This is a genomic window from Salmonella sp. NW1250, assembly GCF_051812965.1.
Classification (GTDB): Bacteria; Pseudomonadota; Gammaproteobacteria; order Enterobacterales; family Enterobacteriaceae; genus Salmonella; species Salmonella enterica.
In genome coordinates, this window is the sequence record NZ_JAMNDD010000017.1 from 1 (window position 1) to 90,690 (window position 90,690).

Below are 90,690 nucleotides of genomic sequence, written 5' to 3' on the forward strand. Positions count from 1 at the left end.
AGTTCTACGGAAGGTTGATCGATCCAGCCAATCAGATCTTTCGGCGCGCCGGCAGCGATAGCCGCTTGCAGAACGATATCTGCCGCTTTGTTGGTTGCCTCTTTAGCGCGCGGATGCGGAGAAAAGATGATGGCGTTACGCGTTTTCAGGCTAATTAGCGACTTGAAAATCGCGGTAGAGGTCGGGTTGGTTGTCGGAACGATGCCGCAAATAATACCGACAGGTTCAGCAATCGTAATGGTCCCGAAAGTGTCGTCTTCTGACAGCACGCCGCAGGTCTTTTCATCTTTATAGGCGTTATAGATATATTCGGAAGCGAAGTGGTTTTTAATCACTTTGTCTTCCACGATGCCCATACCAGACTCGGCGACCGCCATTTTGGCCAGCGGAATGCGGGCATCAGCGGCGGCCAGAGCAGCGGCGCGGAAGATTTTGTCTACCTGTTGTTGCGTGAAACTCGCGTACTGACGCTGGGCTTTTTTGACGCGCGCAACCAGCGCGTTTAATTCTTCAATGGAATTAATCGACATGGAAACCTCGAACGGAAACAGAGAAGCGCCGCCGCAGAACACGGCGGCGAAAGTCATTAACGCAGACGATGCTTAATTTTTTCTACCATCATCGCGGTGGAGATGCCGTAGCGATCGTGCAGCGTCGGCAGCGCGCCGGCCAGCAGGAATTCGTCAGGCAAACCAACGGTATCCAGCTCACAGCGTACGCCCTTACGCATCAGCAGCGCGGCAACCGCCTCCCCTAACCCGCCGACCGAGGTATGGTTTTCCGCGGTCATCACCAGGCGACCGGGCTTCGACGCCTGCTCAATAATCGCTTTTTCATCAAGCGGCTTGATTGTCGGCACGTGCAGCACGGCCACGCTGATATTATCGGCGCGTAGCTTTTCAACCGCCTCCAGAGCACGCATGGTCATCAGCCCGGAAGAGATAATCAGCACATCATTGCCGTCCTCCAGCAGTTTCGCCTTGCCCAGCTCAAACTGATAGTCGTACTTATCCAGCACCAGCGGCACCTTACCGCGCAGCAGGCGCATATACACCGGGCCGTTATGGTCAGCAATTGCCGGTACCGCCTGCTCTATCTCCAGCGCATCGCAAGGATCGACGATAACCATGCCGGGAATGCCGCGCATAATCGCCAGATCTTCGGTTGCCTGGTGGCTTGGGCCATAACCCGTCGTCAGGCCCGGCAGCGCTGCACAGATCTTCACGTTCAGATGCTCTTCGGCGATCACCTGATGGATAAAATCATAGGCGCGACGGGTGGCAAACGCAGCGTAGGTGGTAGCGAAGGGAATAAATCCCTCTTTCGCCATGCCCCCCGCCGCGCCCATCAGCAGCTGTTCCGCCATTCCCATCTGGAAAAAGCGATCCGGGAAAGCCTGGGCGAAAATATGTAGATCGGTATATTTTGACAGGTCCGCGGTCATACCGACGATTTCCGGGCGCTGCGCCGCCAGTTTTGACAGCGCGACGCCAAACGGCGCAGGGATCGTCGCCTGGCCTTCATCGGCGATAGAAGCAATCATCGCGGACGTTTTTAAACGTGGTTTACTCTGGCTCATTACAGCACTCCTTCCGGTTTGTTAGCGTCCAGCACCGCAATCGCTTTTTGCCACTCGTCAGCATCGACGCGAATAAAATGGTTCTTATCGCGGGTTTCGAGGAACGGCACCCCTTTGCCCATCAGCGTGTCGCAGAGAATGACCCGCGGCTGGTTGCCGGCATGACTTTTCGCGTTGTCAAAGGCCGCAATCACCGCAGCCAGATCGTTACCGTCCACGCGCTGTACGTACCAGCCGAAAGCGGCCCATTTTTCATGCAGCGGCTCAAAGCCGAGGATTTTGCGCGAATCGCCGTCCGCCTGCTGTTTGTTAACATCAACGATGTTAATCAAGTTAGTCAGGCCATAGTGGGCTGCCGACATCGCCGCTTCCCAGGTTGAACCTTCGTCCAGTTCCCCATCCGACATAGAGTTATAAACCCAGGAGGTACTACTTTTTTGCTTCAGCCCGAGCGCCATTCCTACGGCAATGGACAGCCCCTGCCCCAGCGAACCACCGGACATCTCCATTCCTGGCGTGTAGGTCGCCATCCCCGACATCGGTAGTCGGCTGTCGTCGGAGCCGTAGGTTTCCAGCTCCTCTTCCGGGATAATTCCCGCCTCCAGCAGCGCCGCATAATAGGCGATGGCGTAATGGCCGTGAGAGAGCAGGAAGCGGTCGCGCCCTTCCCACTCAGGGTCTTCCGGACGGTAGGTCATCGCGTGGCTGAACGCCGTTGCCAGCACATCGGCATAGCCCAGAGCCTGGCCGATATAGCCCTGTCCCTGAACTTCCCCCATTTGCAGGGCGTAGCGGCGGATGCGCCACGCCGCCGCAGCGACTTTTTGTGATTCGGTCATCTTCATCTCATTGCCTCGCTTAGTGAATTAACATGCCGCCGTTAACATCCAGGGTGATACCGGTGGAGTAGGACGCGAGATCGCTTCCCAGGAACAGCGCGGCGCGCGCGATGTCTACCGCATCGCCCAGGCGGTTCATCGGGATCCCGGCAAGGATGTTGGCCGTCATTTCATCGGTCAGCTTACCGGCGGTGATGTCGGTCTGAATCAGCCCAGGGGTGATGCAGTTTACGCGGACGTTATCGGGGCCAAGCTCTCGCGCCATCGCCCGCGCCAGACCGAGCACGCCGGCTTTTGCCGCGCTGTAGTGCGGGCCGCCGAAGATACCGCCGCCGCGCTGGGCGGAAACGGAGGAGATGCAGACAATGCTGCCGGATTTTTGCGCTCTCATGACCGGGATAACCGCCTGTGACATCAACAGCGTGCCGCGCAGGCTGACGTCAAGCACCGCGTCATAATTAGCGCGCTTAATGTCCATTAGCTTCAGCGGCTGAGTAATACCGGCGTTATTCACCAGTACATCGACCCGACCATATTTAGCCATGATCTGTTCAATTGCCGCCTGAACCTGAACTTCGTCAGCGACGTTTGCCGCTAACCCGAGATGACCTTCGCCTAATGCCGCAGCTGCGGCTTCACTGGCTTCGCCATTGAGGTCGATAATGACCACTTTAGCGCCGTTTTCAGCAAATAATTTCGCGGTAGCAAAACCCAAACCGCGTGCGGAGGCCGCGCCAGTAATAATGGCGACTTTATCTTTTAATAACATATTTTCACTCCATGACATTACGTCATATTAATTAACAGGATATATTTCCGTTATTGTGGCTCATCGAGGAAGAGAATAACCACCAGACCAATTGCTGCGCAGATACCGAAATAGGTAAATACAGAATTAAAGCTGCCGGTCTTATCAAGTAAAAAACCCGCAGCCATCGGAGCGACAAACCCGCCGAGGTTGCCGCCGCTATTGATAATAGAAGAGGCAATGGGATAAGTTTTCGTGTCCGAAACCGCCATACCGTATGCTGTGAATGCGGGCCAGCCAATATTCAGGCATAAACCGACGAAGAATAACCCAACACATACCGCCCAGGTGCTTGCCGGAATATTCAGCATAATTAACATCATGACCACGGTAGAAATAGCAGTAAACATCATCGTTGGCTTACGACGACGGCCTAATACTTTATCCGAAATCCATCCGCCGCCAATCGCGCCAATAAACCCGCCGATGCACGGCATACTGGCTACAAACCCCATACTCATGACATCAAAACCGCGCTCTTTCACTAAATAGAGCGGAATCCAGGTTAATAAGCCGTACAGCACGCTAACCATCATAAAATAGGCCAGGCAGTCACCGAGGATATTTTTGGAGGTGAATAATCCTTTTGCCGTATCGATAGGCGCCATTTTTTTCACCCGAATAATTTTATCCAGCAAAGTGAAACGATCGGCAATTAATATATTTTCCCGTACGGTGTTTTTATGGATATCACGCCCGGCATTAATCTCTTCCAGTTCACTTTGCGAAACAAATCCGCTCTCTGAAGGTTTTGACTTAACCAGTAAATACCAGGCAATCGCCACCACGATCCCCGGGATCGCAAAGGAGAAAAAGACCCACCGCCAGCCCCAGGTGACCGCAATCCACACCGCCAACGGCGGCACGATAATCGGCGCAAACATGGTGGCCGCGATATAAACGCCGGTTGCCGTGGCTTTCTCTTTCGGCGGAAACCAGTTATTAATGGTTGAAGCCAGCCCCACCGGGCATGGTCCTTCGCTAAGCCCCAGTCCCAGTCGCACCATCTTCAGGCTAAACACCGAACTTACCGTGCCCATCAGCCAGGTGAAAGCGGAAAAGCCGAAAATTGATAGTGAAACTAACCCCCGCGTGCCGCGTTTGGCGATAAAAAAACCTGCCGGGATCTGGCTTACCGCGTAGCCAAGGAAAAACATACTGGCGATGGCCCCGGCTTCAAAGTTGTTGATATGAAACTCATCAATGATAAACGGCAGCACCGCGCCGATATTGGTTCTGTCGGCGTAATTTATTGCATACACCAGGAAAATCATCGTCAAAACCACCAAACGATATTTTGTCTTCCTGGCGTCAGTACAGACTACAGTATCTATACGTGACATAGGGTATCCTCATTATTGTTTTATATTTTCGCGAACCTTACCGCATCGCGCCTTGTTATCAGGCCTGTGGTTGCAATATAACAATCCCCAAAAGAAACGGTATTCAAAAAACCTCAATTATGAATGAGGAAAATTTGCTTCGTGACTGGATTCAAATTATTGTTGAATCAGCTTGACCGACAGAAATGGCAGATAAAACTGTTAACTTCATCACGAATTACCCCATAACTTATTTTTCGCCTATGTTAAGCTGACCAGGTATTAGGGGAGTAACCGCTGAATTTACTTCCTGGGGTAATAAAATTGGGCGATCATCATTCCATTCACCGGAGATAATCATGAACCAGCCACTACAGAATAAAAGCTTGCCTGTGCCATCTTTACGCAATATCCAGGCATTCATTGAAGTGGCTGATACCAACAGCCTGAATCTGGCAGCTGAAAATCTCAATGTTACGGCCTCCGCGGTAAGCCATCAGATAGCCAGTCTGGAACAGTATCTGGGAAAGAAACTTTTTTCGCGCAGCAGTAAAGGCGTCGTATTGACCGCGATTGGTGAAAAATATTTAAAAGAGGTTTCGGGGGCGTTAAACATTATTGGACAGGCTACCAACCAGGTCATAAATGATATTCACCAGGATTATTTACGCATACATTCAGCACCGAGTTTTGGATTACTATGGTTGATGCCCCGTCTGAATAAATTTCGCCAGGCCTGGCCTGAGCTTAAAATTAGCCTGACCTGTTCTTACGAAAGTATTCAGTTCTCCCGTGATAATATCGACATCGATATCCGCCACGGCCTTTCACAATGGCCGACGCTGGTCGTCAAAACCATAAAAAATGAACGTATGCTCCCCTATACGTCATCGACTTATTTAGCGAGTCATAGCATTCAAAACATTGAAGACTTACTGGGTTGCGATCTTATTCATTCAGATAGCACGCTGATCAACTGGAGCAACTGGCTGTCCTGGCATAAGGTTCGCGGCTGGAATAAAAACTTTATTTTTAATTTTGACCGCTCCTATATGAGCATTGAGGCTGCACGTATGGGCATGGGGATTATTCTTGAAAGCAATTTACTGGCCGGACAAAGCGTTAGCCAACGCCACCTGGCGCCCGTTTTTACGACTGACGTGAGTATGCCGGTTAACGCTCACCACTTCGTTTTGCCACATCACAATGAACAAAAAGAGAAAGTGAAGATATTCTTTAATTGGGTTTCCAAAGAGCTAAGCCGCGAAGGATTTCAGATCTAATAGCTGGCGGTAGACAAACCTGAAATGTGCGCCTAAAGTTAATCAATCGATTGATTAAGACTTAGGGCGTGTGATGAATATTCCCACTACGACCACCAAGGGCGAGCAGGCGAAAAGTCAGCTCATTGCCGCCGCGCTGGCGCAGTTTGGCGAGTATGGACTCCATGCCACCACGCGCGATATCGCCGCGCTGGCGGGGCAAAATATTGCCGCTATTACTTACTATTTCGGCTCAAAAGAGGATTTATACCTCGCCTGCGCCCAGTGGATTGCCGATTTTCTTGGCGAAAAATTTCGCCCCCATGCTGAAAAAGCGGAACGTCTGTTTAGCCAGCCTGCCCCTGACCGGGACGCCATACGCGAGCTCATTCTGCTCGCCTGCAAGAACATGATTATGCTGCTGACGCAGGAAGACACCGTTAACCTGAGCAAATTTATTTCACGCGAGCAGCTCTCTCCCACGTCGGCCTATCAATTGGTTCATGAACAGGTTATCGATCCGTTGCATACCCATCTGACAAGATTGGTTGCCGCTTATACCGGCTGCGACGCCAATGATACGCGCATGATTTTGCATACCCATGCCTTACTGGGCGAAGTGCTGGCGTTTCGTCTCGGCAAAGAAACTATTCTGTTACGTACCGGCTGGCCGCAGTTTGATGAAGAAAAAGCGGAGCTGATTTACCAGACGGTAACCTGCCACATCGATCTTATTCTGCACGGTTTAACGCAAAGGAGTCTGGACTGATGAAAAAACCTGTCGTTATCGGACTGGCAATCGCAGCGATCGTCGCTGTGATTGCCGGTGGAACCTGGTGGTATCAAAGTCGGCAGGACGATGGGCTGACGCTATACGGTAATGTCGATATCCGTACCGTCAATATCAGCTTTCGCGTCGGCGGCAGGCTGGCGTCGCTGAATGTTGATGAAGGCGATACTATCAAAGCCGGACAGGTGCTCGGCGAACTGGATCACGCGCCATACGAAAACGCGCTAATGCAGGCGAAAGCTGGCGTGTCGGTCGCGCAGGCGCAATATGATTTGATGCTGGCAGGCTATCGCGATGAAGAGATAGCCCAGGCCGCCGCCGCCGTCAGACAGGCACAAGCCGCTTATGACTACGCGCAAAACTTTTATAACCGTCAGCAAGGATTGTGGAAAAGCCGCACCATTTCCGCTAACGATCTGGAAAACGCCCGCTCATCGCGCGATCAGGCGCAGGCGACGCTGAAGTCCGCGCAGGATAAACTGAGCCAGTACCGTACCGGTAATCGTGAACAGGATATCGCCCAGGCGAAAGCCAGCCTGGAACAGGCAAAGGCCCAACTGGCGCAGGCGCAGCTTGATTTACAGGACACCACGCTTATCGCGCCTGCCAACGGAACCTTGCTCACCCGCGCGGTCGAGCCTGGCAGTATGCTGAACGCCGGCAGTACGGTATTAACGCTCTCGCTGACCCGCCCCGTCTGGGTGCGCGCCTATGTCGATGAACGCAACCTCAGTCAGACGCAACCGGGGCGCGACATTCTGTTGTATACCGACGGTCGTCCTGACAAACCTTACCACGGTAAGATTGGTTTCGTTTCGCCCACCGCGGAATTTACGCCGAAAACCGTCGAAACGCCGGATCTGCGTACCGATCTTGTCTATCGCCTGCGCATTATCGTCACCGATGCGGACGATGCGTTACGCCAGGGGATGCCAGTCACGGTGAAATTTAATGACGAGGCACGGCATGAGTGAGGCCGTTATTACGCTGCACGGTCTGACGAAGCGCTTTGCGGGAATGGATAAACCCGCCGTCGCGCCGCTCGACTGTACCATTCATTCCGGTTATGTCACCGGGCTGGTAGGGCCGGACGGCGCAGGAAAAACCACGCTAATGCGTATGCTGGCAGGCCTGCTCAAAGCCGATGGCGGCAGCGCGTCCGTATTGGGCTTCGACCCGATACAAAACGACAGCGAGCTGCACGCGGTTCTGGGCTATATGCCGCAGAAATTCGGTCTGTATGAAGATCTTACCGTCATGGAGAACCTTAATCTCTATGCCGATTTACGCAGCGTTACCGGCGAGATACGGGAAAAGACCTTTGCCCGTTTGTTGGAATTTACCGCCCTCGGCCCTTTCACTGGCCGTCTGGCGGGGAAATTGTCCGGCGGGATGAAGCAAAAACTGGGGCTGGCCTGTACGCTGGTCGGCGAACCGAAAGTGCTGCTGTTGGATGAACCGGGCGTTGGCGTTGACCCGATTTCACGGCGCGAGTTGTGGCAAATGGTCCACGAACTGGCGGGCGACGGGATGCTGATTTTATGGAGCACCTCCTATCTGGATGAAGCCGAACAGTGTCGCGATGTACTGCTGATGAATGAAGGCGAGCTGCTCTATCAGGGCGAACCTAAAGCGCTGACGCAAACGATGGCCGGTCGTAGCTTTCTGATGAGCAGTCCACAGGAAAACAACCGTAAGTTACTACAGAGAGCGCTCAGACTGCCGCAGGTGAGCGACGGCATGATTCAGGGGCGTTCGGTACGCCTGATCCTGAAAAAAGAGGCGACCGCAGCAGATATTCGTCAGGCCGAAGGAATGCCGGAAATCACCCTCAATGAGACCGCGCCGCGCTTCGAAGATGCGTTTATCGATCTGCTTGGCGGAGCGGGAACCTCGGAGTCTCCGCTGGGTTCAATCCTGCATACGGTTGAAGGCACTGCCGGCGAAACGGTGATTGAAGCGCAGGAACTGACGAAAAAATTTGGCGATTTCGCGGCCACGGACCATGTTAATTTCGTCGTACAGCGCGGCGAGATTTTTGGCCTGCTCGGCCCGAACGGCGCGGGTAAATCAACCACCTTTAAAATGATGTGCGGCCTGCTGGTGCCGACATCCGGCAAGGCGCTGGTGCTGGATATGGATCTGAAAGTCAGCTCCGGCAAAGCCCGTCAGCATCTGGGTTATATGGCGCAAAAATTTTCGCTTTACGGCAACCTGACGGTTGAGCAGAACCTGCGTTTTTTCTCCGGCGTCTACGGTTTGCGGGGCCGCGCGCAAAATGAAAAAATTCAGCGCATGAGTGAAGCGTTTGGTCTGAAAAGCATCGCGTCGCATCCCACCGATGCGCTGCCGCTGGGCTTTAAACAGCGACTGGCGCTGGCCTGCTCGCTGATGCACGAACCGGATATTTTATTCCTTGATGAACCAACGTCCGGGGTTGATCCCCTCACCCGCCGTGAATTTTGGCTGCATATTAATAGCATGGTGGAAAAAGGGGTCACGGTAATGGTGACGACCCACTTTATGGATGAGGCGGAATATTGCGATCGCATCGGACTGGTTTATCGCGGGAAGCTTATCGCCAGCGGTACGCCGGACGATCTCAAAGCGCAGGCCGCCGATGAGCAACAGGCCGATCCGACGATGGAGCAGGCCTTTATCACTCTCATCAATGACTGGGATAAGGAGCATACGCATGAGTAAGTCTCTCTCCTGGCGCCGCGTGCGTGCGTTGTGCGTCAAAGAGACGCGCCAGATCGTGCGCGATCCCAGTAGCTGGCTGATTGCGGTGGTGATCCCGCTGCTGTTGCTGTTTATTTTTGGTTACGGCATTAACCTCGACTCCAGCAAGCTGCGGGTGGGGATTCTGCTTGAACAACAAAGCCAGGAGGCGCTGGATTTCACTCATGCGATGACCGGTTCACCCTATATCGACGCGACCATTAGCGATAATCGCCATGAATTAATTGAAAAAATGCAGGCCGGACGCATTCGCGGACTGGTGGTGATTCCGGTGGATTTCGCGCAGCAAATGGCGCGCGCCGGTGACAGCGCGCCGATTCAGGTGATTACCGACGGCAGCGAGCCAAACACCGCCAACTTCGTTCAGGGCTATGTGGAAGGCATCTGGCAAATCTGGCAACAGCAGCGGGCGGAAGATCGCGGCGACACCTTTGAACCGCTCATCGACGTCCAGACGCGCTACTGGTTTAACCCGGCGGCGATCAGTCAGCATTTTATCATTCCCGGGGCGGTGACCATTATCATGACGGTAATTGGCGCAATCCTCACCTCGCTGGTCGTTGCCCGCGAATGGGAGCGTGGCACGATGGAGGCGCTGCTCTCAACCGAAGTGACGCGTGTTGAACTGCTGCTGTGTAAGCTTATTCCCTATTACTTTCTCGGTATGCTGGCGATGCTGCTCTGTATGCTGGTATCGGTGTTTATTCTCGGCGTGCCGTATCGCGGTTCGCTGGTGATTCTGTTTATCATCACCAGTCTGTTTTTACTGAGTACGCTGGGGATGGGGCTGTTGATTTCCACCATCACTCGCAACCAGTTTAACGCCGCGCAGGTGGCGCTGAACGCCGCCTTTTTGCCCTCGATTATGCTGTCCGGATTTATCTTCCAGATAGACAGTATGCCTGCGGTGATCCGCGCGGTGACCTATATTATTCCGGCGCGCTATTTTGTCAGCACCCTGCAAAGTCTGTTTCTGGCCGGCAATATTCCGGTCGTGTTAGGCGTTAACGTACTGTTTTTAATCGCCTCGGCGGTGATGTTTATTGGCCTGACGTGGCTAAAAACCAAACGACGGCTGGATTAAATATGTGTATGGATAATTGTCGTCGTAGGCCGTATAAGGCGTTCACGCCGCCATCCGGCATTATGCCTGATGCGCTTTGCTTATCAGGCCTACAAACTGGACTGAGAGGACGGACATGTTTCATCGCTTATGGACGTTAATTCGCAAAGAACTGCAATCGCTTTTACGCGAACCGCAAACGCGTGCGATCCTGATTCTGCCGGTGCTGATTCAGGTCATCCTGTTTCCGTTCGCCGCGACGCTTGAAGTCACTAACGCGACTATCGCCATCTATAACGAAGATAACGGCAAACATTCGGTAGAACTTACCCAGCGCTTTGCCCGCGCGAAAGCGTTTACCCATGTGCTATTGCTGAACAGTCCGCAGGAGATCCAGCCGACTATCGATACGCAAAAAGCGCTGCTGCTGGTGCGCTTCCCGGCGGATTTCTCGCGGAATCTGGATACCTTCCAGCCAGCGCCGATGCAACTCATTCTTGATGGACGTAACTCCAACAGCGCGCAAATCGCCGCCAATTATCTGCAACAGATCGTCAAGGAGTATCAGCAGACATTGATGGACGGCAAGCCAAAGCCCAACAATAGCGAACTGGTGGTACGCAACTGGTATAACCCGAATCTGGACTACAAGTGGTTTGTGGTGCCCTCGCTGATCGCCATGATCACCACTATTGGCGTGATGATCGTCACTTCGCTGTCCGTCGCCCGCGAGCGTGAACAAGGCACTCTGGATCAGCTGCTGGTCTCTCCGCTCACCACCTGGCAGATTTTCGTCGGCAAAGCGGTGCCGGCGCTGATTGTCGCGACCTTCCAGGCCACGATCGTGCTGGCTATCGGCATTTGGGCATACCAAATTCCCTTCGCCGGTTCGTTAGCGCTGTTTTATTTCACGATGGTGATTTACGGGCTGTCGCTGGTAGGCTTTGGCTTGCTGATATCATCGCTTTGCGCCACGCAACAGCAGGCGTTTATCGGCGTCTTTGTCTTTATGATGCCGGCGATTTTGCTCTCGGGTTATGTCTCGCCGGTGGAAAATATGCCGGTCTGGCTGCAAAACCTGACGTGGATAAATCCTATCCGCCACTTTACTGATATTACCAAGCAAATTTATCTTAAGGATGCGAGTCTGGGAATTGTCTGGGGAAGTTTGTGGCCGCTACTGGTGATAGCGGCCACCACGGGTTCAGCGGCGTATGCGATGTTTAGACGCAAAGTGATGTAGCTTTTTATCTTTCGCCAGTAGCGAGACCACGGCGGGCCCGGCCAGGATAGCCAGCCCCGCCAGCGCCAGCAAGACATTGTTTTGCAATACGCGGGATAGCAGCCAGAGGACAATCAGCGCGGTGCCGAAGTACCAGGTGGTAGTCAGCTCTTCCAGCACATCCGCCACATCGCGCCAGCGTTGCTCATGATGGCGCTGCAACGCCAGCATCAGCAGTACCGTCACGCCATAAAGCACGCATAATCCCAGGCCGACGCGCACTAATGTGCCGCTCATCCAGCCTATTACCAGCATCGCCACTACCAGTAAATGCAACATAATCTGCCAACAACCGAGGCCGGTTGCGACACGAACGCGTTGTTGCCACTTCATGGCTTTTCTCCTGAAGCATTTTTCTCTCATTATTCAGAGTACCGAACTTTACGGAAAATTCCGTAAGACCGCATCTTTTTGTGACGACGACTACACTATTTCAATCAGGATAGTGACGCGGACAGGAAGAAAATGACTCAACACACGCGAAATTTTTCATTCAAAGTGCTCACAATTAATACGCACAAAGGTTTTACCGCCTTTAATAAACGCTTCATCCTGCCGGAGCTGCGCGACGCCGTCAGAACGGTCGGTGCCGATATCGTCTGTCTGCAAGAAGTAATGGGCGCGCATGAAGTACATCCGCTGCATATCGAAAACTGGCCGGACACTACCCACTATGAATTTTTGGCCGACACCATGTGGAGCGATTTCGCCTATGGCCGCAATGCGGTCTATCCGGAAGGCCATCACGGTAACGCGGTTCTTTCTCGCTATCCCATTGAACATTATGAAAATCGCGACGTCTCGGTCGGCGGTAGCGAAAAACGCGGCGTGCTCTATTGCCGCATTACGCCGCCCATGCTCAACCGCCCTATCCACGTCATGTGCGTACATCTCGGCCTGCGGGAGAGCCACCGCCAGGCGCAGTTAACCATGCTGGCGGGATGGGTGAATGCCTTGCCGGAATCAGAACCGGTGCTGGTGGCCGGAGACTTTAATGACTGGCGGCAAAAGGCCGGCCCGCCATTAAACGCGGCCGGGCTGGAGGAGATATTCACCCGTGCCCATGGCCGACCGGCGCGCACATTCCCGGTGAGTATGCCGCTGCTGCGACTCGATCGTATTTACGTCAAGAATGCGAACGCCAGTTCTCCTACGGCGCTACCGCTGCGGAACTGGCGACATTTATCAGACCATGCCCCCCTTAGCGCGGAGATCCATCTATGAAATGCGGCTGGCGTGAAGGTAATCAAATTCAGCTACTGGAAAACGGCGACCAGTTCTATCCTGCCGTGTTTGAGGCTATCGCTCAGGCACAGCAAAAAATCATTCTGGAAACCTTTATCTTGTTTGAAGATGAGGTGGGTAAAAAACTCCATGCCGCTCTGCTAAAAGCCGCACAGCGCGGCGTAAAATCCGAAGTATTACTCGACGGCTACGGCTCTCCCGATCTCAGCGACGCGTTTGTCGGCGAATTAACCTCGGCGGGCGTGATTTTTCGCTATTACGACCCCCGCCCGCGTCTACTGGGGTTGCGAACCAATATCTTCCGCCGAATGCACCGCAAAATTGTGGTGATTGATGATCGTATTGCCTTTGTCGGCGGCATTAACTACTCCGCCGAACATATGTCGGATTACGGCCCGCAGGCGAAACAAGACTACGCGGTACGGGTCGAAGGGCCTGTAGTGGCCGATATCCTGCAATTCGAAGTCGAGAATCTGCCGGGGCAAAGCCCCGCGCGCCGCTGGTGGAAGCGCCATCATCAGGCCGAAGAAAACCGCCACCCCGGCGAAGCGCAGGCGCTGTTTGTCTGGCGTGATAATGAAGAACACCGCGACGATATCGAACGTCATTATCTGAAAATGCTGACCCAGGCAAAGCGTGAAGTGATTATCGCTAACGCCTATTTTTTCCCCGGCTATCGCTTGCTCCACGCAATGCGTAAAGCCGCCCGCCGTGGCGTGAGCGTAAAACTGATTGTCCAGGGGGAACCAGACATGCCGATAGTCAAAGTCGGCGCGCGGTTGCTCTATAACTATCTGGTGAAGGGCGGCGTGCAGGTTTATGAATACCGACGCCGTCCGCTGCATGGCAAGGTGGCGCTGATGGACGATCACTGGGCCACGGTAGGGTCGAGTAATCTCGATCCGCTCAGCCTGTCGCTTAACCTTGAAGCTAACCTGATCATTCACGATCGTACCTTTAACCAGACCCTGCGCGATAATTTACAAGGCATCATCGTGAACGATTGTAAGCAGGTCGATGAGTCTATGCTGCCGAAACGCACCTGGTGGAACCTGACCAAAAGCGTGCTGGCGTTCCACTTTTTACGTCATTTCCCGGCGCTGGTCGGTTGGCTACCGGCGCATACCCCGCATCTGGCGCAGGTTCCCCCGCCTGCCCAGCCGGAAATGGAAACCCAGGATCGCGTTGATCCAGAAAATACAGGAGTGAAGCCCTAATGGCTAAATCGCATCCGCGCTGGCGGCTGGCTAAAAAAGTGCTGACCTGGCTGTTTTTTATTGCGGTCGTCGTTCTGCTGGTGGTTTATGCTAAAAAGGTCGACTGGGGCGATGTCTGGACCGTCATCCGCGACTATAACCGCACGGCGCTTTTAAGCGCTGTAGGACTGGTGATCGTTAGCTATCTTCTGTACGGCTGCTACGACCTGCTTGGACGGCTTTATTGCGGCCATAAGCTGGCGAAGCGACAGGTGATGTTGGTATCGTTCGTCTGCTATGCCTTTAACCTGACGCTCAGCACCTGGGTCGGCGGGATCGGGATGCGTTACCGACTATACTCTCGCCTCGGGTTGCCCGGCAGTACTATCACGCGCATTTTCTCACTCAGCATTACCACTAACTGGCTGGGCTATATTCTGCTTGGCGGCATCATTTTTACCTTCGGCATTGTCCAGCTTCCCGACCACTGGTATATCGATGAAGGCACGCTACGTATTCTCGGTATCGTTTTATTGTTGATTATCGCGGTCTATCTGTGGTTTTGCGCCTTTGCGAAGCGGCGGCATATGACGATTAAAGGACAGAAACTGGTGCTGCCGTCATGGAAATTCGCGCTGGCGCAGATGGCGATCTCCAGCGCGAACTGGATGGCGATGGGCGCCATCATCTGGCTGCTGATGGGTCAGGATGTGAACTATTTCTTTGTGCTGGGCGTACTGCTGGTGAGCAGTATCGCGGGCGTCATCGTGCATATTCCGGCAGGCATCGGCGTGCTGGAGGCCGTATTCCTTGCGTTGCTGGCGGGCGAACATACGTCGCAAGGCACGATTATCGCCGCCCTGCTCGCGTACCGCGTGCTTTACTATTTTATTCCCCTGTTGCTGGCGCTGGTGTGCTATCTGATCCTGGAGAGCCGGGCGAAGAAGCTGCGGGCGAAAAACGAGCGGGCGATGGCGAAATAAATTTAAGCAGACGCGTTTTCGCTTTCCAGCACAACGCGTTTTATCCGGTAAAAATAAATATATGCTGAGAAAAAAGACGTATTCATCTGTAAGCGGGAAAAAAGCAGCAATGACCAGCTAAACAGCAGCAGGAGCACTTCGTGAAACTCGCCCATGAATACTGATGACAGGGTACAGAACGTTGCCAACGTAACGGAAATAATGGCCAGTAATAGCGCATAGCGGTAAATAATGACCCCGCTCATTCTTCCTTTAAGCAGGAGCTGATTTGACGGGGTAAGAAAAGCGATATAGCCCACGGCCAGGAAGAAGACCAGCTCCAGATGCTTTTTATTGTGCAGCTCAAACTGCGCAATAACCATGTTTATACTGATGATCCATGTCATGGTCATCATGATCGCCGTAAGCCCAATAACGCCTCCGTGAGGAATACCTTGTTCATACCAGTTTTTTTTGTAGTGGCTGGCCGGATACACAGGTAACTTAATTTCTGGCGGGATCAACTGCCCTTTTTTCACCAGCTCCGCCAGTGTTTTTCCTGTTAGCCACGTCATCAGGTTCATGGGCTTATCATTTCCTTGTCTGTGAGGTGAGATATTTTTGTAATGCGACTCGCACTAATCGACGCCCCAGGCAGAAACGAATCATCATCGTAAACGTTTCGCCATTCATCACCCAGCGGCAAAGCACAACCATAATAATCGCGATAACCAGATCACTCTTTAGTTCGCTATTTTGATTGCACAACACGTCAAATAATCCAGTACCACAGAGCATAATATTTAATAAAAACAGTAAAACGCAGAGGCGCAATCCCAGGATAAAACCTTTGGCAATAAGCCATACCTCAGCCATAACACATAGCATCATACCTATAGCACTGCCAAAATAAATAATTATATTTAGTGGCCAATACAGGATAAACTTATCAAAAACAAAATGCGCACTGCACACACCTCCCACAAGAAGCATAAAACTAAACGCGCAAACAGGCGCAGGATTAGGTAATGAATGTTCCCATGAAAATCCGGTAGTGAAATGAGAAATCAGCGCTGGCGGGCATTTCTTATTAAAATCCTCGCCGCCATTTTTAATGGCGCGAGTGACGTCTTTAGCTTCACAAAACGCTAACCAAAATTGTTTGCCACATAATTTACTCATTATACCCATCATCACCAACCTGAATAAAAAACCTGCAACGCCTACGGCCTGAAAGATAATAGTATTTCCAGAATCATCAAAATGATATAACGACACAGCGTAACCACAGCATTAATAATGCCAAGGTAAAGCGTCAGCGCGCCAAATAAAGCGCAACGAGACAGGGATGAAAACTCGCTGTGGTATAACATGCGGGCATAACCATGAAGTGTCGATTTTTCTAGTGCTGTAATCAATGTCCATACCAATACCGTCAGCATACTGACTATCCAGGCCATAGTGCTACTGGCCACCAGGCTATTGACAACTATCGCAGCGATGATCCCGCTTACCGCCATGAAGATTAACGGCCTGAATAGACCAGAACTGATATTCAGGTAGAAAATAAATAAGGCATTAAGACTAAACATGATTCCAACAATCACGAAAATGGTCGCGCCACCTGAGAAAAGGTAAGCTAATGACACGCCGGTAAGCGTAATGATGGCAATATATATCAACGTTGCGACAACAGTGCCAAAGCGGGAAAGACAGGTAACGGCCCCATACCCCAGGCCAAGCAAAAGTGCTGATATCCACAAAACAACAACAGGTTGAACGTGAGTTATCAAAAAATGAGTATACAACGTTAACCATATAATGCCGGCGGTACACCATAGTCCCAACGCAGTATACCAATAGGTAAGGGATAACATTGTCGCGGGAATAAATGCTATTTGTCGTATACGTATTGCAGCCAGAGGTCCCACTTGTCATTTATCACTCTTCACATGATCACGGTGATAAGAATGGCAAGCGCAGGAAAACATTTCTAAGATATTTATGCTGTTTCGCCCTAAATATAGTCCTAAAAAAATCCTGGCGCAGGGCCAGGATTTTAAGAGATCGCTATAATTAGCGGCGATTGCCAAAAATACGCAGTAACATCAGGAACAGGTTGATAAAGTCCAGGTACAGCGTTAACGCGCCGAGAATCGAATATTTACGCAGATTAGCGCTATCGCGGGTATCTATTTGCTCGCCGATATTTTTCAGTTTCTGCGTGTCATAGGCGGTCAGACCGACAAACACCACCACCCCGATATAGGTTACCGCCCACATCAGCGCTTCACTCTTCAGCCAGAAATTGACCAGCGAGGCCAGAACGATACCAATAAGCGCCATAAACAGCATATTGCCGAAACCGCTAAGATCGCGTTTAGTGGTGTACCCGTACAGGCTCATGGCGCCAAACATTCCCCCCGTCACCACAAACGTGCTGGCGATAGAGGAGTAGGTGTAAACGATAAAAATACTGGATAACGTCAATCCGGTTAGCGCCGAATAGAGCATAAACAGCGTCGTCGCCATTCCGGCGCTAAGTTTATGCACCAGTCCCGACAGAACAAACACCAGCGCAAGCTGGGCAATAATTAAGCCAAAGAAGGTGATCTTACTGGAAAAGACAAACATCATGACGGCTGGCGTATTAGCCGCATACCACGCGATAAACGCGGTCAGTAACAGTCCGACCGTCATCCAGCCATACACTTGCGCCATATAGGTCTGCAGGCCGGACCGCGCCTGCACTATTGAATCAGATCGTGGAAATCTGTCCATGATGAACTCCTGTGTGGAAATGATACCCTAAAGCGTATCACATTCTGCTACCAACGTTTCGCCAACTGCTGGTCGCTGTCGCGCGCTTCGACCCAGCGATCGCCTTCCGGCGTGGCTTCACGCTTCCAGAACGGCGCACGGGTTTTCAGATAATCCATAATGAACTGGCCGGCGTCGAACGCGCTACTGCGGTGCGCGCTGGTGACGCCGACAAACACAATCTCATCGCCCGGCCATAATTCGCCAACGCGATGAATCACCGTGACCCGCCCCAGCGGCCAGCGGGAACGCGCCTTCGCGACGATCTCCGCCAGAGCTTTCTCAGTCATGCCGGGATAATGCTCCAGCGTCAGCGCCTTAACGCTATCGCCCAGGTTATGATTGCGCACTTTTCCGGTAAAGGTGACGACCGCGCCGTCTTCGTCGCGCGCCGCCAGCCAGGAATATTCCTCCCCGACGCTAAACGGCGCGGGGCCGACTACAATTCGCGTTTCGTGCATGTTAGCCCCCCGTGACTGGCGGGAAAAACGCCACTTCATCGCCCGCCGTCAGCGGATGGTCAAAACTTACCAGCGTCTGGTTGACCGCCGCCAACAGCTTGCCGTCTTCCAGCGCCAGCGCCCAACGATCGCTCTTTGTCGCCAGATGCTGTCGCAGCGACTCAACGGTGGAAAAATCTGCTGGAAGATCCAGCGCATCAGTTCCTGTAAGCTCGCGAACCTGGGCGAAGAAAAGCACCTTAATCATGCGCATCCACCTTAAAATCCCCCGATTTGCCGCCGCTTTTCGCCAGCAGGCGCACCGGACCAATTACCATATCTTTTTGTACCGCTTTGCACATGTCGTAGATGGTTAACGCTGCGACGGACGCCGCGGTTAACGCTTCCATTTCGACGCCGGTTTTACCGGTCAGACGGCACAGAGACTCAATACGTACACGGTTATGCTCCGGCTCGGCCTGAAGCTGAATCTCCACTTTACTTAGCAGTAGCGGGTGGCACAGCGGGATCAGCTCCCAGGTGCGTTTGGCGGCCTGAATACCGGCAATTCGGGCGGTCGCGAAAACATCGCCCTTGTGGTGTTTGCCATCAACAATCATCGCCAGCGTTTCACTACGCATGGTAACGAATGCTTCCGCACGCGCTTCACGAACGGTTTCCGCTTTCGCGGAAACGTCCACCATGTGCGCTTCGCCTGCGGCGTTTATATGGGTTAATTGCGACATCGTTATTTCTTTAAATGAGGGTGAAAATTACATGGGCGTGTACGGGCATCCAGCTGCGGCGCAATGATATTCTCCCATGCGGTTCTGCACGCTTTTGTGGAGCCCGGCATGGCGAAAATCAAGGTGTTATTCGCCACGCCAGCTACCGCGCGCGACTGCAGAGTTGCGGTGCCGATCTCTTCAAACGAGAGCATGCGAAACACTTCGCCAAATCCTTCCACTTCACGATCGAATAGCGGCAACAGCGCTTCCGGCGCCTGATCGCCTTCGGTCAAACCGGTCCCACCAGTTATCAATACGACCTGCACCTCATCACTGGCGATCCAAGCGGAAACCTGGGCGCGAATCGCGTAACGGTTCTCTTTAACGATGGCTTTCGCCACCACTTCATGCCCGGCCTCCTGCGCCGAATCACGCAGATAATGACCGGAGGTGTCGTCTTCTTCGCCGCGTCGGCTGGAAACAGTAAGAATAGCGATGCGGGTCGGGATAAATTCAGCGCTGACCTGACTCATCTGAAATCTCCTTATTAAGGATTAACCGCCAATGTAAGATAAATTTTGCGTAATACCAGTATTGCTCTGGTGAAGGAAATGGGTCTGCTTTTTCTCCCGCAACGCGTCGGAAATACGTTCCTCAAGCGCGTATTGCTGCGCATCATCCTGTAACAGGTCGCGTAAACTCACGCCGCCGTCGCCAAACAGACATAAATGCAGCTTCCCGACGGACGAAACACGCAGGCGATTACAGGTGGCGCAGAAATCTTTTTCGTACGGCATAATGAGACCGATCTCACCGGCGTAATCGGGGTGACAAAAAACCTGCGCCGGACCATCGCTACGCTGGCGGAGCTGGTGGATCCAGCCGCGCTTAATCAGCTCGTCGCGTAATACCTGACCCGAAATATGATGTTTGCGGAAGAGATCGCTCCCCTCGCCCGTCTCCATAAGTTCAATGAAGCGTAGCTGAATGGGGCGAGGCTGAATCCAGGCAAGGAAGGTATCCAACTGATGGTGATTCACGTCGCGCATCAGCACGGTGTTGACTTTCACCTTTTCGAAACCGGCGTCAAAGGCGGCATCGATGCCCGCCATCACCTGGCGGAATTTGTCCTGACCGGTAATCGCATGGAACTGACGCGCATCCAGACTATCCACGCTAACATTGACGCCCGTCAGCCCCGCTTCGCGCCAGTTCGCGGCATCGCGCGCCAGTCGATAACCGTTAGTGGTCACCGCGATCTGGCGAATAGCATCATTTTCACCCACGGCGGCAATGATGTCGGTAAAATCGCGGCGTAATGAAGGCTCGCCGCCGGTAAGACGCACCTTCTCCGTGCCAAGACTGGCAAAAGCGCGCGTAACGCGACGAATTTCATCAACGGTAAGGAAACCGTTGTTAGTGACGCCGCCAGGTTTGTAGCCATCCGGCAGGCAGTAGGTGCAACGAAAGTTACACACATCGGTAATCGACAAACGCAAGTAGTAAAACTTACGCGCGAAAGCATCGGTAAGTTGTGAAGCCATGTACACCTTTCCAAATACGGGAGGCGGAGTCATTTCTTCCTGCGCCCTGGTGGCAAACGTTAAACGTTGTCACGGCCAAAGCACCATATCAAAAATGACCCAGGTGCAGAGGCTAGAGTGTTTACTGTGGTTACGCCGATACTAGCGTGTAAATGACAATTTCGCCATCACGCTTTCGCTATATAAATATATACATAGCGATATGATCGTGCTATTTAGCGACAGAATACGTGAAAATCACACTTTTACATTGATATATATCATTTAGCCGTGGTAACGCCCTCGCTATAAAGGGGTAGTCGGGAATAATTAATTGTCTTTTAGCCGGTCGGCTAATTGCTGAAAACCCGCGACTTGCGCTACTGTAGCGCTGCTTATTTGACTTCAGGAATTTTTATGCGCAATCGTACGCTGGCTGACCTTGATCGTGTCGTTGCCCTCGGCGGAGGGCATGGATTAGGACGCGTCCTCTCCTCGCTTTCTTCATTAGGTTCGCGCCTGACCGGCATTGTGACTACCACAGATAACGGGGGGTCAACTGGCCGTATTCGCCGCTCGGAAGGCGGGATCGCCTGGGGCGATATGCGCAACTGTCTGAATCAGTTAATTACCGAACCCAGCGTCGCATCCGCTATGTTTGAGTACCGTTTTGGCGGTAATGGCGAACTTTCTGGTCATAACCTCGGAAATTTGATGTTAAAGGCGTTAGATCACCTGAGCGTGCGGCCTCTGGAAGCGATTAATTTAATTCGTAATCTGCTTAAAGTGGACGCGCAACTGATCCCGATGTCGGAGCTACCGGTAGATCTGATGGCGATTGACGATCAGGGGCATGAGATTTATGGCGAGGTGAATATCGATCAGTTAGCGACTCCGCCGCAGGAGATCATGTTAACGCCAAACGTTCCGGCGACGCGGGAAGCGGTACAGGCCATTAATGACGCGGATCTGATTCTGATTGGCCCTGGCAGTTTTTATACCAGCCTGATGCCTTGCCTGCTGCTGGATGAACTGGCGCAGGCGCTGCGGCGCACCCCAGCGCCAATGGTGTATATCGGCAATCTGGGTCGCGAACTGAGTCTGCCCGCCGCCAGTTTAACGCTGGTCGATAAGCTGGCGATGATGGAGCAATATATTGGCAAAAAAGTCATTGACGCAGTAGTGGTTGGGCCGCGAGTTGACGTCAGTGCGGTGAACGATCGGCTGGTGATTCAGGAAGTGCTGGAGGCCAGCGATATCCCCTATCGCCACGATCGTCAGTTATTACATAATGCGCTGGAAAAAGCGCTACAGGCGTTGGGTTAAGCCCGTTTACCGACGACGCTGCGCTTATCAGAAGCCTGTTTACACCGAAGGGTAAACAGGCTCTCTCCCCCTTCTGATAAACTGCGTTCAGCTATCACCAGTAGGCGCTCATGAGCGAGCTCACCTCTTTTTTCAGCAATATATTCTCCATGATCTCAGTACAGAGTGACTGATTAATTTCTTCCATTATTTTTTTCCCAATAGCACGCTCTGCGTCAGAGTCGTCTGCTATTCTTAACGCTTCCAGTTCAGCATTGACCCGGCTCTGATACTCATCTGTTTCAATACACTCAGCCCTTTTAGCCATCATTTCACGCCACTCTTCTGGCGCTATACGCTCCAGCACTTTATGCCACGGCCCCCACAGCGCAAACCATTTGTGAAAATCCCTATTTTCAGCAATTTTTATCCTTATTTCCGCCTCGTCCAGGTCAGACTCAGTAATACCCGAAACGTTATAGAACCGCATATCCTGGGTCATTGTTGTCAGCGACAGCGACTCTCGTAACTGATTCTGAAAACCCAGGTATACTTCGATTTCGTCAATAAAAAACAGCCGTTTTACCTTTTCTCTGGCGAGCGATTCTATTTGCTCCAGCCGAAAAATTTCACGCCCCGCCATAATCAGTTCTGCTAAGTGGCTATCAAAGGCGCCTCTTTCAGCATCATGAACCAACGTCGCTTCCTGCATTTGGTGGTATGCCAGTGTGACCCGATCTTCACAGCTTATCGTTGCATCCATCGCTATAATAAATGCGGTTTCTCTTAGTGCGCTATCATCAGCCAGGCGCATTAGCCAGGCGGAGACTTGTTCCTTAAAATCCGAATGTCGGGTGTTCTGCGTATCGCTAAGACGATCCAGAAACATGCTGAAGGCTGCCGCGTTTACTTCCGTCTCAAACGCCCGCCATTGGTTGACGTCTTCCTCCTCGAGACTGGTTAGCCACCCCTGGACAGCTTGATGCAGTGGTCGAGTTACCCGAACAATTGAAAAGTCGCCCATGGCAAACAATACCCGGGGTCCCTGATAATCTACAGAGGACATTAGCCGCTGCATATTCTGTATTGTTCGTTCTGAAAAAGGATTATGTTCTACGATTATTCTTGTAGGTCGAGGTCCTTCACCACGAAAATGGGGTAACGACTCCGGGAGACGGACCAGGTGATTGCGAGAGGCCTGCATTATCTGTAATGCCGCCGGGAGGTTTTCCGGTAGATTACTCAATGCGTTACGGGAAACATCCAGCGTTGTTATCGTGGGAGGTAGTGTTTCAGGCAGAACAGTAATCTGATTTTTACTTACATCCAGGTCCTGTAATTCTAATGGTAACGATGCGGGCAGACTGGTTAAGGTATTTTCGCCGGCCTTCAGATTCTTCAGGCCCGGCGGCAATGTTTCAGGCAGCGCGGTTAACGAATTACTCTGCACATTCAAATGGGTAATCCCTGACGGAAGATGTTCTGGCAATGTCCTTATGCGGTTATCATAAACGCTCAGGTACCGAAGTTCCTCAGGTAGATTTTCAGGTAAAAAACTAATTTTATTATGGAAAAGATCCAGCGATTGAAGCGCTGAAGGCAAACGTTCCGGCAATTCAGTAATACGGTTAATGCTCAGCTCCATTTCCTGTATGGTATCCGGTAACGAGGCAGGGATACTGGTTAGCTGATTACAGCTGGCATACAGGGTCTTTATATTTCCCTGTAAATTTTCCGGCAAACTTTTCAGTTCATTGTTATCGAGTATCAGAGTAGTTATCTGCTCAGGAATCCAGGCGGGTATAGTGGTAAGTCCTAATATTTTCAGACGGAGTTCCGTCTTATTATTTTTCAGGCAGTCACGCATCCGTTGTACGGCTTCTTCACGATTTGCTGCCTCTTCCGCTGGCGCCGCTTTTACCCACTCAGACCAGATTAACTCATAATTCACAGTATCTTTGGAGCCGGAAGCGCTACTCGCCTGCTCACTTTCTGTCACACGGGTATAGGTGACTGACTTTCCCCCTCCCTCAACGGTATAGCCCTCTGTATTAAAAACTATAGACAGAATTTCCTGACTATTTTCACTCAAAATACAGTATTGGTCTGCCCCTCCTCTACTATACTGAATATTATCCGCATACGCCGGGAAAGCTAACGTCCTTAAACATTCAAACTTGCTTTTGATCTCTTCTGGCGAGGCGGTTTCAGGTGGATGACAAAGATAAGCGATGCAGCTTTGTGCTTCAACCTGATGTTCTGAAGAGAAAAAGGCACTTATTTTATTCCATATCTCTTCTTTTAAAGGCACCTCTGTTGATGCCTCATTGCTAATACTTTGATGCCTTGCCGTAGGTTGTATATTAGTAATATTAAACATATTTTCCCTACCTGATCTGAACGTAACCTAAAGTAACAGATAAGGATATTCTCAACTTTAAACAAGAGGCCATAGTCGTCATTATTTCGGACAAATCATTCAGTATTTGCAGCGCTTGACTTATAAATGCTCACGCTTCCATCACCTCTTTTTTTACGTAGGATGATGTTATCTGTTGCCATGACACGCTTTCAACGAACTCACATAAGATTAAAATGACGATCATAAGGATAGCTATACCGATAATACGGGGCGTTTTTTTTCATAGCCGAGGAGAGAGGGAAAATTAGCGTTGGGTTCAGCCTCAACGCTAATTTTCTTCAGTTGTGATTAAACTAGCTACCCCATTGATGTTTTGAGTTTTTCGACAATCCCGTTAGTCAAAGCCTGTCACTGTTTTTCATTCCTGACTGACTTAGCCCTTACTATTGCACTGGAATTCTCAAAAGCGAGCCATGGTAACGATGACTCGCTGGAGATCGACACATTGTCAGGACGCCGCGATAAACAACTCGCGTAACTGGTGCAACTGGTCGCGAATTTGCGCGGCTTCTTCAAACTCCAGATTTTGCGCGTGCTGCATCATTTGCCCTTCCAGTTCATGAATTTTCTGCTGCAACGCTTTCGGCGTCATATCCAGTTCGACAATTCCGGCTTTTGCCGTAGAACGGCCCTTGCCTTTCCCCTTCGCTTTGGTTTTCGCAATGTTCTGCCCCAGCGCCAGGATGTCGACCACTTTTTTGTTCAGCCCCTGCGGAGTGATACCGTGCTCTTCGTTGTACTTCTGCTGCTTCTCGCGACGTCGCTCGGTTTCGCCAATCGCCTTCGCCATTGACGGCGTGATTTTATCGCCATACAGAATCGCTTTACCGTTAACGTTACGCGCCGCGCGTCCTATGGTCTGAATCAGGGAGCGCTCGGAGCGCAGAAAGCCCTCTTTATCGGCGTCCAGAATCGCCACCAGCGAGACTTCCGGCATATCCAGCCCTTCGCGCAGCAGGTTAATCCCCACCAGAACGTCAAACTCGCCCAGACGCAAATCGCGGATGATTTCCATGCGCTCCACGGTATCAATATCTGAGTGCAGGTAACGCACGCGCTCGCCGTGCTCTTCCAGATATTCGGTCAAATCTTCCGCCATCCGTTTGGTGAGCGTAGTGACAAGGACACGCTCATTAATGGCCGCACGCTGACGAATTTCGGACAGCAGATCGTCCACCTGGGTCGCCACCGGACGCACTTCAATAATCGGGTCCAGCAGCCCGGTCGGTCGCACGACCTGATCCACCACCTCATCACCAGATTTTTCCAGCTCATAGTTGCCGGGCGTGGCGGAAACATAGATAGTTTGCGGCGCTAAGGCTTCAAACTCCTCAAACTTCAGCGGACGGTTATCCAGCGCCGAAGGCAGACGGAAGCCATACTCGACCAGCGTCTCTTTGCGCGCCCGGTCGCCGCGGTACATGCCGCCTATCTGCGGGATGGTGACATGAGACTCATCCACCACCAGCAGTCCGTCGGCGGGCAGATAATCGAACAAGGTTGGCGGCGGTTCGCCCGGCCCGCGGCCCGACAGAAAGCGGGAATAGTTTTCAATGCCTGAGCAGTAGCCCAGCTCGTTCATCATCTCTAAATCGAACTGCGTGCGCTGGCTTAATCGCTGCTCTTCAAGCAGCTTATTATTCGCCAGCAAGACCTTACGCCTGTCCGCCAGCTCATCTTTTATCTCTTCCATCGCCTGCAGAATACGCTCGCGCGGCGTCACGTAGTGCGTTTTGGGATAGATAGTATAACGTGGCACCGTTGACTCTACCTGCCCGGTTAACGGGTCGAACAGCGACAGGCGTTCCACTTCTTCATCAAACAGCTCAACGCGTAGCGCGATGTCGTCAGATTCAGCCGGGAAGATGTCGATCACTTCGCCGCGCACGCGAAAGGTACCACGCTGAAAAGCTTGATCGTTACGGGTGTATTGCAATTCCGCCAGCCGACGCAAAATCGCGCGCTGGTCAATCAGCATTCCCACCGTCAGATGCAGCATCATTTTCAGGTAGAGATCCGGATCGCCCAGACCGTAAATCGCGGACACGGAAGCCACCACCACAACATCGCGTCGCTCAAGCAACGCTTTCGTTGCCGACAACCGCATTTGCTCAATATGTTCGTTTACCGAAGCGTCTTTTTCGATAAACGTATCCGAACTTGGCACATACGCTTCCGGCTGATAGTAGTCATAGTAGGAGACGAAATACTCGACCGCGTTTTCCGGGAAAAACTCTTTCATTTCGCCGTAGAGCTGCGCCGCCAGGGTTTTATTGGGCGCAAGCACCATCGTTGGCCGCTGCAAGTCCGCAATGACGTTGGCAATGGTGAATGTCTTCCCGGAGCCGGTCACGCCCAATAACGTCTGATGCGCCAGCCCGTCCTCCAGCCCCTCTTCCAGACGACGTATAGCGTCCGGCTGATCGCCAGAAGGTTTAAAAGCGGAATTCAGTTTGAACGGTTTACTCATGAGCGGCTACCTGAAGGAGTGAGCGGGCAGGGGTGTAATTTTACTCTCGACGGTGAATATTGCCAATAAAAAATACTGGATGAAAAAACAGTAACACTCCAGTGTATAATGGCTATCGGCAGATACCCCACGCTATTTAGAGGTAAAACATAGACAGTCGCGGGGTAAAATTCCAGCAGTGTGCTGGTTATCCCCAGACCAGAGTCTTTTTTAACATTTGTCAAGTCGGATGATGAAAGTTTTATGTCAACGTATCCCCCTTCCTTTACAACCATTGATTTTATATAACTTGCTGTCTGAAAAGGGATATTTTCTCAAGCCGTCTTTCGCGCCAATTTAGTCGCAGGCCGCGTCGCCTCTCGCTTACGTTGTGTTTTCTAACTCTAATACACAAGGTTATCCACAGGAATAGTGGATAACTGCTTCCAGCCCGTATCCCCTGCCGCCTGGCAAAATCAGCCCTTGACGTTTTCGCCGGGCGATAAAAAAAAATTATCGCTATTTTTGGCAGATTATTGGCTAACGAGAAGGGAAAAATTGAGGCGTAGACGCTCACATTTTGCACATTTTTAGCATGGCGACGTCAGGAGGGTCTGGCGAAAGAACAGCAGGATCGTCTGATCCTGCAAGAAGGCGGTTTTTAAGCGCGGTCAGGCGCGTTCCAGGGGGCTGAGGTCCAGATACTGTCCTGTCGCCGCCTGCGATGGAGAAATGCCCAGCCACGGGATTTCCCCTAACAGCGGGGTCGGTATGACGCGGCGAAGCGTAGCGAGATATTCACCATGACGCGCGCCCGGCGGCTGTATGTCGTTGGCTATCCATCCGACAAGTGGTAATCCGGCCTGTTCTACCGCCAGCGCCGTCAGCATGGCGTGATTAATACAGCCCAGCTTGACGCCAACAACCAGAATCACCGGCAGCTGCTCCGTCTGTACCCAGTCGGCAAACGTCAGCGTGGCAGAGAGCGGTGTAAACCAGCCGCCCGCCCCTTCTGTCAACACCCAGTCTGCCTGCGCCTCCAGCGTTCGCAATCCGCGTGATAACACAGCCGCGTCTATCGCCCGGCCTTCGTCGGCGCTAACGATGTGGGGAGAGGTAGGCTCGGCAAAAGTATAAGGATTGATAGCGGAATAAGGTTGCGGCAGGCTGCTGTGACGCTGCAAGGCCAGGGCATCGCTATTGCGTAGCCCGTCGGTTGTCATTTCGCTGCCGGAAGCGACGGGCTTATAGCCTACGGTTTGATAACCTAACTGCGTTGCGGCCTGCAATAAGGCGCAACTGGCGACCGTTTTACCGACTTCAGTATCAGTACCGGTCACAAAATAGCGTTTAGTCACGTTCAATCACTCCCATAAAAAGATGGTACGTCAGCGGATATTTCCCCTGCCGCTGCGGCCATGCCAACTGAATCTGTCTAAGCCGGGCGCGGGTTAATACATCCGACTCCCGCCCTTCATGAAGATGGGTGGCGCCAATGCCTTTAAGCGAGCGCATCGCGCTCAGGGCATCCTCAAACCACAATGTCATCGCCTGAGTATGACGAGACGCCCGCCAGCCGCGCAGCGCGTGGTCAATGGCCTCTTCCGGCAAAAAGCTATTCGCGTGAGCGCGATTATCGACGGCCTGCCATGCCTGACGCAGTTCCGGCAACGACCCCTGGCACAAGGTGGTAAACGCCACCACGCCGCCGGGCCGTACAACCCGATACAACTCGCTCAACGCATCACGTAAATCGCCACACCACTGGACCGCCAGGTTGCTCCAGGCCAGGTCAAAAACTTCGGCGTCATGGGGAATCGCTTCGATATCCGCCAGCAAATAGTGATGCGCCGCCTGACGATCGCGAGCCTGTTGCAGCATCGGCAGCGAAAGATCCAGGGCGGTCACTTCGCTCCCCCGCTCTCGCCAGTAACGACTCATACGTCCGGGGCCGCAGCCTGCGTCCAACACACTGGCAAACTGGCGGCCTGTCAACAGCGTCAGCAGCGCATCCGCGCTGTGTTGCTGCAAAGAGGCGTGCTGTTCATATTGCGATGCGGCCCGGCCAAACGCCGCCGCAATAGCCTGCTTATTCACCTGCGCCATGCAGCACCTCCAGCAGACGGTCGATATCACACGCTTCATGCGCCTGCGTTAACGTTAAGCGCAGGCGTGCCGTGCCGACAGGCACCGTCGGCGGGCGAATCGCCGTCGCCCAGCATCCTTGTTGACGCAGCGCCTCCGCCAGGCGCAATGCACGGCTGTTATCGCCCACGATTAACGGCTGGATGGCGCTATGGGCATTCAGTAGCGTAAATCGGGACGCGTTAACGCCGGCCCGAAAGCGCTGAACCAGAGCGGCGAGTTTTTCGCGTCGTTCACGACCTTCATCGCTACGGATCACCGCCAGCGAGGCGCTTAACGCCTGCGCCTGGGCGGGCGGCATACTGGTGCTGTAAACCAGATGACGGGCAAATTGCAGCAGATAATCCGCGACGCTTTCCGAGCAGAGCACCGCTGCGCCGCTGACGCCAAACCCCTTACCGAAAGTCACCACCAGCAACTCAGGCTTCACCCCCCGTTGCCAGCAGGTGCCCCGCCCCTCATCGCCAGTCACGCCGATGCCGTGCGCATCATCAACCAACAGCCAGGCATGATGCCTGCGGGCAATGTGCTGGATTTCCGCCAGCGGCGCGCTGTCGCCGTCCATGCTGTATACACCTTCTGTCACCACCAGTTGCTGACCCACGCAGGGCGATTGCAGTAAACGCGACAGATGCTGCGTATCGTTATGGATAAAGCGGCGAAGCTGCGCCGGACTCAGATTGGCGGCCTCCAGCAGGGAAGCATGACTCAACCTGTCGGCCACAATCCGGTCATTTTTTTTCATTAAGGCGGTAATGACCGCCTGATTCGCCGCAAAGCCAGAGATAAACAGCAGCGCGCGCGGATATCCTAACCATTGCGCCAGTTCCTCCTCTAACGCCCGGTGCGCCACGGAATAACCGCTGATATGACCCGACCCGCCGCTGCCGACGCCAAAACGCGTCGCTGCCTGTTGCCAGGCGCGAATAATCTGCGGGTGTTGACTTAAGCCGAGGTAATCATTGCTGGAGAAGTTAAGATACTGTCGCCCGTTCGCTACCAGCCAGCGTCCGGCGCCCTGCGACACCACATAGCGGCGGCGCAACGTATCCGTCGCCCGACGCGCCGTCAGCGCATCGTCGACGCGTTGTTGCCAACTCATAAGGCTGCCGCGTTGTAATAATCATCGGTGTCAGGCGTCATCAGCGTCTGCTCCAGACGTTGCTGCTGCTCGTTATCGCCCGCCAGCACCCTGGTCTGCTGCGGATTCAGCCCCAGCTTACGGAATAACTGCAGATCCTTGTCCTCTGCCGGATTTGGCGTAGTTAACAATTTGCAGCCATAGAAAATCGAGTTCGCCCCGGCCATAAAGCACATCGCCTGGGTCTGCTCGTTCATCTGTTCACGTCCTGCGGAAAGACGCACGTATGAGGTCGGCATCATGATGCGCGCTACGGCGATAGTACGAATAAAATCAAACGCATCCACGTCATCGTTATCCGCAAGCGGCGTGCCTTTCACCTTCACCAGCATGTTAATTGGCACGCTTTCCGGCGGCGTCGGCAGGTTCGCCAACTGCAACAACAGTCCGGCGCGATCGGTAACCGTTTCGCCCAGACCCACAATGCCGCCGGAGCACACTTTAATCCCTGCTTCACGGACTTTTTCCAGCGTGTCGAGGCGCTCCTGATAGGTACGGGTAGTGATGATATTGCCGTAAAACTCCGGCGAGGTATCGAGGTTGTGGTTGTAGTAATCCAGCCCGGCGTTAGCCAGACGCTGCGCCTGGCTCTCGTTCAACATGCCGAGCGTCATACAGGTTTCCAGCCCCATCGCTTTGACGCCCTGTACAATCTGCTCCAGATAAGGCATATCGCGTTCATGCGGATTCTTCCAGGCCGCTCCCATACAGAAGCGGGTCGAACCAGCGTTTTTCGCTTTACGGGCGGAGTCCAGTACCTGCTCTACCTCCATTAAACGCTCGGCTTCCAGCCCGGTTTTATAGCGCGAGCTCTGCGGGCAGTATTTACAATCCTCCGGGCAGGCGCCGGTTTTGATCGACAGCAGCGTACTAACCTGTACCTGCTGCGGATCGAAATGCTGGCGATGAATTTGCTGCGCTTCAAACAGCAATTCCAGCAGTGGTTTTTCAAATAATTCGGTTACTTGCGACAGTGTCCAGCGTGGGTGGCGAGCCATCGGGCTTCTCCAAAATATGTTGTTTGTTTTTGATATGGTGTAGACTCGTAAACCTAAATCTTTTTAATTTGGTTTACAAGTCGATTATGACAACGGACGATCTGGCCTTCGATAAACGCCATATTTGGCATCCTTACACTTCCATGACCTCGCCGCTGCCGGTATATCCCGTTGAGCGGGCCGAAGGCTGCGAGCTGGTTCTCGCCTCGGGCGAACGCCTGATTGAGGGGATGTCCTCCTGGTGGGCGGCCATTCATGGTTATAACCACCCGCAATTGAATGCGGCGATGAAAGCGCAAATTGACGCCATGTCGCATGTCATGTTCGGCGGCATAACCCATCAACCTGCGGTGAATCTGTGCCGTAAGCTGGTCGCGATAACGCCTGAGCCGCTGGAGTGTGTCTTTCTGGCCGACTCTGGTTCGGTGTCGGTAGAAGTGGCCATGAAGATGGCGCTGCAATACTGGCAGGCGCGCGGCGAATCGCGTCAGCGTTTTCTGACGTTTCGCCACGGTTATCATGGCGACACGTTCGGCGCGATGTCGGTGTGCGATCCGGATAACTCCATGCACAGCTTGTGGAAAGGCTATCTGCCGGAAAACCTGTTCGCGCCGGCGCCGCAAAGCCGGATGGATGGCGAATGGGATGAAAGCGACATCGCGCCATTTGCCCGCCTGATGGCCGCGCATCGCCATGAAATAGCCGCCGTGATTCTGGAACCTATCGTTCAGGGCGCGGGCGGGATGCGCATATATCATCCACAATGGCTCAGGCGTATTCGTAACATGTGCGATCGCGAAGGCATTCTGCTGATTGCCGATGAAATAGCCACCGGGTTTGGCCGTACCGGCAAACTGTTCGCCTGCGAGCACGCCGGGATCGCGCCGGATATTCTGTGTCTCGGCAAAGCCTTAACCGGCGGCACCATGACCCTCTCGGCAACGCTCACGACACGCCAGGTTGCAGAGACTATTAGCAACGGCGAGGCGGGGTGTTTTATGCATGGCCCGACGTTTATGGGGAATCCGCTGGCCTGCGCCGTCGCCTGCGCCAGCCTGACGCTGCTGGAAAGCGGCGAATGGCGTCAGCAGGTGGCGTCTATCGAGTCTCAGTTACGCGCTGAGTTAGCCCCCGCGCAAAGTTCGCCCTGGGTGGCGGATGTGCGGGTGTTGGGCGCGATTGGGGTGGTTGAAACCACGCACACGGTCAATATGGCGGCGCTTCAACGCTTCTTCGTCGGGCAAGGCGTCTGGATCAGGCCGTTCGGCAAGCTAATCTACCTGATGCCGCCCTACATTATTCGTCCGGATCAACTGCGCCGTTTGACCCAGGCGGTCAATGACGCGGTACACAATGAAACATTTTTTAGCCATTAATCAGCGGTAAGCGATGCTGCTTCTGGCTACACTTCTGGTGAGTCAAAAGGAGAGCGCATGAAACTTATCAGCAACGATTTGCGCGATGGAGATAAACTTCCTCATCGCCACGTTTTTAACGGTATGGGCTATGATGGCGATAATATTTCGCCGCATCTGGCCTGGGACGACGTGCCGATGGGCACCAAAAGTTTTGTCGTGACCTGTTACGATCCCGACGCGCCGACCGGCTCCGGCTGGTGGCACTGGGTGGTGGTGAACCTCCCGGCGGATACGCGCGTACTGACCCAGGGGTTCGGCTCAGGCCTGGTGGCCGTACCAGACGGCGTCATTCAGACGCGTACCGATTTCGGTAAAGCGGGCTACGGCGGCGCGGCGCCGCCTAAAGGGGAAACGCACCGCTATATCTTTACGGTTCACGCGCTGGACGTCGAGCGTCTTGATGTTGATGAAGACGCCAGCGGCGCGATGGTCGGCTTTAACGTGCATTTCCATTCGCTCGCCAGCGCCTCGATCACGGCGATGTTCAGTTAAACGCTGTGCCGGATGGCGGCGTAAACGTCTTACCCTGCCAACGGGTTGGGTAAGCCGAATAAACGCCACGCCATCCGGCAGCATTCACATAAAGTCCGGCACCAGACGCTGTAACGCGCCTTGCGCCAGCAGCGCCGTCGCACACTCAATATCGGGTGCGAAAAAACGATCCTGCGTATAGTGCGCCACCCGCTCGCGCAGTGTCTGCCGCGCCTGTTCCAGTAACGGGCTGGAGGTTAACCCTTCCCGTAAATCTATCCCCTGACAGGCAGCCAGCCACTCCACGGCAATGATGCCGCGGGTATTCGCCGCCATTTCCCAGAGTCGCCGTCCTGCCGCCGGGGCCATTGAGACATGATCTTCCTGATTCGCCGAGGTCGGCAGGCTATCCACGCTGTGCGGGTGCGCCAGCGCTTTATTCTCGCTGGCGAGCGCCGCGGCGGTGACCTGGGCAATCATAAAACCGGAATTAACGCCGCCATTTTTCACCAGGAACGGCGGTAACTGCGACATATGTTTATCCATCATCAGCGCGATGCGCCGCTCCGATAGCGCGCCGATTTCCGCTATCGCCAGCGCCAGATTATCCGCCGCCATGGCAACCGGTTCAGCATGGAAGTTACCGCCGGAGATCACCTCCCCCGCATCGGCAAAGACCAGCGGATTATCGGACACCGCGTTGGCCTCAGCCAGCAGTACCTCTTTCGTCTGACGTAACTGGGTCAGACAAGCGCCCATTACCTGCGGCTGGCAGCGAAGGGAATACGGGTCCTGAACTTTATGACAGTGGTGATGTGATTCAGCAATAGCACTGGTATCGGTCAGCAGATGCCGGAACAACCGCGCGACGTCAATTTGCCCCTGTTGTCCGCGCGCGGCATGAATGCGCGCATCAAAAGGACGGCGCGATCCCAGTACGGCTTCGGTGGTCAGCGCGCCGCAGACGACGGCGGAGGCAAATAACTCCTGTGCCTCAAACAAACCGCGCAGCGCGAAGGCCGTCGACGCCTGGGTGCCGTTAAGCAGCGCCAGCCCCTCTTTGGCCGCCAGCGCGACAGGCTCCAGTCCGGCCTTTTTTAGCGCCGTCTGCGCCGGAAGCCATTCACCCTGCCAGCGCGCTTTTCCTTCGCCAAGCAGCGTCAGCGACAGATGCGCCAGCGGCGCTAAGTCGCCCGACGCGCCAACCGAGCCTTTTGCCGGAATCAGCGGATACACGCCGGCATTCACCAGAGCGATGAGCGCCTCTATCACGCTCAACCGAATCCCGGAAAACCCGCGCGCCAGACTATTGATTTTCAATACCATGATCAGACGCACCATCGCGTCATCCAGTGGGTCGCCTACGCCCGCGGCGTGAGACAGCACCAACGATCGCTGTAGATTTTGCAAGTCTTCATCAGCGATGCGCGTCTGCGCCAGCAGGCCGAAACCGGTGTTGATGCCGTAGGCGGTACGCCCTTCGGCAACGATATCATTGACGCACGCGACACTGGCGTTAATGCCGTCAATGGCGCTGGCGTCCAGCCGAAGCTGTACCGGATGACGCCAGACATCGTACAGTTGAGAGAGGCTTAACTGCCCCGGAGTGAGTGTCATGGTGTTCATATCAGCCTTTCCCCTGCGTCGCCGCAACCATCGGTAAATTCAGACCTTGCTCAACAGCGCATTCCACCGCGAGATCATATCCGGCATCGGCATGGCGCATGACGCCCGTCGCCGGATCGTTGTGTAACACGCGGCGAATACGCGCGGCGGCCTCGTCAGTGCCATCACAGACAATCACCATACCGGCGTGTTGCGAAAAACCCATCCCCACTCCGCCGCCATGATGGAGCGATACCCATGTCGCCCCGCTGGCGGTATTCAGCAACGCATTTAACAGCGGCCAGTCGGAAACCGCGTCGGAGCCGTCGCGCATCGCTTCGGTTTCACGGTTAGGGCTGGCGACAGAACCGGAATCCAGGTGATCGCGGCCAATCACAATGGGCGCGGATACCTCGCCGCAACGCACCATTTCGTTGAACGCCAGCCCCAGTTTTTGCCGCCACTCCAGGCCTACCCAGCAGATACGCGCCGGTAACCCCTGAAAATGAATGCGCTCGCGCGCCATATCCAGCCAGTGATGCAGATGTTTATCCTCAGCCACTATCTCTTTGACTTTGGCATCGGTTTTATAGATATCCTGCGGATCGCCGGACAGCGCCACCCAGCGAAACGGCCCGATGCCACGACAGAACAGCGGACGAATATAGGCTGGCACAAATCCCGGAAAATCAAAGGCGTTTTCCACCCCCATCTCTTTCGCCATCTGGCGAATATTGTTGCCATAGTCAAAGGTCGGCACGCCCATTTGACTGAACGCCAGCATCGCCCGAACATGCGCCGCCATGGAACGTTTCGCTGCCTGCATCGTCCCGTGGGGATCGGATTGCGCGTTTTTCTGATACTCCTCCCAGCGCCAGCCGGAGGGTAAATAGCCATGTAGCGGATCGTGGGCGCTGGTCTGATCGGTCACCAGGTCCGGGCGCACGCCGCGATTAACCAGTTCCGGCAGGATATCCGCCGCGTTCGCGCACAGGGCGACGGACACGGCTTTCCCCTCGCGGGTGTAGCGCGTAATGCGGGCCAGCGCGTCATCCAGCGTGGCGGCCTGCTCATCCACGTAACGAGTACGCAGACGAAAATCGATACGGCTTTGCTGGCATTCAATCGTCAGCGAACACGCTCCGGCCAGCGTCGCGGCTAGCGGTTGCGCGCCGCCCATGCCGCCCAGCCCGGCAGTCAGCACCCAGCGTCCCGCCAGCGTGCCGTTATAGTGCTGACGCCCCGCCTCGACAAAGGTTTCGTATGTTCCCTGCACGATTCCCTGGCTGCCGATATAGATCCAGCTTCCGGCCGTCATCTGACCGTACATCGCCAGCCCTTTCGCATCCAGTTCGTTAAAGTGTTCCCATGTCGCCCAGTGGGGAACCAGGTTGGAGTTGGCGATTAATACCCGCGGCGCGTTGTCGTGCGTTTTAAATACACCGACCGGTTTGCCAGACTGAATAAGCAACGTTTCGTCCGCCTCCAGCCGGGTGAGCGCATCAACAATAGCGTCATAGCATTCCCAGTTGCGCGCGGCGCGACCAATCCCGCCGTAGACCACCAGCTCATGCGGATTTTCCGCCACGTCAGGATCGAGATTATTCATTAACATCCGCAGCGGGGCTTCTGTCAGCCAGCTTTTCGCCGTTAATACCGTGCCTCGGGGCGCGCGGATAGTCTGCTGACGATACTTGCTTTCAGGCATAGCAATGACTCCTCATTATTATCGGTCTGCCATCGCCAAATAACGCTAAAACGTCACTATCAGGCACCGCCGCAGACCCACAGATAAGAATCAGACATATACTTGTCTATACAAGTAAGCACAAGAATAGAATTAACAAAAATGATACAATTTTGTTATATTGTGTCAGCAATCACGTTTTCCGGCAGCGGCCCGCTCAGGAGATAAATCGTCCCTGTAGCCGATAGCGCGACCCGGGGAAAAGTAAGCGGGCGTGAGAAACAATCCGCGACGCGGACCAGGTTGTACGACGAATGAGCAGACAAGGCTCATGCTCTTTGATAGTTAACCACGCGCACTCTTGCGCCGTGGCGCGCACCGCCTCCACAATATGTTCCCCTTCCGTTAGCGGCGCGATCCGCGACAAATAAGCGTGCGGCGTGGTCTGACGGTAATCCTGCGTCAGGTAATCCACGGCAATATCCGCATTCACGCAGCGATCTTCAATTTGTACCGGCAGATCGTTTTCATAATGCACCATGATGGAATGGAAAATGACATCGCTCTCATTGACGTTGAGAGCGCTGGCCTGGATGGCGTTTGCCCGCACACGCTCCAGCGTGAGCACCTCACAACGATGCTGATGACGGCGGGCGGCAATCTCCTCGGCGATACTGCGGACTTCAAACAGCGCGGACTGGCCTTTTGGTTCGGCGACAAACGTCCCCACACCCTGTAAACGCACCAGCCACCCTTCATCCGTCAGCTCACGCAGCGCCCGGTTGATGGTCATTCGGCTAAAGCCATACTGGGCGACCAGTTCAGCTTCCGACGGAATGCGATCGTGCGGCTGCCAGACGCCGTCGGCTATTTTTTTACAGATGTCCTGTTTCACCGTTTCGTAAAAAGGCGCAGGCGCAGAACGGGAGCGGGATGAATACATGCGTGAAGCCTTCCTTATGCGGATAGTGTTTTCCGGATGACAGATTAACGCCACCAGTGCGCGATTTGCCAGCCAAGCCGCGCCGCCACGCGCGCCGCTGCGCCATCATCATCAAAGCGTGGATTAAACTCAACCAGATCCGCCGCCTGTAATTTTCCGCTGCGGCAAACCGGCTCAATTAAACGCAGAACCTGTATCAGCGGCACGCCCAGCGCTGCGGGAGCGGAGACGGCCGGCATTTCCCAGACAGGCAATACGTCGAGATCGATAGTCAGATAAATTTTATCCACCTTGTCGATAAACTGCGTCATCTGCGCCAGCGCGTCATGGCAGTCAAGATCCTCCACCACGGTAACATTCCGCCACTGCGCTTCCCGCCACAACGCCTGCGTATTCGCCGCACGGCTCACGCCGAAACAGGCATAATGAAACGCGCGGCTCTGCGCGTCGCATAGCTGCGCCAGCTGACGAAACGGCGTCCCGGATGTTGCCCGGTCGGTCTGACGGAGATCCAGATGCGCATCAAGATTAATGATCCCTACGCTTTCCTGCGCAAACGCGTCCAGCACCCCCGCGCCGTGTCCAAATGCGGTTTCATGCCCGCCGCCCAGCACCAGCGTGCGCATCCCGGCCCGCAGGCAGCGGCTTACCGCATCGCGCAAGGCCTGCTGCGCGCCTTCCAGATCGGGCGTCGGCGCAACCCAATTGCCTAAATCCACCAGCCGTTCATGTCCCTGATGGCTGGCCATATTCGCCAGCGCTTTACGCAACGCGTCCGGGGCGCCTGCCGCGCCGGGACGGCCTGCATTGCGTTTTACCCCCTCGTCGCAGGCAAATCCCATTAACGCGATCTTTTGCTGCCAGTTTTCGGGGGAAAAGGTCTCGCTGCGCGTGACGGTCTGAAACAGACGCCGCGCATCCGGCGCTTCTATACTGTCATCGCGCCCCTGCCAGAGCGCCGGAGAAGCCGGATACCATTGCGTCATGAGATTTGTCCTCTGTATACCCGCTGATATAAAGGGTTACGCCCCGGCTCATACACTATCTCTACCGGCTGTTCAGCATCCCATACCACAAAATCCGCCCGGTAGCCGGCCCTGATCTGCCCATGCGTCGCCTGTCTTCCCAGCGCGCGAGCGGCATGGCGAGTAACGCCCGCCCATGCCTCTTCCGGCGTCAGACCAAACTGTACGCAGGCCATATTCATCGCCAGATGCAAACTGCAAAACGGGCTGGTGCCGGGATTGAAATCGCTGGCGACGGCGACAGGCACCTGATAGCGGCGCAGCAGTTCAACCGGCGGGCGCTGCGTCTCGCGCAGAAAATAAAACGCGCCGGGCAACAACACGCCGACAGTACCGCCGTCACGCATCGCCGCGACGCCCGCTTCATCAAGATATTCGATATGATCCGCCGATAAGCCCTGATAACGGCTCACCAGCTGCGCGCCGCCCAACAGCGAAAGCTGCTCAACATGGCCTTTAACGGGAATACCTAACGCCTTCGCCGTCTGCAATACGCGCTCACTCTGCGCCACATTAAAACCGACGCTCTCGCAAAAGAGGTCTACCGCATCAAATAACCCTTTTTGCCAGAGCTGCGGAATCATCGTCTCGCAGACCAAAGTGATGTAGCCGTCCGGGTCGTCACGATACTCCGCTGGCGTAGCATGAGCGGCCAATAGCGTGGGGCTAATGTCGATAGCGTTTTCGGCGGCAAGTTTTGCAGCGACGCGCAGCAGCTTTTCTTCTGTCGCCAGCTCCAGACCATAGCCGGATTTAATCTCCAGCAGCGTAACGCCTTCGCTGGCAAGGCGCATCATGCGTTCGCGCGCCAGCAGGTAGAGCGTCTCCTCCGCACAGGCGCGGGTTGCTGATACCGTTGCGTTAATGCCGCCGCCCTGAGCGCTAATATGCTGGTATGACGCGCCGTTAAGCCGCTGCTCCCACTCTGCGGCGCGGTTACCAGCAAACACCAGATGCGTGTGGCAATCGATAAGTCCCGGGGTTACCAGTCGTCCCTGCATATCATGGATATTGTCCCCGCTGACAGGAAGCTGCGTCTCTGGCACGATATCGCAAATATGCCCTTCGCGTACAATCAGCGCCTGGTTATCCACCAGCCCGTACGGGGCTTGCCGCTGCGGGTCCATTGTCGCCAGCCTGATGTTTCGCCAGACAGTATCGCCCGGTAAAAGTTGCCGCATTCCTGTCGCTCTCTTGCCTGTCATGAGTTGTATAGACATTTATTTTCTTTCTGCTCCGGATTGTCAACTCAAAGCGCGAAAGTTGTTGCTTAATTGTGATAAAACTATCTGATGCGACAGGTGTTTCCGGCCTGAAAAGGAACTTTTTACCTTTTCGCCTTCCCGTTTCGTTCAACTTAGTATAAAAAAGCAGGCTTCAATGGATGTCATTTAACTTTTTCAAGCCCGGAGCAACCTGTGAATACATTATCGGTTTCCCGTCTGGCGCTGGCACTGGCTTTTGGCGTGACGCTGAGCGCCTGTAGCTCTACGCCACCCGATCAGATCCCTTCCGATCAAACCGCGCCTGGCACCGCCTCGCGCCCCATTCTGTCGGCAAATGAAGCGAAAAACTTCGTTGCGGCGCGCTATTTTGCCTCCCTGACGCCGAATACCGCCCCGTGGTCGCCGTCGCCGATTACCCTGCCCGCACAGCCTGACTTTGTGGTGGGGCCGGCAGGTACGCCAGGCGTTACGCACACCTCGATTCAGGCCGCGGTCGATGCGGCAATGGTTAAACGCACGAACAAACGCCAGTACATTGCTATTATGCCGGGCGACTATCAGGGGACCGTGTATGTTCCCGCCGCGCCGGGAAGTCTGACCCTGTACGGGACCGGTGAAAAACCGATCGATGTGAAAATTGGGATGGCGATTGATGGTGAAATGAGTGTCGCTGACTGGCGCCGCGCGGTGAATCCCGGCGGGAAATATATGCCTGGTAAACCCGCCTGGTATATGTTCGATAACTGCCAAAGCAAACACGCCGCGACGATCGGTGTAATGTGTTCTGCCGCGTTCTGGTCGCAGAATAACGGTCTGCAGCTACAAAATCTGACCATCGAGAACACGCTAGGCGACAGCGTCGATGCCGGAAACCATCCGGCGGTGGCGTTGCGTACCGATGGCGACAAAGTCCAGATTAACAAGGTCAATATCCTTGGCCGCCAGAACACCTTCTTTGTGACCAACAGCGGCGTGCAGAACCGTCTGCAAACCGATCGCCAGCCGCGTACGCTGGTGACGAACAGCTATATTGAAGGCGATGTGGATATGGTTTCCGGACGCGGCGCCGTGGTGTTCGATAACACCAACTTCCAGGTCGTCAACTCCCGCACACAGCAGGAAGCCTACGTCTTCGCCCCGGCGACGCTGTCCAATATTTACTATGGCTTTTTGGCGATCAACAGCCGCTTTAACGCCTCCGGCGATGGCGTTGCGCAGCTTGGCCGCTCGCTGGATGTCGACGCCAACACCAACGGTCAGGTCGTGATCCGCGACAGCGTGATTAACGAGGGCTTCAACGTTGCCAAACCGTGGGCCGACGCGGTCATCTCGAAACGTCCGTTTGCTGGAAATACGGGAACCGTGGATGACAAAGACGAGGTGCAGCGTAATCTGAACGACACTAACTACAACCGCATGTGGGAATACAACAACCGCGGTGTAGGCAGTAAAGTAGTGGCGGAACCTAAGCAGTAATCACCGTTCCGGTTCAGGCTTATAAACGGGCCGCCGCAGCAGATGTGGCGGCCCGTGGTTTTACTGCAAGCAATGTTTATTGAAATTAATCAGGCATCCCGCCTTGATGAGTTCCAGCCCGCCTCCATCCGGCACACAGCGCTTTAGTACGCGTTCACCACAACCCACATTGGCCCCTGGCCGACGGCATAACGGCCTTTTTCCGTCAGCAACCCCTGAGTGCCCGTAATTTCATAGACCGCGATATGATGTGATTTTTGACCCGCAGCAATCAGGTATTTTCCGCTATTGTCGATATTAAAGCCGCGCGGTTGGGCTTCCGTCGGCTGGAAGCCTTCAACGCTCAGTACGCTGCCATCTTCGGAGACACTAAAGACGGTAATCAGACTGGCGGTGCGGTCACAGGCATACAGATGCCGTCCATCCGGCGTAATATGAATATCCGCCGCCCAGCGGGTATCGGAAAAATCGGCGGGCATCATATCCAGCGTTTGCACGCACTCTATCTCGCCATGCGGATTTTTAAGCTGCCAGACATCCACCGAACTGTTCAGTTCATTGACGCAATACGCATATTGTCGATTCGGGTGGAAGACCATATGACGCGGGCCTGCCCCTTCAACTGTATTTACTTCCGCCGGCTCCTGGGCCACCAGATGGCCGTCATCGCTTAGCGTAAACAGACAAATGCGATCCTGTTTTAGCGCAGGCACCCACAGGGTACGGTTATCCGGCGTAATATTTGCCGAGTGGCAGCCGTCCAGCCCCTCCACCACATCCACCAGCTCAACCGGCAGGCCATCCTGTAAGCGCGTCACGCTGACATTACCGGCGTTATACGATCCGACAAAGACAAAACGACCATGATGATCGGTAGAAATATGGGTCGGGCTACCCGGCAGGGCGGATTCGGCGGCAAACGTCAGCGCGCCATCATCCGGCGCAATACGATACGCCAGGACACGAAACTCCGGGCGCACGCCGACATAGAGGTAGCGTTTATCCGGACTGACCACCATCGGCTGAACCTGACCGGGCACATCCACGACCTGCACCAGCGTCAGCGTCCCTTCGTGGTTCAGGCTCCAGACGTGAATTTGCTGACTCTCAGGGCTGGCGGTATAGACTGTTTGTTTCATGAATACTCCTTTGCATATGGCATGTAGCTGCAATAACAGGACACAGCTTAACGTAGTCGCTTTTGACGGCGAATGCTGAATTCAGACGCAGAATTTTGTCTGCTTACCGTCCCGGTGTACCATGCCGACAGACGGAATTATTACTCTTAATCTGGAAAAAATTATGACTGCACGCGTGATTGCCCTCGATTTAGACGGAACATTATTAACCCCGCATAAAACCTTACTCCCCTCCTCGCTTGACGCGCTATCACGCGCCAAAGAGGCGGGCTTTCAACTTATCATTGTCACTGGTCGCCATCACGTTGCTATTCATCCTTTTTATCAGGCGCTGGCGCTGGAAACACCTGCTATTTGCTGCAACGGCACCTATTTGTATAGGTTGCACTTTATACAAAAAATCTAGGTCATTGAAATATAACAACATCCTAGTTCCCGATTAAATAAAACTAACCAATTGATTTTTAAGTAATTTTACTTCTGCCTTTTTGACCTATCCCCATTCATGTACTATCAGTTTATCTATCAACTTCATATGTGTACATGAAATGACCTTTCAAGTTATTGCCCTTGACCTCGACGGCACGTTACTTACCCCACAGAAAACAATCCTGTCTGAATCCATACTAGCCCTTCAGAATGCCCGTAAATCTGGTGCAAAGATAGTGATAGTAACCGGACGACATCATGTAGCAATCCATCCCTTTTATCAGGCATTGGATTTAGATACACCTACTATATGTTGTAACGGGGCATTGCTTTACGATTACGTAGGAAAACGGGTGTTGGCCTCTGACACCCTACATCCAGAACAAGCTACGCAATTAGTATCACTTTTGGATGCACACAATGTTCATGGCTTGATGTATGCAGACGATGTAATGTTTTACAGTCAAGTAACTGGACACATTACCCGTACTGAAACGTGGGCTAGATCTTTACCTGAACATCAACGCCCGGTATTCAAACACGTTAATTCTTTAGGGGCGGCTGTCCATGACGTGGATAATATATGGAAGTTTGCCCTAACTGGTAGTGATATTGATAAATTAAAAAACTTTGCTCAAATAGTTAAAAGTGAGATCGGTCTTACCTGCGAATGGTCATGGCATGATCAAGTAGATATAGCCCAAATAGGTAACAGTAAAGGTAAACGCCTTACACAATGGGTTGAGTCTATGGGTTTATCAATGAAGGATGTTATCGCTTTTGGTGATAACTTAAATGATGTGAGTATGCTACAAAGTGCGGGCTTAGGTGTAGCTATGGGTAACGCCGTCGATGAAGTAAAAGCCTGTGCCGATCTGGTAATTGGTTCTAATACGGAACCTAGTATTGCTGAAATATTAAATGCTCATTATAACAATGAAACATTGAAGTTTATTCCGTAAATTAAATTTCAGTCATTTAATAATATAGCCCGCTAGAAGCGGGCTTAGGTTAGGCGGGTACTTCGATTACTGCAATGTTTACTGGAACAATGCCAGTATTGACTACAAAAAGTTGGTACGGGACTAACGCTAACTGGTGCGTCGGTGTAGCGTGGTGTGTAACTAATAATAAATGATACTGTATAATTATTCTTATTATACACTTCAATTGTACCGGCTTCTACGTATATAGAACGGTTATTACTTACATGTAAACCACTATCACCACCTAGCGAAGTATCTAATACTAAATGTATCGGATCGGCATTTTGAATATATGCCGGATGTGTTAAATCTACACTAAAAAGTCATGTGCATTTACTTTATGTGTGTATGGAATTAGGCATTTTGTGACCTCATAAAAAAGGAAAGGTGTATTACCTCTCCTTTATCTATTACATTGGTGTACCCAATAGTACAAAAAGTAGCTTGAAAATCGGTTCCAGTGGTAAATTTATTAACACAATCCCGAAATAATCAAAGAATGGAATAATGATATAACTATATAGTACGATAAGTGTTAGGACTAGTCCCAATACATTACGCCAGTGAATTGTAGTTTTTTCTATCTCAATCTTATTAACTTCTATTTGCCCTTCGGCGTTTTCGGATTTTACTTCCTGTTCTATGGTTTTAGTTTTAGTGAAAAAATTAATACCAGATTTTATTAAGTCATAAAGTATGCTTACCATTCCATTTTCCTTATTCGATGATACCTACTACCATTAACCAAATATAAGTACCTTTTACGAATGCCTTTTCATTCGAAAGTACAACCACGTGAATAGAAGTATCACGTAATGACCATTCGATAATTTCACCTACTTCACCTAGCTGTGGACGTTCGAAAGCAATATTCATAATGCTATCTACTTTGTCATTATATGGATGTGCTTTGAGAATCTTTTTAAGTTTCTTATTACCCATCAATGCACGTGGAAACGGTAGACTATTCATAATAGGCGTAACGTTATCTACTAGAATGTATGGTGTTTGTGTGTCGTAATGTTGGCTCATTTGGTTAATTGCTGTCTGCATCTTATTTTTTCCTTATGCTATATTCTCCACGCATATTATTAATTACTTTCAATATACGGCTATCTGCTTCCTTATAGAAATCAAAAATTATTTTACGTGTCTTAGTGTCTTTGGTCGCAATTACGCGATCTTTCTTTTTGCGTGTATCTACGATACGTTTAACGCCCTTTGATTCGACTACCTTATATTTACCACTCTTAAGATTAGATTTTAGTCCCGTAATGTTACCTTGCTTTGTTAGTTTGGTCTTACTGGTAGGAATAAACTTATCTAAACTTTCTTGTTTTACTAATGATCCGTATAGGTATTGGGCTTGTATGTCTTTTACCTGAATAGTACAGGTAACGCCCGTTACACGTTTATTGAAGAAATATAACATTGCATTGCCCGTAAATGGCACTACACCACCTGCGGCGGCATTGTTGATACCCGTCTGTAGTTCCTTGCTAATGTCTCGCATCTTTACGATCATTTCATTGCGGAAATCATTATTAAAATTCTTCCCTTCTTTGTTTAAGTACTTCTGTACTGCTTGTGTGTTTTTGACACGAATTAAATTATTTTTTGCCATTAAAAACACTCCATAATACGGCGTATAACGTCCAGTTGTAATCCCTTGTCTTTACGTAGTTTGGTCTTTGCCATAATCGCTTTATTCAAGCAATCGTAACGCGTACCGTATAACGCAATCAATGCAGTCTCTACTAACGTCGCTTCGGTATTACTGGCAAAACACCATAGAATATGTTTTGTATGGTGTTCGCCATTGTCTATACGTTGTTGTACTGTCTTAGAGCTACTGGAATATGTTTTCCAATCGGACTCATTTAGTACGGTACTTCCCTTTATTTTCTTTGCATCTTTGATACGTCGAAAAATCTGTTTAAAACCGAAATAAAAACTACCATCGTCTGGGAACTGAATTACATAAACAAATGCACTATAGTTACCGTCTGTTACTTCGCTTATATCCCAATCATCCTTGAAAAACATATCCCACATATTAGCCCTTAGTTACGTAACTAATCATTTCATTCACTCTATTGGGTGTCTGTCTGTACCAGTTACTATTTTTAAATTCTGCAATGGCGTCGTTATAACGCCCATCACGTAACGCCTGTAAAGCTTTTTTAAAGCCACGCGTTTTAGTTAGTCCCACTTGAAACAACATCATGATCATAAAGTCATGCCATCGACTAACGGAAGGTAGATTAAGATTTAAAGTACGGTAATCATTTTCCGCAATTGCAATATCTTTAATTAGCAATGCTTCGGCTTCTTCGTCCGTTAGTCCATTGGGAAATGATTCACCCTTTTTAATTAGGTGTCCGTATCCAATTGTTGGATAACCCAAATGATCTTTATAAACTTGAAAGCGTCCATTTCGGTAATAACCGATATACTTTTGATACTCTTTAGTACCTTCGAATATTTTTAATTGTGTGATTAAGTCCATTAAATCTTCCTTTCTAAAACCTCTAAGATAGTTTTAATTTGTGCTAGCTCTACCTTAATATCGCTAATTTCCTTAACTACTAACTTAAGTTCTAAAATATCGTCTTCGATAGTCTCCGTCCGTTGTTCCAATAATTTTAATTTGGATTCAATCATACCGATCCTATGTTCGTAGCGTTTGACGCCCGAAAAAGTCCAATTGGTAAACTTACCAATTAGCCCAATTACGGTGGCGGCAAGTGCTCCAATTGCTAACCATTCCATTTATATTTCCTTTTTATTATTAGTTACTTTTATTTAGTAACCCGTTACACTTGCTAGGGCAATTCTGATACCATTATTCCCCATTGCTTGAGTATAGTTTTTTTGGTTTCGGTTTATATATTGCAGGGTAAAAGATTGTGCATTGTTTCGCCTAATCAATATTCCTGAATATCCCGCTACCGTTCCATCGTCCGAAATATTGCCGGGACACTGAGAAACGCAAAACCACGGATTAGGAAAGCTAGTATTTAATGTAATTGCGGTTCCTAGATCGTGTCCGGCAGGCACATTAAAGAAATCTTGTATACGGGGCATAGTACCGGCACTTGCGGCACTCCATACCAATTGACCGCTTGCATTGAATACGTCCAAATATCCCGACTGTAGCGGCGTTGTATTACTGGAAATCATAAATCTTGCTCGGTCTTGTTCGTATAATTCTGCTCCTGGAAAACAGTAAGTACCATCTACTAGAAGTTGGCACCAGCGAATACCTTCTTTAGTAGGCCATTGATTAAGACCAGTAAAACCCAATGTTTGACCGTTGCCGATACTGTTATTACCGAAAATATAATATCCAACGTCAATTAAACGCTGCATTCCTAATACCTGACTAGTAACAATAGATTTATTGGTACTATCAATTGTTAATGCACCACGTGCATTAAATGCCTGAAAGCCTGCGGCCATAATTCCCCCTTATTCGAAAGTGTATATATCAATTATTAATGTTTGTGCATAGACTCCACTGACTGGCAAATATTGCACGACAAATGAATCATTATAGGGAATACAATAAAAATCATTTGAATTATAAGTTTGTCGGACGATTGCTAACCATCCAGTGGGACGCATACCGCCCCACCCAACATTCCATGATGTAGTAGTTCCTGTACCAATTCCTAATGTAGTAGTCCCTACATAACGCATATTATAATCTGTGAGATCTGCGACCAATACACCGCTAGCATTCCAGCACTGTAAACCACTTGCCATAATTTAAACTCCTTACCATAAGCCCATTCTTACGCGTAGTGTTCCGTTCTGGTCGAATATCTGAATCAAGTTATTATTGATTGTCATACGTCCAGTACCGCCACTACCGTTAATGTACATTTCGCCGTTTTTGCCTATATACCATCCTGATTGTTGCCATACATAGTTATTACTATAAATTTCGTTCCCGATTTTCGCGTTTGTAATTTCGCCATCTATAATCTTGGCACTGTTAATACTGGCATTTGCAATCTTAGAGTTAGTAACACTTAGATCGGAAATATAAGCTGTACCTATACTACCTTGCTGGATCATTGCCGTTTTTAGATAAGTAGTACCATTGATTAATGCAAATGGTGCTTGTCCTCCTACAGTCGCGGTATCCGATCCACTGATAACAAATTTATCGGCGGCAAAATAGATTGCACTGTTATTACTTGCACCTTCGGACGCTACTAGACGAATACCCGCTACAGTACCGTTAGCCTGCACTGAAAGGCTGTATTGTGCGTCTACTGTACCTTTATCTGCCTTTGTAATTAGTTGTTGGTTTACGCTGGCTTGGTTCCCGTCTACGGTCGATTTGATTTGTGTAATTTGCTGTGCTGTGGCTTCTTCGTTCTTGACGATGGTTTGATTTAGTTCGGTGATCTTTGCCGTTACGTCATTGTCGATAGTATTTTGTAGTACCGCAATCTTTGTATTGGTATATTCATTACTTTCATTAACTGCATTCGAAAGAATATCATCTAGACGATTATTTAAATCAAGAATATCGTTAATATCGGCTGCATCTTCTTCGGTAAATTGATACTTACTATTGATACTAATTGTTTGTTCGGCAGTATATTGTATGTTATCCATGCCAAATACATCGAAAAAGCCCATCTTAACTTTATATTCACCGTCGGGAATATTTGGAATACTATCGAATTCTGGTTTATTGGAAATGTACTGAGTATTTACTAAACCACTTGTTAATTGAATAACTGCACCTGCATAGTCGCGTTCGTCCGATTGTTTCCAACTACAGAATAAGTTCCCGAATCCACCTGCAATAGTAAAGCCAGTGGCTAATTTACATTGCTTATTTTCTACGGTAATTTTAACTTCTGGTGAGTATGTACCTGTACTATATCCCTGTGCAATTACACCTAACGTTGGTTTACGAATCTTTGTTTCGTTTAGTGCAAGTGTTAGATTAAATGCATTGGTAGGTGAATAGAAAGATTTAATATATGCTTCACCGTCATATAGACGAATCTCATAGTATTTTAAGTACTCACTAAATGGACGCCCATTAATAACTAGATTGCTTTGATCGTCCCATGCGATGTTAAAATCTGGTGCATCGGTTACATAGGCCGATTCTGTACTATTCGAAAGTTTGATACCCGTTACGGCAGGTAATGCAAAATCATATTGTGGAATTAAACCATCTACCGTTACTTTACTACTTACGAATCCTAAGTTGTTATAGGCCGCTACTGCAAAGTCGTATTTCTGGTCAGACTGTAGACTATATAGAGCGTAGCTTATTTCGTACTTGGTCGTAGTTCCTGCAAACGTCCACGCATTGTTACCAGATTTGCGGTAGTAGATGTAATAGCCACGTAAATTACCATCGGGGCTAGCTGTCCACGTTAGATCTACAATGTTCCCGCTTACAACGTTCCCACGGCGAACTACTTCTAGATTGCTTGGCGGTAGTACACCAATCACGCTACTAATAGATCCGTCTGGTGTCCAAATACCGGGATCTTTGCCGTCATAAATGCCGTCATTGGTCTGGACGCATACTAGATTGATAAAACCTAATGTATCTTGTGCTGTGCTAATTTCTTTACTTACTATTCGGTACTTTCCGCTAATATCAAATTCTTTAACATTAATATCTACGCAATCCCATACCTGTAGATCCCATGCATCGGGAGTAGTAAAGGTAATGGTATTTTGTGCGTACTTCATTTTAAGTAATTCACGGTTTGCCAAAAATGCTAACTGCGATTGGTCATAGATCCATGTAAAATCTAGTGCCTGTGTAATTACTCTACCGTCGCTTCTAATTACATCGTCATTGCTAATGTCACTTGGAAAACGTACTACATCATTTCCGTAGTTATTACCTACGGCAGTATATTTTGCATCGATTGTATTGGCATAGTCCGTGTTACCACTGGTTGTTACTTTCAATGATCCCGTAATATTGGTTTCGTCGAATGTATGTACTGAAAGTGATTTACGATCCGCACCACAACAAATTTTACCTGCATTGATATAAAGCAATCCGCTAAACGTCTGTAGAATGGCTTCGATAGTTTGTTTATAGGTATCGTTATAGGACATGTTGCCATTGCTATAAAATTCCATATCCTTACAATACTGTGCCGTAGTACGGAAACTATCTAGATCAATTAATGCAGGGTCTAAGCCCATTCCCCAAAGTGTATTTGTCAATAGTTCATAGATCTGTGACGGGGGATTACTGGACGCTTTACGGGTCATATCGGTAAGGTCAGTAATCATTAGTCCTTTCATTTCAACTTTCATAATATAGTTGTCATTGACTAAAATACTGTCTTCCAATGAATCTTGGGTTTTCTTGATAACGCAACTAATACTAACTACGCCATCGCCACGAAAATTATTATTCCAGCGAGATCCGGCATATTCCATTGGTAGGGATTTACTATTACTATATGATCCCCCAAAACGTACTTCCAATTGTAAGTACTTTTGATATTTTGCAACAATAGATTCGGTTGCTACGCGTCCATCGGCTTTAATTGGATTTACTAGTACAGGTTCATCGTCAATATAAATCTGTTCGATCCATTTTTCAGTACCGCCCAATGCTACTACGTGTTCGGTGAAAAGATATTGTGATTCTGAATCCTTGACGTTGTACCACGGTACGACCGTACCGCACATAATAAAGCTACCATTGCTTACGCCGTTCTTGTGGGGCAATTCACCACCCAATAGAACGGGTAGACCTGTTACGGGACTTGTACTGCGGCTTACGCTCGTTGCTGCGTCGTCATAGCCCGTAGTACCCAATTGTGCCAATGCACTAGATGCAACAAAACTTAGTGCACCTGCGGCTGCACCCCATGCGGCAGCGGCATAGAGTGATGCACCGCCCGTATACGCTGCTGCGAATACTGCGACCGCCGTAATAATGGCTCCGAAAATTCCACCACCTTTACTACCCATAATTATTTCCTTATTCTGTAATACTTCCCGTGATCCTTCAGGGGAATTAATTTAAATTGTGTATGTTCATCATTTACGCCAATCAAGCGATTACTAAAAACCACTGCCATTAGTAAGGGGTTTTCAGTATCTAGCCAAATATCACCATCGATTGGGTGTTTTGTTTCATCGGCATATTGTTTAATAATTTCTTGTGTACTTTTAAAACCTAATTCATTTAATTGTCGTACACCGTCAATTACGGAATTGTAGTTAGCTACTTCTGCCCAATCTGTACCATGCTTTAGATCAAGTACACGTAGGCATAGAATATTGCAATCATTGCTACCGAAACGATATTCTTTATTAAGTGAGTTTTCGCATATTTCATATAGTTCATTACTGTTTTTAAAATTCATTATTTGTACTTCCATGTTTGACCACTATTAACTACGCCCAATAGGGACATAATTTGATCGCCCGGAAAATAAGATTGATAGACACTATTTGCACATAGTGTACGGGTCTGTAGGTCTAGTTGTTTATATACACTATTTAACTGTACTGTTAATTCATTCTTTTCATTCATTGGATCGGCTTCGGCTTCGATGTAATCGATAAAGCCCGAATACATTAGATCGTAGTCCAGTACATCGCCCGTAGCGGGGTTAAGAATCGCAAGATAGATATTTACTTTCGCATCTTTAAACGCCCCGCCCAATGCAAGAATACGTGTAGTATTGGAAACATTACTGATCTTGAAATTAATATTTGTATTGGTAATTTGTTTTTCTTCGGTAAATGATGGTAATGAATCGGTGATTAAGTCGGGAAAAGGTACATATAAAGTACCACCTAGCGTTACTTCCCCTAGTCCATCTGTCCAGTGAATAGAATCAATTGCCTTTGGAATAACGTCGAAACATTTAACATGTATACCCATAGAAAGTACTTCTGTTAATGTTAGTTGTTTTTTATTGCCACCTCTAAAAACATTCCAATATTCCAATAGATCGGGATTGGTAAAAACTCCTGCATTCATTAGCGTACAACCTCCGTACATTTAAAAGTAATTGCTACTAGATTCGTTACGGGCATTTGAAAATCGTTATCTACGTCTAGACGTGCTTCAATTACAAGGCCATTGTAGAAAACTGTTTCATTGGCTTGAATATTGGCCTGTAGTGCGGGAAAAATAGAAACTTCTGTACCTGTATTGGCTACGATCTGGTAAATCTTTTTATGATTACCAAATTGAATCATCGTTCCTACTTCAAGTTGTTGTGCCGATGCCGTAGTAAATTTATATACACCACGTTTTACATCATTTTTTACACTTACTGCACCTGTTTGTTTTCCTTTATAGGTCGATAGGTGTCCCAATGGAATAGTAAACAGCTTGCCCTGTGAATACTCCGCAATAAATGCAAGAACTTCCTGTCTATCGCGTTGGTTGAAATTAAGTGTGAAATTAAATGTATACCACTGTACGCCCGTACTACGTTGAATAAGTGCACCCGTCCACGATTGATTACTATATTGTGGTGATTTACTCGATAACGTAAAGTCCGATAATTTAATATTATTTGAAAATGTTAAGTTTGCCATATTTTAAACCTCATTGATTTATAGATATATTTAGGGAATAAAAAACGGGAGCAATGCCCCCGTTATTATTATGTACTTCTCTTTTGTGCGTCTCGTACTGCTTGATTTACTGATTGACTATGTTTCTTCAACATTTCATTAAATTTAGCGTCATCGTCGCCTATACTGCCTTGTACAATCAATGGTGCGTAGATCGTAGTATCGCCACCATAATTATTACTACCGGAATTGTTATCTAAAAATTCAGTTAGTTTTTTGTTGGCTTCTGGCTGTACTACGCGTTCACCTGCTTTTAGTACAAATGATTTATTATCCATCGACGGATCTAGACTATCTACCCCGCCGTGGAATTGTCCACTGATGTTAGTACCACGTGCTGTACTAATTAGCTGTGCACCCATACCCAATATTTGACCGTATGCGGCAATATTTGCGGGGAATGGCGTAGCAAGTGCTTCGGATAGTGCTACCTGCATATTCATCATAATTTGTGCCATATTGATCCCTTTCTGGATCGCAAAGGCTGCGGCAGCGGCTTTATTACCTTCACCAAATACACCTGCAAGTACATTACCCATATCACCAGCGGCAGTAGCTAATATATTCATCTGTGCGTTGGTGTTTTGCTGTGCAATCTGCATTGCCTGTGCTGCATAACGTGCCTGTATATCGGCCTTACGTTTTTCAAAGTCTTCTGTACTTTGTAATAGATTGGCATTTAACTGTAGTTCTAATTCTTCACGTTTTTTATTTTCTTCCAATAGCTTTTGTGTATTGTCATAGGCAAAAGGATTATCACCATTTAAACGCTGTGCTTGTTGGTCAGATAAAAAATTAGATTGGGTTTTATTAATACCCATACCAGATATATTAACTTGGTCTTTTAAATCTTGATTGGGGTCAGTATATCCAATCATGCTATCGATTAATTCAGTACGTGCACGTGCACCGGACTTTCTAGCACGATCTAGTAATGCTTCAATTTCGGATGCAGTTTTACCTACAGTCTTTGCAGTAGTTTCGATTGTCTTCAATAGTTCGTTTTGTTGGCGGTCGAATACCTGTAGGCGTTGTTCTCCGGCGTTCTCTGCTACTTGCGACAATGCCACTTCTAACGCTCTCTCGGCCTGTATACGCTTCGCTGCTGCTTGTTTGGCTGCGGCCTCGGCTTTACGTGCTGCGGCTTCCTGTGCTTTCTTAGCGGCTGCTGCGGCCTTCTCTGCTTCCTGTTTAGCACCCCATCCACTTTTTGGATCTGCTGTACCAGTATTACGGGGGTTAGTTTTCCATTTACCCTTATTGGCTTCATATCCTGCACGTGAAGCATTTACGAAATCATATTCATTTGATCCGGCAATAAATGCAGAATCTAATGAATCTTTACCTAACAATTTCTTTAGAAAGTCTGGAATAGCACCTTTACCACCCAATACGAAATTATCTGCACCACGGTATAGCATTTGCATAAAATCGCTTCCCGTCCAATCCTTATTAACCAATTCATAAAGATCATTAAATTCCTTTATAACTGGTGTCATGAAGTCATAGAGATACGATTGCCCCGTTCTGGTTGCACTCTGCAAATTATCGTCAAATTTCTGGAATGCTGCGGCGGTATCTTCACTGATAATTACAGATTCATTATTAATCTTATTCCATGCTTCTTGACTATTGGCACTTTCATTAAGTACTGATACTAGGCGGCTAGCATCACTACCCATACTTTCTAATAAGAATGTAATTTCGCCCGTAGTCCTTCCTGCATCTTTCAATTTATAGAAAGTATCGATTACGGCTTTAATACCACCATCGGCTTGATTTAGGTATTTGGTAAAATCATTAATATCCAATCCTACGGATTTAATATCATCGGAAATAGCACCACCATTTGCAAATGCATCGCCCAATTTATCTAAGGTATCTTGGTTTATATCTGCTAGTTTCTCGGCATTAACACCAGTACGATAGAATGCCTTATCAAGTTTCTGTAACTCGGTAACGGTCAATCCGCTTTGCATACTTAATTGATTAAGTTGTCTTACGTTGTCATTTAGTTTTATTGCCAATCCAGCTAATGCAGTACCAGCTACACCCACTGCACCTACAATACCAACGAAACCACCACTAATACGGCCTAAACCACTTGCAATAGAATCGGCAGCACCACCAATTGATCCACCCGCTTTTTTACCAAATTTACCTATAGAATCTTCGGCTTGATTTAGTTTCTTTTGCAAGCCAGTAGTATCACCGTCAACCTCTACTATAATTCTTTCATTTTTTCTTGCCATTTTTGCCCTCATTGCTTATTTGACGTTTGATCATATCGCCAATAGATTTAATATTATTGCGACTGTTTTCTATTTCTTGTTCTTCCCTTTTTAATGCTTTTTCTCGCATTGTTAACGAAACATCACTTAGAAGATCTGCGAAATCCCAATCACTAACCTTTGCTTTTTTACGTGCTTCGGGGGTTATTGATTGGGAAGTCATTAAGAGTAAGTTACAAAGATTTGCGTACTTGATCATTTCCATTCTTGCCCCGTTTGGCTCTATTAAGGTGTCGTATATATAAAGGGCATTAAAAATATCAGGGTCAATGGTGTCTATTTCTTCTAGGGATAGTCCACGCTTATGTAGCATCTTTAATGTAAAGCGTAGCTGTGAGTCCGTTCTTATTTTTTTTCGGTAGAATCTACTTCGTCTTCGGTAGAAATTAGGGCAAGTACCTTAATGTAAATTTCATTGGCGAGCACTTGATCAATCTCCGAAACATTAATTAGATCGTTATCATCTTCTAGTGCAAAAATAGGTTTACCGTTTTCATCCTTAACACAATAAACTAGAACGGCTTCTAGGGTAGTACAATTACTTGCATCTTTAATTGATGGACGATGAATATATACCGTGAATCCGTCAATTTTAGTTTCATGTAGTTTTGGTTTTAATGCTTGTTTTAGTGCCTGTAGATTCATATCTTTCTCCATTTAAAAAAATTGGGGGAGTACTTATACTTCCCCCATCGCTTTTATTTATGGTGTTGGTACTACTGTTACTTTAGATTCAATCGGGCCACCATCGACGGCTAGAACGAAATCACGTGTTACTACTTGGTCTTTATCACCACTAGTTACGGAAGAAGAAACGAAAGCTACGTAGGTAATACTATATGATTGGGTATGCGTTGCATCTTCATAATAAGTAATACGGAATTGTGCACGTTGTTGGTTTTCTTCTAGTTCCAATAGTTTTTGGTGAATCTTATTATCGGGTAGGTAGTTAACGGTTAGCGTAATATCTGGTACGGATTTAGTACCCAATAGTTTACGGTTATATGCGTTATTATAAGTAACTACATCGATTACTACGTTTTCCGCACCAACGGTAGGGAATGCACCAATTTCTGGAATTTCTTCGAAATCAGTAGCGGGGGTTTTAGATCCTGGGGTATGTGTGCCTACTTCTACAGTAAGGTTAGCACCTGCAAAAATATCCATAGTTGCCATTTTATATATTTCCTTATATAAGTTAATTTAAGTACGGAAAGCATATCCGTACTTTATATTTATTTATTGTCCAAAAGTTTCTGTACTAATTCTTTTAGTTCATCGATTTGTTTTTGTTGTTCCTCAAGTTTGGTTATCTTTTCGTCCATTTCCTTGAAGGCTTGAACAAGAAGTGCCGTTATTCCGGCATAGTCAACTGAATAGAATCTTTCCTCTTCACGAAGTGGAGTACCATCTTGTGTTGGCCCCGGTAAATCAACATATTTAGTAAAAGAACCACTTGCTTCTGGTAATACATCTCTTACTTCTTGAGCTATAACACCAGCATGTGGCATACCATTTTCCTTCAATGTATAAGTATATCCACCAATAGCTCTCACTCTATCTATAGCATTACTAATAACCTCGATATTTTCTTTTAGATCTCTATCGGATGCCTGATTAAATGCCGATGCATTTACAACACCATTTACATCGAGCTGTTTAGATAGATCTCTGTTTACTTGTCCGTAAAATATCCATCCATCTTCTACAGTTCCGAACTCAGTTACACTACGTCTACCATCAGGATTGCCAAATGTGTAATAATATGGAGTTGCCGTACCATCAACAAGCATAGTTCCGTGTCGAGTGTGAAGCTTTCTAACGCTATGCGGGCCGAAATACAAATCATTGGAAAGGATGTTAACAACACCCCAAAGAGATCCGTTTTCATCCCACTGCAAATACGAGTTCCTGTTATTTTCTAGGTTTCCAGTGCGAAGGGTAGTCTTTAGCACACCGTCTTGAAATTCATTATAAAGTTGCGTAAGACCTTTTGGATTATTGTTTTGTATGTTATAAAGTTCAAGATGACCGCTAAACCCAGTATCATATTGTGTTAATTTCAAGTCTCGCAATTGAACATTATCATTCTCACGAACAATTTTAAACCATCCATGCGGCCATTGACCATTTGTAAGCACAATGATGTACATGATATTTGCTGCCGACGTTGCTTCTACAACTCCGAATTCTGGTTTTCCTTCTTGATTCCTTAGATGTATCTTAAAATTATAAGTCCACCAACCATGACCGTCGGCGGGCTTATTAATTACATTTTCTCCAGATGAGAAAAATCCTGATTCATTGTTTTCTATAAACCAACCAAGAATATTAGTTCCATCAGGAATTATTTTATAAGCTGCTGGGATATTAAGATTTAATCTGGCGTCTTTTTTATTTGTTGCACCAGTACCACCGGCAACAATCTTTAATGGTTCCCATGTTCCAGTATCATCACGCCAAGTTCCCCAATCACCGTTAGGTCTGATAGTGATACGATAAGGATTTTGCCCACTAGATGGATATATCATAGTTTCGGATGGCGACTGTTTAAATCTGTCTAAACCAATGTTTTGTTTTACAGTATCAACGTCCGCTACATCACTTAGGTTATTTGATACCTGCAAGTACTTTGCATCGTTCTCGATTGTACTGTTAATACCTAAATTAGTACGTGCCTTTGCAACGTTCGATAGATCGCTTAGGTTTGCACTGATCTTTAGCTGTGGGTCGTCTGTAACGCTTCCTAAGCCTACATCGGCCTTAGATACGGTTACATTAGAGTCTAGGGCGTGTCCGTTGACTGTGGTTGTTTTAGGGACGTATGTAGCATCGCTTTCGGCCTTGCTATAAACACTAATATTGGTACGTGCTGCGGCTGCGTCGGATACATCACTTAGGTTATTTGATACCTGCAAGTACTTTGCATCGTTTTCGATTGTACTGTTAATACCTAGATTAGTACGTGCCGTTGCAACGTCCTTAACATCGGATAGATTATTTTCTACTTGTAAGTACTTTGCATCATTTTCAAGAGTACTATTAATTCCTAAATTGGTACGGGCAATTGCAGTATCGACAATATCACTTAGATTATTTGCAGCCTGTAGAAATTTAGCATCCGTTTCCGATTGGCTATATACTTCCAATTTCTGGCGAGCTACTACAACGTTAGTTAATTCACTTAAGTTATTCGGGCCGATCATGAATTTATTATCAGTTTCGGATTTACTGTATACGCTTAAATTACTACGTGCTGATTCAAAGTTAGTTAAATCGCTTAGGTTATTGGACTTAATTAGATAACGTGTATCGGCTTCACCACTGGTATATAGACGTGTCCACGGCGTAGTAGCATTACGTGCATATAAACGTAGGTCGCCCGTTGTTGTCATCATGATATTGGTGTTTTCTGCTTGTTGATCTACTAGTTCAATACCCATTAGATCTACACCACTTGGGTTATCAATATCGGATGCAGAAATTTTTACAAAGGCGTTGCCCGTTGCTTGATCTGGTTGATATTGCGGATAGTCTATACTACCGTCCGATCCTACGCCGAAATCACCACGGCGTAATACTGGGGGAATATCACGGGGTGCATAGCTAATTACTTCGGTAGGTACAAAATCGTAGGTCATAGTAACTACAGAATCTTTATCACCATTTAGCATACGACTACCTAGTACACCATTTAGCATTACACTTTCTAAACGTCCGGCTTCGTTATTTTCATTGACAAAAATAGTAATTTGGAATTCTTCTTGGTTATCGTATTTTTTATCTAAGTACTCATGCGTTGGATCGGTAGGAATATAATTAACTACTAGCGTCACATTATCTACGGTTTTCTGTCCTTCGATGGCATTGCTATATTCATCATTATATGTTTCGATCTTCTGTACTTCGGTTCCCATACTAAAAGATGGGTATGCGGCTAACTCGTTAATCTGAATATTACCACCAGTAATTACGGCTCTATTTCCCGTATCATCGTTGTAATATACCTTAACGTCTTTACCGTTAAAAATGTCTGCCATAAATTTATTTCCTTATCTGGTTTTCTCTATTGCTTCAATATTTATTGTGAAAACAATAGAACTACTTCCTGTAGTTTTATCCGTTACCAATGTACTGTTACCGAAATTAACCCATAGAACGGTTATACCAGCGGCTTTAAAAACTGGTGCATAGTTACTATTAAAGTACGTTACAATCTCGTCGTAGCTTGATAGCGGCTGTTTCTGACCTGTATATGGGCTAACTAGGAATTGCATATCGAATTGCCCCTTTAGGCGGCTATTCCCTGCATAGTTTGCGGATTCTAATTGATAGTCATATGTGACAAGGGAAAATACATCACGTTGACGGCCTGTAGTTAGGCTTGGTGTGACGGGCTGGATATTTTCAAGTACTTCTATCGTTTTTGCCTTGATCTTTTCGGTAAGATTCATTTTTATTACTCCATGCGGAAATAATAATTAATCATCCCGCTTAAATCGTTTTCAATGTTATAAATGGTATAGGTATTTAGTGGGCTTGGTATTACTTCGGCCTGTGCATCGTCAATTACTAATGAAACTTGACTACCTAAAACAATATCTTCTTGTTTCTTTGCAGTGAAATATAATTCTGTACTTTCTATTAGTCCGTCCGATCCATCAATGACAATGGGGCGAGATTCCACGATCCCGCGAAAGCCCGCCCCATTAGAGATTAGAATTATATTTTGACTGAAAGCATTTAAGAAAATATCCTGCTGGATACTATTAAATGCTCTCATAATATTACGCTTTAACTTTTAGTTGAATTACAGATTCTGGATGTTTCTGTACAATATCAAGATAATGATAGTTACGGAATACTGTAGTTAGTGAACTACGGTAAGTAGTGGTATCCACATCTAGAGTACTTCCAATCCAGTTAGCAATAGTAACGAATGAGAAATTACCCATTAGAATAGTATCATCTGCTACGAAAGTGCTAACGATTAGCGGCATTTCTTCACACAACCATTGGCTATCTGAAAAACGCATCCCTTGAGCAAGTGCAACACCAGCTACGTTAGATAGGAATGCAGTTTGACGTAGACGTGCATACATTTGTGGGGAAACAATTGCAACACATTCACGGCTGCGGATATTTGCTTCTAGAAGTTTTTGTAGTGCTGCTTCAATATCTGCATCGGATAGAGTGCCGGAAGCGGCAGTTTCCATTTTAGTAGCAGTTGCTTCTACTTCTGCAATTACTTCTTTTTCTAGGGAGTTAGCAACGTTTTCAAGTAGTGCACGTTGTACCCATGTACCAATATCTGGGCTAGATAGCATTAGAGATTTAGTTACGGGAATTGCACCAGCAAATAGACGTGGCTTTAGAACTACGTTATCAAAATTAGCTACGGTTTCTGCAATTGCTTCACCTTCGTTATAGAATTTAAAGCTAGCTTTATCATCTAGGGAAGTTAGGCGAGGAATGGTAAATTCACGGTTATTCATGCCAGTTAGCACTTCTAGACCTAGACGGCCTAAAATAGATTCTGCTAGTAGTGGGCGAATAAAATCATCTGAATATTCAGTTTGAATTGCACCTGCTGCTGTGACGGTAGTAGTGTTTGCACGTGCTAGTGCGAATTCACCTTCTGCGATTGCATAACCACGTGATCCCATTTCTAGATCATTTAGTGCATTGTGATCGCCTTTTGCAAATTCTACTAGTGCGTCGATAGTACGTTTTTGTTTCATCTTATTATCATCCTTAACGTTAAGATTTTTATTTGATTTTTCTTTTTGTGTTTCAATTCCACGTTTGAAATCTTCTACACTCACATTTGTATTTATTGCTTCGCTCGGATCTACTTCAAATACTTTTGCAATAGATTCAATTTCGCGAATTCTTTCTTTATTTAGTTGTTCGGCTTTTGCGTCTTCAATTGCCTGTAGTTGTTTGCGTACTTCTTCTAGCTCGCTTTCAACTTCAATAGTACGTTGAGCTACTTTTAAAGCGTCCTTTGCTTCCTGTAGCTGGCGTTCTACTTCTAGTTCTACTTCTACTTCTGGTACTACAATTTCTTCTACAGATTCTTCGGCTTTAGTTTCTGTTTCTGCTTCTACGGTTTCTTCTACTGGTTCTAGTACGGCTTCTTGCTCTACTGGTTCCTGTACTTCTTGAATATCCTTTTCATCCATTTTTAAATAATCCTTATAGGCGTTGTTTTCTTCTGTATTTAGTGATCGACCTACGCCTACAGAATCGTCGGCAGGTACAGACACGAAACTAATTTCATATGGCTGTACTCGCGTAACGATTAAGTTATTACCTTCGAAATAGTAATCTAGGATGTTATATCCAAATGAAATCTTAGTTAGTACGGCTTCCTGTACTTGTTTATATTTCTGGTCGGCAAATGTTCCGGTACTGAATCGTACTAATGCACGTCCTACGCGGTCTTCGTCGATACGGGCGTTTTCTACTACACCGATTAACCAATCCATATTATGGTTATATAGAAGTGCACCGCCGTTATTTAGTCGCGATAGATCTACATTGTCGGGAGTAGTTAGAATAATTTCGTTATATAGAGTACCGTCAATATCGCGTACTACTGGTTCTTCACTCATGAATGCAATTTCAACGGTACGTGTACTATCATCAATTGCATTACTGATTTGTGTTACATTAATTTCCCTCGTCTGGGGTTTGATTAGTTTCGGTTTCGCTTCCTTGCTCATCCTGTTTTACTTCCTGTAATTGTGCGTCCTCTTTTTCTTTTGCAATTTGGGCTAATACTACGGCGGGATCTCTACCAGACTCTGCAATAATTTCGGCTTTACTTGCTAATCCTGCATCTAGCATCATTACGGCATACTGTGCATCTTTTAGCGGATCTAAACTAACGGGACGTTGTGTATGATATTGTGCTTCTAGAAGTGCATTAAAATCACTAAACTTTAATCCCATCTCATTACTATTATTTAGTAATTCTTGACGCAACCATAAACGATATAACGGTTTAAGTACTTTTACTTTTAATAGATTTGTACGGGATGCATATGTATTTTGTTGAATCTTGTCACTTAGACGGCTTGCCGAATAACTAGCCGATGAAGTATCGCCCGTTAATGTTTGGCGGGTAATTCCTAGTCCCATAGAAATTAGTGTCATTTGTTGATCTACATACTCACTAATACCGTCAGTAGCGGCCTTTGGGCTGAAATCTTTTAGGCGTTGTCCTGGCTGTAGTTCTACAAGTGCCCCCGGTTCTAAGGCTTCGTTATCGAAATAGTTTGGTGTTCCATCGTCTAGGGAAATATCATCACTTTCGGATGCATCATTTTCGATAAAGCCCATTACCGCCGATCCTACTTTCTTAGTAACTAGACTTGCTTCTAGGAAACTATCTAATTCACTTAGTAATGGTTCGGCACATACTAGATCGGGTATTCCGCGTTCTTGGTTACATTGAAATTCTTGTTGAAAATAATGAAGTATTTCGCTTGCGTCTACGCGTTCGGGGTTTGCATAATCATAGCTATAGGTAATTGGATTATAACGCATGAAATAGTACGCAATAGGTTTACCATCTTTATATTCAATGCCGTTTGAAATATAGTGACCGTCGGCAAATAACATATTGTTATTGGTCGGGCAACGGATACCATTGATTAATTCAATTTTAATATTGCCATTGATATTATGAATACGAATGAAAATTTCACCGCCGATAGCTCGTTCTTTTTCTACAAGGTTTTGGAATGTACTAAAATCTAGTACACCATTAATATCAAAACGGTCGGGATTGTCGCACCAGTCATAGAAACGTGATTCTAGTTCCTGACTGATTCGGATGTTTTCTTGTTCGTCTTCGTATAGATGTACATCGGGACGAACATAGATACCCTGACTACCTACTACGCCGCTAGCGGTTTCGGTAAAGTACTTTTTAGCAATTGGGTTATTAATGCTTAAGTCACGGCTAGCTATTACCATTGACGCTAGACTACGGTTAATTAGTCCGTTTACATCGGCAGTTACGAAACTTGCCCCTAGTCCTAGTGCCGTGTCGATTGCCTGTTTTGTTGTCATTGCCGATCCCAATGATCGTTTGAAAGTAGGATTTTTGATTAGACGTTCTTTTGTACGAATATCACCTTTAATTGTCGGTACTTCCTTTTTGGTTTTTGGTTCGGCTTTTTTATTCTTAAACCACATTAAAATTTATATCCTCTATTGAAACGACTAATAGACTTAATCGGATTATTGGGATTGGTCTTATTAATCTTGGCTAATTCTGCATTGATTCTTTTTACGTATGCCGCACGAATGGCATAGAGTGAGCTTAGAGATTCACTAATCAATGTTTTGTTATTTATAGTAGTTTGTAGAATGCCACCACCAGTTAGACGTGATTCTATTACGGCGTCAATGTCTTTGAGAATTCCCATTAACTGGTTATAGTTATTTGCAATGTTCGTAGGGTCAACGATCTGGAAATGTTCTACCGATTGATTACCGTCTTTGATAATTACGGTTGCCATACCTTCTACCCATGTAGCGGTACTAACTGGATCATATGGATATGCATATGATTCTTTATTTCCATTGGGTAGAATAATTTCAATACTAGATCCTTCGGGGAATGCTGGCATTACGTCCTCACCGATATAAATTGCAGATTTAAAATCTACTGGTCTGGCGTTCTGTGCTTTCGTACTTCTGCTTCTTGCCATTTGTATTTTTCCTTATTTAAATTTATAACTACGTCCACCAGCAATAAAACTAGTACGCCTTCTTTTATTTATTGGTTGTGTAGTTGCTTTAGTATTTATTGGTTGTGGTTGTGTATCTTCGGTATCGATGTTACTAAAATCTATATCGTTGTCGAATTCAGATTGTACTTTACGTAATTGATTGGCGTTATATATTCGTAGTTCCTTAAATGGATGTGCACCCAATCGACTTAGTACCCACTTGACGCTAATTAATGCGTAGTTCAATGTATCTAACATTTCGTTACGGTCATTATTTGATTTGGTTCTTTTTTCCCATACGTAATTACCGCCCCTGAATACTCTACGTTCACTAGTTAACTGAATAAAATAATCGTCCGGTAGATCGCCACTGAAATAAATGTTATTGGCAAAGTTTTCATGCTCGGCACTAACAGATTGTGAAATCAATTTGGCTATATAGTTTTTACCTTCATTGACGTTTAGTAGAATAAATTCTTTACCTGCTGTTTTAGATTTGCGGAATAGTTCGGTGTGTGGTTGTCCACTACCTTTAACTGCCGTTAATATCTTCTCGCCATTCTGTCGATATTGACCGCATACGCGATATACCGTAGAAGTTGCGTTACCGTTACCACTATCGATAAATGCAGCAAAGCGGCGTAGGGGTTTGCCGTTCATTGTCTTGAATGGGTACTTAAGGAATTGTACTAACTCTTTATATGCAGGTGATTCTACTTTCGTCGTATCGATTGCCGAAAAGGTTCTATGATCTAGTACATATATCTTTTTCTCATTGTCCGTAATACCGATTGTAGTACATTCCAATCTATCTAATTGTTGGTCAATTCCCACAAATAACCCTAAACAATCGTCCGGTATTTTTTTAATATTGATTGAATAGTCGCGTTGGTTTTCTAATAGTGTTAGATCAATTTGTTTATTGTGTTCATCTTCATATGGTAGTCCTAGACTAAGGTTATAGAATGATCGTAGGTCAAAGTTATAATGTGCGTCGGCAAAGTCTTGTACTATTTTCTTAATCGTAGTTAGTGGTGAATAAAGGCGGCTAATCTGAAATCCTACCACGTCCGTAATTTCTGGTCGGTCTGCTTTCCAATATCCCTTTGTTACGGCTCGGTTTCGTTCTACGTCTGTTATTGCGTGGTTGCAGTGTGGACAATGTAACTTTGCCGTTTCGGGGTCGGCTCGCTTGCGTCGTCCGTTATCGACAATTACCCAATCGAATTTTACATTCTTCCATTCTAGGGTGTGGTACTCGCCACAATGGGGACACGGTACATAGAAATGACGTTGATCACTTTTATTAAATTCAACCATTACGGGATCGTCGGGCGTGACGGGCGTACTACTCATCATTATTAGACTGTCGGCAAATGTAGTTGCACGTTGTTCTACCAATGCAATCGGGTCGCCCTCGTCGGTTTCTGTGGCTCCTGATATTTCATCTAAGAATAAGTACTTTGCCGTTACACTACGTAGCTGTGAAGGTGCACCCAATGACGCATAGTAGATCATCGTCCCGTCGCGGCATTCTGTTTGATACTGGTCGTTTGTACTAGTCTTATCGGTTTTCTTTGTTACTAGTTCCTGTAGTGTAGGACTTGCTTTAATTCCTTGTTCGAAATTACCTGTTTTAAATTTCTTTAGCATTTGTCCCGTAATTGATGCATGTAGCATATTGGCGGGATTATTTGCCATTAGATAATAGCTGGCGTTTACTAATGTAGAAGTCTTAAGTAATTGTGCACTTGATACTAAAACAACTTTTCGTACTTTTGGATTTATAATAGTGTCTAGTGGTTCTTTCTGAAATTCAAATAAGGTAGTACGATTACCACGTAAGGGGCCGGAAATAAAGTAGGTGTTTTCTTCTACCCATTTACTCGGCTTTATTTTTCTTGGTGGCTTTAGTGCTTCGTTTCCTGCTCGTAGTATCTTCTGTAGTTTGTTCTGTAGGTGTAGGTGTAAATCCTTCTTCATATTTCATCGTTCCTAATTCTAATAGTACCTCATCGATTTTTGTACTTAATAAGTTTTTCATTGCTAACGGATCATCGGCAATTTCGGCAAGTTGCAAATATACATTCAGGGGAATATTTCTAATTGCTGTTTTAAGCTGTAAGCAATATTTTGCTAGTTCGCCGGCAACGTCATTTACTAGTACCATTTCGCCACTAGCTTTCATTGTGTCTATTTCTTGTTGGTCGGCTCTTGCACGTGTTAGGCGTATTTCTTCCTGCATCTTTTCGGCCTTTAATGCGGGGTCGCCTTTTCTCATGGGATTAATTTTATTTGTTACAATCCAGTTATTGATCTGATTCTCAGGCCATGTAAGATCTAATCCCTCGTCTTGCCAGCGGCTAATCTGCGATAGTTCATAGCCGTAGCGGTCTTGGATTGTTTTAAGACTTAATGTATTCATTTTTTATTCACTCTTTATTCATTTCGCGTTGATTGATAAAAACTATCGCGATGTTCGTTTGTGAGCGTTTATGCTCGAATTTGATTATTTAACTTTCAAAAACTTTCGTATTAAAGTTACAACGGGCGGCGGAAACTCTCGATTTTCCTAAATCACGAGGGAGAACCTATATATTTTGATTTGTCAATATCTATTTTGAACATTTCGTGCCATATGTGATAGTTTTTACCTATCAGTACAGAATTGTGCATTCATGATTAAAATGAATTGTTATGCATATGTCATAGGGTAAACGTTGCCCGTATATCGTCCCGTTGTCGGTCATTTCAATGGCGAGTGATTGCAATTGCTGGATGTGTGTTTGTTCCGTTCCTCGGTATCGTTCCATTGCGTAGGTTTTATTACCGATCTGTACTGAATTATTGTGATAGTTAAATGTAATGTATTTATGTCGTAGTATTAGATAGTCATTACCTATGTGTACGTGTACGTAATAGGGACTACCCAATACTAGATGAATATCTAATATGTTATTTAGATCGTGGCGGGTATATTCATATCCTGATTTGTTGCCGTCCGTGTCAATTGTAGTAGTTCCATTGCTGAAATGAATATATGTTTGCATGATGTTATTTCCCTATAAATTAGTACCGTCATAATCCACTATCACGGATTCACATATAACGGTCGTACCGTTCCATTGATCCTTGTATATGCTCGTGTCTATTCCTACACCTCCGTGTAGTACAAGCCCCGTTTCCCTTTCAAATCGTCCGTACTTAGTAGACTGTATCGAACGGTCATAGAAGGTATGACCTGAATACTTAAAGCCTGCACTTGACTGTGGGACTATCCACGCCCCGTATGATGCATAGTCTTTTGCCCTGTCGATGATCTTGTATTCGAATTCAGATCCTCTATAACGGCCTGTAACGCTCTGTGACGTCTTTATATTACCAAATGGTGGGTTTCCATAGGCTACATCATAAAAACGCGTAGGAGTGTATTCTAGGGCGTCTCCTGTGATCCATTCGGCTTGTGGTAGGATACGTTTACCGATTTGAACGTATTCGGGATTTATTTCTATGCAAGTAATATGTTTGGGTTTATTTCGGCGGTACTGATAGTAGCTTAGAATACCGATACCTGCACATAGTTCTATGCATTGTCCAGTACAGCCAGCATCTAATACAAAATCACACGCTAACCCATCGGGCGTAAAAAATGCACCCGTTGCACCAATGCCATCGCCTCTATAATTTTTGAATATGAATTCTTTATCATCGAATGTTAGTTCACGGTCGGAATGAATTAGATCCATTACCTTATTATGATTTGCCGATTCTTTTTTAGTTACTCTTGCCATAAATTACCCTCAGTTATGAAAGTATTTAGGCATAAAAAAAGCCAGCGGTTAGGCTGGCTTTATGTTAGCGGTATTTGTTCAACTCATTATCTAAGTCTATAAATTCCTGTGGTAGTGGTGCATCTACCGGAAGTCGGTCTAGTTCCAATTCCTTACAGGTTACGATTACTATTAGGTCTTTGTCCTGATAGACTAAGCAATCATTTTCTTTATGGTATTTAAATTCCTTTCCTTTGTAGATGAAAGTGAATCCTTGTTCATGTGATTGTACTTGGCCTATTTCTTTGAATATATTTTTAATGTATATTTCCTTATTTGCAGGTTACTTTTAATGTTGATTTAGTGGCGTAGTATTCGATGGAATAGGTTTTAGTACCGTTATCATCTATACGCCATTCGGCCTCATTGGTGATGCGTTTCATATTGCCGTTATATCTATTGGTAGATTCAAGTACTGGCGATGCACCGATAAAAGTACTTCCCTGTCTTAATTCAAAACGGTTTTTATAGTCCAGTACATCTACCTGAAATTCTTTATCTACGGGTTTACCGTCTCTATACACCTGTGCATTGCAGTTATCATAGCGATCGGCATAGCTATAGGACGATATTAATAATAGTGCGAGTAATATTTTTTTCATTATTACGCTGTCCTCGTATTAGATGTTATCGGGAATTGAAATAGTAGACGCTGGCACATCTAACCCAATCATATTGGGGCGTTGTGGTGCTGTGGTGGCGTTCGTGTGGCTACCGTGGGCTTTGTGTTCATTGAATGAGTGAACATTAGCTAGGCGGTATCCGTCGATGATACAGCCACCAGTGCTAGGACGATCTTCACCCAATAGTACGGGTGGACAATCACTAGCGAACTGTGGACGGTACTGATCATTACCAATCGGGAACATAACTAGGGTACGCCCGTTTATATCTCCTACTACTGCATCGTCCATGAATGCGTAATGATTATTGCTACAGCCAGTAATTAGTACAGCAATACCCATTGCAATGATCTTTTTCATTTTACACCTTCTTATAGTTATCCATTACTACGGTTTTAAATTCGCTCGTAGTTGCGTTTGGGTTTTTCTTTTTATATTGTTCGTAAAATTTCATTGCCTTTGCATTCAGGCGACCGCGTTCATTGATATGAAATTCTACCTTTTCATATTTAGCATTGATCGGATGTGTATCACGATATTCGGTACTGTATGCCATAAGTAATTCTGTCGGGTCGGCAAGTTCTGGATTCTTTGCGACCAATGCCATGTATGCCGGATCTTTCTGTAGTGTCGGCGGTAGTACATTATTCACGATGGTATATGTACGGCGTTCGTCTGCTGCATTGTCGTAGATCTCCACCCTGTAGACTCGGTTGTTATTGGTCGTAGTCTTTTGTTTGGTCTTTGCCTTTGTCCGTGGTTCTTCGGTAGCACTAGTAGTACCGCCTGTAACGGCCTGTAGTAGCTCCTGTACGCTTGCAAAAGATCCCGTCCCTACCACACCTTCTAAGAGTTTCATTGCTTCTTGTCGCTTCTGGCCGCGTATCTCGTTGACCATTGGAATGACGTCTGCAAGGCGATCTATCAGCGTCTGTAGTTCGTTCGTGTCCATGTTCGCCAGCTCATTACGGCGGTCGCCGTCCGCCTGTAACATTGCGGGGGTATAGTCATCATTCAGTACAGTAGCGATAAACTTAGTAGTAATGGTTTTCATTCTTTAGTCTCCATGTGATTTAAGAATGCAATGTATCAATGTATTGGGGTATTAGCTACCCCGTAACATGTTTTTCAGTACCTCATAATTTAATGAAAGTAGTGTTTGATTAGTTTCTATTAGTTTATATAGATTTTCCTCTTTAATGGATTTGACTAGATTAATAGTATCTCCAATAATACTATCACCAAATAGTATTAGTACATCTTCGGTAGAAAGGGAACGTATAACAGTAATTACTATTTCGTTTAGTTCCCTTACTTCTTGCCGTACTTTTTCCATAGCTGGATCAGAAAACATTATGGATGTTAACCTTCTTACGTGTTAGTAGTGCAAGTAATGCCTCGTTAAATGATGCGTAGAATTGCTTACCATCGGTATATGGTTTATTGCGGTGGCGTTCCTGTTTACTCATTGAAACGCTACCTACCTTTTTATCGTGATCGTCGTACACTTCGGTAATTAGACCACCAGCAATTATATTGAGTCTCATTTTTTAGCATTAATTTCGTAGCTATGTTCTTTGGCTACGTACTCAATCATTACCCTAAGCATTTTGCAGTTTTGATAATATGCGGGTAATTCTTCCTTAACACTCGGTGCAAGGCTGATATTTTGTTTCCAACTAAATGATCCGTCCTGACATGCATAGAGTACAAATAAAGGCTGAATATAACCTTTCATGCCAAATACAACTACGTGCATTCCATCTACCATCGATTCTTCGATAGTAATGTTACGGCGTTCGGCATAACCATAGGTCGCGGCATCTACGGCATTTTGCAGGGGGATATATTCTTGTAAAGTCATTTTATATTGTTCCTCTAATGTACGTGCATAGCTTTTGAAAACATCTAACAATGTACCTTTACCACCCAATACGCGGGGCAAGTCTTGTACTTGATAGCCATCGTCTAACGCCCCCTCGCATGTACTGATACATTGTTCAATATTCTGTACCAGTGCGTGGCGTTGGTAGGCGGGAAGCGGTGACGCGATCACTTCCCTAACGATGGTAGAAATATTCGATTGTGCTAAAACAGAATAAACTACATCGATTGCTTTCATTAATATTGTCCAGTTAGTACGAAAATAATCATTAATAGTACGAATAAAACACGCTCGGCAGTGATTTTAAATGTAATGATCATGATCACCTGCCAATTCATTAATTACGAAATCGGATAATGCTTCTTGTTCGGCGTGGCTGGCGATGCGTCCCAATATGAAACGAATGTATACGCGAATAAGTGCATTACGTTGTTTACCTGCATAGCAAGGGTGAGTACGTAAATCACGTTCTACATGATTATCGGTAGTACCGATTTTCATGATCCCGTTGTTATAGTCTACGGATACCTGTAAACCCGATTCAAATGCAAAGAATGCGTAGTTTGGATTATCCATTGCATAGGTACTAATTTGTGCCGTAGTACCGTTGTCGTGGGTCTGTACTTCTACGTTGGCATAAAAACCCATTGAGGATTCATTTAAATCCTTTACGTAGTTAGCAGTGAAGCTTTTGTACTTCTTCATGTTTGTCACTCCGTGTTGTTGCTGGAGTTTCAATAGTAGTAGCTACTATATTGGCTTGCAACTACTATTTTCTATAAAAATCATTTCTTGTTGAATAGTAATGATTTTTTCTACGTCATATAGTACCGATTGTTGGAACAATTCGGCCTCACTCATACCTACGAATGTAGGTAAATGGCGGCTTCGGCCTTCTTCTATGTACTCCTGGCTAAACACTTTGCTGTACATATGGTAGACGATCCTTAGATCGTCCTGTCCGTAGTATATTAGTACCTGTGGGTATACGGTGATGGTTTCGCCGCTTTCGTACTTGCGTATCTTGTGCGTGATCCTGTCGTCTTCTTCTTTAAGTTTCATTGTCTAGTCCTCTGTAGTATGCCTTTGTTGCTCTAAGCCCATAGCGGCGGTTTAGATGCGTATAGGCGGGTGTCTGGGCGTGTTCTTTGCGGTAGGTGCTTATGTACTGGCATATGCATTCCTGTAGTTCCTCACCTACGGGGGGTGTATCGGTCAATGGGGTTTGTACTGGCTTTGAGTACATCCCATTCTTATCTGCACCAAATTTACGGTAGTTATTGGTTATGTTTCCTTTGTGCCAATTCTTTTTCATTTGTATTACTCCTATAGTTTAAATGATTCAGTACGACCACCACGAATTTTCATCATCACATCATCGACAGATTTATTTCCCGTAGATTTAAATTCGGGCATAGTATTTGCTATTTCACTTACTGGCGTATTGCATTGTTTTTGTATAATCTTGTTATTGTAGTAAGTTTGTTGGATTGGTGAATAGTCTATTGTGCGTTTCATTATTTCATATACATTACCGATCATTGTCATGATGTTCTCTAATTGTGTTAGTTCTAAAAGTGATTGGTTTTGTTGATTATGAAATTTAGTTCCCAATTCTGGCGGTATAGTTGGTAAAGTATTCATTATGGATTCATATAAACCATATGCTTTATCAAAAGTCATACTGTCACTTACTACCATCAATGTTATTGTACTGGTTGCATTGCTTTGGTACTCGAAAAGTTGTTCTACTGGATCATTATGTAGTCCTACTTTTAAAAGTGTGTTACTTCCTTCTACTGCCATAATGTAAAGTTGTTGGTTATTCATTTCTTTATTTCCTCATATTAAGCCCTCGGCGGGCGGATCGGCTCGGCTCGGTGGCGGCGGTGACTTCGGGGCATAACTCAAAAATACTTTGTCCTAAGTCACTTCTGTACTTAATTAAAGGGGAGTAACGGGGATCGGGTTTGGTATCGCTTGCGATTGCCAAAACGGGCAAGTTTCGCTCTTATTAATTATATATTTTCAATGGCTAACGCTTGCGGTAGACATTCAGAATATGAAATAAATCTGCTTCGCTAAAGAAAAAACTTTGTTATTCCATTAAAACTCAAAATAATATTAATATAGTTGGAAAAACCCCAAAAACACCCCTGTAAGCCGCATTCTACCGTTGATTTTTCCAATAGTTTTTCCATTTTTTAAAAATCCACTTAAAACTGTTGGAAAAACTCATAAGCTATTAATATATGCCTTGATACGCATTAGGCTCGTACCGTCATGTAGCATCTGTTTTAGTTTGTTCGTTTCGTCGCTCGTTAGGTTACGTGCATCACCATTGAGAGTGTACTTAATCATTACTCCGTGGTTGTATGCTTCCAGTAGTTCGACGGCTGCACGATGGGCTATATTGCGGTAATTGTAGATGGATGATTTAGCCAACTTCTTTTCACCCTTAAATTGTTTTTCAAAGTTTAAGAATGATTCTACTTCACTGGTAGAGAGACTTTCTATTTTACATACCATCTTGAATATTACTTTCTTACTTACTTTGTTTCTACTACTTGAAAGTACCGAATCTATTGCATCACTAATGATCTTCTGTCCTTCGTTGGTCAATTGGTTCAAGTACGAATAACCTTTCATGATCTGTACTAACTCGCTATTGTCGTAAATCTTACGGGGTCTACTCACTATAAATACTCCTATACATTATAATATTCTCCTGTGGGTTAACTGTTTCGGCAGTTACCCACTTTTTTTTGTTAATTGCTTTTTAAGGCTGCTTCTTTATTGATAAGGTACTGTACGGCGGCGGCGATAGATTTATGTTCACCACTATCTACCATTCTTTGTAAAGTATCTTCTTGTGTTTTGGTAATGCGTACTGTTATTTGTTTTGCTTTAGTGTCTTTCATGAATACTCCTTTGACATTCATTTTTATGTTTTTTACGTGCAAAAAAACCGCCCCTTGCGAGGCGTGTTTAACTACGTCTGATTTATTATATTTATTTCCCATATCTATAATAGCTCATGAATCGCATTTTGTCCCAACTTTCTACGATTATTTATCAAAATCCGTAAAAAACCGTCCCAAATAAGCCAAATCATGAATAAAATAAACAAGTACTTAATGAATCCAGTTACCATAATGGTAAATCCGATTAAAAGTACAAGTATTGTAATTAGCCATTCCATATAAGTATTTTCCTACTATTTTAATCTATTTAGGGAAAACAAAAAAATGGGGCATATATGCCCCTTATCACCAATTGGAATAGTTTATTATTGCGGTGATCAAAAATAAAGATCTTCGTAATTATTCCCGAATTACCGTTTTTTTTGTAAATTTTCTTTACATAACCTTACCTTCGAAAATTCCAATATTTTTACTTTCTGCGGCTTCTATTAATGCAGGTGTAATTACTTCTCCATTACTTACATAACCCTTATTCCCTTCATGAAGTTCATAAGTTTCTATTACGCCTTTCTTCTTATCTACTTTAAGTCCATGCTGTAGAACTGTACCTGTATTGTACTGAATGGTAATAAAGTAGATATTCTTTTCAGTACAATTAAAGGTAATGCGTTTAATGATCTTCTGTAGTTCTAGTTCTACCATGTTACGTAATTCATACTCTGCTACATCGAATACGGATTCATTCAGGCTCGTTAGTTCCTCGGCGTTTACGGTAACGCCCGATATGGCTCTAATCTTCTTCTGTAACGCCTCTAAATCGTCTTGTGCATCGACTAATGATGTAACCAGTACAGGACTAGTATTTTTTCCTGCGGCCTTCCTAGCGGCTATAGCGTCTTCATACGTGGCTATATCGCGTAGTAGTTCTACTTCTCGTGTTTTGAGTAATTCTAGTTCACTGTTATTAGTACCCTTGAACATGGTATCAAAATTCAATCCCTTGACGTGTTCTATAATCGCCCTTTCGATTACGGGGTAGTTTAATGCTTTAACGTCGCAGTGTGCATCGCGTTCATTGAGGCAACGCAAATACGAATAGGTATCTACTTTGCCGTTCTTACGTTTCGACCGCACAATGTTATTGAACATTGCACCACCACATTTATAGCAACGGCATAATGACGAAAGAATGAATTGCTTAACTAATTCACCGTCTTCATTTTGCGTAACAGTACCGCCCGTTGTTTGTCCCTTTCCGGTCTTGGTATCTACTTTACGATTTGATTCCAATAATTTTTGAATTAGTTCGAAATCATCGATACTAATGATCTGTGGATATATAGATTCAAAGTACTTTTCACCTTCGCTTTTAGTACGTAATTCTAGTGGCTTCCCGTCGCTATCAAACTCCTGAATAAGTTTGCGTTTCTGAATCTCTACTAATCCAGTTACCGATTTATTTTGTAGTAGTTTGTGTACTGCGGGTGCGTTCCATTCCTTCATGAATTGGAATTCTGCATTCATTTTCTTTGCAATATCTTCGACACTAAAACCAGATTTATAAAATGCCTTAATAGTTTTAATGGCACGTGGTGCATCGATGATACCCGATGTATTAAGTCCATCGACAATATGTTGTACTGCGGTTTTAGTCCACATATACGGAAAGTAATGTTTCAATTCATTTAGTTTCTTTGCAATTAATCCACATGATAAACCTTGTTTGTACATTGCAAACGCTTCTACTACTGCAATAGAACTATTATTAAGACGGTACTCATTATCCCTTACATCGATCCAATATGGTGTACGTGCGGTAATAGCAGTACCGTTATCTAATGCCATCCGGCGGCGACGTTGCCAACCTTTACTAATACGATCACTTTTCTGTTTAGATTCACTATGTGCAAGATTCATCATCATAGATAACATAGGCAAGTTATCGCCATTGATGAATGTATTAAATTTTACTATATGTACTTTAATACCGCCCTTATTAACTAATACGGTAAAATCTTCCATTGCCAGCATAGGATCACGGCGGCTAAAACGGTCAATCGCTTCTAATACTAAATGACTACCCCAATACATACCCGTAATCGCATCTTTGTACCATTTACCTAATTCACCATCACGCATATTACTACCGTCATAGCCAGATATGCCGCGATCTACCATTGCCACTATTTCGTACTGGTCTAATCCGTTACGGGTGACGTACTCGCGAACGTCCGTTTCTTGACGGTCTAACCCGCCCCCACTTAACTGTTCTTGGCTAGAAACACGGCTATATATGAAGGTTTTTATCATGATAACGACACCCCGATAACGGTATAATCTCAACTCGGATTAGGGTGCCATTTTTTTGTATTTTGATCAACTCATTTGTATGATTATCAAGCTAAAACTGTCCTGGATGCCGATCCTATGCCCGTGGATAAGGCGTTGCAGTTGATTGATTTACTGGATGAGCATCAGATTCACGGCCTGATGTATGTTGATGACGCTATGCTTTACGAACACCCAACCGGTCACGTCGTGCGTACCTCCCGGTGGGCGCAGACCTTGCCGCCGGAGCAACGTCCGACCTTTACACAGGTCTCTTCGTTGGCGCAGGCGGCGCGCGACGTGAATGCCGTGTGGAAGTTTGCGCTTACCGATGAAGATATTCCCAGACTACAGCGGTTCGGTCAGCATGTTGAACAGGCGCTTGGCCTGGAGTGCGAATGGTCATGGCACGATCAGGTGGATATCGCGCGCAAAGGCAACAGTAAAGGCAAGCGCCTTACCCAGTGGATAGAAGCGCAGGGAGGGTCAATGAAAAATGTGATCGCTTTCGGCGATAACTACAACGACATCAGTATGCTGGAGGCGGCAGGCACCGGCGTTGCGATGGGCAACGCCGATGAGGCGGTGAAAGCGCGCGCTGACGTTGTGATCGGCGATAACACTACCGATAGCATCGCCAAATTTATTTACACCCACCTGCTATAGTCAGGCGGTGATAGAAACGCTTTTCACCTGCGCGTAAAGCCACAGGCCAGGCTTGATATTCAGCTCATCCCTGGCCCACGGGCTTATTCGCGCCCACAGCGTTCTGCCGCCTATTTCAAGCTGGACTTCCACCTGCCCGTTATCGTCATAACAATTCGCCACTTTTGCCCGTAATACGTTGCGGATACTGGTCTGCTGCGGCGGCTGTAGTACCAGCGAGACATCCGACGCCTGTATACGAATACGCAGTGTGGATTGCAGCGGCTGATTGAGTTTATTTACCCACAGGTGCTGGTCGCCAAGCGCCAGAGCGGTCATGGCATAATGCGGGTGATGCTCCAGCACGCTGACTTTCAGAATACTGCTCTGTTGCTCTTTCGGCAGCCACGGGTGCATAACGCTGCTTCCCCAGACCTCCTCCAGCGGGCCAAACGCTTTAACCTGTCCATCCTCCAGCACCATGACTTTATCCGCCAGGTGGAGAATTTCATCGAGAGAATGGCTGACATACAGCATGGGAATATTGATTTCTCGCGCCAGCCGTTGCAGGTACGGCAGTAATTCGCGTTTACGCGGGATATCCAGCGAGGCCAACGGTTCGTCCAACAGCAGCAACTCCGGGGCGGTGAGCAATGCCCGGCCTATCGCTACGCGCTGTTTTTCTCCGCCGGACAGGCTCCCCGGCAGGCGATCAAGCAACGCTTCAATTCCCAGCAGCGACACCAGCTTATCAAACTGACCGGTCATGCTTTTCGCCATGCCGTAGCGCAAATTGCCGCGTACTTTGTAATGGGGGAACAGGCGCGCATCCTGGAAAACATAACCGATGCGGCGCTTTTCCGGCGTTAAACAGATACCGTTTTCCGCGTCATGCAACACCCGGCCATTCAGCGCGATGCGTCCTTTTTGCGGGCGAGTCAAACCGCTGATGGCATTAATCAGCGAGGTTTTTCCCGCGCCGGAGACGCCAAAGATAGCCGTGATCCCACTGGCTGGCAGCGTTTCGTTGAGGGTTAAACAGTGCGTTCCCAGCGTCTGGGAAAAATTAAGCTCCAGCATGGTTAGCGCCCCGTCCGTTCACGGCTAATCCGCGCCAGCCATTCAGAAATCAACAGCGAAATCAGCGCTAATACAATCGAAATCACGCACAGCCTCGCCGCCGCGCTCTCCCCGCCCGGCGTCTGGATCAAGGTATACATGGCGGAAGGTATGGTGCGGGTTTCACCCGGAATATTGGAAACAAAGGTAATGGTCGCGCCAAATTCGCCAAGCGAACGGGCAAACGCCAGCACCGTACCGACAATAATGCCCGGCAGGGTAAGCGGTAAGGTGATAGTCAGAAAAACGCGCCAGCGCCCGGCGCCCAGCGTTCTGGCGGCCTGTTCAAGCTTGATATCCACCCCCTCCAGCGCCAGCCGAATGGCCCGCACCATCAGCGGGAAGGACATCACCGCCGCCGCCAGCACGGCGCCGCGCCAGCTAAAGGCAAACGTGAGACCGAACCAGTCATACAGCCACTGGCCAATAAACCCGCGTCGCCCCATCGACACCAGCAGCAGATAGCCGACCACCACCGGTGGCAGCACCAGCGGCAGATGCAGGACGCTATCAAGTAAGGCTTTGCCCGGAAACCGGCATCGTACCAGTAACCAGGCAAAAAAGATCCCAAACGGCAGGCTAAACAGCACGGCCAGGGAAGACACTTTCAGGCTAAGAAGGACAGCCTGCCATTCTGGATCGGTCAGTATCATTACTTCGTCGTAAATCCATAACGTTTAAAGATTGCCGAGGCCTGCGGTCCTTTCAGGTAATCATAGAACGCGCTGACGGTCGCATTTTTATGCCCCTCCACGATAGCGATGGGGTATTCCACTTTTTTATGTGAATCTTCCGGGAACGTCGCCACCACGTTGACCCCCTTGCTGGCGACCGCATCAGAACCGTATACAATGCCCAAAGGCGCTTCGTTACGTTCGACCAGCGCCAACGCGCCGCGCACATCCTCGCCCGGCGCCAGTTTCGGTTCAAGCGTTTGCCATGCGCCCAACTTTTGCAGCGCTTCTTTGGCATAAATTCCCGCCGGTACGTGTTGCGGATCGCCCACCGCCAGACGCCCGCCGTTCAGCAGACGAATCCAGTCCGTTTTGTTGTCGATGGTAAACGGTTTCTGCTCGCTGGCTTTCGGCGCTACCACCACCAGGCTATTGCCAAGCAATGTTTCGCGCGTCGTGGTATCCACCGCTTTTTTATCGGCTGCGTAATCCATCCATTTCTGGTCAGCAGAGATGAACAGATCCGCCGGCGCGCCCGCTTCTATCTGGCGCGCCAGCGTTGAAGAGGAGGCGAATGAGGAGACCACATCCACATTTTTCTCTTTTTTATATTCTGCCGCAATGTCTTGCATCGCGTTCGTTAGCGACGCGGCGGCGAATACGGTGATCTTGCCTTCATCCGCCAGCGCATGACCAGCGATGACGAAAGATAATGTCGCCCCTGCGACCAGGCGTAACCAGGAATGCGCCATCTGTAACTCCTTGTGCGTTTCGTTATGTAAACGACAATATAACGATAATCTCAGGGGTTTCCCAGCGGTTATTCATACCCATTAACGATTAAACACAGAAAATATCGGCAGGAAAAGCAGGATCTTGAGTAACAAAAACGCCCGACTGAGCGGGCGTTTGGGGAAATCAGCGGTTCTGTCTGGACTGGTCTTTCTGACCGATACCGGAAAAAATGTTGAACACCTCACCCAGACCGTAAATCAGACCGAGGATGATGGCCATCACTACCGGTACCATGATGACGGCGAATACCAGACTTTTTAATAACTCTAACATGGGCAACTCCAGATATAGTCCTTTTTGTATTTTAACCGCATCACACAGAAAAGCACTCCCCTTTTGTGCGGTCGGCTTTGCGCTGACGCGCTTTTCAGTCACAATAGTCTTTTTACCAGGAGCTGGTTATGCAGGCCGAAATCCTTCTTACCCTGAAACTTCAGCAAAAGCTTTTTGCCGATCCCCGACGTATCTCTCTGCTGAAACACATTGCGCTTTCCGGCTCGATTAGTCAGGGCGCGAAAGACGCGGGAATCAGCTATAAGAGCGCCTGGGATGCGATAAACGACATGAACCAGCTTAGCGAACATATGCTGGTTGAACGCGCAACGGGCGGCAAAGGCGGCGGCGGCGCGGTATTAACCCGCTATGGCCAGCGTCTGATCCAGCTTTACGATTTGCTGGGCCAAATTCAGCAAAAAGCGTTCGATGTGTTAAGCGACGATGACGCCCTGCCGCTTGACAGTCTGCTGGCCGCTATCTCCCGCTTTTCACTGCAAACCAGCGCCCGAAATCAGTGGTTCGGCACCATTACCGCCCGCGATCGCGATCAGGTGCAACAGCATGTCGACGTGCTGCTGGCCGACGGCAAAACGCGGCTCAAAGTCGCGCTGACGGCGCAAAGCGGCGAGCGTCTCGGCCTGGAGGAGGGAAAAGAAGTGCTGATCCTGCTAAAAGCGCCGTGGGTTGGCATTACCCGGGATGCAGCCGTTGCGCGCGCCGCTGACAATCAGTTGTCGGGAACGATCAGCCATATTGAGCGCGGCGCGGAACAGTGTGAAGTGTTGATGGCGCTGCCGGACGGTCAGACGCTGTGCGCCACGATACCGACTGCGGATGCCGCCACGTTAAAGGAAGGCGATGACGTGATTGCCTGGTTTAATGCGGACAGAGTGATTATTGCAACGTTGTGCTAAGCACATTGACATCCGTTGCCGAAAGACGTATCCCTGTCATTCATCGCTGCAAAAAATGGGATGCAAAATGTCATCGTTGCAAATTTCGCAAGGCACGTTTCGTCTGAGCGATACAAAAACACTTCATCTGGATTCGCTGACGCTCAATGCGGGCGATAGCTGGGCATTCGTTGGGGCTAACGGGAGCGGGAAGTCGGCGCTCGCCCGCGCGCTGGCGGGTGAACTGCCGTTATTAACAGGCGAGCGCCAGTGTCGGTTTACCCGCATTACTCGTCTGTCCTTTGAACAATTGCAAAAGCTGGTCAGCGATGAGTGGCAACGTAATAACACCGATATGCTCAGTCCTGGCGAAGACGATACCGGGCGCACTACCGCGGAAATTATTCAGGATGAAGTTCACCATCCTGCCCGCTGTGCGATGCTGGCGCAGCAGTTCGGCATTTCCGCTTTACTCGACAGGCGTTTTAAATACCTTTCTACCGGCGAGACGCGAAAAGCGCTGCTGTGTCAGGCGCTGATGTCTGAGCCGGAGTTATTAATCCTTGATGAACCGTTCGACGGGCTTGACGTGACCGCCCGTCAACAACTGGCGCAACGCCTGACGGCGTTGAACCAGGCGGGTATGACCCTGGCGCTGGTACTCAACCGTTTTGATGAAATCCCGGACTTCGTGCAGTTTGCCGGCGTGCTTGCCGACTGTACGCTGGCGGAGACCGGAACGACGGCAGAGTTACTGCAACGGGCGTTGGTCGCTCAACTCGCGCACAGCGAGCGTCTGACCGACGTACAATTACCCGAACCGGACGAACCTTCCGCCCGCCATGCGTTACCCGATGGCGAACCACGGATCGTACTTAACGATGGCGTAGTCTCGTATAACGATCGCCCTATCCTCCACCACCTAAGCTGGCGAGTCAATCCGGGCGAACACTGGCAGATCGTCGGTCCTAACGGAGCGGGTAAGTCTACGTTGCTTAGCCTTATTACTGGCGATCATCCGCAAGGCTACAGCAACGATCTTACGCTGTTCGGGCGGCGGCGAGGAAGCGGCGAAACAATCTGGGATATCAAAAAACATATCGGCTACGTCAGCAGCAGTTTACATCTGGATTACCGCGTCAGTACCACGGTACGCAATGTCATTCTCTCCGGCTATTTCGATTCTATCGGCATTTACCAGGCCGTTTCAGACAGGCAACGAAAACTGGCGCAACAGTGGCTGGATATTCTGGGAATCGATAAGCGTACGGCGGATGCCCCCTTCCACAGTCTCTCCTGGGGACAGCAGCGGCTGGCGCTGATCGTGCGCGCGCTGGTTAAACATCCGACAGTGTTGATTCTGGATGAGCCGCTGCAAGGGTTGGACCCGCTGAACCGCCAACTGGTACGCCGTTTTGTAGATGTATTAATTCGCCAGGGAGAGACCCAACTGCTGTTCGTTTCCCATCATGCAGAGGATGCGCCTGCCTGTATTACCCACCGGCTGGAATTTGTACCAGAGGGCGAACGTTATAAGTACGTTTCCGGACGATGCAATAATTAAATGTATTATCAGAATGGCGCCGCGCGCCATTCTGGAACCACTCTCCTTTTATTAAGAATAATAATAACGGTCGATAAGCTTACTATCTCTTGAATCGCTGACCGCCTCATTGTCATAATAATCCTGAAATTTTCGACAATGATGTCGTATGTGAATATAAGGGATTCATTATGGCTTTTCGTTTTCCACAAATAATACTATTTTTACTGGCAGCTATTTTATTTTGCCCCAGCAGTTATGCTGAGCAAAAGCCGACCGCTGCGCAGGAAGCGCGTAAAACCGCCGTTGAGGTCGCTGTTGAAGGCATGAGTCGCGCCGCCGTTGCGGGTCCGAAAAAGATTAGTTTAGGTGACAAAGCCACGCTTAATCTACCGGAAGGATTTACCTGGATACCCGCAAAAGAAGCGGCGGTATTTATGCGTGAAATTGGTAACTATGTTGACGATGAATATTTTTACGGTCTCGTATTTAAAAAGGAAATGAATGGATTTATTTCTATCGAATATGATGATTCTGGTTATGTAAAAGATGATGATGCAAAAAATTGGGATGCCGATGAATTAATGGATAACCTGCGCAAAGGCACAAAAGAAGCGAATAAAGATCGTATTGCAAAAGGCATTGAGCCGATAGAAATTATTGGCTGGATCGAGAAGCCTACCTACGATGCAACCAATCATCGTCTGATCTGGTCCGCCGCCATCCAGGATATCGGCACCAACGAACCACTGAATGAACAAGGCGTGAACTACAACACCTATCTGCTGGGACGTGAAGGCTATTTTTCTTTAAATCTGGTGACCGACAGAGGTTCTGTTGACCACGAAATCCCTCTGGCGAAAAGAATTCTCAGTTCCGTCAAGTTCAACGCTGGACAACGCTACGCTGACTTCAACGAATCAACGGACAAAATAGCGGAGTATGGGCTCGCCGCGCTGATTGGCGGTATCGCGGCCAAAAAAGTAGGTCTGCTTGCTATGCTCGGTATCGCGCTGCTTAAGTTCTGGAAAGTGACCGCCATCGGCGTCGTCGCTGTCGGGGCGCTCGCCAGGAAGCTACTCTCGCGTAAAAAAGACTGACAGCTCCTGCCCCGTCCGTTTCATTCCCAGGCGCGTAACGCGCCTTTTTTTCGGATAAAAAGCAGAAGCATTCTCAAGCCAGATGATTTGTAATCATTTAATTGATATAAATGCGTAAAATCACCAGTGTGTAAACGATTCCACTAATTTATTACATGTCACACTTTTCGCATCTTTGTTATGCTATGGTTATTCCATACCATAGGCTTAACGGAGCGAATTATGAGAGTATTGGTTACAGGTGGTAGCGGTTACATTGGAAGTCATACCTGCGTACAATTGCTGCAAAATGGTCATGACGTCGTCATCCTCGATAACCTCTGCAACAGCAAGCGCAGCGTGCTGCCCGTGATTGAACGTCTGGGCGGTAAGCACCCGACCTTTGTCGAAGGCGATATTCGCAACGAAGCGCTTATAACCGAAATTCTGCACGATCACGCGATTGATACCGTGATTCACTTTGCCGGCCTGAAAGCCGTCGGCGAATCGGTCGCCAGGCCGCTGGAGTACTATGACAACAACGTCAACGGTACGCTGCGGTTGGTCAGCGCCATGCGTGCGGCCAACGTTAAAAACCTTATTTTTAGCTCCTCCGCCACCGTTTATGGCGATCAGCCCAAAATTCCTTACGTCGAAAGTTTTCCTACCGGCACGCCGCAAAGCCCCTACGGCAAAAGTAAATTGATGGTAGAACAGATCCTCACCGATCTGCAAAAAGCCCAGCCGGAGTGGAGTATTGCGCTGCTGCGTTATTTCAACCCGGTCGGCGCGCACCCGTCGGGCGACATGGGAGAAGATCCGCAAGGTATTCCGAATAACCTGATGCCCTATATCGCCCAGGTCGCCGTGGGTCGTCGCGAATCGCTCGCCGTTTTCGGCAATGATTACCCGACCGAGGATGGCACCGGCGTGCGCGATTACATTCACGTTATGGACTTAGCCGACGGGCACGTCGTGGCGATGGAAAAACTGGCGGACAAATCCGGCGTACATATTTATAACCTCGGCGCGGGTGTCGGCAGTAGCGTCCTGGATGTGGTCAACGCCTTTAGTAAAGCCTGCGGTAAACCCATTAATTACCACTTCGCGCCGCGTCGCGACGGCGATCTCCCGGCGTATTGGGCGGATGCCAGCAAAGCCGATCGCGAGCTGAACTGGCGCGTCACCCGCACGCTTGACGAAATGGCGCAGGACACCTGGCACTGGCAGTCACGCCATCCGCAGGGATACCCAGATTAAGGACGTTGTTATGACCCCATTTAATCCCATCGATCATCCGCATCGCCGTTATAACCCGCTTACCGGCCAGTGGGTTCTGGTTTCGCCGCATCGCGCAAAGCGCCCCTGGCAGGGGGCGCAGGAAACGCCGTCTCAGCAAATGCTGCCGGCCCACGATCCGGACTGCTTCCTGTGTGCGGGCAATACGCGTGTCACCGGCGATAAAAATCCCGATTACAAAGGGACTTACGTCTTTACTAACGATTTCGCGGCACTGATGGCCGACACGCCGGATGCGCCGGACAGCCACGATCCGCTGATGCGCTGTCAGAGCGCGCGCGGCACCAGCCGCGTGATCTGCTTTTCTCCCGATCACAGTAAAACGCTGCCGGAGTTGAGCCTGCCCGCGCTGACGGAAATCGTCAGAACCTGGCAGACGCAGACCGCCGAGTTAGGCAAAACCTATCCGTGGGTGCAGGTCTTTGAAAATAAAGGCGCGGCGATGGGCTGTTCGAACCCGCATCCGCATGGACAGATCTGGGCCAACAGCTTTCTGCCGAATGAGGCCGAACGCGAAGATCGTTTACAAAAAGCCTACTTCGCCGAGCAGCGCTCGCCAATGCTGGTGGATTATGTCCAGCGAGAACTGGCGGACGGCAGCCGCACCGTGGTCGAAACCGAACACTGGCTGGCGGTGGTGCCTTACTGGGCGGCGTGGCCGTTCGAAACGCTACTGTTACCCAAAACGCATGTCCTGCGCATTACCGATTTAAGCGACGAGCAGCGCGACTCTCTGGCGCTGGCGTTGAAAAAGCTGACCAGTCGTTATGACAACCTGTTTCAGTGTTCCTTCCCCTACTCAATGGGCTGGCACGGCGCGCCGTTTAACGGTGAAGAAAACGCGCACTGGCAGTTGCACGCGCACTTTTATCCGCCGCTGCTGCGCTCTGCGACCGTCCGTAAATTTATGGTCGGCTATGAAATGCTGGCGGAAACCCAGCGTGATTTAACCGCAGAACAAGCGGCTGAACGCCTGCGCGCGGTCAGCGACATCCATTTTCGCGAATCCGGAGTATAAAAATGAATCTGAAAGAGAAAACGCGCGCGCTGTTTGCTGAAATTTTCGGCTACCCTGCCACCCACACGATTCAGGCGCCAGGCCGCGTCAATCTGATCGGCGAGCACACTGATTACAATGATGGTTTTGTTCTGCCCTGCGCTATCGATTACCAGACCGTAATTAGCTGTGCGCCGCGCGACGATCGTACCGTACGGGTGATTGCCGCCGATTACGACAATCAGGCGGACGAATTTTCACTGGATGCGCCGATCGTGACCCACGATAGCCAGCAGTGGTCTAACTATGTGCGCGGCGTAGTGAAACACCTGCAACAGCGTAACAACGCGTTTGGCGGCGTGGATATGGTCATCAGCGGCAATGTGCCGCAGGGCGCCGGGTTAAGCTCCTCCGCCTCGCTGGAAGTGGCGGTGGGCACCGTCTTCCAGCAGCTTTATCACCTGCCGCTGGACGGTGCGCAAATTGCGCTCAACGGACAAGAGGCCGAGAACCAGTTTGTTGGCTGTAACTGCGGCATTATGGATCAGCTCATCTCTGCGCTCGGCAAAAAAGATCATGCGTTGCTGATTGATTGCCGTACGCTCGGCGCCAAAGCGGTTTCCATGCCGAAAGGTGTCGCCGTGGTGATCATCAATAGTAACTTTAAGCGCACGCTGGTGGGCAGCGAGTATAATACCCGCCGTGAACAGTGCGAAACCGGCGCCCGTTTCTTCCAGCAGCCGGCCCTGCGCGATGTCAGCCTTGAGGCGTTCAATGCCGTTGCCAGCGAACTGGACCCGGTAGTCGCAAAACGCGTTCGCCATGTATTGAGCGAAAATGCGCGCACCGTTGAAGCGGCAAGCGCGCTGGAGAAAGGTGATTTGCAACGTATGGGCCAACTGATGGCGGAGTCCCATGCTTCAATGCGCGATGATTTCGAAATTACCGTCCCGCAGATAGACACGCTGGTAGACATTGTCAAAGCGACCATCGGCGATCAAGGCGGCGTGCGCATGACCGGCGGCGGCTTTGGCGGCTGTGTTGTCGCGCTGATCCCGGAAGATCTGGTTCCCGCTGTGCAGCAGGCCGTTGCGCAACAGTACGAAGCGAAAACCGGAATCAAAGAAACCTTTTATGTATGCAAACCGTCACAAGGAGCAGGACAGTGCTAAATGAAACGCCCGCACTGGCCCCCGATGGTCAACCGTACCGCCTGCTAACCCTGCGCAACAGCGCAGGGATGGTGGTAACGCTGATGGACTGGGGAGCCACTCTTCTTTCCGCCCGTATTCCGCTGTCTGACGGCAGCGTTCGGGAAGCATTGCTGGGCTGCGCCAGCCCGGAACACTACCCTGAACAGACGTCATTCCTCGGCGCCTCTATTGGCCGTTACGCGAACCGTATCGCCAATAGCCGCTATACGTTTGCCGGCGAAACCGTACAGTTAAGCCCAAGTCAGGGCGAGAACCAGCTACACGGCGGACCGGAAGGCTTTGACAAGCGCCGCTGGCAAATTGTGAACCAGAACGATCGCCAGGTATTATTCGCGCTCACCTCTGATGACGGCGACCAGGGCTTTCCCGGCCATCTTTGCGCCACGGCGCAATATCGTCTGACCGATGACAATAGAATCTCCATCACCTACCGGGCGACGGTCGATAAACCCTGTCCGGTGAATTTGACCAACCACGTCTATTTTAATCTGGACGGCGATCGGACCGACGTGCGCCAGCATAAGCTGCAAATTCTGGCGGATGAGTATCTGCCGGTAGATGAATCCGGTATTCCACGCCAGGGGCTAAAATCGGTAGCCAATACCTCGTTTGACTTCCGGATGCCAAAAGTCATTGCCAGTGAATTTCTCGCCGATGACGATCAGCGCAAGGTTAAAGGCTACGATCATGCTTTCCTGCTACAGACGCAGGGTGATGGCAAAAAGCCGGCGGCCCGTCTGTGGTCACAGGATGGAAAGCTACAAATGATGGTTTACACCACCGCCCCGGCGCTACAGTTTTATTCCGGCAATTATCTGGCGGGTACACCTTCCCGCGGACCGGAACCTTATGCCGACTGGCAAGGGCTGGCGCTGGAAAGCGAACTGCTGCCGGACAGCCCGAATCATCCTGAATGGCCGCAGCCTGACTGTATCCTTCGCCCTGGCGAGGAGTACGCCAGCCTGACCGAGTATCAGTTTATTCCGTTCTAACGATATGCCGCTACATGCCCGATGACGCAAGCTTATCGGGCCTACGCGCCATTGCCCTGCTCAAACCTCCACCACTTAAAGACAAAATCGCAACTCTGAGTTCACAAGAACCTTACACTGCGCCACTATTTTCGCTATGGTTATGCGTAAGCATTGCCGCCAACACCTCGCGGCAATATAATGAGAATTATTATCATTACATATGATTTATAGGAGTGAGAGTATGGCTGTAACTAAGCTGGTTCTGGTACGTCACGGTGAAAGTCAATGGAACAAAGAGAACCGTTTCACCGGCTGGTATGATGTTGACCTGTCTGAAAAAGGCGTAAGCGAAGCAAAAGCAGCGGGTAAACTGCTAAAAGAAGAAGGTTTCAGCTTTGATTTTGCCTACACTTCCGTACTGAAACGCGCTATCCATACGCTGTGGAACGTACTGGATGAACTGGATCAGGCGTGGCTGCCGGTGGAAAAATCCTGGAAACTCAACGAACGTCACTATGGCGCGTTGCAGGGGCTGAATAAAGCGGAAACGGCCGAAAAATATGGTGACGAGCAGGTTAAGCAGTGGCGCCGCGGTTTTGCCGTAACGCCGCCGGAACTAACCAAAGATGATGAGCGTTATCCGGGTCACGATCCACGTTATGCCAAACTGAGCGAGAAAGAGCTGCCGTTGACCGAAAGTCTGGCGCTGACCATCGACCGCGTTATTCCTTACTGGAACGACACCATCCTGCCGCGTATGAAGAGCGGTGAGCGCGTGATCATCGCCGCTCACGGTAACTCATTGCGTGCGCTGGTGAAATACCTGGATAACATGAGTGAAGATGAGATTCTTGAATTAAACATCCCGACCGGCGTGCCGCTGGTGTATGAGTTCGACGAAAACTTCAAGCCGCTCAAACATTACTATCTGGGCAACGCTGACGAAATCGCCGCGAAAGCGGCTGCCGTGGCGAATCAGGGTAAAGCGAAGTAATCACCTTTGCCGGATGGCGGTATAACTGCCTTATCCGGCCTACGAGCAATGGGTAGGCCGGATAAGCGCAGCGCCATCAGGCAATATGTCTTAAACAGCGATCACGCCGTCCAGCACCACCTGCAATTTCCCCTGCGAACAGCGCTCCACGCGTCCTCGTACCCGGTACACTTCAGCCAGACGCTCCGCAGTAATCACCGTCTCCGGCGCGCCGCTGGCGACCAGCCTGCCGTCTTTTAGCATCAGGACATGGTCACCATGACGCAGTGCAATATTAATGTCATGCGCCACGACTATCGTCACCCTATTTTGCGCCTGGGTATCCCGACGCACGAGATCCATTACGTGAAACTGATAGTTTAAATCCAGCGCACTGAGCGGCTCATCCAACAACAGAAGTTCAGGGCGACGAATCAGTGATTGCGCCAGACCCACTAACTGCCGCTGACCGCCGGAAAGCTGGTCGAGATACTGCAACGCCAGATGCGTTATGCCCAATTGCTCAAGGATAGCCAGTATCTGCGATCTGCCCTGCGCATTGTCTCTGCCGCCTGATGCCCGTAGTACCACGATAATCGACTCCAGTACATGCAGATGTACACCCTGCGGTAATGACTGCGGCAAAAATACAACTTTCTGCGCCCGCTCGGCAAACGATAACGACATGAGATCTTCGCCATCAAGCAGCGCCTCGCCGTCGGCGTTATTCAGCCCGGCCAGCGAACGTAGTAACGTCGATTTACCACAGCCGTTCGGCCCCAGCAAAATGGTAATTTTCCCGCGCGGCAGTAAGGGAACGTTGAGATCTGCAATAACCGGCTGAGTGGAATAGCTGGCGCTAAATGAGCGGAGCATTAACCCGCGCATCAGAGACTCCCCCGATGTCGCAATACAATGCTTAAAAAGAACGGAACCCCGACCAGCGAGGTGACAATCCCCACCGGCACCATGACGCCCGGAATACTATTTTTCGCCGCAATAGAGGCCAGCGATAACACCAGCCCGCCTATCAGCACGCTGCCCGGAAGGTAGAAACGGTGATCTTCCCCCAAAAGTATTCGCGCAATGTGCGGTGCAACGAGACCAATAAAACCAATCGGCCCGACGAAAGCTACCGCCAGCGCTGATAACAAGCTGATACGCAGCAATGACAGCAGGCGTAAACGGCGGACATGAACCCCAAAGCTCATCGCCCTCTCTTCGCCCAGACGTAATGCCGTGAGTTGCCAGGCGCTTCGTAACGCGCAAAAAAGCACAGCAATAAACACCACGGCCAGTACGCCCAATTTTTCCCACGACGCGCGGACCAGGCTCCCCATCGTCCAGAATACCAGCCCCTGCAGCGTATCTTCATCAGCCACAAACTGCATAATGGCGACCAACGCGTTAAAGGTGAATACCAACGCAATACCGAACAACACCACTCCGGATGCGGCGACGCCTGTCCAACGGGTAATACCGTCCAGGAGTAACGCGGATAAAAGCGCAAAGATGAACGCATTGACCGGGATAAACCAGGCGGCAGGAATACCGGGAATACCGATCCCCAACACAATCGCCAGCGCAGCGCCAAAAGCCGCCGCGGACGATACGCCAAGGGTAAACGGCGTCGCCAGCGGATTATTTAAAATGGTTTGCATTTCGGCGCCCGCTAACCCTAACGCCATGCCCACCAGTAGGGCCATCAGGGCATAGGGTAAGCGGATATCCCAGACAATAACGTGTATGCCCGCATTCACCTTTTCCGGCTGAAAAAGCGCCTGCCACAGCGCACTGAGCGGTAAACCAGAAGACCCACAGGTTACATCCACCATCAGTGAAGCCATCATCGCCAGCGCAATAGCTAACATGAGCACAGCCCGTTTTCGTATGATATGGCGATAGCGCGGAATGACGGGCGTGGAAGCGAAACCGGGGGCTAAAAGTGATTTGTCCTGACAGGTCATGGTTCGGGCTACGTTATTAATCAGAGGAGAATTATAGCGCCGAATTATTTCGTTATATATTTATTTATATTTCGATTGATGACACGGTGGCCTATCTCACCGGTTTCCAATAAATATCCTCCGGCATAGCCCTGTCTCTTGATCAGATCTCCTGATCAAGAGACAGGGCCTGGCTGGGGGTTTTCCATAGACAAAAAAAGCGTGGAGCCATCCACGCTTGAGGCTGCTGACAACGTGTAACCAGGTGGCAATGTTCCAACCACGGACCTACAAAAAGTACGTAATCTGTTGATATTCTCATTTCGTAAGTCAGGCAAAGCGCTAGCTGCCTCTCGCAGAAATGCCAACACAACAGATAATTGTCAGCAGTCCTCATTTTTCAGTCAGCAAATATCGGTCCGGCAGGGAATTTCGCCAGAAACCCGGTGACGGCCAGCAGCGACCATAGCCCGGGCCACTCAATCTGGCGCTCCCGCAGTTCATCATCCAGCGTCATAAGCGCAAACTCACCTTTATCGCCCAGCACGCCGCCCTGCCAGAGCAGCCGCTGCGCCTGCTGCCGCGCCCAGGGAGAATCGCTCTTCCAGGCCAGCAGGTGCAGCAGAGCCTGCTGCAGGCAGACACCGTGAGAATGTTGATCCCGCAACAGCCGCCGGTAAACCGGCAGCGATATGCTGCGCACGGTATAAAAACCGCTGCGGGTTTCGCTGTCAACATCTGCCATGCCAGCACAGAACTGACTGGCCAGGTCACATAAACGATTGTGCGTCAGCGGCTGGCGCAGGGCATCCAGACGACCTGCTGCGGCACACAGCAGCCCGCTCCTTTGCCGTTCTTGTGGCAGCGAATCAGGCAAAACCGCTACCGTTTCAGCCGCCCCGGCCTGCGCATGCTGTACGCCCGAGTCATAACAACGGACAAAGAAATCATGGCTGCCACGGACGATTGACGGGTGCGCCAGCAGATTCAGCGCCGGGTGCAGTTGTTCAAGCTCGTCCAGTGACGCCAGCGTATAATTGACAACCACATCTTTTGTCGACGCCCGGCCTTCCGGACGAAATGCTATGGTTTCATTCATCAAAGTCTCCTTATGGGACATTCCCGGAGGCGATGCTGCGCATCTGTCCGGGCTACAGATCCATGCAATCCGGTAGCCCGGACAGGCGCAACGCGCCGCCTCCGGGAAAGGAACAGATTTACATCGCCAGCACGTACTTCAGCATCACCCCGGCGGCTATCGCCGAGCCAATCACCCCCGCCACGTTCGGGCCCATCGCGTGCATCAGCAGGAAGTTCTGTGCGTCCGACTCCAGCCCCACTTTGTTCGATACGCGTGCCGCCATCGGCACCGCCGACACGCCGGCGGAGCCAATCAGCGGGTTAATTTTGTTCTTACTGCACAGGTTCAGCAGCTTCGCCATCAGCACCCCGGCCGCCGTCCCGATACCAAAGGCAATCACCCCCAGCAGCAGAATGCCCAGCGTCTGCGGCTGCAGGAACTTATCCGCCACCAGCTTCGCGCCCACCGACAGCCCGAG

At 48.6% G+C, this 90,690-nt stretch carries 92 protein-coding genes, 3 pseudogenes and 1 riboswitch; of the genes and pseudogenes, 24 read left to right on the forward strand and 71 right to left on the reverse strand.

Going from position 1 to position 90,690, the window contains the following annotated elements; translation table 11 throughout:
• The 5 genes from NBA72_RS21835 to NBA72_RS21855 form a co-directional block, all read right to left on the reverse strand.
• Nucleotides 1–530, reverse strand: a 530-nt coding sequence (locus NBA72_RS21835; protein WP_119504357.1) for an aldehyde dehydrogenase family protein, incomplete at its 3' end; no start/stop codon positions are given.
• Between the two features lie 56 nt (nt 531–586).
• On the reverse strand, nt 587–1,579 hold the full coding sequence (locus NBA72_RS21840) for a transketolase family protein (protein ID WP_000083414.1): 993 nt from the start codon (nt 1,577–1,579) through the stop codon (nt 587–589).
• Nucleotides 1,579–2,424 carry a transketolase gene (locus tag NBA72_RS21845; protein WP_000784291.1) on the reverse strand — a complete coding sequence of 282 codons (846 nt, stop codon included), beginning with the start codon at nt 2,422–2,424 and terminating at the stop codon, nt 1,579–1,581. The genes NBA72_RS21840 and NBA72_RS21845 overlap by 1 nt, the downstream gene beginning before the upstream one ends.
• Before the next feature lie 13 nt (nt 2,425–2,437).
• Nucleotides 2,438–3,187 (reverse strand): SDR family NAD(P)-dependent oxidoreductase, encoded by a 750-nt coding sequence (locus tag NBA72_RS21850; protein WP_000924697.1) that lies wholly within the window; start codon nt 3,185–3,187, stop codon nt 2,438–2,440.
• 50 nt (nt 3,188–3,237) lie between these two features.
• Nucleotides 3,238–4,569 (reverse strand): MFS transporter, encoded by a 1,332-nt coding sequence (locus NBA72_RS21855; protein ID WP_042949759.1) that lies wholly within the window; start codon nt 4,567–4,569, stop codon nt 3,238–3,240.
• Nucleotides 4,570–4,907: 338 nt separating this feature from the next.
• Here NBA72_RS21855 and NBA72_RS21860 point away from each other — a divergent pair, with 338 nt between their 5' ends.
• The 6 genes from NBA72_RS21860 to NBA72_RS21885 all read left to right on the forward strand — a co-directional run bounded on the left by NBA72_RS21860 (nt 4,908) and on the right by NBA72_RS21885 (nt 11,648).
• Nucleotides 4,908–5,831 (forward strand): LysR substrate-binding domain-containing protein, encoded by a 924-nt coding sequence (locus tag NBA72_RS21860; protein ID WP_001075546.1) that lies wholly within the window; start codon nt 4,908–4,910, stop codon nt 5,829–5,831.
• Between the two features lie 73 nt (nt 5,832–5,904).
• On the forward strand, nt 5,905–6,579 hold the full coding sequence (gene cecR / locus NBA72_RS21865) for a transcriptional regulator CecR (RefSeq protein ID WP_001025254.1): 675 nt from the start codon (nt 5,905–5,907) through the stop codon (nt 6,577–6,579).
• The gene (gene hlyD / locus NBA72_RS21870) at nt 6,579–7,574 is read left to right on the forward strand and encodes a secretion protein HlyD (protein WP_000743436.1); all 996 of its coding nucleotides are present in this window, start codon (nt 6,579–6,581) and stop codon (nt 7,572–7,574) included. The genes cecR and hlyD overlap by 1 nt, the downstream gene beginning before the upstream one ends.
• Complete coding sequence (locus NBA72_RS21875) at nt 7,567–9,303, forward strand: ATP-binding cassette domain-containing protein (protein WP_001287616.1); 1,737 nt, start codon at nt 7,567–7,569, stop codon at nt 9,301–9,303. Before hlyD ends, NBA72_RS21875 begins: the two co-directional genes overlap by 8 nt.
• Nucleotides 9,296–10,426: an ABC transporter permease gene (locus NBA72_RS21880; protein WP_000045762.1), complete on the forward strand. Its 1,131-nt coding sequence runs from the start codon at nt 9,296–9,298 to the stop codon at nt 10,424–10,426. The genes NBA72_RS21875 and NBA72_RS21880 overlap by 8 nt, the downstream gene beginning before the upstream one ends.
• Before the next feature lie 115 nt (nt 10,427–10,541).
• A complete protein-coding gene (locus NBA72_RS21885; protein ID WP_000469050.1) occupies nt 10,542–11,648 on the forward strand; it encodes an ABC transporter permease in 1,107 nt (368 codons plus the stop codon).
• Here NBA72_RS21885 and NBA72_RS21890 read toward each other — a convergent pair.
• The gene (locus tag NBA72_RS21890) at nt 11,610–12,020 is read right to left on the reverse strand and encodes a YbhQ family protein (RefSeq protein ID WP_000871970.1); all 411 of its coding nucleotides are present in this window, start codon (nt 12,018–12,020) and stop codon (nt 11,610–11,612) included. The two genes, NBA72_RS21885 and NBA72_RS21890, sit on opposite strands and share 39 nt — an antisense overlap.
• A 132-nt stretch (nt 12,021–12,152) precedes the next feature.
• On the opposite strand from NBA72_RS21890, the gene NBA72_RS21895 reads away from it, so the two are divergent.
• Genes NBA72_RS21895 through NBA72_RS21905 form a run of 3 tightly spaced genes read left to right on the forward strand, consistent with a single transcriptional unit; the run spans nt 12,153 to nt 15,111 of the window.
• Nucleotides 12,153–12,911, forward strand: coding sequence for an endonuclease/exonuclease/phosphatase family protein (locus tag NBA72_RS21895; RefSeq protein WP_000192039.1), 759 nt, complete (start codon nt 12,153–12,155; stop codon nt 12,909–12,911).
• Nucleotides 12,908–14,149 carry a cardiolipin synthase ClsB gene (gene clsB, locus NBA72_RS21900; protein WP_042949761.1) on the forward strand — a complete coding sequence of 414 codons (1,242 nt, stop codon included), beginning with the start codon at nt 12,908–12,910 and terminating at the stop codon, nt 14,147–14,149. The genes NBA72_RS21895 and clsB overlap by 4 nt, the downstream gene beginning before the upstream one ends.
• Nucleotides 14,149–15,111 (forward strand): lysylphosphatidylglycerol synthase transmembrane domain-containing protein, encoded by a 963-nt coding sequence (locus NBA72_RS21905; RefSeq protein WP_001129817.1) that lies wholly within the window; start codon nt 14,149–14,151, stop codon nt 15,109–15,111. The genes clsB and NBA72_RS21905 overlap by 1 nt, the downstream gene beginning before the upstream one ends.
• Nucleotides 15,112–15,113: 2 nt before the next feature.
• On the opposite strand, the gene NBA72_RS21910 is transcribed toward NBA72_RS21905, so the two are convergent.
• The 9 genes from NBA72_RS21910 to moaA all read right to left on the reverse strand — a co-directional run bounded on the left by NBA72_RS21910 (nt 15,114) and on the right by moaA (nt 20,622).
• A complete protein-coding gene (locus NBA72_RS21910; RefSeq protein WP_042949762.1) occupies nt 15,114–15,674 on the reverse strand; it encodes a hypothetical protein in 561 nt (186 codons plus the stop codon).
• A gap of 7 nt (nt 15,675–15,681) precedes the next feature.
• Nucleotides 15,682–16,290: a hypothetical protein gene (locus tag NBA72_RS21915; RefSeq protein ID WP_077917580.1), complete on the reverse strand. Its 609-nt coding sequence runs from the start codon at nt 16,288–16,290 to the stop codon at nt 15,682–15,684.
• A 23-nt stretch (nt 16,291–16,313) separates the two neighbouring features.
• Complete coding sequence (locus NBA72_RS21920; RefSeq protein WP_042949765.1) at nt 16,314–17,021, reverse strand: Bax inhibitor-1 family protein; 708 nt, start codon at nt 17,019–17,021, stop codon at nt 16,314–16,316.
• A 145-nt stretch (nt 17,022–17,166) separates the two neighbouring features.
• Nucleotides 17,167–17,871 (reverse strand): Bax inhibitor-1/YccA family protein, encoded by a 705-nt coding sequence (locus tag NBA72_RS21925; RefSeq protein ID WP_000373611.1) that lies wholly within the window; start codon nt 17,869–17,871, stop codon nt 17,167–17,169.
• A 47-nt stretch (nt 17,872–17,918) separates the two neighbouring features.
• Entirely contained in the window at nt 17,919–18,371 is a 453-nt protein-coding gene (gene moaE / locus NBA72_RS21930) for a molybdopterin synthase catalytic subunit MoaE (RefSeq protein WP_000545202.1), read from the reverse strand.
• Nucleotide 18,372: 1 nt separating this feature from the next.
• Nucleotides 18,373–18,618, reverse strand: a complete 246-nt coding sequence (gene moaD / locus NBA72_RS21935; protein WP_000598596.1) for a molybdopterin synthase sulfur carrier subunit — start codon at nt 18,616–18,618, stop codon at nt 18,373–18,375.
• Nucleotides 18,611–19,096, reverse strand: a complete 486-nt coding sequence (moaC, locus tag NBA72_RS21940) for a cyclic pyranopterin monophosphate synthase MoaC (protein WP_000080894.1) — start codon at nt 19,094–19,096, stop codon at nt 18,611–18,613. Before moaC ends, moaD begins: the two co-directional genes overlap by 8 nt.
• A gap of 2 nt (nt 19,097–19,098) precedes the next feature.
• The gene (moaB, locus tag NBA72_RS21945; RefSeq protein WP_000084604.1) at nt 19,099–19,611 is read right to left on the reverse strand and encodes a molybdenum cofactor biosynthesis protein B; all 513 of its coding nucleotides are present in this window, start codon (nt 19,609–19,611) and stop codon (nt 19,099–19,101) included.
• Between the two features lie 21 nt (nt 19,612–19,632).
• Entirely contained in the window at nt 19,633–20,622 is a 990-nt protein-coding gene (gene moaA / locus NBA72_RS21950) for a GTP 3',8-cyclase MoaA (RefSeq protein WP_000168180.1), read from the reverse strand.
• Nucleotides 20,610–20,754, reverse strand: a riboswitch (molybdenum cofactor riboswitch). Its footprint overlaps the gene before it by 13 nt.
• A gap of 264 nt (nt 20,755–21,018) precedes the next feature.
• Between moaA and yvcK the strand changes: the two genes are divergently transcribed.
• On the forward strand, nt 21,019–21,927 hold the full coding sequence (gene yvcK / locus NBA72_RS21955) for a uridine diphosphate-N-acetylglucosamine-binding protein YvcK (RefSeq protein ID WP_001246033.1): 909 nt from the start codon (nt 21,019–21,021) through the stop codon (nt 21,925–21,927).
• Between the two features lie 94 nt (nt 21,928–22,021).
• Here yvcK and slrP read toward each other — a convergent pair whose 3' ends face one another.
• The 7 genes and pseudogenes from slrP to bioB form a co-directional block, all read right to left on the reverse strand.
• A complete protein-coding gene (gene slrP, locus NBA72_RS21960; RefSeq protein ID WP_042949767.1) occupies nt 22,022–24,286 on the reverse strand; it encodes an SPI-1 type III secretion system effector E3 ubiquitin transferase SlrP in 2,265 nt (754 codons plus the stop codon).
• 7 nt (nt 24,287–24,293) lie between these two features.
• Nucleotides 24,294–24,468 (reverse strand): annotated as a pseudogene (locus NBA72_RS21965) (hypothetical protein).
• Nucleotides 24,469–24,776: 308 nt separating this feature from the next.
• On the reverse strand, nt 24,777–26,798 hold the full coding sequence (uvrB, locus tag NBA72_RS21970) for an excinuclease ABC subunit UvrB (RefSeq protein WP_000042502.1): 2,022 nt from the start codon (nt 26,796–26,798) through the stop codon (nt 24,777–24,779).
• A gap of 650 nt (nt 26,799–27,448) precedes the next feature.
• The gene (gene bioD / locus NBA72_RS21975) at nt 27,449–28,135 is read right to left on the reverse strand and encodes a dethiobiotin synthase (RefSeq protein WP_042949769.1); all 687 of its coding nucleotides are present in this window, start codon (nt 28,133–28,135) and stop codon (nt 27,449–27,451) included.
• A complete protein-coding gene (bioC, locus tag NBA72_RS21980; RefSeq protein WP_000079911.1) occupies nt 28,128–28,883 on the reverse strand; it encodes a malonyl-ACP O-methyltransferase BioC in 756 nt (251 codons plus the stop codon). Before bioC ends, bioD begins: the two co-directional genes overlap by 8 nt.
• Nucleotides 28,867–30,024 carry an 8-amino-7-oxononanoate synthase gene (gene bioF / locus NBA72_RS21985; protein ID WP_000118950.1) on the reverse strand — a complete coding sequence of 386 codons (1,158 nt, stop codon included), beginning with the start codon at nt 30,022–30,024 and terminating at the stop codon, nt 28,867–28,869. The genes bioC and bioF overlap by 17 nt, the downstream gene beginning before the upstream one ends.
• Nucleotides 30,021–31,061: a biotin synthase BioB gene (bioB, locus tag NBA72_RS21990; RefSeq protein WP_000090727.1), complete on the reverse strand. Its 1,041-nt coding sequence runs from the start codon at nt 31,059–31,061 to the stop codon at nt 30,021–30,023. The genes bioF and bioB overlap by 4 nt, the downstream gene beginning before the upstream one ends.
• 86 nt (nt 31,062–31,147) lie before the next feature.
• Between bioB and bioA the strand changes: the two genes are divergently transcribed.
• The gene (bioA, locus tag NBA72_RS21995; protein WP_000205504.1) at nt 31,148–32,437 is read left to right on the forward strand and encodes an adenosylmethionine--8-amino-7-oxononanoate transaminase; all 1,290 of its coding nucleotides are present in this window, start codon (nt 31,148–31,150) and stop codon (nt 32,435–32,437) included.
• A 57-nt stretch (nt 32,438–32,494) separates the two neighbouring features.
• Nucleotides 32,495–32,971, forward strand: a complete 477-nt coding sequence (locus NBA72_RS22000; protein WP_000767403.1) for a kinase inhibitor — start codon at nt 32,495–32,497, stop codon at nt 32,969–32,971.
• An 84-nt stretch (nt 32,972–33,055) separates the two neighbouring features.
• Here NBA72_RS22000 and hutH read toward each other — a convergent pair whose 3' ends face one another.
• From hutH to hutI, 5 genes are all read right to left on the reverse strand, one after another.
• Nucleotides 33,056–34,576, reverse strand: coding sequence for a histidine ammonia-lyase (gene hutH, locus NBA72_RS22005; RefSeq protein WP_001095242.1), 1,521 nt, complete (start codon nt 34,574–34,576; stop codon nt 33,056–33,058).
• A 1-nt stretch (nt 34,577) separates the two neighbouring features.
• The gene (gene hutU, locus NBA72_RS22010) at nt 34,578–36,263 is read right to left on the reverse strand and encodes a urocanate hydratase (RefSeq protein ID WP_001115217.1); all 1,686 of its coding nucleotides are present in this window, start codon (nt 36,261–36,263) and stop codon (nt 34,578–34,580) included.
• Nucleotides 36,264–36,459: 196 nt separating this feature from the next.
• Nucleotides 36,460–37,185, reverse strand: coding sequence for a histidine utilization repressor (locus NBA72_RS22015; RefSeq protein WP_000287407.1), 726 nt, complete (start codon nt 37,183–37,185; stop codon nt 36,460–36,462).
• Nucleotides 37,186–37,229: 44 nt separating this feature from the next.
• Nucleotides 37,230–38,171, reverse strand: coding sequence for a formimidoylglutamase (gene hutG, locus NBA72_RS22020; RefSeq protein WP_023198005.1), 942 nt, complete (start codon nt 38,169–38,171; stop codon nt 37,230–37,232).
• On the reverse strand, nt 38,168–39,391 hold the full coding sequence (gene hutI / locus NBA72_RS22025; RefSeq protein WP_001249483.1) for an imidazolonepropionase: 1,224 nt from the start codon (nt 39,389–39,391) through the stop codon (nt 38,168–38,170). The genes hutG and hutI overlap by 4 nt, the downstream gene beginning before the upstream one ends.
• A gap of 237 nt (nt 39,392–39,628) precedes the next feature.
• Between hutI and NBA72_RS22030 the strand changes: the two genes are divergently transcribed.
• Nucleotides 39,629–40,912, forward strand: coding sequence for a putative acyl-CoA thioester hydrolase (locus NBA72_RS22030; RefSeq protein ID WP_001094776.1), 1,284 nt, complete (start codon nt 39,629–39,631; stop codon nt 40,910–40,912).
• Nucleotides 40,913–41,055: 143 nt separating this feature from the next.
• Here the strand turns inward: NBA72_RS22030 and pgl are convergent, their stop codons facing one another.
• Nucleotides 41,056–42,051 (reverse strand): 6-phosphogluconolactonase, encoded by a 996-nt coding sequence (gene pgl, locus NBA72_RS22035; protein ID WP_000815468.1) that lies wholly within the window; start codon nt 42,049–42,051, stop codon nt 41,056–41,058.
• 163 nt (nt 42,052–42,214) lie between these two features.
• Here pgl and NBA72_RS22040 point away from each other — a divergent pair.
• Both NBA72_RS22040 and NBA72_RS22045 read left to right on the forward strand, forming a co-directional pair.
• A pseudogene (locus tag NBA72_RS22040) lies at nt 42,215–42,439 on the forward strand (HAD-IIB family hydrolase); the annotation flags it as partial.
• A 160-nt stretch (nt 42,440–42,599) separates the two neighbouring features.
• Nucleotides 42,600–43,442, forward strand: a complete 843-nt coding sequence (locus NBA72_RS22045) for a pyridoxal phosphatase (protein WP_000143911.1) — start codon at nt 42,600–42,602, stop codon at nt 43,440–43,442.
• A 434-nt stretch (nt 43,443–43,876) separates the two neighbouring features.
• Here the strand turns inward: NBA72_RS22045 and NBA72_RS22050 are convergent, their stop codons facing one another.
• The 35 genes from NBA72_RS22050 to NBA72_RS22220 form a co-directional block, all read right to left on the reverse strand.
• The gene (locus tag NBA72_RS22050; protein WP_000253632.1) at nt 43,877–44,173 is read right to left on the reverse strand and encodes a hypothetical protein; all 297 of its coding nucleotides are present in this window, start codon (nt 44,171–44,173) and stop codon (nt 43,877–43,879) included.
• Between the two features lie 10 nt (nt 44,174–44,183).
• The gene (locus NBA72_RS22055) at nt 44,184–44,519 is read right to left on the reverse strand and encodes a hypothetical protein (RefSeq protein WP_001192450.1); all 336 of its coding nucleotides are present in this window, start codon (nt 44,517–44,519) and stop codon (nt 44,184–44,186) included.
• A gap of 1 nt (nt 44,520) precedes the next feature.
• On the reverse strand, nt 44,521–45,090 hold the full coding sequence (locus NBA72_RS22060; protein ID WP_001107525.1) for a hypothetical protein: 570 nt from the start codon (nt 45,088–45,090) through the stop codon (nt 44,521–44,523).
• The gene (locus tag NBA72_RS22065; RefSeq protein ID WP_000263509.1) at nt 45,090–45,521 is read right to left on the reverse strand and encodes a hypothetical protein; all 432 of its coding nucleotides are present in this window, start codon (nt 45,519–45,521) and stop codon (nt 45,090–45,092) included. Before NBA72_RS22065 ends, NBA72_RS22060 begins: the two co-directional genes overlap by 1 nt.
• Nucleotide 45,522: 1 nt before the next feature.
• Nucleotides 45,523–45,975: a glycoside hydrolase family protein gene (locus NBA72_RS22070; protein ID WP_000364297.1), complete on the reverse strand. Its 453-nt coding sequence runs from the start codon at nt 45,973–45,975 to the stop codon at nt 45,523–45,525.
• A complete protein-coding gene (locus NBA72_RS22075) occupies nt 45,975–46,238 on the reverse strand; it encodes a hypothetical protein (protein ID WP_000455003.1) in 264 nt (87 codons plus the stop codon). Before NBA72_RS22075 ends, NBA72_RS22070 begins: the two co-directional genes overlap by 1 nt.
• 33 nt (nt 46,239–46,271) lie before the next feature.
• The gene (locus NBA72_RS22080; protein ID WP_000718760.1) at nt 46,272–46,928 is read right to left on the reverse strand and encodes a hypothetical protein; all 657 of its coding nucleotides are present in this window, start codon (nt 46,926–46,928) and stop codon (nt 46,272–46,274) included.
• A 9-nt stretch (nt 46,929–46,937) separates the two neighbouring features.
• Complete coding sequence (locus tag NBA72_RS22085) at nt 46,938–47,234, reverse strand: hypothetical protein (protein ID WP_033904751.1); 297 nt, start codon at nt 47,232–47,234, stop codon at nt 46,938–46,940.
• A gap of 12 nt (nt 47,235–47,246) precedes the next feature.
• On the reverse strand, nt 47,247–50,450 hold the full coding sequence (locus NBA72_RS22090) for a phage tail tip fiber protein (protein WP_000534918.1): 3,204 nt from the start codon (nt 50,448–50,450) through the stop codon (nt 47,247–47,249).
• Between the two features lie 2 nt (nt 50,451–50,452).
• The gene (locus NBA72_RS22095; RefSeq protein ID WP_001009734.1) at nt 50,453–50,848 is read right to left on the reverse strand and encodes a DUF6950 family protein; all 396 of its coding nucleotides are present in this window, start codon (nt 50,846–50,848) and stop codon (nt 50,453–50,455) included.
• Nucleotides 50,848–51,471 carry a hypothetical protein gene (locus tag NBA72_RS22100; protein ID WP_000991131.1) on the reverse strand — a complete coding sequence of 208 codons (624 nt, stop codon included), beginning with the start codon at nt 51,469–51,471 and terminating at the stop codon, nt 50,848–50,850. Before NBA72_RS22100 ends, NBA72_RS22095 begins: the two co-directional genes overlap by 1 nt.
• Nucleotides 51,471–52,037: a hypothetical protein gene (locus NBA72_RS22105; RefSeq protein WP_000002330.1), complete on the reverse strand. Its 567-nt coding sequence runs from the start codon at nt 52,035–52,037 to the stop codon at nt 51,471–51,473. Before NBA72_RS22105 ends, NBA72_RS22100 begins: the two co-directional genes overlap by 1 nt.
• Before the next feature lie 68 nt (nt 52,038–52,105).
• Nucleotides 52,106–54,328, reverse strand: coding sequence for a hypothetical protein (locus NBA72_RS22110; RefSeq protein ID WP_000101572.1), 2,223 nt, complete (start codon nt 54,326–54,328; stop codon nt 52,106–52,108).
• Nucleotides 54,312–54,572 carry a hypothetical protein gene (locus NBA72_RS22115; RefSeq protein ID WP_223152474.1) on the reverse strand — a complete coding sequence of 87 codons (261 nt, stop codon included), beginning with the start codon at nt 54,570–54,572 and terminating at the stop codon, nt 54,312–54,314. Before NBA72_RS22115 ends, NBA72_RS22110 begins: the two co-directional genes overlap by 17 nt.
• A gap of 140 nt (nt 54,573–54,712) precedes the next feature.
• Nucleotides 54,713–55,012: a hypothetical protein gene (locus NBA72_RS22120; RefSeq protein WP_001053108.1), complete on the reverse strand. Its 300-nt coding sequence runs from the start codon at nt 55,010–55,012 to the stop codon at nt 54,713–54,715.
• A 57-nt stretch (nt 55,013–55,069) separates the two neighbouring features.
• Nucleotides 55,070–55,543 (reverse strand): phage tail tube protein, encoded by a 474-nt coding sequence (locus NBA72_RS22125; RefSeq protein ID WP_000224410.1) that lies wholly within the window; start codon nt 55,541–55,543, stop codon nt 55,070–55,072.
• 59 nt (nt 55,544–55,602) lie between these two features.
• Nucleotides 55,603–58,407, reverse strand: a complete 2,805-nt coding sequence (locus NBA72_RS22130; protein ID WP_001749692.1) for a tail fiber domain-containing protein — start codon at nt 58,405–58,407, stop codon at nt 55,603–55,605.
• Nucleotides 58,408–58,419: 12 nt separating this feature from the next.
• On the reverse strand, nt 58,420–58,821 hold the full coding sequence (locus NBA72_RS22135; RefSeq protein WP_001054520.1) for a hypothetical protein: 402 nt from the start codon (nt 58,819–58,821) through the stop codon (nt 58,420–58,422).
• Between the two features lie 5 nt (nt 58,822–58,826).
• Nucleotides 58,827–59,150: a hypothetical protein gene (locus tag NBA72_RS22140; protein WP_001201093.1), complete on the reverse strand. Its 324-nt coding sequence runs from the start codon at nt 59,148–59,150 to the stop codon at nt 58,827–58,829.
• 4 nt (nt 59,151–59,154) lie between these two features.
• Nucleotides 59,155–61,095, reverse strand: a complete 1,941-nt coding sequence (locus NBA72_RS22145) for an HK97 family phage prohead protease (RefSeq protein WP_000031283.1) — start codon at nt 61,093–61,095, stop codon at nt 59,155–59,157.
• Complete coding sequence (locus NBA72_RS22150) at nt 61,043–62,575, reverse strand: phage portal protein (RefSeq protein ID WP_000264270.1); 1,533 nt, start codon at nt 62,573–62,575, stop codon at nt 61,043–61,045. Before NBA72_RS22150 ends, NBA72_RS22145 begins: the two co-directional genes overlap by 53 nt.
• Nucleotides 62,575–63,093 (reverse strand): hypothetical protein, encoded by a 519-nt coding sequence (locus tag NBA72_RS22155; protein ID WP_000124480.1) that lies wholly within the window; start codon nt 63,091–63,093, stop codon nt 62,575–62,577. Before NBA72_RS22155 ends, NBA72_RS22150 begins: the two co-directional genes overlap by 1 nt.
• A gap of 12 nt (nt 63,094–63,105) precedes the next feature.
• Nucleotides 63,106–65,097 (reverse strand): terminase gpA endonuclease subunit, encoded by a 1,992-nt coding sequence (locus tag NBA72_RS22160; protein ID WP_001537313.1) that lies wholly within the window; start codon nt 65,095–65,097, stop codon nt 63,106–63,108.
• The gene (locus tag NBA72_RS22165) at nt 64,997–65,539 is read right to left on the reverse strand and encodes a hypothetical protein (RefSeq protein WP_001094742.1); all 543 of its coding nucleotides are present in this window, start codon (nt 65,537–65,539) and stop codon (nt 64,997–64,999) included. Before NBA72_RS22165 ends, NBA72_RS22160 begins: the two co-directional genes overlap by 101 nt.
• A 637-nt stretch (nt 65,540–66,176) precedes the next feature.
• Nucleotides 66,177–66,905 (reverse strand): methyltransferase, encoded by a 729-nt coding sequence (locus NBA72_RS22170; protein ID WP_000135033.1) that lies wholly within the window; start codon nt 66,903–66,905, stop codon nt 66,177–66,179.
• A 311-nt stretch (nt 66,906–67,216) separates the two neighbouring features.
• Nucleotides 67,217–67,546: a hypothetical protein gene (locus NBA72_RS22175; RefSeq protein WP_000722133.1), complete on the reverse strand. Its 330-nt coding sequence runs from the start codon at nt 67,544–67,546 to the stop codon at nt 67,217–67,219.
• Nucleotides 67,547–67,564: 18 nt separating this feature from the next.
• On the reverse strand, nt 67,565–67,927 hold the full coding sequence (locus NBA72_RS22180; protein WP_000719895.1) for a hypothetical protein: 363 nt from the start codon (nt 67,925–67,927) through the stop codon (nt 67,565–67,567).
• A 1-nt stretch (nt 67,928) separates the two neighbouring features.
• Entirely contained in the window at nt 67,929–68,621 is a 693-nt protein-coding gene (locus NBA72_RS22185; protein WP_000849683.1) for a hypothetical protein, read from the reverse strand.
• A gap of 489 nt (nt 68,622–69,110) precedes the next feature.
• Nucleotides 69,111–69,689, reverse strand: coding sequence for a hypothetical protein (locus NBA72_RS22190; RefSeq protein WP_000643709.1), 579 nt, complete (start codon nt 69,687–69,689; stop codon nt 69,111–69,113).
• Between the two features lie 66 nt (nt 69,690–69,755).
• Nucleotides 69,756–70,157: a hypothetical protein gene (locus NBA72_RS22195; protein ID WP_001536992.1), complete on the reverse strand. Its 402-nt coding sequence runs from the start codon at nt 70,155–70,157 to the stop codon at nt 69,756–69,758.
• 45 nt (nt 70,158–70,202) lie between these two features.
• The gene (locus NBA72_RS22200) at nt 70,203–70,514 is read right to left on the reverse strand and encodes a hypothetical protein (RefSeq protein WP_000768095.1); all 312 of its coding nucleotides are present in this window, start codon (nt 70,512–70,514) and stop codon (nt 70,203–70,205) included.
• A gap of 264 nt (nt 70,515–70,778) precedes the next feature.
• On the reverse strand, nt 70,779–71,282 hold the full coding sequence (locus NBA72_RS22205; protein ID WP_001064751.1) for a hypothetical protein: 504 nt from the start codon (nt 71,280–71,282) through the stop codon (nt 70,779–70,781).
• A gap of 405 nt (nt 71,283–71,687) precedes the next feature.
• Nucleotides 71,688–72,083, reverse strand: a complete 396-nt coding sequence (locus tag NBA72_RS22210; RefSeq protein WP_223152473.1) for a hypothetical protein — start codon at nt 72,081–72,083, stop codon at nt 71,688–71,690.
• A 137-nt stretch (nt 72,084–72,220) separates the two neighbouring features.
• On the reverse strand, nt 72,221–72,373 hold the full coding sequence (locus NBA72_RS22215) for a hypothetical protein (RefSeq protein WP_001537402.1): 153 nt from the start codon (nt 72,371–72,373) through the stop codon (nt 72,221–72,223).
• Between the two features lie 438 nt (nt 72,374–72,811).
• Nucleotides 72,812–74,686, reverse strand: a complete 1,875-nt coding sequence (locus NBA72_RS22220; RefSeq protein WP_000597961.1) for a recombinase family protein — start codon at nt 74,684–74,686, stop codon at nt 72,812–72,814.
• Between the two features lie 69 nt (nt 74,687–74,755).
• On the opposite strand from NBA72_RS22220, the pseudogene NBA72_RS22225 reads away from it, so the two are divergent.
• A pseudogene (locus tag NBA72_RS22225) lies at nt 74,756–75,370 on the forward strand (pyridoxal phosphatase); the annotation flags it as partial.
• On the opposite strand, the gene modC reads toward NBA72_RS22225, so the two are convergent.
• The 4 genes from modC to NBA72_RS22245 form a co-directional block, all read right to left on the reverse strand.
• Entirely contained in the window at nt 75,371–76,429 is a 1,059-nt protein-coding gene (gene modC, locus NBA72_RS22230) for a molybdenum ABC transporter ATP-binding protein ModC (protein ID WP_000891710.1), read from the reverse strand.
• A 2-nt stretch (nt 76,430–76,431) separates the two neighbouring features.
• On the reverse strand, nt 76,432–77,121 hold the full coding sequence (gene modB / locus NBA72_RS22235) for a molybdate ABC transporter permease subunit (protein ID WP_000604026.1): 690 nt from the start codon (nt 77,119–77,121) through the stop codon (nt 76,432–76,434).
• Nucleotides 77,121–77,894, reverse strand: a complete 774-nt coding sequence (gene modA, locus NBA72_RS22240) for a molybdate ABC transporter substrate-binding protein (RefSeq protein ID WP_000951416.1) — start codon at nt 77,892–77,894, stop codon at nt 77,121–77,123. Before modA ends, modB begins: the two co-directional genes overlap by 1 nt.
• Nucleotides 77,895–78,060: 166 nt before the next feature.
• On the reverse strand, nt 78,061–78,210 hold the full coding sequence (locus NBA72_RS22245; RefSeq protein WP_000891513.1) for an AcrZ family multidrug efflux pump-associated protein: 150 nt from the start codon (nt 78,208–78,210) through the stop codon (nt 78,061–78,063).
• Between the two features lie 128 nt (nt 78,211–78,338).
• Here NBA72_RS22245 and modE point away from each other — a divergent pair, with 128 nt between their 5' ends.
• The 8 genes from modE (at nt 78,339) to gpmA (ending at nt 87,206) form a co-directional block, all read left to right on the forward strand.
• The gene (gene modE / locus NBA72_RS22250; RefSeq protein ID WP_001147416.1) at nt 78,339–79,127 is read left to right on the forward strand and encodes a molybdenum-dependent transcriptional regulator; all 789 of its coding nucleotides are present in this window, start codon (nt 78,339–78,341) and stop codon (nt 79,125–79,127) included.
• A 67-nt stretch (nt 79,128–79,194) separates the two neighbouring features.
• The gene (gene modF, locus NBA72_RS22255; RefSeq protein WP_000096940.1) at nt 79,195–80,670 is read left to right on the forward strand and encodes a molybdate ABC transporter ATP-binding protein ModF; all 1,476 of its coding nucleotides are present in this window, start codon (nt 79,195–79,197) and stop codon (nt 80,668–80,670) included.
• Between the two features lie 170 nt (nt 80,671–80,840).
• The gene (locus NBA72_RS22260) at nt 80,841–81,749 is read left to right on the forward strand and encodes a DUF2167 domain-containing protein (RefSeq protein ID WP_042947973.1); all 909 of its coding nucleotides are present in this window, start codon (nt 80,841–80,843) and stop codon (nt 81,747–81,749) included.
• Nucleotides 81,750–81,971: 222 nt separating this feature from the next.
• Nucleotides 81,972–82,988: a UDP-glucose 4-epimerase GalE gene (galE, locus tag NBA72_RS22265; RefSeq protein ID WP_001265465.1), complete on the forward strand. Its 1,017-nt coding sequence runs from the start codon at nt 81,972–81,974 to the stop codon at nt 82,986–82,988.
• A 10-nt stretch (nt 82,989–82,998) separates the two neighbouring features.
• Nucleotides 82,999–84,045 carry a galactose-1-phosphate uridylyltransferase gene (gene galT / locus NBA72_RS22270; protein ID WP_042947976.1) on the forward strand — a complete coding sequence of 349 codons (1,047 nt, stop codon included), beginning with the start codon at nt 82,999–83,001 and terminating at the stop codon, nt 84,043–84,045.
• A gap of 2 nt (nt 84,046–84,047) precedes the next feature.
• Entirely contained in the window at nt 84,048–85,196 is a 1,149-nt protein-coding gene (galK, locus tag NBA72_RS22275; RefSeq protein ID WP_023193990.1) for a galactokinase, read from the forward strand.
• Entirely contained in the window at nt 85,190–86,230 is a 1,041-nt protein-coding gene (gene galM, locus NBA72_RS22280) for a galactose-1-epimerase (protein ID WP_000931428.1), read from the forward strand. The genes galK and galM overlap by 7 nt, the downstream gene beginning before the upstream one ends.
• A 223-nt stretch (nt 86,231–86,453) precedes the next feature.
• Complete coding sequence (gene gpmA, locus NBA72_RS22285) at nt 86,454–87,206, forward strand: 2,3-diphosphoglycerate-dependent phosphoglycerate mutase (protein ID WP_000301556.1); 753 nt, start codon at nt 86,454–86,456, stop codon at nt 87,204–87,206.
• A 90-nt stretch (nt 87,207–87,296) separates the two neighbouring features.
• On the opposite strand, the gene NBA72_RS22290 is transcribed toward gpmA, so the two are convergent.
• The 4 genes from NBA72_RS22290 to NBA72_RS22305 all read right to left on the reverse strand — a co-directional run.
• Entirely contained in the window at nt 87,297–88,073 is a 777-nt protein-coding gene (locus NBA72_RS22290; protein ID WP_042947977.1) for an ABC transporter ATP-binding protein, read from the reverse strand.
• Nucleotides 88,073–89,152 (reverse strand): FecCD family ABC transporter permease, encoded by a 1,080-nt coding sequence (locus tag NBA72_RS22295; protein ID WP_042947979.1) that lies wholly within the window; start codon nt 89,150–89,152, stop codon nt 88,073–88,075. Before NBA72_RS22295 ends, NBA72_RS22290 begins: the two co-directional genes overlap by 1 nt.
• A 379-nt stretch (nt 89,153–89,531) precedes the next feature.
• On the reverse strand, nt 89,532–90,230 hold the full coding sequence (locus tag NBA72_RS22300) for a triphosphoribosyl-dephospho-CoA synthase (protein WP_023238012.1): 699 nt from the start codon (nt 90,228–90,230) through the stop codon (nt 89,532–89,534).
• A gap of 118 nt (nt 90,231–90,348) precedes the next feature.
• On the reverse strand, nt 90,349–90,690 hold a 342-nt coding region (locus NBA72_RS22305; RefSeq protein ID WP_139363361.1), incomplete at its 5' end, for a sodium ion-translocating decarboxylase subunit beta.

Excerpts from the sequence above, each read along its gene's own strand:
- NBA72_RS21840 (WP_000083414.1), bottom strand. The coding sequence starts at position 1,579 with ATGAGCCAGAGTAAACCACGTTTAAAAACGTCCGCGATGATTGCTTCT.
- NBA72_RS21845 (WP_000784291.1), bottom strand. The coding sequence starts at position 2,424 with ATGAAGATGACCGAATCACAAAAAGTCGCTGCGGCGGCGTGGCGCATC.
- NBA72_RS21850 (WP_000924697.1), bottom strand. The coding sequence starts at position 3,187 with ATGTTATTAAAAGATAAAGTCGCCATTATTACTGGCGCGGCCTCCGCA.
- NBA72_RS21855 (WP_042949759.1), bottom strand. The coding sequence starts at position 4,569 with ATGTCACGTATAGATACTGTAGTCTGTACTGACGCCAGGAAGACAAAA.
- NBA72_RS21860 (WP_001075546.1), top strand. The coding sequence starts at position 4,908 with ATGAACCAGCCACTACAGAATAAAAGCTTGCCTGTGCCATCTTTACGC.
- cecR (WP_001025254.1), top strand. The coding sequence starts at position 5,905 with ATGAATATTCCCACTACGACCACCAAGGGCGAGCAGGCGAAAAGTCAG.
- hlyD (WP_000743436.1), top strand. The coding sequence starts at position 6,579 with ATGAAAAAACCTGTCGTTATCGGACTGGCAATCGCAGCGATCGTCGCT.
- NBA72_RS21875 (WP_001287616.1), top strand. The coding sequence starts at position 7,567 with ATGAGTGAGGCCGTTATTACGCTGCACGGTCTGACGAAGCGCTTTGCG.
- NBA72_RS21880 (WP_000045762.1), top strand. The coding sequence starts at position 9,296 with ATGAGTAAGTCTCTCTCCTGGCGCCGCGTGCGTGCGTTGTGCGTCAAA.
- NBA72_RS21885 (WP_000469050.1), top strand. The coding sequence starts at position 10,542 with ATGTTTCATCGCTTATGGACGTTAATTCGCAAAGAACTGCAATCGCTT.
- NBA72_RS21890 (WP_000871970.1), bottom strand. The coding sequence starts at position 12,020 with ATGAAGTGGCAACAACGCGTTCGTGTCGCAACCGGCCTCGGTTGTTGG.
- NBA72_RS21895 (WP_000192039.1), top strand. The coding sequence starts at position 12,153 with ATGACTCAACACACGCGAAATTTTTCATTCAAAGTGCTCACAATTAAT.
- clsB (WP_042949761.1), top strand. The coding sequence starts at position 12,908 with ATGAAATGCGGCTGGCGTGAAGGTAATCAAATTCAGCTACTGGAAAAC.
- NBA72_RS21905 (WP_001129817.1), top strand. The coding sequence starts at position 14,149 with ATGGCTAAATCGCATCCGCGCTGGCGGCTGGCTAAAAAAGTGCTGACC.
- NBA72_RS21910 (WP_042949762.1), bottom strand. The coding sequence starts at position 15,674 with ATGAACCTGATGACGTGGCTAACAGGAAAAACACTGGCGGAGCTGGTG.
- NBA72_RS21925 (WP_000373611.1), bottom strand. The coding sequence starts at position 17,871 with ATGGACAGATTTCCACGATCTGATTCAATAGTGCAGGCGCGGTCCGGC.
- moaE (WP_000545202.1), bottom strand. The coding sequence starts at position 18,371 with ATGCACGAAACGCGAATTGTAGTCGGCCCCGCGCCGTTTAGCGTCGGG.
- moaD (WP_000598596.1), bottom strand. The coding sequence starts at position 18,618 with ATGATTAAGGTGCTTTTCTTCGCCCAGGTTCGCGAGCTTACAGGAACT.
- moaC (WP_000080894.1), bottom strand. The coding sequence starts at position 19,096 with ATGTCGCAATTAACCCATATAAACGCCGCAGGCGAAGCGCACATGGTG.
- moaB (WP_000084604.1), bottom strand. The coding sequence starts at position 19,611 with ATGAGTCAGGTCAGCGCTGAATTTATCCCGACCCGCATCGCTATTCTT.
- moaA (WP_000168180.1), bottom strand. The coding sequence starts at position 20,622 with ATGGCTTCACAACTTACCGATGCTTTCGCGCGTAAGTTTTACTACTTG.
- yvcK (WP_001246033.1), top strand. The coding sequence starts at position 21,019 with ATGCGCAATCGTACGCTGGCTGACCTTGATCGTGTCGTTGCCCTCGGC.
- slrP (WP_042949767.1), bottom strand. The coding sequence starts at position 24,286 with ATGTTTAATATTACTAATATACAACCTACGGCAAGGCATCAAAGTATT.
- uvrB (WP_000042502.1), bottom strand. The coding sequence starts at position 26,798 with ATGAGTAAACCGTTCAAACTGAATTCCGCTTTTAAACCTTCTGGCGAT.
- bioC (WP_000079911.1), bottom strand. The coding sequence starts at position 28,883 with ATGGCGCAGGTGAATAAGCAGGCTATTGCGGCGGCGTTTGGCCGGGCC.
- bioF (WP_000118950.1), bottom strand. The coding sequence starts at position 30,024 with ATGAGTTGGCAACAACGCGTCGACGATGCGCTGACGGCGCGTCGGGCG.
- bioB (WP_000090727.1), bottom strand. The coding sequence starts at position 31,061 with ATGGCTCGCCACCCACGCTGGACACTGTCGCAAGTAACCGAATTATTT.
- bioA (WP_000205504.1), top strand. The coding sequence starts at position 31,148 with ATGACAACGGACGATCTGGCCTTCGATAAACGCCATATTTGGCATCCT.
- NBA72_RS22000 (WP_000767403.1), top strand. The coding sequence starts at position 32,495 with ATGAAACTTATCAGCAACGATTTGCGCGATGGAGATAAACTTCCTCAT.
- hutH (WP_001095242.1), bottom strand. The coding sequence starts at position 34,576 with ATGAACACCATGACACTCACTCCGGGGCAGTTAAGCCTCTCTCAACTG.
- hutU (WP_001115217.1), bottom strand. The coding sequence starts at position 36,263 with ATGCCTGAAAGCAAGTATCGTCAGCAGACTATCCGCGCGCCCCGAGGC.
- NBA72_RS22015 (WP_000287407.1), bottom strand. The coding sequence starts at position 37,185 with ATGTATTCATCCCGCTCCCGTTCTGCGCCTGCGCCTTTTTACGAAACG.
- hutG (WP_023198005.1), bottom strand. The coding sequence starts at position 38,171 with ATGACGCAATGGTATCCGGCTTCTCCGGCGCTCTGGCAGGGGCGCGAT.
- hutI (WP_001249483.1), bottom strand. The coding sequence starts at position 39,391 with ATGCGGCAACTTTTACCGGGCGATACTGTCTGGCGAAACATCAGGCTG.
- pgl (WP_000815468.1), bottom strand. The coding sequence starts at position 42,051 with ATGAAACAAACAGTCTATACCGCCAGCCCTGAGAGTCAGCAAATTCAC.
- NBA72_RS22045 (WP_000143911.1), top strand. The coding sequence starts at position 42,600 with ATGACCTTTCAAGTTATTGCCCTTGACCTCGACGGCACGTTACTTACC.
- NBA72_RS22050 (WP_000253632.1), bottom strand. The coding sequence starts at position 44,173 with ATGGTAAGCATACTTTATGACTTAATAAAATCTGGTATTAATTTTTTC.
- NBA72_RS22055 (WP_001192450.1), bottom strand. The coding sequence starts at position 44,519 with ATGCAGACAGCAATTAACCAAATGAGCCAACATTACGACACACAAACA.
- NBA72_RS22060 (WP_001107525.1), bottom strand. The coding sequence starts at position 45,090 with ATGGCAAAAAATAATTTAATTCGTGTCAAAAACACACAAGCAGTACAG.
- NBA72_RS22065 (WP_000263509.1), bottom strand. The coding sequence starts at position 45,521 with ATGTGGGATATGTTTTTCAAGGATGATTGGGATATAAGCGAAGTAACA.
- NBA72_RS22070 (WP_000364297.1), bottom strand. The coding sequence starts at position 45,975 with ATGGACTTAATCACACAATTAAAAATATTCGAAGGTACTAAAGAGTAT.
- NBA72_RS22075 (WP_000455003.1), bottom strand. The coding sequence starts at position 46,238 with ATGGAATGGTTAGCAATTGGAGCACTTGCCGCCACCGTAATTGGGCTA.
- NBA72_RS22080 (WP_000718760.1), bottom strand. The coding sequence starts at position 46,928 with ATGGCCGCAGGCTTTCAGGCATTTAATGCACGTGGTGCATTAACAATT.
- NBA72_RS22085 (WP_033904751.1), bottom strand. The coding sequence starts at position 47,234 with ATGGCAAGTGGTTTACAGTGCTGGAATGCTAGCGGTGTATTGGTCGCA.
- NBA72_RS22090 (WP_000534918.1), bottom strand. The coding sequence starts at position 50,450 with ATGGGTAGTAAAGGTGGTGGAATTTTCGGAGCCATTATTACGGCGGTC.
- NBA72_RS22095 (WP_001009734.1), bottom strand. The coding sequence starts at position 50,848 with ATGAATTTTAAAAACAGTAATGAACTATATGAAATATGCGAAAACTCA.
- NBA72_RS22100 (WP_000991131.1), bottom strand. The coding sequence starts at position 51,471 with ATGAATGCAGGAGTTTTTACCAATCCCGATCTATTGGAATATTGGAAT.
- NBA72_RS22105 (WP_000002330.1), bottom strand. The coding sequence starts at position 52,037 with ATGGCAAACTTAACATTTTCAAATAATATTAAATTATCGGACTTTACG.
- NBA72_RS22110 (WP_000101572.1), bottom strand. The coding sequence starts at position 54,328 with ATGGCAAGAAAAAATGAAAGAATTATAGTAGAGGTTGACGGTGATACT.
- NBA72_RS22115 (WP_223152474.1), bottom strand. The coding sequence starts at position 54,572 with ATGGAAATGATCAAGTACGCAAATCTTTGTAACTTACTCTTAATGACT.
- NBA72_RS22120 (WP_001053108.1), bottom strand. The coding sequence starts at position 55,012 with ATGAATCTACAGGCACTAAAACAAGCATTAAAACCAAAACTACATGAA.
- NBA72_RS22125 (WP_000224410.1), bottom strand. The coding sequence starts at position 55,543 with ATGGCAACTATGGATATTTTTGCAGGTGCTAACCTTACTGTAGAAGTA.
- NBA72_RS22130 (WP_001749692.1), bottom strand. The coding sequence starts at position 58,407 with ATGGCAGACATTTTTAACGGTAAAGACGTTAAGGTATATTACAACGAT.
- NBA72_RS22135 (WP_001054520.1), bottom strand. The coding sequence starts at position 58,821 with ATGAATCTTACCGAAAAGATCAAGGCAAAAACGATAGAAGTACTTGAA.
- NBA72_RS22140 (WP_001201093.1), bottom strand. The coding sequence starts at position 59,150 with ATGAGAGCATTTAATAGTATCCAGCAGGATATTTTCTTAAATGCTTTC.
- NBA72_RS22145 (WP_000031283.1), bottom strand. The coding sequence starts at position 61,095 with ATGAGCAAGGAAGCGAAACCGAAACTAATCAAACCCCAGACGAGGGAA.
- NBA72_RS22150 (WP_000264270.1), bottom strand. The coding sequence starts at position 62,575 with ATGTGGTTTAAGAATAAAAAAGCCGAACCAAAAACCAAAAAGGAAGTA.
- NBA72_RS22155 (WP_000124480.1), bottom strand. The coding sequence starts at position 63,093 with ATGGCAAGAAGCAGAAGTACGAAAGCACAGAACGCCAGACCAGTAGAT.
- NBA72_RS22160 (WP_001537313.1), bottom strand. The coding sequence starts at position 65,097 with ATGAAGAAGGATTTACACCTACACCTACAGAACAAACTACAGAAGATA.
- NBA72_RS22165 (WP_001094742.1), bottom strand. The coding sequence starts at position 65,539 with ATGAATACATTAAGTCTTAAAACAATCCAAGACCGCTACGGCTATGAA.
- NBA72_RS22170 (WP_000135033.1), bottom strand. The coding sequence starts at position 66,905 with ATGGCAAGAGTAACTAAAAAAGAATCGGCAAATCATAATAAGGTAATG.
- NBA72_RS22175 (WP_000722133.1), bottom strand. The coding sequence starts at position 67,546 with ATGAAAAAAATATTACTCGCACTATTATTAATATCGTCCTATAGCTAT.
- NBA72_RS22180 (WP_000719895.1), bottom strand. The coding sequence starts at position 67,927 with ATGAAAAAGATCATTGCAATGGGTATTGCTGTACTAATTACTGGCTGT.
- NBA72_RS22185 (WP_000849683.1), bottom strand. The coding sequence starts at position 68,621 with ATGAAAACCATTACTACTAAGTTTATCGCTACTGTACTGAATGATGAC.
- NBA72_RS22190 (WP_000643709.1), bottom strand. The coding sequence starts at position 69,689 with ATGAAAGCAATCGATGTAGTTTATTCTGTTTTAGCACAATCGAATATT.
- NBA72_RS22195 (WP_001536992.1), bottom strand. The coding sequence starts at position 70,157 with ATGAAGAAGTACAAAAGCTTCACTGCTAACTACGTAAAGGATTTAAAT.
- NBA72_RS22200 (WP_000768095.1), bottom strand. The coding sequence starts at position 70,514 with ATGAAACTTAAAGAAGAAGACGACAGGATCACGCACAAGATACGCAAG.
- NBA72_RS22205 (WP_001064751.1), bottom strand. The coding sequence starts at position 71,282 with ATGAATAACCAACAACTTTACATTATGGCAGTAGAAGGAAGTAACACA.
- NBA72_RS22215 (WP_001537402.1), bottom strand. The coding sequence starts at position 72,373 with ATGAAAGACACTAAAGCAAAACAAATAACAGTACGCATTACCAAAACA.
- NBA72_RS22220 (WP_000597961.1), bottom strand. The coding sequence starts at position 74,686 with ATGATAAAAACCTTCATATATAGCCGTGTTTCTAGCCAAGAACAGTTA.
- modC (WP_000891710.1), bottom strand. The coding sequence starts at position 76,429 with ATGCTGGAGCTTAATTTTTCCCAGACGCTGGGAACGCACTGTTTAACC.
- modB (WP_000604026.1), bottom strand. The coding sequence starts at position 77,121 with ATGATACTGACCGATCCAGAATGGCAGGCTGTCCTTCTTAGCCTGAAA.
- modA (WP_000951416.1), bottom strand. The coding sequence starts at position 77,894 with ATGGCGCATTCCTGGTTACGCCTGGTCGCAGGGGCGACATTATCTTTC.
- NBA72_RS22245 (WP_000891513.1), bottom strand. The coding sequence starts at position 78,210 with ATGTTAGAGTTATTAAAAAGTCTGGTATTCGCCGTCATCATGGTACCG.
- modE (WP_001147416.1), top strand. The coding sequence starts at position 78,339 with ATGCAGGCCGAAATCCTTCTTACCCTGAAACTTCAGCAAAAGCTTTTT.
- modF (WP_000096940.1), top strand. The coding sequence starts at position 79,195 with ATGTCATCGTTGCAAATTTCGCAAGGCACGTTTCGTCTGAGCGATACA.
- NBA72_RS22260 (WP_042947973.1), top strand. The coding sequence starts at position 80,841 with ATGGCTTTTCGTTTTCCACAAATAATACTATTTTTACTGGCAGCTATT.
- galE (WP_001265465.1), top strand. The coding sequence starts at position 81,972 with ATGAGAGTATTGGTTACAGGTGGTAGCGGTTACATTGGAAGTCATACC.
- galT (WP_042947976.1), top strand. The coding sequence starts at position 82,999 with ATGACCCCATTTAATCCCATCGATCATCCGCATCGCCGTTATAACCCG.
- galK (WP_023193990.1), top strand. The coding sequence starts at position 84,048 with ATGAATCTGAAAGAGAAAACGCGCGCGCTGTTTGCTGAAATTTTCGGC.
- gpmA (WP_000301556.1), top strand. The coding sequence starts at position 86,454 with ATGGCTGTAACTAAGCTGGTTCTGGTACGTCACGGTGAAAGTCAATGG.
- NBA72_RS22290 (WP_042947977.1), bottom strand. The coding sequence starts at position 88,073 with ATGCGCGGGTTAATGCTCCGCTCATTTAGCGCCAGCTATTCCACTCAG.
- NBA72_RS22295 (WP_042947979.1), bottom strand. The coding sequence starts at position 89,152 with ATGACCTGTCAGGACAAATCACTTTTAGCCCCCGGTTTCGCTTCCACG.
- NBA72_RS22300 (WP_023238012.1), bottom strand. The coding sequence starts at position 90,230 with ATGAATGAAACCATAGCATTTCGTCCGGAAGGCCGGGCGTCGACAAAA.